The following is a 115,343-nucleotide window of genomic DNA, read 5'->3' as shown; positions in this document are numbered from 1 at the left end:
CAAAACCAATCTCATTGCGATTGATACTGACAAAAAAATAGCAACTTTTGAGAAAAAATGGCTTGAAAAAGGTGAATACGACGAGGATTTACAAGAATATACCATGGTGGTTAAAAGTGAAAATGTTGAGAAAAAATATGACTTTATCCATGTAACACCGCCTCAAAAAGCACCTGATGTTGTTGGTAACTCACCTCTTGGCTCCAACAAAGGCTGGGTACCTGTGGTAAAAGAGACCTTACAACATGTCAAATATAAAAATGTTTTTGCCATTGGTGATGTTGCTGCACTTCCTATGGGCAAAACAGGCGGAAGCGCACGTAAGCAATACGGTGTTGTAGCGGATAATCTTATTGCGGTTATGGAGAAGAAAGAATCTCTTCCTTCCGCATACGATGGTTATACGGTTTGTCCTTTAATTACCAGTATTGGAACGGTTATGATGGCGGAGTTTAATTGGACGGCAAAACCAACGCCATCTGTGCCACTTGACCCAACGCAGGAGCGATGGTTTTGGTGGTTGGTAAAAGTCTATGCGCTTAAGCCAATGACCATCTATGGTATGCTCTCAGGCCGCGCTTAATTAACGATGACACAAAAAGGATTAATAATGAAAAAAATAAATATAGCACTCTCGCTTATGGTTGCCTTGGTTGTTTTAAGTGGCTGTAACTCTAAGCCAAAAGAGGAAGTAAAAACGTATAAATACACTACGGATGTTGTTTATAAAGAGACCTGCTTGCACTGTCATGGGGCAAAAGGTGAAGGTGTTGCTGAAAAGAAAAGTCCTGCCATTAATAAACTAAGTATTCAAGAGTTGGAGATGGCATTGTTTGATATTAAAAACGGTGGGCTTGGGCAATCAACGGCTAGTGAGCATGAAGTAATGGAACACAATATGAAAAAGCTGACTGAAAAAGGGTATGACTACGACATTAAAGCAATGGCGAATTATATTTTCACAACCTTCAATCAAGCAAAATAGAACGGATAGGGATGTTTTTTGGTGAAAAAACGCATCAAAAAACATCCGCCTGCACTATGAATACACCAAAAAGAGTGTTTGTCTGGCCACTGTGTACACGTATCATCCATTGGATTATTGCGACCTCTTTTTTACTTGCTTTTATCACTTCATTTTTTTATCAATGGTATGTGTGGCATATTTGCTTTGGCTTTATTTTTGGAGTGGTATTACTTTTTCGCATTATTTGGGGTTTTATCGGACCTCATTATGCCACCTTTAAAACCTTTCAACTTAGCCTCAATGCCTTAAAATACTATTTTGTTGAAAAAATTCAGAACAGATGGCGCACCATTCATGCAGGTCACAATGCCGCTTCTAGTTGGTTTACCATCATTGTCTTAAGTTTTGGAATACTGATTGTCATCAGTGGTTTAGTGGTGCAAGGCATTGAAGACGCTAGTGGATTGTTGGGATTTTTACATCCATCTTATTTTCAATTTTCTACACATTTTATGTGGCTGCATAGCGTTCTTGCCTACACGCTTTTTGCCTGTAGTATGATTCATATTTTAGGTGTTTTGATCGAACAATTTTACCATAAAACACATATGGTGTTTGCGATGATTACAGGTTATAAGAAAGCAACAGGAGAAGATGCCCATGTCTCTTTACCTTTACATATTTTTGCGTATGGTAGCATCGCTTTATGCCTTTTTATTGTTTTACATGTAAAGAGTTATGAAGAGACTTTTTTAACACAAACGTATGTTGAAAAACGTGATTTTCAAGCTGAAAATAGTGCCTACAAGCAATGCTCAAGTTGTCATAAACCCTACCCTCCTTTTATGCTTCCAAAGGATTCATGGGCAAAACTTATGCAAGGGTTGGAAAATCATTTTGGTGAAACGATTAGCGAACATAATATTACAAAAGCAGATCAAGAAAGTATTTATGCTTATTTAATCGCACACAGTGCTGAAGATTCAAACCACACATTGGCACTTAAAACCCTCCAATCGCTAGGAGAACTTCGTCCACTTTCCATGAAAAAAGTGCCTTATTGGAGAGACATTCATGAAAATGTGGTGTTACCAGTGGATGTCAAAAGTGCATCGAACTGTTTTGCCTGTCATAAAGATTTCGAATACGGTATTTTAGATAAAGCGCATATTCGGCGTCCGTAAAGTAAAGAAATTTTTTTCACATTATCTTTTGCTATAATCGTTAAAAACAATAAAGGAATTTGAATGCTTCTAGGTGTAAATATTGATCATATTGCGGTTTTAAGAGAAGCACGAAAAATAAATGACCCTGATCCTTTAGAGGCTGTCTCTTTGGTGAAGCGTGCGGGTGCTGATCAGATCACCATTCATTTACGAGAAGACCGCCGTCATATTAACGATGAAGATGCTAAAAGTATTATCGAGAATGCGCATGTTCCTGTGAATTTAGAGTGTTCTATCAATGAAGAAATTATTGAAACAGTACTCGCTCTTCGCCCACACCGTGCAACATTAGTCCCCGAAAAACGTGAAGAGGTCACCACAGAGGGTGGCTTGAATGTGGTTAAAAATAAAGCGGTGATGATTGACATTGCTAAGCGATTAAAAAAAGAGCATATTGAACTCTCTTTGTTTATTGATCCAAACAGTGCCATGATCGATGCCTCTCATGAAATAGGTGCACAATGGATAGAACTTCATACGGGGTTATATGCCAATATTTACGCCATGCTCTACTCCAATCTTTCCCGCTCACGTCATAGTATTCAGGAGTTGGAGTTAGATAGAGAAACCTTACATGTAAAACTTATTGAAGCCACACATGAACTTGAAATATCAGCAAAATATGCCCATCAATTAGGGCTTAGAGTTGCTGCTGGGCATGGATTAAATTATCATAATGTGAAGCGTATTGTCCAGATTAAAGAGATTTGTGAGCTTAATATTGGGCAGAGTATTATTGCTCGTTCCGTGTTTGTTGGATTTGAAAATGCAGTTAAAGAGATGTTAGGATTATTACGATGAAAAAAATAGCCATTAGTCTTGGGGATTTAAACGGTATTGGGTTAGAAATTGCACTCAAAGCGCATGATGAAGTGAAAAAAGTGTGTCATCCAATTTATTGTATCAATGAAAATATGCTAGGTTGGGGTTCAGCACTCTTAGGGCTAGATATTCCTTTGGATTTTGAGATACGTGATTGTGGCAAGGTCTTTGAAATTGAAGCGGGTGTTTGCTCCGCAGAAGCGGGTGAGAGTTCTTATGACTCGTTTATTACGGCTGTGGCATTGGCTAAGAGCAATGAAGTAAGTGGCATCGTCACCTTGCCCATCAACAAAGAATCATGGGCGATGGCAGGATTGGAGTACAAAGGACACACCGATGCACTCAGTGATTTACTCGGATGTGAAGCCATTATGATGCTCGGATGTGAAGCGATGTTTACCATTCTTTACACGCATCATATCCCTTTATGTGATGTCCCGCATGAAATTAAAACGAAAAAGCTCAAGCCCTTTCTCTTGAAGGTCTATGAGGAGTTAGGCGAAGATAAAATCGCTGTTTTGGGACTCAACCCTCATGCAGGCGATAATGGCGTCATTGGCGATGAGGAAGAGGAGATAAAAAAAGCGATTACTAAAGCCAATAATTTTTTAGAGCGTGAGGTCTTTGTAGGCCCTTTTGTACCTGATATGGCGTTTACGAAAACCAACCGTGATAAGTTTCGCTATTTTGTTTGTATGTACCATGATCAAGGGTTAATTCCTTTAAAAGCACTCTATTTTGAGGAGAGCATTAACGTCAGTCTGAATGCAGGTATTGTAAGAACCTCTGTGGATCATGGTACCGCTTTTGATATTGCGTACAAAGATGCCAATCCTTCAACGCTTAGCTATATTAATGCGATTAAAGAAGCGGTTAAACTTGCCACAGCAAAAAAACTACTGACCTTTTAATCCCTGCTACCTTGTGTATCTTTAGGATACTTAGGGGTAGCATGATTGGGTAGACAGATAACGCCTTGTGGGGTTATCTCGTATATTTTTTCCACAACAGATTCTATAAACGCTTTATGGTGCGAGACAATAATAATACTCTTATCAATGCGTCCTAAAATATCCACCAAGCGTAACTGCATCGCTTGATCGAGTCCATTGGTGGGTTCATCCAAAAGCATGAGTTTGGGCTCCATAATCAAAACGCCTGCCAATGCGACCAGCTTTTTCTCTCCGCCTGAGAGATGATAGACGATCTTTTTTGCCAAATGTGCAATGCCCAAATCTTGCAGCATCATCGCTGTTTTGAGTTTGGCTTCCTCTTTGGAAACACCACTCGCCAAAAGGCTAAAGGCGACATCATCTTCAACCACAGGCGCTAAAAACTGGTTGTCTGAATCTTGAAACAGGTAACCGATGAGATGACGCATGCTTTTAAAATCTTCCAAAGAGTGCATCGGCTGGTGAAAGAGCTCTAAAGTGCCTTCTTCTAAGCTTCTAAGCCCTGCGATAATCTCTAAAAGCGTTGTTTTGCCACAGCCATTGGGACCAATAATGGCAATCTTCTCTTTATGTGAGACATCGAGTGTCACATTTTCATACAAACGCACACCATCGCGTGAGGTCGAGAGGTTTTTGATATTCACCGAACAGCTCATATAAGGGCTCCTTGTCGCCAAACGAGCGATAAAATCGTGATAAAAGCAAGTAGCGTATCGTAAGCGCTCAAGTCTTGATGCGCTTCTAGAGTATAGACTTCACCGCAAAAACCACGCAGGTGCATCGCTTTTTGAAGCCAAAGTGAGCGCTCCAATGCTTTAATGAACAAAATGCCCACAAATCCTGCCATTGTTTTATAGGTTAGAAGATTGGTTTTAGGAATAAATCCTCTTACATGTAAGGTATTTTTGAAAAGTGTAAACTCTCGTTTGATGAGAAAAATGGACTTTGCCGTGAAAAAGAAGATGGAGGTGAGTTTGTGCGGCAGATGCAAACGCTGCATCGCAATGGCGATGGAAAATTCATCTTTGCCTTGAAAAATCGTTAATACAAACAGTAAAATAAAATTGGATCGTAAAAAAATAAGCAGTGCCAATTCATAGTTTTCTTGCCAAAGCATGCTTGCCACAACGATGGCAATGAGGGTATTGAGCAAAAAGAGTCGCTTGAAGATGCTCCACAGTGACGCTTTTTGTAGCCAACCAAGCAACAGCAGTGGCAAAAGTATGGGGAGATAAAGATGCTCTTGTAATGCCACGACGGTGCTGTACAACAACGCTAAAAGAAGCGCTGTTGTCGGTGCTATGCGTGGCTGGGTTTGCGTTTTATCCAAAAAAGTGCTCCAAAGAAAAAAACAATTATAGCCAATCCCAAGAGCATTTTATCCCAAGGTGTATCGGAGGGCAATGTTTTTGCCTCTTCTTTGGTGTGACTTTGAGCGATATAGTGTGTTTGTGTTTGGTGTCCCATGCCTGCTTCAAGGATAATGTCAAATTCAGCCGCAGGCAATGTGGCGGATGCTTTGCCCTCATCATCGGTTTTAAGGGTTAAAAGCTCTTTTTGGTTCGCATCTAAGAGCTTTACGGCTGAAAGCGCTAAAGGAACAAACCCAATTAAAAACCAGAGCAAATCTTTGTGCCAGCGTTTGGTGGGAGGAAGCATAAAAAGCCAATACCCAACCAGTGTTGGCGTGGCAAGATTGAAGAGGTTGATACCCAGCGTCGTAAGTCCTCCAAAGCCAAAAAGAACGCCTTGGAGTAAAAGGGCGACAAAGATAGCAATGAAAGCTCTTATGCCTAGCATAGCGCCTATAATGCCCCCTAAAACAAGGTGTACCGATGTGGGACCAATGGGGACATGAATGAACGACGCCAAAAAGAACAGCGCTGAAAGTACGGCCGTTTTAGGAATTTCATCATCTTTGAGTGTTTTAAACGCATACAGGGTAAAAGCAGCCGAAACGACTGCTCCACCGATTAAAATCTCAGGTCTGAGTAATCCTTCACTGAGGTGCATTTTATTTCATCGCCTCCGTTTTGAGCCACAGCACAGCACCCAATTCGACAGGGTAACTTTTACCCTCTTTTTTGATCTTTTCATCATCATCCATTAATGCTGCAAATCCCCACCAGCCTTCTTGAGGGAGTGCCACATGAAAGACGCCATTTTGATCGGCTTTGTACACTTGCGTAACGTACATTTCATTGGGCGCTTTGAGCCCTTTTGTGTTGTAGAATTCTACTTCAACTTCGGCATTCGCAACGGGTTTGCCTTTGTAAAGCACTTGGGCGCTAAACAGATTGCCTGCATAGAGTGAATAAGGGCGAGAAAGTGGGATGATTTCTGCTTTAAGACCAATGGGTTTATCCCAACCCTCGCCTGAACCAAACGCATCCACAATCGTTTTGGTTTGATGGCGGATAAATTTCTCCTCAGCAGGCTCAAAATACGGCACAGGATCGACATAGAATTGGTATACACCTGGTTCTTTAATCGTGTATTCACTTGTCCATGATGTCATTGCGCCTTTTTTGACCTCTTTAAAGGAAGACAGAAGCGATGTTTTTTTGCCCTCAGCAAAAACGCCTGCCTCTTTAGGCTTTTCCATATTCATACTGTTTTGTTCAAAGGGATGGGTAAATTCATACTGAACCGCTACTTTTGGGCTACTACCTTGCTCGATCACAGATTTGTCTGTCATCACTGTTTGAAAATGTGCAAACAAAGACGATGCGCATACAATGGAAGCCAATAATATTTTTATACAAATACTCCTCTTAAATAATATTTTAATAAATAACTTATTATTGTCTCACTAAAGAGGTAAAAAAAGACTTAAAGATTCGTAGAGGAAAGGTTTACATGTAAGGCATTTAAAGCATCATACGTTGTTTGTTCTTTTGCATATTCAAGAAAAAAATTACTGTGCTGTGGTTTTTTATAGACAACATCATAGTACTTCAGTAAAAGCAGTTCAACCACTTTTTCAAGCTGTTTGTTTTCATAGGCTCTAAAAATCTCTTCTTTAACACTTTTTTGAATATAAGGTGCAATTTTTTGCATGGATGAGTAAAAAAAATCAGCTGACATAGAAGCGTAATCTTTTAAAATGCGCTCAATTCTCTGTGGAAGAGGCGCTGTTATTTCAACACGAATTCCTTGATGTATATGTTTGTATAAACGAGAAGGAATGGTGCATGTGCCCATTTTTTTACTCTCTGCCTCAACAAAGATATACGTATGAGGGTCGATTTTATGTAAAATTTCGCATAGATTATTTTCAAATGTTTTTTGGTTTGGTTGAATACCTTTAATATGACCAAAACTGGATCCTAAATGATTTGCCATTTTTTCGAGGTCTAAAGAAGGTGAAAGTTTGGTTAGTAACTCACTTTTACCACACCCTGTGTTGCCCCCTAAGACAATAAAACGGTGATGAGGAAGATTTTCAAGGTAGCTAAGAACATAAAAACGGTAGCTTTTGTATCCCCCTTTAAGCCGATACACTTGATAGCCTATGTGTGCAAGAATGCTGGCAAGAGAACTAGAACGAAGACCACCCTTTGCACAGTAAATGCCTATTTTAGAACCTATTTTACACGTTTTAGCAATTTCTAAAAGATGTTGTGCACTGTTTTGACAAATGTAATGGGCTCCTAAAAGTTTTGCATCATTGCGAGAAACATTTTTATACAACGTCCCTACTTCACAATGCTCTGCATCATTTAAGACGTAGTAATTAGCCGCCCCCACCATATGAGACGCTTCAAATTCCTTAGGGCTACGCACATCAATAAGAAGCTCAAATGAAGATTTTTTCTCCATAAAGGCATCAATGTCCAACTCGTTTAGCATGCAAGATACTCAGGAATTAACCCTTTTAAATGCTGATAAATTTTTTCAAAATCCGCTCCATAAACTCTGGTGTCAGCAATGGTGGTAATAAAGTTCGTATCGCCACTCCAACGGGGAATCACATGATAGTGAATATGCTCAGCAATGCCTGCTCCACCACTTTTGCCTAAATTCATTCCCAAATTGACCCCTTGTGCGCCAATGCCTTCTTTAAGCATAAGAACACAGCGTTGAATGAGTAAAGAGATATGCACCCACACCTGTGGGTCAAGTGCTTCGACACAATCGGTATGGTAATGTGGAATCACCATAAAATGGCCAGGTGAATACGGATAGCGGTTCATCACGATAAAACAGTGCTCATCACGGTAGAGTACATGGTGCTCATCGTCTTTTTCGGGATGTTCTGAAATATTACAAAACACACATCCTTGAGGTCTTTCACAAAAATAAGCACTGCGCCATGGGGCATACATGTAATCCATTAGTCTACCTTTTTGAAAGATTTTAGAGATGTTTCTATGTCATTTTCCCTCATAAAATATTCTCCAATTAAAAACGCATCTGCTCCCATCTGACTTAAGTGTTTAATCGTCTCTTTATCGTTCAATCCACTCTCTGCTACGATGATCTTTCCTTGAGGAATCAGTGGCATAAGCTTCTGGGTTAAGTTCATATCCATCTCAAAGGTCTCTAAATTTCGGTGGTTTATACCGATGATATTCGCTCCTGCAAAAATGGCTTTGACCAAATCCTCTTTATCATGTATTTCGACTAAAACTTCCAGTCCTAGTCGTAATGCATACTCTAATAGGTGTTTTAACTCAGCTTTTGAAAGTGCTTTTGCGATCAATAAAATGAAATCGGCGCCGTAAACAAGGGCTTCAAGTATCTGATACTCATCAATAATAAAATCTTTTCGCAACAGCGGTGTTGGTACATAACGGCGGATTTGGGTTAAATACTCTAAATTACCTTTAAAATAGTGTGGCTCAGTCAGCACAGAAATCGCATCTGCCCCTCCTAACTCATACGCTTTGGCAATGAGTAAAGGGTCAAAATCTTCTTTAATAATTCCCTTGCTAGGGCTTGCTTTTTTAACTTCTGCAATAATACGATACGGATTTTGGGGTGTTGCTTTAAGATACGGTTTAACATCGCGTGGCATAAACGGATTAAAGGCAAGGCTCCTGCCTAGCCAATCTATGGTGTATTCTTTCTTTTTCTTTTCTAAGTCTTCATGGGTACGTTTTATAATTTCATCTAAAATCATTTTTTCTCTTTCAAACATTTCTTAATGGCATTCAAATGCACAACAACCTCTTCTTCCATCATTGATTCACCAAGACCTTGCATCACTTCATACGCCTTTTCGCATTGACCCAATTTATAATATCCCCATGCTAAAGAATCAAGATAAAAAGGAGAATTCGGCTCAATTTTGAGGGCTTCTTGTACCAAATAAATACCTTTTTGGACATTTATGTCATGGTCAATTAACAAATAGCCATAGTAATTAAAATAGACAGAATCCCGTAAAACACTTGTGACTTCTTCAAACTTGAGTGTAATGGCGTGAAGAATCTCGGGTGTGAGGGTGTTCTTGTGATGTTCATACTCATAAATTGCCATTTTGCCCAAGTAGTCAAGGTTTTTACTCTCGTCATATAAACGCTCAGCTAAAGCGTAAGCATCCATAAAGCGTTTTTGGGTGGCATAAATATGTAAAAGCATATCTTGATTAAACGGTGAGTTTTTTAAAAATTCAATCGCTCCTTTTGTATCTCTTACATACAATAAGAGTTCAACAATTTTTTTAGATAACTCTTCGTTATGATGTTCTTTGTAAAGTTTTTTATACGTTGCAATTAAACCTTGAACATTACGTTCTTTGCCATAAATTTCGATGAGTTTGAAACAGGTTTTATTTCCACATCCTTCCATATTTGCATAGGTTTCTAAATGTGCAATCGCATCGTCACGTCTTTCTAAAAAACGGTACTGCAATTCAACAATATTCATCAATAAATCTTCAGACTGCTCTTGTTTGTACGCACTTTCAAAATATTTCAGTGCCAAATCATAGGCTTTCATTTGAAGGTATAAATTGCCAGCAATGCTTAAATGCTGGATACTTTTATCGTGTTCAATGAGTTTTAAAATCTCGTGTTCTGCCTCTTTGTAACGCTTTTCTTTCACCAATTGCCCTACCAAAAGACGGTTAAAATTTTTCTCATCAGGGTATTTTTGAAGTCCCTCCGCAATCAATGCTGGGGCATCAGGATCGCCCAATACAAAAGCCAAGCCTGCATCTTCGGTTAAATAAACCTTTTTTTGGCTCTGCTCATAAAGTGAATGGTAGATTTTACGGGCGTTTGTATAATCACCTTTTTGTTGATAATGCAACGCTTGCAAGATAAGATTGTCCTCTTCTTCAAAAACTTTTTTTGTGGTTTCATTAAGAACGACAACTTCTTTGGTGCTGCATCCCACCAAGAAGAAAAGAACAATTATAAGCGAATAATACCGGGACATTCTGAAACTACCTCGTCAATGTTTTCTTTAAAATATTCCCAAAAGGGAAAGGTTCGGCACTGAGATGGACGCACATCGTAGATGGTACACATCTTTTTTTCTCTATCAAAAAAGACACACCCATAGCCACCTTCATACGCAATCTCTTTAATCGTGAAACGATAGCGAATTTTTAGTAAATAGTTATTGATAAAGCTCTCTTTGCTTAACAAAAGTTTTTCAGCAATAGCTTCTATTTCTTCTTGACTCACCCAAATATACCCACTCTCTCCAATGCAGCATTTTCCTTCACAGCTTTGGCAGGCTTTTGGATTAAAAGCATACTTAAAGCCCTCTTGATACATTAATCCATCCATTCAAGGCTCTTTGTTTTTGATTTTTCAAAAATAGCTTTCACACGCTTAGTAAACTGTTCTTCCTCGCACATCAACAAAGGCGCATGAATCCTACACAATGACTTTGAGTTTTTACGTGCACAAACAAGTACCAAAGAAGCTTCTTTGTCAATTTTAGGATGTACAAAACAGAGATTTTCTACATTTAAACCATTGCTAAGTAGCGCATGCATAAGCATATCAAGTTGTTTAGCATCATAACAAAAGGTAAAATACCCACGATTGGAAAGTGTTTTACTCACCTTTTTTGCGAAAGCTTCAAAAGGGAGCGCACTACTATGTCTGCTAAGGCTTAGCGTATCCTTTTCGCTCTTAACGCCTCCTTGATGGTAAAAAGGAGGGTTGGAGATAATATGGTCAAATTTCTCTTCAAATTTTACTTCTAAAAAATCTTTACATGTAAAGGATTCAATGCTTAAATGATTGGCTAAAGCATTGGCGTGTGCAATTTCACAATTTTTCGCTTGAATATCCAAAAGGCTTACATGTAAAGAAGGAAAATCACGTTTGAGTAAAAGTCCTAAAATACCACATCCACATCCAACATCCAAGAGCTTCCCTTTTGGATTTAAGGTGCTTATAAAATCATACAGTAATAAAGAATCGCTGTTGTAGCGATACCCTTCTTTTAATTGCAATAAATTGAGCATTTAGCGATACACCTTGATCTGAAAACCCCGTGCTTTAGCTTGTTCAATGTTTGAGAGGGCATAGCTTATTTTTGCCCCCTCTCCTACGTAAGATGTAACCAACTCACCACCTGCTTTGGCTCTGGCTTTGCCAAGTCCAATGTTAGCAAGAGCACTAATACGCTCAATCTCACTCTCTTCAATGCCAACTTTCTTTGTTTTAAGAAGCGCTAAAGAAGCAAAGCCTGAATTGTCCACAATGGGTGTTATTTCAAAGAAATAAGAACGATCATAGCGTGATAAAAAGCTTTTTATATCTGTTTTGCATTTTTCAGAAAGGGCATCCACTCCTGTTCCCATATCTTCACAGTTTATTTGAGCTATATAGTTCAATGGCTCATTTGAGCGAGGAGCATTCTCTTTTGATTTGAGTGCTTCTTTATGATTTACATGTAAGGTTTTTATACTTTCATCCTTTGCTTTGAGTTGTTCTTGCAGTCTTAGGAGTGACTCATGTGTTTCTTTGAGTTTTTGCATATCGGCTTGCTGCATCGCCTCATGTTTTTCACGCAAGAGTATCAGCTGTTGTTGAACGGTTTGAAGTTCTTTTGCGTAGTTTTCTTTTTCCAAACTCAAGGCTTCATTTTTCTGGGTGAGTTCTTTGTTTTGGTGCTCTATACGTTCAAAATTTTCTTTAGCAGTTGCTTTATATTCGTTTAATTGACCATCGAGTTGTTGGAGTAGTTCTTGTTTGTATCTCTCAAAATGAGCCATTTTTTCATTAAAAATACGGTAGTTTTTGTTGTGAGTTTGGCTGATTTCATCGACACGTTTTTCAACTTCTTTATCAATATCCTGCGTAATGGCTTGAAGCTTTGTGATGGTTTGGGTTAATTCTTGAAGCTTTTGTTCTTTTTGAGCAGCCTCTTCTTTGGCTTTTTCCACTGTGAGGGTTAAGGTTTCAATTTTGGCTTGCATCGCTTCTTTATAGTGTTGATTTTCAAAGCTTAGTTCGCTATAACGCTTCTTTTCCTCATCAAGATAGTGTTTAAATTTTGCCAAATCTTTTTCACTCTCTAAAAGTAAAGCATCAACATGTTTTTTTGCACTTGAAAGCTCTGATTTTAGGTGTTTCACTTCTTCTTCATGCGTGGCATTTTCTTTAACAATAGCTTCTTCTTTTAATCGTAAGGTTTCTGTATGTTTCGCTTCCAACTCTTGAAGCTGTTTTGTGGAAGATTCAAGGAGTTGATTTTTTATTTCCAGTTCTTTTTTTTCATTTTCAAAACGTGTTTGATATTCTGCTTCTTGAAGGTGAAGCTTTTCTTTTAATGCGTCAAGATTTGTGTTAAGTTCTGCAATACTTGTCTCATAGCTAAGAAATTTAGCCCGTTCTTCTTCTCGTGCTAGGTGAATTTCTTGATGTTTTTTGGCATCATCTTGTGCTTGTTTTGCTTTTTGCGATTCAATTTCTGATTTTAAGTCATTGGATTCACTCTCTATTTTATGGGAGAGTAAAAGGTTTTCTTTTTGAAGATCATTTAATTTTAGGGTCAATTCGCTGATATTTTTAAAATGATGCTCTTCTGCTTCATTAAGGCGTTGTGTGCTCTGCTGTAGCCATGCTTGTTTTTCTTTTTCGTACTCTTTTTGTTGCATCTCTATTTTTTGAACAAGTTCATCTTTTTCATTGGTCATTAAAAAATAGTCATGATGCAAGAAAAGAAGGGTTTTTTGCAAACGGGTAATCATACGCTTTAAATCTTGCATGTTCACAGCATTTTCAGGAATAGCTTTACCAAATTCATCGACATAGTTTTCTAATTCTAAGGCATTTGCCTCTTTGCTTTGTGCTAGAGTTGCTTCTTTATCAATGTAGCGCTTTTGAGTTTCTAAAGGCAGGTCACTAAACTTAACATCGTCTTTAGGAATGTACTTCTCTCCTAGTTCATCAAAAGAGACACCTCCAAAATTTCCTAAGGTGTACGAGGCTATACCGCCAATCACAAGAAGCATCAAAAATAAAAGTGCGAAGAATTGCGAACCTAAGAGCTTATGTTTCTCCATTCCTAACCTTGTTTTTGGTGTGATTTAAGAATGTGGGAGATAATGTGGTATGCATGATTGAGCGCAATTGCAATGCTTCCTCCACTTTTAACGGCAATATCCCCAGCAAGGTATAAGCCTTTGGTTTTGGTTTCATAATTTTCATCAAATTCTGCTTTATTCTCTTCATTGAAGCTAATACCACATTTTTTGAGAAAATCAATCGGGGTTGTTCCTCCAATGGCATAAATCACTCTATCATACACCGTGTCATACCCATCGGTAAAGTGCACTTTGGGTAAACCATTTTCATTTTCAATGCTTACAATATCCATTCCCAGACGCAATCGCAGTTTTTCCCGACCATTGTACTCTTGAATCATTTGAAGATTAATATCGTTCAGTCTGCTAAAGCTCTCTTTTCGATAATTTAACGTCACGTTGTTTGTTTTTGAAAGCTCAAGGGCATACTCTACGGCGGAATTTCCTCCTCCTACGAGTAAGATTTTCTCATTTTGGGAGCATTTGTCGAGGTTAAAGTTAATACGTTCTTTAAGGGAAATAGGTAAAGTATAGTCTGGTTTATTGGGTTTTCCCATGGTTCCAATAGCCACAATAACGTATTTTGCAATATAGCCTGCTTTGCTCGTAACAATTTGAAATTCATCACCTGTTTTCGTAATGCTCTCCACCTCGCTGTTAAAAGCAGTGTCAATTTCACCCTTATCCAGTAAGGAGTCAAAGTAATTGAGTGTACTCTCTTTGGTTCCATCTCTAAAGTCAATCGTTCCTTCTAATACAATCTCTTGACCTTTATAATTTTTATCGACACGTTTGTTATCTTTGTAGAATTTACGAATGGTTTGAGAGTGGTTATCTCCTTTTTCAATCATCAAAATATTTTGAATGCCAAATACCTTTGCTTCAACGGCCGCTCCAATTCCTCCTGGCCCTCCACCAATAATGGCGATATCATAAATTTGCTGCATGACATTTCCTTGTTTAGTATCTTTTATAGTTCAGATTATAGCGTGGACATACTTATGACACATTAAATATAAAAAGTGTAAAATCTTACGAAATTATCGCATAAGAAAGGCAATAAGGTGCAAATATTTTTAGAACATTCCAAACAAGCCAGTCGGGTTATTGCCACACTTGATCCTAAAACAAAATGTGATGTGTTGCTCTCCATGGCAGATGCCCTTGAAAAGAGCTGTGAACGTATTATTGATGAAAACCAAAAGGATTTAGTAGAAGGTAAGAAAAATGGCTTAAGTGCCGCACTCATGGACAGACTTTTACTCAATCCTAAACGTATCGCCGATATGGCAAAAGCGATTCGAGAAATTGCAGCGCTTAAAGAGCCTGTAGGGCGAGTGTTGGAAGGATGGGTTGTTCCTAGTGGGCTTAGAATTGAAAAAGTGAGCATTCCTATTGGTGTGGTTGCTATTATCTATGAGAGTCGTCCTAATGTCACGAGCGATACTGCTGCACTTTGTTTTAAAAGTGGCAATGCGTGTGTACTCAAAGGTGGCAAAGAGGCACACCATAGCAACACTATTATTGCGACCATTTTGCAAGAAGTCTTAGAGGCGTACGGGCTTCCTAAAGCCATTATCTCTCTTTTACCCGATGCGAGTCGTGAAGGGGTTGCTAAGCTCATTAAAATGGATAAATACGTGGATGTCATCATCCCAAGAGGCGGTGAAGCGCTCATTCGTTATGTGAGCGAAAATGCGACTATTCCTGTGGTAAAACACGATAAAGGGGTCTGTCATACCTTTGTGGATAAAGATACCAATTTAGAGCAAGCTATAGCCATTGTCCTCAATGCCAAATGCCAACGTCCTAGTGCGTGTAATTCCCTCGAAACTCTTTTGGTGCATGAAGCCATTGCTGCTACGTTTTTACCATCGATGAAAGAGGCGTTGGATGCAAGCGGTGCGCAGATAAAAGGGTGTGAGAAGACACAAGCACTTTTACATGTAAGCCTTGCAAGCGAAGAAGATTATCATACAGAGCATTTATGCAATGCGCTAAACATTAAAATCGTTGAAAGTGTGGATGAAGCGATTGCACATATTGCAACGTATGGCTCTTCTCATTCTGAAGCGATTTTGAGCGAAAATTACACGACGGCGGAGCGCTTTTTAAATGAAGTGGACGCGGCCAGTGTGTATGTGAACGCCTCCACTCGTTTTACCGATGGTGGTGAGTTTGGTTTCGGTGCGGAAGTAGGCATTAGTACCAATAAACTTCATGCACGAGGACCTATGGGGATTAATGATTTGACAACGTATAAGTTCAAGGTGTATGGTAAAGGTCAAATTCGCGCATGAGTGAGAAGGTTTTAGCGATTGAAAACCTTGATTTTGGCTACACCCAAGAGAGGCTTTTATATGAAGACTTCTCTTTACATGTAAACATCGGAGAGGTGGTGTGTATTGTAGGTGCAAGCGGGAGTGGAAAAAGTACGCTTTTTGAGCTTATTTCAGGAAATGTGAAGGCGCAAAGAGGAAACATTCATGCCGCTTCTTTGTCGCAAATTTTTCAAGACCCCTACACTTCGTTTCACCCGACCTACACCATTTTAAATCAAATCAAAGATGTCGCTTCTTTGGATGGATTAGATGTTTTATGTGAAGCATTGAATTTAGATGAAGTGCTTTTGCATCAAAAACCACACCAACTCAGCGGTGGACAGTTACAAAGATGCTCTATCTTAAGGGCTTTATTGATGAAACCAAAGCTACTTTTAGCGGATGAGCCAACCTCTGCGCTGGATAATATTACAGGTTTGCATGTCATGCAATTACTGATGCAATGTTTGGATAGTGTGGGTATTTTACTTATTACACACGATAAAGCGCTTGCGCAATGGTGTGGCGATAGAATGATTGAATTAAAATCTTAAGCACTTTCGTTTTGATACTATTGCTTTCAAAATTAACCATTTTTTCAAAAAGGATACCTTATGCCAAAAATTTTTACATCAGATAGTTTTAGCCCCGAAGAGCGTGAATCTCGCAAAGATTTTATTGATAAACATACCCCTTATATTTCTTGTGATGGTATAGCTCAAAAAGGTGTTCCACTCATGGTACATGTACGAGTGGGTCGTGAGCATGCGCATATTGATGATTTTAATCATTATATCTCTACGATTACACTTTTTGATGCGGATCGTATGCTTGCCAAAGTGGAACTGGCTGCATGTATTGTAAGTGCAGAAGAGCGTAGAGGCAATGCTGAAGTTGCATTTTCTATTGTGCCTAATAAAGATGTTTATCATTTTAATGCCCAATGCTATTGTACTAAACACGGTGTATGGCAAGGGGATGAACTTGAAATTCGTGTGATATAAGCTTTTACGCAACGTGTAGAGTTTTTATAAGAATTCTAATAAAAAATGTAGGAGTTTTATGCACGCTATTATTGATTGGATTGTTCAAACGGTGAGTAGTTTAGGCTATTTAGGTATTTTTGTAATGATGTTTTTAGAGAGTAGTTTTTTTCCATTTCCCTCTGAAGTGGTGATGATTCCTGCTGGGTATTTGAGCTACAAAGGCGAGATGAACCTTTGGATGGCTATTTTTGTGGGCATTGGTGGGAGCATTGCAGGCGCACTGTTTAACTACTATTTGGCGGTTAAACTTGGACGTAGATTGCTTTTGAAATACGGACATTATGTTTTTTTTACCAAAGAGACCCTTGATAAAGTGGAGCGCTTTTTTAAAACCCACGGCTCTTTTTCTATGCTCAGTGGTAGGTTGGTGCCTGTGGTGCGCCAATACATCTCTTTACCTGCGGGTTTGGCACGTATGCATCTTGGACTTTTTGCTTTTTATACAGGTGTGGGTGCTGGTATTTGGGTCAGCATTTTAGCCCTGCTTGGCTATTATTTTGGTCAAAACGAGGCACTGCTTCAAGAGAATTTACATCTAGTAACACTAATGGTTGTGGCATTGGTGGTGTTTATTGGGGTAATTTATGTGTGGTTGCACCAAAGGAAAAAACGTAAACAATAAGGCTTTACATGTAAAGATTTATATCTTTACATGTAAAAAGGTTTCACTACGCTAAAAAGCGCTGACGTGCCGCTTTTAAAGAGTCTGCAATTAAAAAGGCAAGCTCTAACGCTTGGTTGGCATTGAGGCGTGGGTCGCACTGAGTATGGTAACGACACGCAAGGTTTTCTTCGGTAATTTCTTGCGCACCACCGATACACTCTGTCACATCTTGCCCTGTCATCTCTAAGTGAACGCCTCCTGGAAAGGTGCCCTCTTCTTCATGCACTTTAAAAAAGCCCTTCACTTCACGTAAGACTTCATCAAACGAGCGTGTTTTGTAGTTATTAGAGGCTTTGATAGTATTGCCATGCATCGGATCAATGCTCCATAACACATGGGCGCCTGCTGCTTTCACGGCACGGACTAACTTTGGAAATTCAGTTTCGATTTTATCTGCACCCATGCGCACGATAATATTTAAACGACCCGCTTCATTTTCAGGATTAAGCTTTTGAATCAATGCCATTAAACTCTCAACCGTAGTCGTTGGTCCTGCTTTAATGCCAATAGGATTTTTTACCCCACTTAAAAATTCCACATGGGCTTCATCAACATTGCGCGTTCTATCTCCAATCCAAAGCATATGCGCTGAACAGTCATACCAATCCCCTGTCAAACTGTCTTGACGCGTCAGCGCTTCTTCGTAGTTGAGTAAAAGTGCCTCATGGGATGTGTACACAACGGTTTCGTTAATATTGGGTGTATTGGCAGAAGTGATGCCACACGCTTCCATAAATGCTAAGGTCTCAGATATACGATCACACAGATGCTGATAGCGCTCACCCAAAGGGCTTTTGGAGACAAAACCCAATGTCCATTTATGCACTTGATGCAAATCTGCCAAACCACCCCTCGAAAATGCACGTAAAAGGTTCATGGTTGCAGCGGATTGGTTGTAGGCTTTGAGCATACGTTTAGGATTAGGCACACGTGCCTCTTCTGTAAAATCCATATCGTTGATAATATCACCACGGTAGCTCGGAAGTGATACGCCATTCATCTCTTCATAATCACTGGAGCGTGGCTTTGCAAACTGCCCTGCTAAACGCCCTACTTTAACGATAGGACAACCTCCTGCGAAGGTCAAAACAACTGCCATTTGAAGCATGACTTTAAACATATCACGAATGTTTACCGCATTAAATTCGGTAAAACTCTCCGCACAATCACCCCCTTGAAGTAAAAATGCCTTACCTGCAACCACATCCGCTAAAGAGGCTTTGAGTTGTCTTACTTCGCCTGCAAAAACAAGGGGTGGATATTTACTTAATTCTTGCTCGACACTTTTTAGCATCTCTTGATTGGCATAAAGCGGCTGTTGCTTAATTGGTTTTTCTCTCCATGATGAACGCGTCCAAGAACTCATACAAGACCCTTACATACTGATTTTTCTTTATTATAATGAGATTGCCTTTAAAGACAATTGAATGAATTTTAAACAACCCTATATCTTTAGGTTTTCTGTAGTTATTTGCAACGTCTATTTTTTTAACTATTAAATCTATAAGCATTTTACTGATTAATAAATAATCATAATAATGCACAATAAACAAATCATCTCATGCTAGAATTGTCCTCATATCTCAAACTAGAAAGGAAGATAGATGATGTTACATTCTAAATTCGCTAAAGTCTCTTTAGCAACAATGAGCTTTTTAGCGCTTAGTTCAACCGCCTTGTATGCGGATACGCTGAGTGATGTACAAAAACAAGGTTTTGTGAAGTGTGGTGTTGATGGTGGACTCCCTGGCTTTTCTGAAGTGGGTAGTGATGGTATTTACAAGGGTCTTGATGTTGATGTGTGCCGTGCGGTTGCTGCTGCCATTTTTGGTGATGATAAAAAAGTTAAATACATTGCACTCAATGCAAAAGAGCGTTTAACCGCCCTTCAATCAGGTGAGATTGATATGCTTTCACGAAATACCACATGGACACAAACTCGAGACACCTCTTTGGGGCTAAATTTTGCAGGCATTAATTATTACGATGGTCAAGGTTTTATGGTCACCAAAAAGTTGGGTGTAAAAAGTGCTAAAGAGCTTGATGGCGCTTCAATTTGTTTGCAAACGGGTACGACTACAGAACTCAATGTAGCGGATTATTTTAGAAGCAATAAAATGAAATACAAATTGGTCTCTTATGATACCAATGACCAAGTGGTTAAGGCATATGAAAGTGGCCGATGCGATGTTTTAACCTCTGATCAATCACAATTGTACGGATTGAGAATTAAACTTTTAAAACCTGATGAGTCTATTGTTCTTCCTGAAGTTATTTCCAAAGAGCCTTTAGGTCCTGTTGTTCGCAAGGGTGATGGAAAATGGTTTGATATTGTGAGATGGTCATTTTTTGCCATGTTAAGCGCTGAAGAAGCAGGCGTAAGCAGTGCAAATGTTGATGCCATGCTTAAATCTGATAATCCAGATGTTAAACGCCTCTTAGGTGTTGAGGGACAAATGGGTGAAAATCTAGGTCTCAAAAAAGAGTTTGCCTACTCTATTATCAAGCATGTTGGGAATTATGGCGAATCGTTTGAAAAAAATGTTGGTAATGGCTCCCCTCTTAAAATTTCACGTGGCTACAATGCACTTTGGACACAAGGTGGCCTACAATACGCTCCTCCTTTTAGATAATAACTTACAAAAATACAAAAACGTATGTATAGGGTAGAAAATTCTACCCTGTATGATTAACAGATTAAAGGATAGCTATGTTTGTATTTTTAAGAAATCAAAAGATTCGCGGCCTTCTTTTTCAGGCCTTAACCGTTATAGGATTGGTTGCATTTTTATGGTACATTGGAAGTAATACCCTTTCCAATATTGAACAAAGAGGCATTCAAACAGGGTTTGGCTTTTTAGAAGGTACCGCTGGTTTTGGGATAGATCAATCCCCTATTGCTTATACAGAAGAGAATACGCATGGGCGTGTTTTTGTTGTAGGTCTTTTAAATACGATTATTATTGCCTGTGTGGGGATTGTATTTGCAACACTCTTAGGTCTTATGATTGGTATTTTACAGCTCTCTAATAACTGGCTGATTGCAAAACTTGCCAAAGCCTATATTAATTTTTTTAGAAATATTCCCCTTTTGCTTCAAATTCTCTTTTGGTACAATGTTGTCTTGCGCTCTATGCCAAGTCCCAAAGAGAGTTATACATTTTTCAATATGTTTTTTATTAATAACCGAGGTCTTTATTTTCCACTTCCTGAATATAACACAACGTTTTTTAGCATACTTTTTAGTTTTATTCTCGTTATCATAGGTTCTATAGCTCTTAATATTTGGGCGAATCGTCGAAAAGCATTGAGTGGAAAAGATTTTATGGTATGGCCTATTTTCGTAATGCTGTTATTGGTTGTGCCCATGCTTGCTTATTTTATCAGTGGGGCTACCCTCAATTTTAGTTTTCCAGAGCTACGAGGGTTTAATTTTAAAGGTGGCAAAACACTTTCTCCTGAATTTTTAGCACTGGCCTTTGCCCTTTCTATTTACACGGCTACCTTTATTGCCGAAGCGGTACGTTCAGGCATTCAAGCGGTGAATTATGGACAAAAAGAAGCAGCTATCTCACTGGGGTTTAGTGGTTATCAATCTTTAAAACTTGTTATTTTACCTCAAGCCATTCGTATTGCAATTCCACCTATTATTAATCAATACCTCAATTTACTGAAAAACTCTTCTCTTGCAACGGCAGTAGGTTATCCTGAAATCGTGACTGTTTTTGCAGGAACCTCACTCAATCAAGTGGGGCAAGCAATTGAAATTATTACGATGACCATGCTGGTTTATCTCATCATCAGCCTTTTGGTATCGGCATTTCTCAATTGGTTTAACCATAAAATGCAAATTAAGGAGCGCTAAAATGGCAATCTATGAAAAAATTAATCCACGTAAAGCGCGCAGCAATACCAAAGGTTTATCCCATTGGCTAAGCGCAAATCTTTTTTCAACACCCCTCAATGTTGCCCTAAGTATGTTGGGTGTAATGATTTTATTTTGGATTATTCCTCCCTTTATTAAGTGGGCATACATTGATGCTAATTTTGTTGGAACCACACGAGAAGATTGTACAAGCGGTGGGGCATGTTGGGTTTTTATTCATATGAAAATCGATATGTTTATGTATGGTTTTTATCCCTCTGCAGAGCGTTGGAGAGTGAATACAGTGTATGGGCTCTTTTTTGTACTTATCGCACTCTTTAAGTACCTATCCAGTCCTAAAGCAAAACTTCTCTTAGCCAATCTCTATTTTATTTCTGGGTTTATTTTAGTGTATGGAGGCTTTTTTGGGTTAGAGAGTGTACCCACGGATAAATGGGGTGGATTGATGTTGACTATCATGGTAGCAGCGGTAGGGATTTTAGCAGCCTTTCCTTTAGGGATTATTTTAGCCCTTGGACGTGCTTCACACCTACCGATTATTAAGAGCATGAGTGTGACCTACATTGAGTTTATTCGTGGTGTTCCCTTGATTACTATTTTATTTATGTCTTCTATCATTTTGCCACTCTTTTTCCCTGAGGGGGTGAGTTTTGACAAGTTATTGCGTGCACTCATTGGTATTGCCATGTTTGAAGCAGCCTATATCGCAGAGAATATTCGAGGTGGCTTACAATCTATTCCTAAGGGACAATTTGAAGCAGCAGATGCCATTGGGCTTTCATACTGGCAAAAAATGGGACTGGTAATCTTACCTCAAGCGTTAAAAGTAGCTATTCCTAACCTTTTGAGTGTTGCTGTTGCTCTGTTTCAAGATACAACACTTGTTTTAATTATTGGCCTTTTTGACCTCCTTGCCATGGTGCGATTAAGTGCGGCTGATTCTTACTGGTTAGGATATGAAACAGAAGGGTATGTTTTTGTTACCTTTATTTTCTGGTTCTTTTGCTACTCAATGTCAAGCTTTAGTCAAAGGCTTGAAAAACGATTTAATACCAATTTACGATAGGAAAAATCATGAAAGATAGAAAAGAAATTATTGAAATAAAAAATTTAAACAAGTGGTATGGGGATTTTCACGTCTTAAAAGATGTCAATCTTAAAATTAATAAAGGTGAAATTATTGTGGTATGTGGACCATCAGGTTCAGGAAAATCAACTCTCATTCGTTGTATCAATTACCTTGAGCAGTTTCAAGAGGGTGAAATTATTGTCGATGGTATCGAACTTGTCAATGATGTCAAAAAAATTAAAGCCATTCGTGAAGAAGTGGCAATGGTGTTTCAACACTTCAATCTTTTCCCGCATTTAACCATTTTAGATAATCTTACCTTAGCGCCTATTTGGGTTAAAAAAATGCCTCGTAAAGAGGCTGAGGCGATTGCTATGAAGTATTTAGAGCGTGTGGGCATTGCCAACCAAGCGCATAAATACCCAAATCAACTCTCAGGTGGACAACAACAACGTGTTGCCATTGCCAGAAGTCTTTGTAAAAATCCTAAAATTATGCTCTTTGATGAGCCAACCTCTGCACTGGATCCTGAAATGGTTGCCGAAGTTTTGGATGTTATGATAGAATTAGCCCGTGAAGACAAAACAATGGTGTGTGTGACACATGAAATGGGTTTTGCAAAGAAGGTGGCCGATCGCATTATTTTTATGGATGCGGGGCAAATTGTGGAAGAGAACACACCTGAAAACTTTTTCAAAAATCCAGAATCAGACCGCCTAAAACTCTTTTTGGAGCAAATTTTGTCGCACTAATTCTTTACATGTAAGGATGTGAAATGGAGCAATTAATTCCTGTTTTAATGATTGTTGCGATGGTTGCCTTTGTGCTCGCAAAGCAAATAGGAAAAATTACTACCAAACTGGATACCTTTTCCAAGACAGAGTCGTATGAGCATTACGCCAAATTTTCAAGCATTATTCAAGAAGAGGTGCGTGAAATAAAACAAAATATTGATACCTCCAAAAGTATTGATAAAGCTGTTTATGTGCTTTTAGAAGGAAAAGATGAACGTGACGCTCTTGAAATCCTCTCTGATTTCATTCGTAAATTGGTCTTTTTTGAGACGCTTATGGCAAAACAAAAAAGTGCACGTGAAATTGAAGCAGAACTTTTTGATGTTTTAAATGGATTAGAGCACTTTTTAAAAGAGTTTTGTGTTGATGGCGAAGCATTAAGTGATGCCCTTAGAGAGCGTTTATTAGAAGCGTATGAGCGCTTAGATGAGGAAGAAGAAGCGTGAGGATTTCCTCACACTTCTTCTTTAAAAAGATACCCTGCTTCGTTTAAAAGTCTTCGAATCTCATTTTGATGTTCTGCCCCTTTGGTTTCTAACATGATGGTAATTTGTGCATCACCATAAGAGAGCTTGGTTGAAAAACGATCATAATCTATTTGAATAATATTGGCATTGGCATTTTTGAATAGGTCAGTGAGGCGCATCAGTGAGCCTGGCTTGTCGATAAGTGTAATAACCAACTTCATCTTACGGTGAGACTTAATCAAACCCTTCTCAATAATAATTGAGAGCATCTGCACATCAATGTTTCCGCCGCTTAAAACCGCACCAATTTTAGCATCTTTTTCAAATGGGAATTTTTGATGCATAATGGCCGCCACACTTGCAGCCCCACCACCTTCAACGACTAGTTTTTGACGCTCAAGTAAAAATAAAATAGCCGCTGCTATCTCCTCTTCATCCACGGTGACTACTTCATCGACACACTCTAGTATATGCTCTAAATTAGACGCACTCACATCACGCACGGCGATACCATCAGCGATGGTGCGTACACTCTTAGAGTTAATGGCTTTTTTAGCATGAAAGGATGTACACATAGCAGGTGCGCCTGCGGCATTCACACCAATAATTTTAATCTTCGGGTCAATCTGTTTAATCGCAGATGCCATACCGCTAATAAGCCCTCCTCCGCCAATAGGAATGACCACTATATCTAAATCATTAATTTCATCAATCATCTCTAAAGCGATGGTTCCCTGCCCTGCTATGACTTTTTCATCTTCAAACGGGTGAATAAACGTAAGCCCATGCTCTTTAGCATAGGTCAATGCGTACGCATAGGCTTCATCATAGTTATCGCCATGTAAAATAACTTCTGCACCTAAGGCTTTAGTGCCTGAAACTTTCAAAAGTGGCGTTGCCTCAGGCATAACAATGGTTGCCGAAATACCAAAACTACGAGCACTATACCCCACACCTTGCGCATGATTTCCAGCACTGGCTGCAATGACACCTTTTTGGCGTTCTGCTTCACTCAAAGAGGCGATTTTATTGTACGCTCCTCGAAGTTTATACGCCCCTGTAATTTGCAAATTCTCTTTTTTAAGATAGACCTGCGCTCCAACCTCTTCACTTAAAAGCGGAGCTAGTGCGCAAGGCGTATTGGTGATAATATGACTGATTTGTCGTTTTGCTTGTATTATTTCACTAAGAGGGATCACTTCATTAACCTTTCATATTCTACTTTTGTACATCGATTTTGGATGGCTATTAGCCCATGTGCTTTTGCTTTTTCACATGCGTCATTGTTCACAATGCCAAGCTGTAACCAAAACACTTTCACACCACCTTTTTGCAAGACTTCTTCAAGTAAACCATTCGCAATTTCAGGCTTACGAAACATATCTACCATATCCACTTGTTCTGGAATGTCTAAAAGACTTCGGTACACTTTTTCCCCTAAAATCGTCTCTTCTTTAGGATAAACGGGGTAAATTTTAAACCCTTTTTCTTGCAAATAGCGTGCTACTTTATGGCTATCTTTGGTTGGATCAGGAGAGAGTCCAATAATGGCAATGCTTTTGCACATCGAAAAAATATCTTGAATACCTGCATCATCAGGCATTTTAATGTTTGAAATTTCACATTCCATTTTGGCTCCTTAAAATAAATTAAGCCAAAAGTGTAGCACTTCGTAGCTTTTATTGGGATTATCTTTTTTACATGTAAGCCTTAAAGCCGTTTTAAAATCACCCCAGATTCCAAATGCTCCGTATTTGGGAACTGGTCAAACAGGGCAAAATGCTCAATGGAGTAGTTTTGAGAGAGTACCTCTAAATCACGTTTGAGGGTTTGGAGGTTACAGGAGATGTAAATAATTGTCTCAAAACGTGAGATAAACGCTAAACTCTTCTCATCCATGCCTGAACGAGGTGGGTCAACAAAGACATGTGAAAACGCATACGCATCTAAATCAATACCCGCCAAACGGTTGAAGACACGCTCTTTGTTCAGAGCAGAAGTAAGCTCCTCCGCACTTAAGCGTAAAAAGGTGATGTTAGAGACATCGTTGAGTTCACAGTTTTTCAGTGCCGAGGCAATAGAGGTTTTTGAAATTTCAGTAGCGAGCACTTTTTTAAATTTTCCAGCCATGGGAAGCGTAAAATTACCATAGCCACAGTAGAGTTCCAACAAATCCTCACACGATTCAAGATGGCTTAACACCCAGCCAATCATCTTCTGATTCATCGCACGGTTGGGTTGGGAAAATCCACCCTCAATGATATGGTAGCGATAGGCTTTACCCTCCAGTGAAAAACGCTCTTCGACAAAATCTTGACTAAATACCTTTTTCATGCCACGACTGCGCCCAATTACAAAAATACCAAACGCTTTCTCAAGCTTTTTAGCCTCTTCTTCCCATGCCTCATCTAAAGGTTTGTGGTAGATAAGTGTCACTAAAAGATGCTCTGAAGAGCTTAAAAACTCAATGGCAAAAATGCGTTCACGAAGCACGCGGACATCCTCAATCGCTTTGAGTAATTTTGGCATGAGTGTGTCAATGCGCTCTTCTACCTTTGGACAGGCATCAATGCATACCGCTCCTTTTTTATCCATCGCACCCATGGCGTAGGAAATCTTCTCACCCTCTTTCCAAATGCGAAACTCAGCCCGTCCACGGTAGTGTTCTGAAGCTGACTCAAAAAAATCAAACTTCTTTACATGTAAAGATTCAAAGAGGGTTTGCATCGCCTCTTTTTTATGGGTAACTTGCGCTTCATAATCTAACGCATAGAGCGTACAGCTCCCACATTTTCCAAAATATGAACACTCCATGAATCTCCAGTTTATGTATTTTTATATGTAAAATTATATGTATTAAAGAACAGCGTTTGAAAGCAAACCAATCAGTCCACCAAAAACACCACCCCAAACGACCAACCAACCAAGGTGTTCTCTCATAAACTCTTGAACAATCTCTTTGACCATTTTAGGGCTTAACTCATTCAGTCTTACATCGATCATTTGCTCAACCGTTTGAAGCATATCGTGACTGAGTGATGAATTTTGTATATTTTGTGCTATTTTTTGCTGAAATTCATTACTTTTTGCAATTTCAACAATGGAATTTTTCAGTTTAGCACTAAAAGGTTCACGAAGTCCCTCTAGGGCACTTGCTCCACCAAACATGCCTAGCATTCCTCCAAAAGAGGACTCCATAACGGTTTTGGTCAATGCATCAAAGGCAGGGCTCACGTCCATTTCTGCAATAATCGGCGCTAAATCAAGGTGTTTTTCTTCTTTGGTAAAAAAAGCATCCAGCTGTTCTTTGGTAAAAAACTGTGTCATCATGAGGTTTTTAATAGAGGTTTTAAACGCCTCAAAACGAAGCTCAATGACACCACTTCCATAGAAAAAAGGGACTTTTTCAAAGAGCATATGAATGGCAATTTGATTGGTAATAGCACCTGAGAGCGCAAAAAGCCCTGCGAGTAAAGACCATTTGGCATAAGGTTCTGGCAGGGCAAATGAAAGCAGTATAACAACCATACTTGCAAGATTGGTGAGCCAGCTTTTATCGAGTATCATTTATTCTCCTTTTAAAAAATCGTGCCATTATACTGTGGCATGTTTTAACTGACGTTTATTGAGCTTAGCAACACCCTCTTTTTGCTCCTCTTTGGGTACGTAGTTTTCCCTTAAGAATGAGGGCATTTTACGTCCACGAACCGTCATAATATCTTCAATCAATATTGCTTTGATTTCTTCCTCTTCATGGTCTAAAACCTCACAGAGGTAGCGAAAAATCAGCTGAGCCAAACGGTCAAGTGAAATCTGCCATGTGGACTCCGTTTGGCTATAAAGCCATTCGCTAAAAGCGTAAAAGCCCTCATAGACCTTGCCCTCTTTCCATAAAAGCGCTGCACTTCTTTTAAAATTTCCACTGTTGTAGACCATATCCCAAAAACGGGCAAAGCGCTTCATTTTTTGCATCTGTGCAAAGGGAATTAAGTCATTTTGTAAAATATCGTAAGGCGGTTTATCGCAGTATTCCATACCATAGATTTCATCGTGACGTGAAAGGGTGGTGCCTGAGAGCTTTTTTAAAATGCCAATTTGAATTTCACACTGAGTAAGTGCATAGAGCATGTCCAAATTACGCCCAAACCCCGCTAAACTCTCCCCTGGCAAGCCAATAATTAAGTCTACATGTAAATGCGCATGGGTCTGTTGCTGTAAAAAGGCAAGATTGTCTTCAATTTTTGGAAGGTTTAAACGCCTATGAATATTTTTAGAAATGAGAGGGTCCAGCGTTTGAATGCCCACTTCTAATTGCAGTGCCGCAGGTGGAAACTGGGCTATTTTTTCACGAAGTTTTTGGGGAAAATGATCAGGAATTACCTCAAAATGGACAAAATACTCCTCTGTTTTCTCCAGAAAAAAGTCTAAAAGTTTGGTGGCGTTTTCGATGCTTAAATTAAAGGTTCTATCGATAAATTTAAAATTGCGAACCCCTCGTTGCCAGAGTTTATCAAGCTCCCCTATAAAACGTCCTATCTCAATGTCCCGTACTTTTTTATCGGCGGAAGAGAGGCAAAATTCACAGGTAAAAGGACACCCACGACTCGCCTCCACATAACAGTAGCGGTTTTTAATGTCATGCTCGGTGTAATACGCATACGGAAGTTTGATGGCGCTCATATCGACCATTGGTGCTTTTATCACCTTTTCGCTGGGGGCATTCTCACTTAAAATAGCTTTGCACAGCGTATAAAAAGCAACATCGCCCTCCCCTTGAATGATATAATCAGCCAAAGAAAAATCAACCCGATGGGGAAAATGACTTGCCTCAGGACCCCCTAAAATAATAGTAATTTTGGGTGCTACTTTTTTGAGGATAGAGAGAAGTTCTTGCACTTCTAACGCATTCCAAATGTAAGCACCTATGCCAACAATTTTTGGCTGATAGCTTAAAATCTCCTCTGCCGCATCTGCGACACTGCCATTGATGACAAATTCTAAAATATGCGCTCTTTCTTGAAGCTCCTCTAGGTTTGCAAATAAATAGCGCTGAGCAATCGAGGTGTGCGTGTAGCGTGCGTTAAAGGTAGTTAATAAAATCTCTTTCATGGTTTCTCGTATTTTTTATTTTATTATAATAAAACTTTTTGGTTATCTTTGTTAAAATCCTTCCGCTTAAATGGAATCGGGGCGTAGCGCAGCCTGGCTAGCGCGCTACCTTGGGGTGGTAGAGGTCGCGTGTTCGAATCACGTCGCTCCGACCATTTTAGTTTTTACTACACCATTCTTACAAAACGTTTTTTTCCTAGTTTTAAAACATCATTGCTTTTTATCTTATGGTCAAGCTCTTTTTCATCGAGTTTTACTCCATTGATAGAAACACCTCCTTGTGCCAGTAATCGTATAAAGTCACTTTTGCTATGGAGCAGTTTAATAGCGATTAATTCAGGAATAATCTCTGCAAGACTTTTTTGTTCATTGTTCAAGATGAGTGTAGGAATATTCTCAGGAATTGCTTTTCGGGAAAAGGCTGTATCATAATACATTTGTGCCTCATCTAAGCTTTGTTTTGAGTGATATAATGAGACAATAATCTGAGCAAGTTTATACTTAATATCTCTTGGATTTACCCCTTGTTCGAGCGCATCTTTGATTTCATCAATGGTTGCAGGATGTTCATCTGTTGCAAGTTCAAAGTATTTTAAGATAAGCTTGTCAGGAACTTCCATAATTTTTTTGAACATTACCTCTGGTGCTTCATTCACACCAATGTAGTTACCCAAACTTTTACTCATTTTTTCAATTCCATCAAGTCCTTCTAAGAGGGGCATAAACAATGCAATTTGCGCTTCAAGTCCAAGAGCTTTTTGAAGGCTTCGTCCCATTAAAATATTGAATGTTTGATCTGTACCACCTAACTCAATATCGGCTTTAAGTTCGACAGAATCGAAAGCTTGCATTAAGGGATAAAAAAATTCATGCAAACCGATGGGGACTTGGTTTTGGTAACGTTTTTGGAAATCATCACGTTCCAATATTCGAGCAATGGTTGTTGTACTTGCAAGTTTAATAATCTCTTCAAACGTGAGTTTAGTAAGCCACTGACTGTTAAAACAGACTTTCGTTTTGGACGTGTCAAGTATTTTAAAAATTTGCTCACAGTAAGTTTGTGCATTCATTCTCACTTGTTCTTCACTGAGGGCAACTCTTCCTTTTGACTTTCCCGTAGGGTCACCTATTTTGCCTGTAAAGTCACCAATGATAATGACTACATGATGTCCTAAATCTTGCATTTGCTTGATTTTTCTAAGGACAACAGCATGCCCTAAATGGATATCTGGAGCGGAGGGGTCAAGCCCTAGTTTAATCGTGAGAGGTTGCTTTGTATCGTAAGATTTTTGAAGTTTAAGCAATAGCTCTTCTTCGCCAATAAGCGTATTGACACCTTTTTTGATAATACGCAGCTGTTCATGTGGTAATAATGTCATAATTTAACATCTCCTCGAAATATTTTGTTCAATATTTGCAAGGTCTATAAGAAATCAACAATCAACTGTGCTTACAGAATAAACACCACAGTGTCCTTCTCATTCTTATACTCCGAAATGCCAATGCAAATCTTCGTTATGCACAATATTAAATTACGGGGTGGATTATAGCTTGTGAATTATGAGAAGTCAATTTTTTGTTTTACATGTAAAACACTCTAACCTTCTTTCATTCTCATTTGTGCTACTATAAAGGTAACTTTTTCTACTGGAGGATGAGATGCGTTATATTCGTTTCTTCAATGAACTTCAACTGAGTGACATTCCCCTCGTGGGCGGTAAAAACGCCAGTCTAGGTGAGATGTATCAAAAATTAACCCCCAAAGGTATTTTAGTTCCCAACGGTTTTGCAACAACCAGTGAGGCGTATTATCTTTTGCTTGAAGAAAATGGCATCAAGGCGATGATTGAAAAGCACCTGCGTCATGTGGATGTTTCCAACACAGATGTTTTACAAGCAAGCGGTAAAGCCATTCGAGATTGTATTTTAGAAGCAACCCTACCCTTAAGCCTAACACAAGAGCTCTTAAGTGCGTATGCCATGCTTTCACGTGAATATGGGGTTGAACATGTGGATGTAGCGGTGCGCTCTTCTGGCACGGCTGAGGATTTACCCGATGCTAGTTTTGCAGGGCAACAAGAGACCTTTTTAAATATAGACTCGCCTGAGAAATTGCTTCAAAGTGTCAAGCAGTGTTACGCCTCTTTGTTTACAGACCGTGCCATTAGTTACCGTTCTAGCCGTGGGTTTGACCATTTTAAAGTGGCACTCTCTGTGGGGGTTCAAAAGATGGTGCGAAGCGATAAAGCTAGCAGTGGCGTCATGTTTAGTATAGACACGGAGAGTGGTTCGCACGACCTTGTTTTAATTAATGCAACATGGGGACTGGGTGAAAATGTGGTGAGTGGACGGGTAAATGCGGATGAATTTTTTGTTTTCAAACCAACGCTTGCAAAAGGTTTTCCTACCATTTTGAAACACTCTTTAGGGAGTAAAAAAGAGAGAATGCTTTATCATCATCTACATCAAACGATTAATGTCCCCACAAGTAATGAAGAACAAAATAATTTTTCCATCAATGATGATGAAGTGTTAGCACTTGCCCATCAAGCACTCTTAATTGAAGCCTATTATGAGCGTCCCATGGATATTGAGTGGGCAAAAGATGGTAACGATGGCAAACTCTACATTGTGCAAGCTCGTCCTGAAACCGTACAAAGCAAGCGAGATATTCAAAGTATTGAGAAGTATACACTCAGTAGCAAAAACGCAACGATTTTAGCAACGGGGCGTGCTGTGGGCGATAAAATAGGCAGTGGAGCGGTGAAAATTATTCACGATACGTCTGAGTTTGCGTCCTTTAATGCAGGCGATATTTTGGTAGCCGATACGACGAATCCTGATTGGGAGCCCATTATGAAAAAGGCTTCTGCTGTGGTGACCAATCGAGGAAGTAGAACATGCCATGCTGCCATTGTCGCACGAGAAATTGGTGTACCCGCTGTGGTGGGATGTGGGAATGGCACGGACGTTTTAGCGAATGTTCCAGAAGTGACGGTGAGTTGTGCTGAGGGTGAAGAGGGGTACATTTACAAGGGAAAACTTCCTTTTACATGTAAGACCATTGACATGAACTTACACCCCACCAAAACGAAATTAATGATGAATGTAGGCAATCCAGCCGAAGCATTCAACTTAGCCAAAATGCCTAATGATGGTGTGGGGTTGGCACGCATGGAGTTTATTATGACGCACTCCATTAATGCGCATCCTATGGCATTGGTGGATTTGTATCAGGGAAAAGGGATTGAGGAAGAGGAAAACATTCGCTCTTTTATGAAGCCTTATGTGGATGCTAAGGCTTTTTTTATTGATAAGCTTTGTGAGGGGATTGGACTGATTGCTGCGGCATTTTACCCTCGAGCTGTCATTATTCGAACGAGCGATTTTAAAAGCAATGAGTATGCCAATATGCCAGGGGGCAAGGTGTATGAGGTGGATGAAGAGAACCCCATGATTGGTTTTCGTGGGGCGAGTCGTTATTATGATGAGAGCTATAAAGAAGCGTTTGCATGGGAGTGTGAAGCCCTTAAAAAGGTACGTGATGAGATGGGATTGGACAATGTCATTATTATGCTTCCTTTTGTAAGAACGCCTGAAGAGGGGAAAAAAGTTATTGAGATTATGAATGCGCAAGGCTTAGTGCAAGGGCAAAATAGTCTTAAAATTTATGCCATGTGCGAAATACCTGCCAATGTTATCATTGCCGATGCGTTTTTAGATATTTTTGATGGGTATTCGATTGGTTCCAACGACCTTACCCAACTGGTGTTAGGAGTCGACAGGGACAGCGGAAAAATCGCTCATGTCTTTAACGAGCGAAATCCAGCAGTCAAAGCAATGCTCAAAATGGCCATAGAGGCGTGTAAAAGACGAGGCAAATACATAGGTATTTGTGGGCAAGCACCCTCCGATTATCCTGAGATTACAGAATTTTTGGTCAGAGAAGGCATTGAGTCTATTTCACTCAATCCCGATTCTCTCTACAAAATGCACCACGTGGTGGAAGAAATCGAAGCAAAAGTGCTTTAAAATTGTTTTACATGTAAAGACTCTTCATGCTGGGGGAGTCTTTTTTCTATCTCTTCACTGGTGGCTTCACGTACCCCAATCACCGTACCATCAAAGACGATATTCATCCCAGCCAAAGAGTGATTGGCATCTAAAACCACTTTATCCTCATCAATGTGTGTAATGATATAACTCATCATCAGCTCATCCTCTTCCCCTTCAGCAAAAACCATCTCCATCTCATCACCCACGGCAATGGCTTCATCAAAAAGGGCTCTATCTTCAACCAAAACCAAGGCTTCTTGACGTTCACCAAAGGCATCTTTGGCGCTTAATTCTAAATGAATACTCTCCCCCACACCTTTACCCTCAAGGGCTTTTTCAATGCTTTCAAAAACATCACCGTATCCACCATGCAGGTAGATCAAAGGGTTCGCCCCACTGTCTATGAGCGTATTGTGGGTATCAAAAAGGGTATAGTCTAGGGTTACAAGGCAATTTTTAGTAATAGTCAAAAGAATCCTTACATGTAAAAGTAAAGAGCCACACGTGAAAGTGACTCTTTGGTGTATTAGTTAGAAAGTTCGTAGTTCTCAATGAGATTAAAATTGAGGTATTTGTACACTTTATCGGTTTTTCCCGCTAATTTTTTAGGCACTAAACTCATATACTCTTCCACACTAGGAAGTCGGCCTAAAAGTGCGCAAAGGGCTGCTAATTCAGCACTTCCTAAATAGACTTTGGAGTTAGGTCCCATGCGGTTATCAAAGTTTCGAGTTGAGGTTGAAAAGACCACCGCACCCTCACGGACATTGGCTTGATTGCCCATACAGAGTGAACAACCAGGAATTTCAATGCGAGCTCCTGCATTGCCAAAAATTGCATAATACCCCTCTTCAATGAGCTGGTTTTTATCCATTTTAGTAGGTGGCGCTATCCACAGTGTCGTAGGAACTTTCCCCTCCCCTTGCAACACTTCTCCTAACGCTCTATAATGCCCAATATTGGTCATACAACTTCCCACAAACACTTCATCAATGGCGTGTGGGCGTTCAGGATTGGCGAGTACTTCACTCAGCGTTGCCACATCATCAGGGTCATTTGGGCATGCAAGAATTGGCTCTTTAATTTCATTCAAATTAATCTCAATAATTTCTGCATACTCAGCATTCGCATCGGCTTTTAAAAGTTTTGGCTCTTTAAGCCATGCTTTCATTTTATCGGCACGTCGTTGAAGCGTTATGGCATCCTCGTATCCTGCTTGAATCATTGACTCTAAAAGCACAATATTTGATTTTAAGTATTCAATCACGCTCTCTTCATCTAAAGCAACACTACACGCCGCTGCACTACGCTCTGCACTTGCATCGCTGAGCTCAAACGCTTGTTCGACTTTGAGTTTTGGAAGTCCCTCAATTTCTAAGATGCGCCCTGCAAAAATGTTCTTTTTGTTTTTCTTTGGAACGCTAAGCAAGCCTTTTTTAATGGCGTAGTAAGGAATGGCATTGACCAAATCACGTAGCGTAATGCCCGCTTGCATTTCACCCTTAAAACGAACCAGTACCGATTCAGGCATATTTAAAGGCATACTGCCTGTTACAGCTGCAAACGCCACCAATCCAGAGCCAGCAGGAAAAGAGATACCAATAGGAAAACGGGTATGGCTATCACCGCCTGTTCCTACCGTATCGGGTAAAACCATACGGTTAAGCCATGAGTGAATGACACCGTCCCCTGCACGCAAACTCACACCACTACGTGAGGTGATAAAGGAAGGAAGGGTATGGTGAAGCTTCACATCACTAGGCTTTGGATACGCAGCGGTATGACAAAAACTTTGCATCACCAAATCAGCGCTAAATCCCAAAGCGGCAAGCTCTTTAATTTCATCTCGGGTCATCGGTCCTGTGGTATCTTGTGAACCAACGGTGAGGGTTTGAGGCTCAACGTACATCCCCGCACGAACACCCTCAACACCACACGCACGCCCCACCATTTTTTGCGCTAAAGTATACCCTACCCCTTGTTGCTCTTTAGGTTGTTCGGGTTTGGCAAAAATACTCTCAGGTTCCATGCCCAAAGAGGCTCTTGCTTTTGAAGTAAGTCCTCTTCCAATAATCAAAGGAATACGCCCACCCGCACGGTACTCATCGGCAAGGGTATTTGGCATCAGGGTAAAGGTAGCAACCACTTTGCCCTCTTTTTCAATTTTCCCCGCTAAAGGATAGACATCAATAATATCGCCTGTCTCCAAAGCCTCAACATTGACTTCAATCGGAAGTGCGCCACTGTCTTCTGCTGTATTGAAGAAAATAGGCGCAATGGTCGTTCCTAAAATCAATCCGCCTGTTTTTTTATTGGGAACAAAAGGAATTTCTCTTCCCATCCACCATTGAATGGAATTAATGCCTGATTTTCGGCTACTGCCTGTTCCTACAACATCACCGACATAAGCAACTTCATACCCTTTGGCTTTGAGCTCCTTTATTTTTTCAAGCGAACCTGGTAGGCGTTTAACCAACATGGCATTGGCATGCAAAGGAATGTCACTTCTGGTGAACGCTTCACTGGCAGGACTTAAATCATCGGTATTGGTCTCTCCAGAAACTTTTAAAACCGCTACAGTGATTTTTTCAGGCAACGGGGCTTTACATGTAAACCACTCTGCGTTCGCCCATGAAAGCATGACCTCTTTAGCATACGCATTGGTTTTGGCTAAAGCTTCAATGTCATTAAAAGAGCCATAGACTAAAACAATGTTTTTAAGCGCATTACAGGCGGCTTGTGCTACCAAAGCATCTGTGGAGCTCAGTGCATCCACGAGAGGTTGGACATTGTAGCCGCCTAGCATTGTGCCTAAAATTTCTATCGCTTCTAGGGGAGAAATAGCTTTACATGTAAGCTTTTTTTGAGCCACATCATTTAAAAAGGCTGCCTTAACGTACGCAGCGTCATCCACACCTGGTAAAACACGGTCGCAGAGTAACGCTTTTAAAAAAGCCTGATCGCCTTCTTCTTTTTTAAGAAGTTCAATGACTTCTGCTGTTTTTTTTGCGTCCAAAGGAAGAGGAGGAATCCCCAAAGCGGCTCGTTCAGTAACTTCAATGTTATACGTTTCAAAAAAATTCATTCAAACTCCTTCAGCTGATTCAAACAATAATTTCTCTTTGACCCTTAGAATTTTGAGCGGAGAGAATACCCATTGCTTCTAGTTGTTCAACAATTGTTGCGGCTCTATTGTACCCAATATTAAGTCTTCGTTGAATATAAGAAATGGAACTTTTTCGCTCATTTAAGACAATAGCTTTGGCATCTTCAAATAATTCATCCAATTCACCGCTATCTTTACTCCCAGCCCCAGAAGAAAAGCCCTCTTCACTCTCTTTTAAAAAACTCTCATCATACTGAACAGGACGTTGTTTTTTAAGGTATTCTACCACTTTATCAATCTCATCTTCTGAGGTATAAGGTGCGTGTAAACGAATAAGTCCAGAGGTACCTGGAGGGGTAAAAAGCATATCGCCATTACCCAAGAGTGAATCTGCTCCCATGGCATCCAAAATAACTTTTGAGTCAATTTTTTGCCCCACTTTGAAGCTAATGCGTGAGGGTAAATTGGCCTTAATAAGACCCGTGACAACATCGACTGAAGGACGTTGGGTCGCTACAATGATATGAATACCACTTGCCCTTGCCATTTGAGCTAAACGGGCGATGTAAAACTCCACATCTTTTCCACTGGTCATCATTAAGTCTGCTAACTCATCAATAATAATGACAATGTAAGGCAGCGGTTCAACCCCGATACTTTTAGCTTTTTCATTATAATTTTCAATGTTTTTCGTGCGTGACCTGCTCATAAGCTGATAGCGTCGCTCCATTTCACTCACCATATTTGCAAGGGCGACAATGGCTTGTTTTGGCTTGGTAATGACAGGGGTTAAAAGGTGCGGAATATCGTTGTAAATCGAAAATTCAAGCATTTTTGGGTCTATCATTAAAAATCGTAGCGTATCAGGAGAATTACGGTACAACAAGGAGAGTAGCATCGCATTAATTCCCACACTTTTACCACTTCCCGTTGTTCCAGCAACGAGTAAATGCGGTAATTTTTTCAAATCGGTCACAAAGGCATTACCCACAATGTCTTTACCCAGTGCAATGGTTAAAGGCGAGGAAGATTTTTTAAAAATATCGCTCTCTAAAATCTCTTTGAGATAAATGGTTTCAATTTTATGATTAGGCACTTCAATGCCCACAACATCTTTACCAGGAACAGGCGCTTGGATGCGAATGGTTTTCGCCTTAAGCGCCATAGCAAGGTCATCTTGCAGGGTTAAAATGCGTGAGACTTTGACATGAGGGGCAGGTTTAAACTCAAACGTGGTTACCACAGGACCTGAGTAGGTGCGTACCACGTCCCCTTCGATTTTAAAACGCCTGAGCTTCTCAAGCAAATCTTGAATTTTTTGGTCTATTTCATTTTCATTGACATGAACTGTTTTTGTAGGTGGATTGGCTAAAAATGTTAACGGAGGGAGTTTAAAATCTTTCGGTTTATCGCACTCGCCTTGGTCAATTTCTAAAAGAAGTTTTGTATTTTCCTCTACTTCACTTAAAATCTCAACTTTAGAAGCACTTTTAAGGCGAACAAGGCTTTTTTTAGGCTCTTCTTCTTTAACACTATTTTCTTCAACCAAAGGTTTTTTTTCTTTTTCCAAAAGTGAAACTTCTTGTACTAAAACGTCCTTATTGGCTTCTAATGTTATGGGTTTAGGAGAGGTTACTTCTTCGTGATAACGTTCATACACACACTCGTCTTCTTGTATAGGAAAACTTTTTGAAACACTTTTTTTTGAAAAGAGTGATTTGAAGAATGTTAAAAAGTCGTTAATGCTTGATTCGACCAATAAACTCATTGAAAGTAAAAAAATAGCAATAATAAAAAACCACACTCCTAAAATACCTATGAGGCTTTTCAAATGCGTTACAATCGAATGTCCAAAGGCTCCTTGCAAGGCACTATGTACAACAAGAGATTGCGCCATAATAAAAGCAAAAGAAAAAATGATAAATGCAAGCACTACACTAATGCGTCGCTCATCAATACGACTCTCTTTGTACAAGGCAAAAGAAGGAATCACTAAAACAAAGGGATATATAAAGGCTAAATACCCAAATGTATCTCGATTAAATGTTCCAATATATGCACCAAACCTGCCTACCACTGAAGCATCAGGAAGGATCGTTGCCACTCCAAAAAAAAGAAAAACAGCAATAAATAAAATAAATAAGGTCTCTTTGAGAATAACAAATCCTTTACATGTAGAAATAATACGGTATGGGTATTATAACAAATTATTACATGTAATCTAAAAGAGACATTGAATTGACTTTTGAAATCGCCGATAGCATGGCTTGATAAGAGTTACTAACTTGGGTTAATTCCAAATAGGCTTCGGCTAAATCAATGCCTACCAATTCTGTTTGAACCGTTTTTACATTCACCTTAAGTGTCTCTGCTCGTGTTGTTGACTCTGTTAATGCGTTGCTTAGCGCACCAATTTGTGTGTGTGCTTTTGTAACATGATCCGCAATATGATCCAATTGGGCTAATGCATTTTGTATACCAATATTGCGTGGGTCGGATGATGTTGAATCCATACGAAATGTCCCACTTCGTACCGCTGCAATCATCTCATCAAGCTGTGCAAAAATATCAACAGAGGGACTTGCGATTGTTACAGAATCATTGGCCATAAAGGAAAGAACCGAGCTTGTTGTGCCACTATAGTCTCCTGCATTGCTATCAGCCATACTCAATTCAATTTTAGACTCAGAAGCCGTACTATCTTTTATAACAATACGCCCCTGTTGATCAAGGTTTACTGCAACACTGTTTTGTGCCGTTTTTATTGCATATTGATACTCTTCTAAATCCGTACTCGTAGCAGTAGGCACTCCATTAGTGGGAATCGTTCCAGCGGTGAGCATACTAATAATATCCGTGAGTTGTTTATAACTTACATTATCAGCACTGGTTGGATTGCCATTGGCATCTAAAATAGAAAATGTCGTATCAATAACACCATCATTATCGGTATCCACATCAACACTGCTTCCTGCATTGCTTAAATTAATGCTAGCGGATGCACTCACACCGCTTTTTGTTTTATAATCAATAGTGAGCGTTTTTCCATCAAGTGTATCACTGCCTGCCACTTCACTGAGTTTGGTTGTACTGGTTGCATATTCATTCGTTGTTTTATTGACTTGCGAGACATTACTTAGCAGCGTATTACCATCTTTTTCAAACCCACGTTGTGTATAGTTAATTGCATCTGGAATACTAAATCCTCCTACAGGAGTGACGCCATTGCGTGCAGTCAGTGTTGCATTCAGTGTTCCTGTTGGATCATCTGCGATAATCTGTCCATTTTCTATACGCACAGAACCTGCACTTAAACTATATTCAGCCTCAATAGCACTCATTAAATTTTGTACCGTTGTTGTAGGGTTAATAGCAAAGTTAGTACTTCCAAAAAGAATATTATTAGCCTCTGGCATAATGTCACTTAAAAGAGTACTACCCTTGGCAACGCTTCCCTCTGTTGTTTGAAGTGTGTACCCGATACGGTAGACACCTTCGTTGTAGCTATCGGCTCTTGAACTAATAGTACTTGCTGAATTTGTTGTTGTATAGTTGCTGGTATTAAACGCAATAATATCAACATTTGAAGAGGCTAATAAATCATTAACATCTGTTTGATTTGCATTGCCTGATGTTCCAGCAGCGGCATCTCTATCAACTGCACCAAAAATATTCATTTCTATGACTTGCTGTCCCGTTTTTAAATCTTTTATTTCGATTTGACCGCTTTTATTCATACTTACATCAACAAGTTTATTGGTCGATGTATTGCCATATGCCTTTCCTATACTGTCTAATAAATCTTGAACTGAAGAGCTAGAGCTTATTTCTATTTTTGTGGCAAAAGTTTCACCTGCAGTATCTCTACCTGAGAGATAAAAAACTGCATTTGGGTCATTTGTTTTATCACTATCCGTATCGCCAATCATATCACGGATGGTATCAGTGGTTGTTAAATAGACTTCACTAGAGGTTGTATTGGTACCAGAACCTTCCATAACACTAGGATAGAGTTTCGTTTGGTTGTACATGGTCACGTTAGTAGAGACAACTTTACTGTAATCACTGTCTTTTCCTAAAAACAAAGACTGTCCAGTGACATTATACGTCAGTTCCACGCCTGAGCCAACAACAGCGCTTAAATTTTCGTTATTTCCATTATATGTACCATCTGAACTAATAGGTTTTGTAGATAAAGCAGAGCCAGAAAATAGAAATTGACCATTAATGGAAGTATTGGCTAAATTCATTAATTCTACTTTATAGGCTTCTAAATCATTTGCAATGGCTTCTAAACTGGTTTGAGAGTTTGATGCATTGGCCGCTTGCGTTAGTTTTGTTTTGAACTCATCAAGCTTACTGGTAAAACTTGTCAGTGTTGTATCTGTGTTTTGGGCGAAAACTTTTGCTTTTTTACTACTTCCAATGGATTGTTCTAATGTCGTAATTTCACTGTTAAGGCGCATAGCATCAATATACACACTTGTGTTTTGATAACTCTGCTGTATTTTTGAACCGGAATATATTTGTTGGTTGACATCGTACAATTTTGATGAAGATGTGCGGTAATTACGAATTGAATTATTAAAGGTTAGTGCATCAGTAACTCTCATGGTTGGCTCCATTTGATTTCTTTAAATTATAGACAAGCAATTTTAATTCCTTATGACAAATATCGACTTTAAGGGGAAATAATTTAACTTTTTTTAAAAATTATTGTCTTTTTTTAAAAAAAATTGTACAATCCTCGCACAAACACTTTATTTTAAGGAATTGGCAATGAAAAAAGCGGAATTTATCCAAGCGGTTTCAGAGAAAGCAGGTCTTTCAAAGAAGGACAGTCAAAAAGCTGTTGATGCAGCACTAGAAGCAATTAGTGATGCACTTGTTGCGGGCAAAGAAGTAAGTTTTATTGGTTTTGGTACATTTAGTACAGCAACAAGAGCAGCTAGAAAAGCTAGAGTACCTGGTACGGATAGAGTTGTTGATGTTGCAAAAACAACTGCTGTAAAATTTAAAGTTGGTAAAAAACTTAAAGACGTTGTTGCAAAAGCGTAATTTCGTCTCTTAAAAAGCTTAAAATCTCAGTTTTACTGAGTTTTAAGCTTTTTTTTTGTACACTTCCAACTCTTAAATTAATACGTGCCTGAGTGGTGAAATTGGTAGACGCGCTAGACTCAAAATCTAGTATAGAGATATGTGCCGGTTCGAGTCCGGCCTCAGGTACCATCTTTTTTTCTTTCCTTGTCTCATACAGTATCTAAACCCCCTAAAAATAGAGCTTTTAGCCTCTTACTTGTCTTATCCCGTCCACACTTGTTTATACAAATCTAAAGTTTTTTACGGTACTCTATACGGTACTGAACCCATTTATCCAATTCTAATGAAAGTGAGTACCGTTAAAAATGTCACGAAACACGATGCCACTGAGCGATACAGAGATTAAAAAATCTAGAATTAAAGACAAAACTTACAAGCTAAGTGATGGTCAAGGGCTTTATCTTGTTGTGAAAGATAATGGTACAAAATTCTTTAGATATGACTATACCTTTCAAAATAAACGTAAATCCATGTCATTTGGAATATATCCTGAAATTTCACTCAAAGAAGCACGTATAAAAAGAGATGAAACAAAAAAACTTCTTCTTGATAGTATTGATCCTATAGAGTATAAAAATAATAACATCCCTACTCTCTCTTCTACATTCAAAGCTATTGCAGAAAATTGGCTCAATAAAATGCACACTGAATGGAAACCTATCACTCATCAAAAATCTAAAGTAAGATTAGAACAGCATGCTTATCCTTTTATTGGGCACATGAATATCCAAGATATTACACGTCTTGATATTTTAAAAATAATTGATCATATGCAAAAGCAAGATATTTATGAGTTAACATCTCGTGTTCTTAATAATATTGAACGCATTTACAAATATGCTGTTACTTATGGTTTTGTAGAACATAATATTATTGCAGATATAGATAAGCGAAGTGCTTTAAAAAGAAAAGAAGTTGTACATGTACCAGCTCTGACAAAAGAAGATGAAATCAAAGAGCTTATAAAAGATATTTATAGTTATGGAGAGGCTTATAATGCTGATATATCAACTATATATGCTTTAAGACTTGCCCCTTTTGTTTTTCTACGCCCTTTTAACCTTAGAAATTTAGAATGGTCAGAAGTAAATTTTAAAGAATCGTATATTGAAATTGATGCAGAAAAAATGAAAATGAATCAATCTTTTATTCTTCCTCTTTCAAACCAAGCATTAGAAATTATCAATAAAATAAAGCCCTACTCTTTTGGGCAAAGTAAATTTGTATTTCCAAGCCCTACAAGTAATTTAAAACCAATAAGTGAAAATACGTTAAATCATGCCTTAATGAAGCTCGGTTATAAAAACACTATGACATCTCATGGCTTTAGGTCAATGTTTTCAACAACAGCAAATCGCTATAAAACAAAACATAGTTTTGATCCTGATGTCATTGAAGCTTGTTTAGCTCATGCAGAGAAAAACAAAGTTCGAGCAGCTTACGATAGAACTGATGTTATGAAATATTTTGATGAAAAGAAAAAACTTATTCAATGGTGGGCTGATTGGTTGAAAAATTAAAAATAATATATTTTACATATATTAATACATAATATTTTATTTAAAATAGCTATTTTTATACTTTGTTGGCGATATTCAAGTCACTTTCAATCAACATCTTCAAATAAGCCGACTTACTCATCTTAAGCTCTTTGAGCCTGCTTTCTAACTTCGTATACTCTTCGGCTTTAATATTGGTTGATACATTAACAAACTTCATTTGAGCAATTTTAAGGCTCTCTCGTCTCTTTTTATCTCGCTTAGAAATGACTTTAAGCTTCTCTTCTTTATCCTTGATAAGCGTTTTTACTTCATGTAATGTCTTTGAGAGAGAATGAATATTGGAAGAGATTTTATGCAAGTCTGATTCGTTATCATCGTACATTTTAACTCCTTATAATGCTTATTGATAATATTATATATAATACTAAATTAAAAGAGACTGTGTTATACTTTTTCATATAAAAAATAAAAATACATTGTGTTTATAGTTAGCAAAGGGGTTAAAATATGAGAGCTAAGTTTCTTTCATCAACAAACAAAGGTATGGATTGCAGTATGCCAAAAGATGTTTATGCGGACATTACTTTTGGAAAAATGATATGGTGGTATTTAAATGATGTGGAATGTTTTAGAACAAGCAAGATTGAACGCTTTACATGGGATAAATTCACTAAATGTTTAACAGTGTTTACGTTAAATAGCATATATGAATTTGAACTTGAAACTGATGAATTTGATGAAAAGCAAATACAGTGTGCAGAAAAGGAAGAAGTTGAATCGATTAGAATGCAACATGAGACTATACTATTTGAAAAAGCAATGGTGAGAGTTTTAACGGCGTTTGGTTTTTTTGATGTTCCTTATGTACTTGAAACACCGATGAGTTTTTATGATGCAAAAGTATTTCTTATAAATAAAACATACAATGCACATGGAGTGCAAGGAACGATCATGCACGTCTTATGTGGATTTGATAAATAAAGGAGCCTCACATGTACGAAAATGACAGCAGAACAGAAACGGACTACGAATACAATCACGCTCTTGATGAATATATGCAACAAAGCTATAAAATGCCGTATCAGCCTAAAAGCTTGAGTGAAAGTTTGGCAATACTCAAAGAGTATAAAGATACATTGCCTCACGATAAATATGCTTCTATTGAAAGTACCATACGAGGGCAAGCAATAGAGCATCTTTATTGTGATCGTTTTGATATTGAAATGTTGGTGAAATTAGCCAAAGGCGAAGTAACCCATGAAGAGGGTATGAAGTTAATCAAGGAACGCATTAAAGAGGATTTAAAAAGCCTTAGAGATCAGCAGGCTTAAAACTAAGGAGTCAAAAATGGGTAAACATGTATCAATATTAACGAATATAATCACGGCATTATCAATTTGGTGGGTTGGTGTGCTTGGTGGCGCAATGGTTATAATATTACCTTGCCAATTTATTTATTGGCTTGTAACTCATTTATATCAAAAAGCAAGAGGGGATGATTATTTATGGATATTAACAGTTCTTATCGCTTTTTTCCTTATAAGGAATAGAATAACCTTATGGAAAAATTGTGTGGAAAGCATTACTCGTAATTTCGATATTGCTTTTTTGCATTCCTTTTTTAAAATTTACTCCAAATTTAACACACATGATTGTAGTAAGTTATAAAAGTAATATTTTTGCAATTTTACTTATGGTGTTTTTATCTTGGGTAGCTTTCTATGTGTTTCGATATTCATTTTTTGCTTCAGTGTTTGTGGGACTTTACATTAGTAAGTTATGGTTTAAGCCAACCAAAGCAGAAAGAAGAAATTTTGATATTTTTTTTGAAGATTTTTCATCTAAATATACGCTTGATATGTTAAATATTTCACATATCAAAAAGCCTTGGACATTATGGAAACTATTTTTTTGGAGACCAAAAACTATTGAAGAATTGGCAAAGGATAAAATATTAGAAGAGTTAGTAGATACTTATAAAATGAATAAAATCAAAGAAGAAGCCCAAAAAGAAGAAGAGTTAAAAGAACAAGTGGCAAAAAAAGCTGAAGAGATCAAAGCAAAATTAAACATCAAAATCTAAATAAAGTGCATATGCAAAAGGAGTGATAAATGACACAAGCGCAAATGTCAAAGTTATTGTGTATCTATATACTAACACTCCAAGCGTGGAAGTATAAAAGAAGCGAATGAAGATGTTTGAACATAAACAAGTCTATATCATCGGTGATGTTCACGGATGTTACACTACCCTAATGCAACTGATCGAACAACTACCTAACAAAGAAAAATCACATCTTATTTTTGTAGGTGATTTAATTGATCGTGGCAAGGATTCTGCTCGTGTTGTTGAGTATGTTAAAAACGGTGGATACGATTGTATTAAAGGCAACCATGAAGCCGTAATGGTCGAAGCTTATGAAACAAAGAATATGTGTGATTGGTTAAGTTACGGTAACGGTGGAGACCAAACTAAGTTAAGTTACATCAACTTATCCAACGTTGATTTGCAAGAGCATTTAACATGGATGAAAAGCTTACCTGATTATTTAGAATATAACATCAAAGATGAAAACAATAAAACTCTTTTTGTGACACATGGATTTGGATTACCGTTTTATCAATCAAAAAATCCTATGTATTTGCGTAATAACCGTATCTCAAAATCAATTCTATACGGCGTGCAAAAACCTCTTTACCCTTATGAAAAAAATTATCTGCATTACCCTATATTTAACGTGTTTGGACATGAGCATTTTAACGAGCCTTGGATAACGAATCATTTCTGTGGTATTGTTACAGGATGTGTTTATGGTGGCGCATTAAGCGCATTGGAATATCCATCGAAAAGAGTCTTTACTCAAAAATACGTTGGTTAAAATTTGTTAATGAGGTTTAAGCTTTGCTTATTTACAATATTGGGAGGAAAGTGATTCTGCTATAGTAAAACACTGTTCTGCGAAAACATTGTTTTATCTAAATCACATCCCAATAGCGATAGATACACGCAGACTATTCTACACCGCACTTCAAAACAGTTCGAGTACAATTTACTTAGGTAAGTAACACTCGAACAAACTCTTCTTTAATACATACACATCAATTTTTCATTTATAAACACACAGGTGCACATTAAAAAATAGCTTGCAATTTGAAGTGTGGGTATATAAAAAAATAAAAAAGAATGCCAAAAACCCTACGAGTTTTAAGCAAAGATGCTATAATAACTAAAGTTATATTTCACGCTATAATATGACTACATCACTATATTAACTAAGTTAATTCGTTGGGTGTTGTCATATTGCGTGTAAGAGCAAAAGAGAAAAGAGCATAGACACACCCTTCGTGTGTATCTAAATGGAGTAATGCTATGAATACATCAATTAACTTTAATCCAGTTAATTCTCTTCAAGCGGGGGCAAAAGTAGCACATGTTTTTAGAAATCATAATTTAAATAAAAAACGTGTCAGTCAAGAAATTGAAAAAACAGATCATGAGTCTGGGGCAATCATTTTACAGCCTTATGAAAAATCAGCCAACATTGATTTAAAAAAACAAGGTACAAGTAAAATTACAAAAAATTTATCAGTTTATCGAAAACGATATCAAGTGGCTTTAGAGAAAGGTGATTTAAAAACAGCGGAGCGTAACAAGAACAAAGTAGAGCTTTTAGAAAAGGAGCTACAAAATTTCAAGCGTGCTCGAAGAGGGCGTGAAGCTTCCTTGGTTGAAGCTTCTTGGTCTATTACAAAGTTTCCACCCGTAGATGCACTTAATTACGATGAAGATATCTTGATAAAAATGAAAGATATTGCTCTAAAAATATTGCAAAGTAGCTTTCCTGAACTTGATATTGATACTATTGGCGTTGCAGGACATACAGATCAAGCATCTATCCACATTCATACGATATTTGATGTCCCCGATAATACTACGTTCTCACGAATGATGAAGAATAAAACTTATGGTGCATTTCAACAAGAATTCAATGATGCCATTCGTGAAAAGTTTAGCGGGTTGCCAATCGAAAAAATTACTCCAAATAGTAAAAAATATATACCATTAATGCAATACAAAAAAGAAAATCCAATAATTCAACTTAAAGATAATTTTGATATTCCATTGACATCTGTTGATAGTTACAAAGAGAACGTTAAAACACTTGAAAATGAGAACGTTAAATTTGAGTCGTTGATCGGACGATACAAAGCTCAAAAACAGTTATTGGAAGCAACGGTAAAAAGCAAAGAAGAGCTATTAAAAACACAAGTTAGCAGAAATGAACTCTTAGAAAAATCCAATGAAAATCTTAAAACTCAACTTGAAAATATGAAAGCTCTTAATAAAGCAAAAGAAGATGAAAATGTGAAGCTCCAAGAGGAGTTAAAAATTTCACGTGAGCTTTTGAAAGAAGCTCAAAGAGCGCAAGAACAATCAAAAGAGAATGATCGTCTTGAAGCAGGCAAACCCAAAAATATTAAACGTGCTGAATATACCAAGCCTTTAGATAAAAAAGAGGTACAAAAAGCTCTTGATAATGCTCCTGATGGAAGTGCATCATCAAGTAGATTGCGCCTTGTTTTAGACGGTAAAATGGACTTCTCAAAAATTAAGGCTGATACTCCCGAAGCAATCCAAATTATTGATAATGCCAAGGCTGATTTTGAAGCCTTAGAGGAAAAAGGGTTGCTTACATGTAACAAAGGTGTTTATACCTTTTCCGATGATCAAGCGAAAAGTGTCATTTATAAAATGAAGGATGCAAGCGTACAGGATATGGCTGATGAATATTATGCTGAGAAGGGTAATGTTTATAAAGGAAAAAGTCATAATAAACAACGACAAAGTTAATTTTTTGTACGCTACAGATAATAAAAAAGTGAGGAATATATATGTTTAAAAACCCCTATATTGTACACTGTATTACGGTTGAAGATTTTCAAGAAGATTCTTATATGGTTAAGGGAAGTAATAACCTTGCAATCAATGTTTCAGAATCTTTCAAAAAAAGCATTATGGCAAACAATAACGTATATATTCTTCCTAAAAAACTTCCATATTTTAAGATTGGTGATAAAGTTATTTTGATCTGTAAAAAGACAAAATATGACAATGTATATGGAGTTGTTTCCCTATTGAATTTATCGAAGAATATTCGTTTTAAAAGAAGTGATCTGTTATTGATTTTTCAAGGATTTTTACCGCTAATTCCCTTGCAATTTCTTATTGCGATTACTGTTATGTTTGCACCAAGATCAGCAAAAAACAATGCGGGGTTATTCTTTCTTACTGCATTTTTATTTATCTTCTTCTTTGTGATAAAGGACATATTGCATCATCGAAAAGCAATAAAATTGGCTTCAAATATACAGAACAACATTCAAGAACAATCTAAAGTTAATAAGCTTCTATCATCGTATCGTGGTAATACGCACATTATGAATAATTTTTGTTAATGGGGTTTAAATGAATCAGGACTATGTATGTTTAGAAGCTTCACTAGCTGAATCAATTTGTACATATTTTTATCGTAAACATGGTTACATGGTGCAACCATTTGGTATAGAAACGATTGTTGGCAATGCATTTTATTTTTTAGATGTAAAAAACCACGAAGATACAAAAAAGAAAGCCATGCCAATCATTCATCGATGCATGACAATGCCTGATTTTTTAGTGATTAAACCTAGTAAAAATAATGGCATTCAAGAAACATATTTAGTTGAAGCAAAATATAGAACATATAAAGACTACAAGGAATTTCAACAAGCATATATTAAAGATGGGGATGGCGAGTTGAAAAAAACAGCCACAAAATATCTAAATCTTTGGGGTACTCTATATATGTTCATTATCGTAAAATTTGCTTATAATAATAGCGTTCATATTTATTATGATACTGCTCAAAATATTAGCGATGGTTATTTGCATGGACTTGATTACGTTGATTCGACAAGAAAATGGATTAACAAAGAAATACGTGAAGAAATCGTGGCAAAATGTCAAAAAATCTTTGGATAAAAGGGGAGCGTTAGAAATTCTGTGTCAATCAGGTAGTATTTCAAAGACACAAGGATTGAACGATGGAATTTCAGATAGACACAGAGGCAATATTACAACAGATTCGTGAGGGTAAAGCCCTTGGTGGGAAAGATGGAGCACTGGCTCCATTGATTAAACAACTGACAGAAGCAGCGCTTCAAGCAGAGATAGAATCCCATCTCACACAGGATTTAGTAAAAAACCGTAAAAATGGCAGTAGCTCTAAAACAATGAAGAGTGAAGTAGGCAGTTTTGAACTGGATGTCCCACGAGATAGAGCAGGCACATTCGAGCCTCAAATTGTAAAGAAAAATCAGACCCATATGTCAGATCAAATAGAACAAAAGATACTCTCACTCTATGCCCTTGGCAACAGTTATAGCCAAATAGCAGATCATATAGAAGAGATTTATGGAGTGGGCTTCTCTAAAGCCACGATAAGTGCAGTAACCGATAAAATCCTACCCATGCTACAAGAATGGCGAGTTCGTCCCTTGGAAGAGCTCTATCCCTTTATATTTTTAGATGCCATTCACTATAAAGTCAAAGATGAAGGACGTTATATCTCTAAAGCCTTTTATACCGTACTAGGTGTTAGAACCGATGGTAAAAAAGAGATACTCGGTCTTTATTTAGGTGAAAGTGAAGGAGCAAAGTTCTGGTTACAAGTGCTCACAGATCTGCAAAACCGTGGAGTGAAAGATATATTGATTGCCTCAGTCGATGGACTTAAAGGATTTCCTGAAGCCATCACTTCAGTATTTCCCAATACAGAAGTTCAGCTGTGTATCGTCCATCAAATACGCAATTCCCTCAGGTTTATAGGCTCAATCAATCAAAAGCAATTTGCTAGTGAACTTAAAGCAGTCTATCAAGCATTTTCCAAAGAAGAAGCTGAAAATGAACTGGATAAACTGGAAGAAAAATGGGGTAAAAAATACCCTATTGTTTTTCAATCTTGGCGTAACAAATGGGAGAATCTCTCAGTGTACTTTCAGTATCCAGAAGATATTAGACGTGTTATTTATACCACCAATATTATTGAATCCGTTCATCGCCAATTTAGAACCCTCACAAAGACTAAAGGGGCTTTTCCAAATGATGATAGCTTACTCAAATTATTGTTTATGGGAATCAAAAATGCAGAAAAAAAATGGACAATGCCTATACGAAATTGGAGTCTAACCCTCTCACAACTCTCAATTTATTTTGAGGGCAGACTCAACAAGGCTTTAAATTTATGATACAATTTTAGGAGCTACTTGGTGCTGACACAGATTTTTGAACACTCCCACAATTTTAGGAACTACTTGGTGCTGACACAGATTTTTGAACACTCCCGATAAAAGAATTTTGATACAATGTTTTAAACTAGTATCAGTTTGTAATGAAACCATAAAAACTATCTAAAGCTTCCCCAATATATTTTATAGAATTGTTTTCGATAGCTTTAGCAGATATCTTTTTAAGCCAATTTTTGACATTCTGTCCATATTCTATTATTGAGCTAGTAGTACTGTCTTGATCTTTATCTATTGAAACTTTTAATTCATCAATTTCATCATTAGTGATACCGAGATTGACTAATACTTTACAAAGTTCATCTATATTACCACTAATAATCTGAGGAGAAATATTTGAATTTTTATCTCCAATAATAATTGTTGTATTATTTCCAAAAACTGTATTATTGAATAGCTCTTGCGTTTTAATTTTTTTTGATTCAGCTTTTATATCACCATTTTCTGAAAAATTATCAAACTTATCAGCTAATTCAAGCAAAAAATCTAATAGTCGACTACGAATTTGAGTTAGTATTTGAAGGATTTGTGATTGAGAAATCTGTTTGTATGATGATTCAACATATATTCCTTGCGCAAGCCCCTTTGAAAATAATGAGCACCATTCTGTAGGTAAAGGAGCTTGAAGAGTACTCTCAGATTTACTTAGAAGATCTAATGCAGATATACTCTCACGCATTTCTTGAGTCGAGAGTTGTTCTTGCATTTTTTTATTTAAATGATTTGTCGGTAACCTATAATTATTCCAACGAGTCGTATATCCATTAGTTGCTGTGCCATAGATACTTGTCAAAATAATTCTATATTCTGGGACAATATCATCATGCGAATAGCCATTTATTTCATTATTAACCCATGTTAGTAATGACTTTTCTCCCATTTTATGAAGTAACACCTTCGTTTTTATTAGAGCATTTTCTAGATTTGAATTTTCAGCACTTAAAATTTCTATTATTTCATCAATAAGTTTCATCCCGTCTCCTAAAAAAAGCTATGATAATTCTATCATAAATACGTACACTGTTTTTTACTTCTTGTGTTGAGATTTTCTTCTATAAACATGAGAAGTAACTCGTTCTTGGATGTTTGTACTTTTTATTAATAAATCATTAACATCCAAACCTTCTTCATCGTCATTGTATTGAACATACATAAAGCTTTTAATATTCGCTTGCTTAACGATTTCATGTGCAAAATTACGCCCTTGGGGATCGTTTTGCTGAAAAATAGTAATTATATTATAAGAAGATTCTTGAAGTAACTTGAGAACCTTATGAATGTTAGAAGTTGAGTTCGCAACAAGTACGTTAACGTCTATAAAATCAAGGCTTTGATACGCTGCTGCATAGTCCATTTTACTTTCAAAAATCGCTATCTTAGAGGTGTTCTCTCTTTTAAAAAATGAGATATCTTTTGCACCTAAATTCATCGTTTTGAGACTTCCAACTTGTTTGAGAAAGTGAATATCCCCGCCTTCTGAATCATTTAAAATACCCACACCAAACACTTTTTTTGGCTCGTTATTTTTATTGTAGTAAACTCCTTCAATTGCTTTAAATTCGGGTGGGACTTTGATAATATTGCGCGATTTTAAATACGTTAAAATAGATGGAGCAAGTGGTTCACTAACTCGAATAACCTTGGACTTATAGACGTATGTAGCTTGTAATAAGTTGGGATAAGTTGAAGAATTTTGTATAATCGGTTCATGTTGATTTAAAGTTGATAAGCAATAAGTTAAAGCATCTTTATAATTTATACGATTAACAAGCATAACAATATTTTCGATTGTGCCATTTTCTCCACTCCCGAAATCCTTGAAAATCCATCGATTGTTTTTAAAGCTTATAAATGCTGAAGCATGATTTTCGTTTCTCAAAGTTAACTTATAGCTTGCTGGATTAACTTGAATAACATTAAGGTTTAAAGCTTGCAGAATAGGCAAAGGGTCAGCTTTATGTAGCTGACCCTTTGCTTCATCATAGATTGCTTTAATTTGTTCTTGCGTTAATAACATCTAATTCCACTTTCAAGCTTTGAAAAAGCTCTGTATTGATGATCTTATAAGTTAGGGTGTATTCGCTTGCTTGTACGAAGATATCTAAAGCTCTTTTTGATAGATTATCTGCACCTAAAAAAAGCGACTGATAGAAAAGTGTATCTACGTTTCCAACACAAGTTAATAGCTTTCTAAAATAGCCATAATCGACTTCTTCTAAGTTAAAATTTTCAATCCATCCAAGCACAATGATAACGTTTTGTAGGTCGTTATTTTTCACTCTTGCAACGTATTCGCCACCTCTGACATTAAGTGCGATAGTCATACGTCTTTCATCTGTATCTAATATTTCAACGTGTTGCAGAGTTTTTAAAAACTCTGCGTGTTTGTTTAATAATTCACTGGTCATTTTTTACTCCTTTTACATAGATGTACTGTATTTACTTGACTTACTTTCAATAGAATTACCAACTGTATCTTGTGCATCAATACCACTATCTTTCATGCCGAAGATATTTAACACCATTGTTGAACCATAAAAGACTAAATAGAAGACTGCTAATAGTGAAACTACTTTTGCACCAACCAATAAAGTGCCTTTAAAAAAGAGTAATCCGTAATCACTAAAATCAATGGCATAAGATCCTAACTGCTGAATGTTTGTTAAAAAGTTAGCATTGGTGTCAATAGCTGTTCGGTCATATTGGGTAATAGCAAAGAATGTATCAAAAGTTTTATGCGAACTAAGCATTGCCAATTTATCAAATAGTTCATTTGCCATAATTGCCATGATAATACTTACTACAATCAGAACAGGTTTAAATGCCAAGGCTAAAAAGCGTGAAAAAAAGCTTTTAAGCACTTGCATCTGATCGTTACTTAACGCATAGATTGCTACAAATGGTGAAACGAGATAGAAGATTTCAACCGTAACGTAATAAAAACCAATAGCCAAATATCCCGCTACGCTAATTGCAACAAGTGGCATATAGGCTAATAAATATTGCATTATTAAAATGGTTATTATCAGTGCAATAAACGATATAAGAGCTTTAAAAAATTGGTTATCTTCTAAATTTTTGGTAGGTGTTTCTAACTTTTTCAATGCTTCTTCGGCAATGAATGAAACTCCCATTGTCCCTACGCCTGAAATATAAGAACCAATTTGTTTTGAAAAATGGAAAAATTTATCCCCCAAGTAAAGCATACTCTCAAGAGACGGTTCCACGATCTCCGTCTTAATGCTTGATGCGGGCGGTACCATCATATAGGCACTATTCATGGCTATCCAACGCATCCCTGCAAAAATATGTCCACCACTTACAATATTACTTTTTTCATACCTGTCGCTAATTTGATTGTCAAGCTCCATCGCTTTCTCAACGCTTGCCTCTTTAATATCTGCATTTACAAAGAGATCAAGGTTATTGATAAGAATATTCGTTGATGCAATGCTAGAAGCATTGATAAAACCCATTTCAGCTGTATTTTTATATAGAAGCTCCGCAACAAGCTTAATGCCCTCTTTGGTTTTGTTTGAGTTGATAGCACTCTCATATTGCTTCATGATGATTTGATTGGCTTCAATGACCTTTTTATTTTCTTTGTATCTGCGTTCAAAGTTGTAACATGCACTAAGTGTTGGTACATGCGTGGCTCTTCGATATTGTGGGTGCATAAATGACGTTTCTTCTAAATTAGAGATTCCAAAGTTTTGATCAATACCTTTGGAATTTGGTTTGCCTCTTCTATCTTTATTAAGTGAACCCAAAGGTGGGAACACCGTATTAGCTCCAACGGCTTCGGATGCAAGCGCATAGAGCCTATCGGTGTCATACACTTGATAACACGTACCAATCATGCCACCCTCTTTTTCCAAGACCTCATTTTCTTTAATTAGCATTTTGGTTTGATCATGAATTTTGCCGTACTCATCTTGAATAATCAAGCCCGCATCTTTTGCCTTATAGCCAACGTATGCCTTGGTAAAAGCAAAAGTGAGTTTATCAGCCATTTCTACACCCTCATAAAGTATGGGGCGTGACCATGTTTGAAAATTAGTTTGTGTAATCTTTTTTTCATCTTGTACATTAACTTCACTTGATGAAAAATAGAAAACAAAGAGAATAATGAACGTTAAAAAAACTCTCTCAAAGTTATCTTCGTGATCTTGCTTATCTCCAAGGGCTTTCGTGGCTTTTCCAAGTAGAAAAAAGCCTGCTGTAAATGGTACTACAAAGAAAAAGAGCGTTGAGTTCATATCAAGTAAGACTTCATTGGATTCTTTGAGCCAATTTAATATTAAAACGATTACATTTGAGAAAACAACTTCGTTCAGGCTTGAAAGTTCAGCCGTATAGCCTTTGTATTTTTCTTTTACAATTTCTTCACCCGACACAAACGATACTACGCCTGACACCCACCCACCAAGGGTATCAAGAATCTTTTGTGCGGTACCTACATCAGGCAAAGCATTTGCATTGGGGTAGATGGTGTATCCACTATTAAGCACAAGTTCATTTTTTAATAAGGTGTTTGGGATATCAAGAATTTCGCTATCTGCGGTAAGACCTGCAATCACATATTTAGAGGTTCTTAAATACTCCCTACCACTTCCAACATTGGTAAAATGTTCAGCATATTTTTTTTCAAGAGACTCTAATCCAAATTCATTAATTTCAGGTGTCTGTCTATTAACTTGAAACTTCTCACTATCGGTAAGATTAAATTGTGTTTTGCATTGTTCATTAGGTACAGATACATACCCTAAGATAGTGCTTGGATCCGTTGCTTTGTATACGAAACATTGTGTCTCACCTCTGCTTGGGATTACATCACGAATACGAGCAAAATAGCCCTCTTTCATCGTAGGACATGCAAAAGTGCATGAACTTTGACTTGGCATCTCTTGGATATACGTGTTGTTTTCAAGTACGGTGTTTGCGCTAGCCGTTGGTGTTGATACTTCTTCCGCATAAAGGAAAGAAGTACATAAAGCCAAGGCTAAAAGAATCTTTTTAAAGTGTGCTGTTTTCATATGAACCCACCTTGCTCTCTTCATTGATCTCTTTTGTAATACGTACAAAATAGCCTTTAAGAAAAACATTGAACCCAAGGTTAAAGCCTTGGTTTACATGCAAAACACCTGTTTTCTTTCCACCTGTCATTTTACGCATAAAAGGTACCATGATAAGTGGGCGTTTTTGGCGTGTAGCGATCTGAATACGCTTTTGACCACCAAGGTCTAAAAGGTTGTAGTAGTTTAGATATCGTTTTTTGTACATATCAAAGATGATGTAGAACATCATGGTATAGCTCATCATGTAACCAATAAACCAATTTATGTGTATAGCACTCACATCGAGCTTAAAACGCACAAAATAGAGCAAAACGATTGAGAGAATGCCAATATACTTGGCAATGGTGCGATTGTAGTTAAAAAGGCTCACAAATGCACTAAAATAGACTAAAGATATAAGTGCAACAATAAACTCGTTTTTAGAATTTGGAAAATTACTCCAATAGAGTAAAAAAATAATTGGCATATACTTCATTAAAACGACTTGCCAAACAGGTACAGGTTCAATGCGTGACATACGATTAATCGTAAACGTCTCCATCTGCTTCGTGGTTTCGTTAAACTCTTCCTCTTCGATTACCGTATGTATCTCATTTTTTTCTAAATCCAACCGTGCCTCTTTGGCATAGGTTAGAAAGAGAAAAAATGGGTAACGGTTAAATTGCGCTAGGCTAGTTGCAATCATTTTCCTAACCTCTCTTTTGCTCTACACTTTGCATCTTTTCGCTCTTTTTTTATTAAATTTTTTACAATTTCAAAGATTTTCTCAATATTTTTGAGCTTTTTAGTTTGTAAAAGAAAAAAGATTGCTTGTATTTTTTGTTGTTCACGGCGGTTGCAGGTTTTGAAGAGTTCATTGCTCATTGTGAACTCCTAGCAGGTCTAACAGTCGTAGGAAAACGAGGATAAGTAACTATGAGTGTATTAGGAGTTTTTTGTACATTTAGAATTTTTGGTTCTTTTTTTCTTTTACAAACTTGCTTTTCATTAATGGTACTTTGTGGGGTACATCGTGATGTAGGTGCATTTGGATGACTCCCCTCATTTGCATGTAGGGGGTTGAGATTTATTGCAAATTTGCTTTCTTTTCCAATTTGTTCAAGACGAATAATTAGGTTTTTTTCTGCTAAACCCTTTATCGCTTTTTTAACGGTACGTTGATCTTTTACTTCCAAGATCTTGATAAATTGTGAAATTGAAATTGCATCAAAATCTTTGTTCCATCCTTTTGTTTTCCTAATAATTATAAGATATATTTTAAGTTCAAATTCTGTCAGCTTTAGTAGAAAAAGATCTACTAAAGCATTGGGAACTTGAAAGGAATTTGGTATAAATGTTTCCATGCCCAAGCCTTTTATATTAATAAAAAAGGTTGAATAATCAAGAGCACTAGTGTATAATGCAGATTGATTAAAGACTCTTTCTAGGACTTTAATTGCTCCCTCGTTGCCAGCGACCAACTTTCAACGAAGGGAGTTTTATTTATTGATTTCTAAATTCTTAGCATCATTTTTTTTGCCCTTCTCTCCTAGTTTTTTAATGTAATTAAGTACATCTTCTAAACTCCAGAGACTACTTCCACCTTCTTTTAGTTGTCGAGGAAATTGTTCATCTTTAATCATTTTATAAATTTTTGCTCGGCTTAAAGGTACCAATTGCCTTACCTCGTCCAATTTAATAAGTCTATTTGTTGTGTCCATCATTGTTCCTTTTTGTCTATTCAAGTTTATATAAGTAAATTGATATATCTGGCATAATTATAACATTCAGTATAGGCAAAAATAATTAGATACAACATGTTGTTAAATGCCCATTGTATCGATGTTCTAAAAAATTATGCTATCTTTTTATTATCAATTTTTTTGATTTACAAATATAAGTCAATATATTCGATATATTCGATGTTGATGAGCATTTTTTCTTAAGTTATAAGGCAGAAATTTTTTACATATATATGTAAAAAATAAAGTTTTAATAATATATACTAATTATTTAAATTTATATTATTTTTATCATATAAATATGTTAAAAATAATGGCAACAATTAATTCTTGTTTTAGTATAATTAAATGATTATGATACACTAATTAGGGTGTTTACTTTAGCTTTTAGCGGTACTGATTACGGTACTGATGGACAATATGTATTCTTAGAATACTGTAGTATAGGTCTTTTAACTATTCTAGTGAGTCCGGCCTCAGTACCACCCTTTTTTTTAACTTCCAAAAAACATTCACTTCCATCTTTTTTCTCTTGTTTTTTGCTATAATCAAGCCCTATTTATTTTTACATGTAAAGGTTTCAAATGCAGGGCAATTTATTGGATGATCTAAAGTCTTTGAAAGATAAAATGAGTCAAGAAGAAAAAGAGAGCAAAGAGAAGATGATAGAAGCCCAAAAAAATGAGAAAGAGAAAAAACTTCACGAAAATTTTGAACTGTTTATGCAAAATTCTGGAGTCAAAAAACGATCCTAAGTCATGTTATTATCTTCCCGAACCATAGAATTTTCAACCCTCGATACACAATGTTCCTACATTAGTGAGTGCAAAACACGCATGGAGTACAAGTACATTGAAAATGCCTCCATGCAACTCAATCAGGATTTGATTGAACGAGGTTGGAGACGTTTTGGAAACTACTATTCACGTCCTCAGTGCAAGGGATGTCAATCCTGTTTAAGCCTGCGCATTGATGTTGAAAATTATCATTTTTCACGTTCTGCTAAACGAACCTTCAAAAAAGCAGAAGGTATTTCGTATGTTATACAAGCTCCCACTATGAGCACAGAACACTTAGAGCTTTATGAGAGATACCACCGTTTTATGGAAGAGAGGCGTGGATGGCACTATTATTATCTTAAACCTCAAAGTTATCATGAACTTTATGTCAGTGGTGCACACAATTTTGGAAAAGAAATCCTCTATTTTCACGATAAAAAATTGATAGGCGTTGATTTAATTGATTTTTTAGATAACGGAATTTCTTCAATCTATTTTTATTATGACCCCGACTTCGCCCATTTGTCCCTAGGACGTCTTTCAATTTATGAGCAAATCCTTTTAGCCAAAGAGTATGGACTCAAATGGATTTATTTAGGCTATTACGTTGAAGCATGTCAAAGCCTTAAATACAAGGCATCCTACCAACCGTATCAAATTTTAAAGGGCAATCCAGAGCTCGATGAAGAAGCACTGTGGCACTAAGCTTCTAAAAAGTTGGAATTCTTTTTGCTTTTAAGGTATATACCTGACTTAAAAGGATGAAGTAAATGCACCTTTCATTGACACACGACATGTTAGCCATCACGATTGAGGAAGATTCAAAAACATTTTATTATTTGCAAAACATTGCCGATAAAAACTTTAAAAAGAAGATTGGACGTAAAGAGAAGATGATCATCTTTAAAGAAGAGGATGAGATCGTTCAGCGTCGTTATTTTTTAAAGTTACTGAGTAAAATTTATTTGCGTAAAACAAATGATTATGAAAACGCCATCACTATTGAAGAAGCACTTGAGAAGAGTATTAAGATTTCACTTTTAAAGCCAAATCAACTTTTACAAAAAATGAATATTCAGCTTGTGATTGAGGATAATTATGCTGTTGTTTTTCATCTAGGTTCACACAATACTCTGTTTGCTTCTTATCTTAAGAGCTATTTTAAAGACCATTTGGTCAGAATTCGTCCAAAAAATGGAACCATTACCCTTTATCCAAATTCGGATGAAACCGTACGTCTTTTAGAAAAACTTTTGGAACAAAAAGAACTTTTTGGTTGTTTTGTTGCGTTTAACTATCAAGAAGAAGCCTTACTCTCGTATAAAAAAAGTTTTGTAACAAAACGCTTAAAACGAAGCCGCCATAATGCACTTTTTTCACTTCTTGAAGAATATTTTGGAATTTTAGGGTGCAAAGTGGAGGACTCTTTTGAGATGATTCGACGTAATTATCTCTCGTTGGTTAAGAAATACCATCCTGATAGTTGTGGGCTTTACGATGGTGATTTACATGTAAAGTATGTAGCAAAGTTTCAAGAGATTCAATACGCCTATGAAATGTTAAAAATGCATTTTAGGCATGCTGAGATAAAAATTGCTTAATAGGTGAGCGTATAGAGTTTTTTACGTTCTGAAGAACTTGCAATATTAAACTGCTGGCGATACTTTGTAATGGTACGCCTCACCATTTTTATGTTAAATTTTGTTTCAATACATTCTAAAAGCTTTAGGTCACTGAGTGGTTTTATTTTATTTTCATACTTCACAAGTTCAAGCATATACTCTTTAATAGCGCTGTTGGAAATATCTTCTTCAAGGGCAGTTGCAAAAAATTGTTTTAAAGGAATAATACCACGAGAACATGAGAGGTATTTCCCAGCAATAGCTCGTGAAATAGTAGAAGGATTGCGCCCCAAATCATCCGCAAGGTCTTTGAGTTTCATAGGCTTAATTGCTTTTCCAAAGAAAAAATCGTACTGATACTCGATAATCATCAAACCAATTTTATACAGCGTTGCTTTTCGCATCTCTAAAGCATCTACCAAATCTTTTGCCTCTTTAATCTTTTGTGAGACAAAACTATGATTTTCATCTAACCCTTCTGTATCAATCATGACCTCAGGATAATACGCATCATTGAGTCTGACTTCAATTCCTTCATCCACTGGATAAATAAAAATATCAGGAATCACTTCTTTGGTCTCTTCCATAAAATCAATGGCAGGCGGATTGCGAAAATGTTTAATCACACTTAAGGACTCGTGAAATAAAGGTTCTTTATTAAATGACTCAATGGATTCAAAATTTAAAATCAACTTTTCAACATTTTCATACAGCGTTTCTTCAAGGCTAAGCTCTTGTAATTGAAATAAAAAAGTCTCTTTCAGATCAAGTGCTCCAACCCCTAAAGGCTCGAGATAGGCAAAGCGTTGTTGTATTTTTTCCACTTCCTCACTTTTTACATGTAACTTCTGAGCAATTTCATGGAGAGCATCTGCTTCAAAATATCCCTCAGCATTAATATTTTCAATAATTTCATAAGCAATGCGTTGCGATTTTTCTGTGGGGAAAAGAGGTGGATTAATTTGCTCATGAAGCGTTTGAAAGAGTGATTTTTTATCCAAAGTTAGGGCTTCAATCGTCCCAGAGACAGATGTTTTAGAAGCTTCTTGAAAAAAGTTTTTCTTTTCAAATTTTTTTTCAACCACTTCTGAACCTGAGGTCACAGTGATAAAAGGATTTTCTTGTACAAAAGGTTCAAGTGTTTCCATGAGATTATCAAGATTGGCTTGTAAAATAGGAAGCCAACCTCGAAGGGTTGAGGAAAACTTTTGTTTGGTGGTTTGTGTACCAGAAACCCTAAGTTTCAAACGCTTTCTCCTTTAAACGTTAAAACCGAAAATCTTCGCCAAGATAATAGGTTTTAACCAATTTATTTTGAGAAACTTCTTCACTGTTTCCACTGGCAAGAAGTGCTCCATCTTTGAGCACATACGCCCTATCACAAATAGCCAGTGTTTCTCGGACATTGTGGTCGGTAATTAAGACACCAATACCTAGTTTTGAAAGGTCTTGAACGATACTTTGAATATCTGAAACCGCAATAGGATCAACACCTGCAAAAGGCTCATCAAGCAGTAAAAATTTGGGTTGTAACACAAGCGAACGAGCAATCTCACACCGTCTTCTCTCTCCACCACTTAAACTCACACCGTTTCGTTTTCGAATCGGCTCAATATTTAAAAGATTAAGTAACTCCTCGACACGTTTCATCGCCTCTTCTTTGTTGGAAAAAACAATCTCAGCAGCAAGCATAATATTATCTTCCACACTTAAATCTTTAAAAATACTGGACTCTTGTGGTAAATAGCCAATACCTAATTTTGCTCTTACATGTAAAGGAATTTTAGTTACATTTTGGTTGTCAAAATATATTTCTCCCGAACTAGGTTCAATAAGACCACAAATCATATAAAACATCGTTGTTTTACCCGCACCATTAGGGCCTAAAAGTCCTACAACTTCTCCGCTGTGAACCTCAAGGGATACCCCTTGAATAATCTGTGTTTTTTTAATTGTTTTTTCTAACTGCTGAACTTTAAGCGTATGCATGAATCTTAACCTTGTAATGTCGTTTTAAATCATTGGGTGTAATGTCAATAGTACCATAAGCAATGCCAAAATGGCGTAAAAGGTTTTCAAATTCACCTTCTCCCCATTCCACCAAATGGTAGCCTTTACAATCAAACTTCTCAATAAGACCACTTTTTAAGAATCCCTCTGTACCACATTGATATATATCATAGTGAAAAAGTTTGTCTTCGTATTCATGTAAAATCGAGAAGGTAGGTGAAGCAATAGCCTCTTTAATACCCAACTGTTTTGCAAAAGCTTTGACAAAAGTGGTTTTCCCACTCGCAAGATTACCCCGTAAAAGTAAGACACCAGCATCACCCAAACTCGCTTTTATCTCCTCTGCTAAAACATCTAGGTGTGCTATATCACACACAATATCAAAGGATTCTCTCATATAAGATACGAAAGCTTGATTATTTCTCCAAGCTTATCCCATGCTTTTTTACTCTCAAGTGCCTCTTTCATCATTTCAAGGCCTTCTTGCATATCTCTGGCTTTACCATCCACCATCAAAGCACATGCCCCATTTAAAAGTACAATATCACGCTTTGCACCTTTTTCATCGCCCCGTAAAATAGCACGGGTGATTTCAGCATTTTCCACACTCTCTCCGCCTCGAATCGCCTCAAGTGGTGCAAGTTTAAAACCATACGCTTGAGGGTCAATTTCCCCCTCATGCATCGTCTCATTTTCAATCATAATATAACGTGTAAGCGAACAAATACTGACTTCATCCAAACCATCAAGTGAACTAATAACCATACTTTTACTGGTACCCAAAGCATTTAATGCTTGAGCAAAACGTTCAATATAATCTACATGAAAAACACCGATAACCTGTTTTTGCGCTCCTGCTGGGTTGGCTAAAGGACCTAGCATATTAAAAATGGTGCGATGGGAGAGGCTTCTTCGAATGGGCATAATATGTTTCATGCACGGGTGATGATTCATAGCGAACATAAAGACAAACCCACACTCTTCAAGCATTTTTACTTGTTTTTCTGGCGTCAAACTAAGATTGAGACCCAACGCTTTAAGCACATCAGCACTCCCCGAAAGAGAAGTAGCTGAACCACTACCATGTTTGGCTACCTTGCATCCAAGGCTTGCTAAAACAATGGAAGTGGTTGTGGAGATATTAAAAGACCCACTTTTATCTCCACCTGTACCTACGATGTCAATGATTTGGGATTTTAATTTTTCGGGGATATTTAATTTTATACTGTGTTCTCGCATTACTTGTGCTGCAGCTGCTATCTCTTCAAAACGTTCGCCTCGTTCATATAACTCTACTAAAAAACGTGCCGCCTCTTCAGAACTTAACTGATTCTCAAATAATGCATCAAATCTTTCATAAGCTTCTTGATAAGTCATTGAACTTCCCTTACATACTCATTTTGTTTCGTTTTTGGAATCGTTTTTGTCTCAGGAATTTGCAAGACTTCATACTTCATTGTTTTTTCTAAATAGGTAAGGGTAATAATATCCCCTACTTTGACATCTTTGGCAGGTTTGACCACAATACCATTGATGCTTACAACGCCATTCTTGCACATATCTTCAGAAACCGCTCGGCGCTTTGTCAGATTTACACTGTTTAAATATTTATCAACACGCATCAAAAACTTCTTTAAATTAGGATTTGGTGTTCATTTTATCGAAAGAATATTTAAATTTGCTTTTTAAGCTTTTACATGTAAAGGCATCCAAGATTATAAGCAAAGTTTTTACAAACTTGCGATACCATCACGTCATTCTATCAATTCTGTGAGGATTCATACTATGAAAAAAAATGTCAAAAAAGTCGTTTTAGCCTATTCTGGAGGTCTTGATACCAGTATTATTTTGAAATGGCTCCAAGATGAGTATAAATGCGAAGTGGTTACTTTTACGGCTGATATTGGTCAAGGTGAAGAGTTGGAGCCTGCACGCAAAAAAGCGATCTCTTTGGGCATAAAGCCAGAAAATATTTTTATTGAAGATTTAAAAGAAGAATTTGTTAAAGACTATGTATTTCCTATGTTTAGAGCCAATGCAATTTATGAGGGTGAATACCTTTTAGGAACGTCTATTGCACGTCCACTCATTGCAAAACGTCAAGCAGAAATTGCAGCCCTTGTTGGTGCGGATGGCGTGAGTCATGGTGCAACGGGTAAAGGGAATGATCAAGTCCGTTTTGAGATGGGGTATCTTAGTATGAATTCCGATTTGGTGATTATTGCGCCATGGCGTGAGTGGGATTTAAACTCTCGTGAAAAATTATTGGCATATGCAGAGAAAAATGGCATTAGCATCGAGAAAAAGCCAGGTAAATCACCCTACTCTATGGATGCAAATCTCCTTCATATCTCGTATGAGGGATTGGTACTTGAAAACCCTAATGCAGAGCCAGAAGAAGATATGTGGCGATGGACAGTAAGCCCTGAAAAAGCACCTGATGTTGCTGAAGTCATTGAAATCACCTATGAAAAAGGCGATCCCGTTGCATTGAACGGCGTTACACTAAGCCCTGCAACTATGCTTACCAAACTTAATGAGTTGGGTTGTAAACATGGGATTGGTCGTACGGACATCGTTGAAAACCGCTTTGTGGGTATGAAAAGTAGAGGGTGCTATGAAACACCAGGTGGTACGATTATGCTTCGAGCACACCGTGCGATTGAGAGCATTACGCTGGATCGTGAAGCGGCACACTTTAAAGATGAGATTATGCCTCGCTATGCAAAAACAATTTACAACGGTTTTTGGTTCTCACCAGAGCGTGAAATGATGCAAGCAGCGATTGACAAATCACAAGAGAGCGTCAACGGCACGGTTAAACTCAAACTTTACAAAGGTAATGTTTCTGTGATTGGAAGAGATTCGAAAACCAACAATCTTTTCAATGAAGCATTTTGTACGTTTGAAGAAGATGAAGTCTATAACCAAAAAGATGCAGAAGGGTTTATTAAACTCAACGCACTTCGCTTTATTATTAGCGGTAAAAATAGAAAAAAACAAGGCAAAGCATAAATTTAGTATGGATTTACCAGATGAATGGAGTGAAGAAGCCCTTATGAATTTAGTACAAACGCTCACAAAGAGCTTAGAAGTCACGCCTGAAACATTACATGTAATGCTCAATTTAAGAGCACAAGGAAAGCTTAATTTTTTACTGGTTGATATTCGAGAAATATACGAATATACACAGCTCAGTATCAAAGGAACGGATCTCTTGCTTCCTACATCAACCATTCACCTTCACATGGAGCAGCTTAAAAAGCTCCATGGTACTTTGCTTATTTTTTATTGTAGAAGTGCCAACCGAACACTGCAACTGTTACATATTTTAAAGCGTATGGGCTTTTCAAATATTGCCCATTTGCATGGGGGCATTATTGAGTATAAAGGTGAAAAAATCAAAAATGCCCCACTTCCAAAAAATATTAGAACTGAAGGAAAATAAATGAAAGTTTTATTGATTAAAGATGTTAAAGACCTTGGAAAAAAAGGTGAACTTAAAGAGGTAAAAGATGGCTACGGTCAAAACTTTTTAATTGGTAAAGGCTTTGCGCTTTTAGCTACCAATGAGGTACTTCGTAAATACGAATCTGATCAGCGCAAAAAAGCAGCACAAGATGCTGAAGAGCTTGCTAATTTAAAAAGTATTGAGAAAAAAATCGCCGAATTAAAACTTACACTAAAACGAAAACTAGGCGCTAATGGAAGTTTATTTGGTGCTGTAACCAAAGACGAAATTGCCCATGAGCTTAAAGACCAATATGGCATTGAAATCGATAAAAAAATGGTTGAGATGGAACATCCTATCAAAACTACTGGCAATTTTGACATTAGCATCAAGCTAGGGCATGGTATTCATGCTAAATTAGCGTTGATTATTATCGGAGAATAAACACTATGTTTGAAGCAACCACCATTCTTGCGTGCCGTGGCGATAAAAAAGCGGTTATTGGCGGTGATGGACAAGTCACATTTGGCAATACCGTTTTAAAAAATAACGCAACCAAAATTCGTAAACTCTATAATGGTCAAATTTTAGCTGGTTTTGCTGGCAGTACCGCCGATGCGTTTAATCTTTTTGATATGTTTGAAAATATCTTAGAGCAGAAAAAAGGTGATTTGTATAAATCAGTTATTGAATTTTCCAAAGAGTGGCGCAAAGATAAAATGCTTCGACGTTTAGAAGCAATGATGATTGTTTTAAACTGTGAGCACATTTTTATTTTAAGTGGCACGGGAGATGTGGTAGAACCAGAAGATGGAAAAATTGCAGCCATTGGTAGTGGTGGAAACTATGCCATATCTGCAGCCCGTGCGCTAGATAGACATGCCTCATTAGATGAGGAAACCCTTGTCAAAGAGAGCCTTAAAATTGCCAGCGAATTGTGTATTTACACCAATGATCGCATTAAAACCTTTGTCCTAGAGAGTAAAGAAGCATGAATTTAACACCTAAACAAACCGTTGCGTATTTGGATGAGTATATTATTGGACAGTTTAATGCCAAAAAAGCGATTGCAATAGCCCTTCGAAATCGTTACCGTCGCCTTAAACTTGAAGGGGATATGGCTGAGGAAGTCATGCCAAAAAATATTCTCATGATTGGTTCAACAGGGGTAGGTAAAACCGAAATTGCTAGACGTATGGCAAAAATGCTCTCCTTGCCCTTTGTGAAAGTTGAAGCAAGTAAATATACAGAAGTGGGTTTTGTAGGGCGTGATGTTGAGTCGATGGTCAGAGATTTGATGATGGCATCTATTAACCTTGTCAAAGCAGAACACAAGGAAAAAAATCAAGCTGATATTGCTTTACATGTAGAAAAAACCATTATTGAAAAGCTTCTTCCTCCTCTTCCTAAAGGTGTGAGTGAAGAGAAAAAAAGTGATTATGAAAAAAGTGTTGAAAAAATGCGTCAGAAGCTTCGTGATGGTGAGCTGGATGAACTCAAAATTGAAATTGAAATAGCTCAAAACAGTTCTGACTTAGGTGATTCATCGCTTCCTCCTGAAATGATTAAGGTGCAAGAATCCTTCATCAAAATTTTAGGCTCAGGACATGCTCCCATTAAAAAAGAGATGCGGGTCAAAGATGCGAAAGAAGCACTCAAAAGCGAAGCCAGCGAGAAACTATTAGATATGGAAGCGGTAAAGAGTGAAGCCAGAGAGCGAGCGCAAAATGGCGGTATTATCTTTATTGATGAGATTGATAAAATTGCAGTGAGTGCGTCCATGTCGCACCGCAGTGACCCAAGCAAAGAAGGTGTTCAGCGAGATTTACTCCCTATTGTTGAGGGCAGTGATGTCAATACCAAGTATGGCAGTATTAAAACAGACCACATCCTTTTTATCTCAGCAGGTGCTTTTCATGTGAGCAAACCCAGCGATTTAATTCCTGAATTACAAGGACGTTTTCCACTGCGTGTTGAACTCAATTCTCTCACAGAAGAGGTTTTGTATCAAATTTTAACACAACCTAAAAATTCATTGCTTCGTCAATACCAAGCCTTGTTGAAAACCGAGGGTGTTGAACTTGTCTTTGAAGATGAAGCCATTCGCTCTATCGCTAAAATTGCGCAGATTACCAATGAAAAAACAGAAGATATTGGGGCACGACGTTTGCATACCATTATTGAAAAAGTCTTAGAAGACATTAGTTATACAGCCGATGAACACAGTGGCGAAACCTTACATGTAAACAAAGAACTTGTCCATGAAAAGCTTGATGCCATCGTAGAGAGCGAAGATAGCAGTCGCTATATTTTATAAGTAAAGAAGTACAATGAACGAAAAAACAAAAACAGGCTACGTTGCAGTCATCGGCAGACCTAATGCAGGGAAAAGCTCCCTACTCAACTGGCTCGTAGGTGAAAAACTAGCCCTTGTTTCGCATAAAGCCAATGCCACACGAAAACGCTTAAATATTATTGCTATGCATGAAAATACGCAAATTATTTTCATTGACACCCCAGGTATTCATGAACAAGAGCGCCTTTTAAATCAATTTATGCTTGAAGAGGCCATGAAAGCCATGGGCGATTGTGATCTTATTTTATTTTTAGCCCCAGCAAGTGACTCTCTTCAAAATTACAGTGATTTTTTATCCTTAAATAAACGCAATACCCCGCATATGGTTTTGCTCAGTAAAACAGACACGATTTCACAAACAGCCCTTTTTGATAAGCTAGGTGAATACCAAGCATATCAAGACAAATTTGCTGCCTTAGTCCCCGTTTCCATCAAAAAAGGAACCTCACAATCCTATCTTTTGGAAGCCATTTCAAAATATATGCCAGAACACCCGTACCTGTATGACCCTGAAATCCTTACAACAGAGCGTTCTCGTGATATTTATAAAGAACTTATTCGTGAAGCTATTTTTGAGAATACCAGTGATGAAATACCTTATTTTGCAGATGTTATTATTGATAAAGTAGAAGAAAAAGAGACAATCGACAACATTTATGCTACTATTATTGTCGATAAAAAGAGCCAAAAAGGGATTATTATCGGTAAAGAGGGGCAAACCATTAAACGTATTGGCTCACACGCACGAAAACTGATAGAATCTTTGTCACAAAAACGCCTTTTCTTAAAATTAGTGGTAGTGGTGAAACAAGGGTGGAGTCAAGACAAAGACCTCTTGAAAAAAATTGGTTACGCGGTCGAATAAAACACACTCAATAAAAAATAGTAAATTTACACATGAAAAGGTTTTAAAAATGAATATACATGAGGGGAAGCGTTCTACGACAGAGATTATCTCCATTGATTCACAAACTCTTGCCTCTTATATCTATTCTAAAAATGAAATCAAACTGAATAATCTTGAAAAAAGCAATAAAGACGCTTTTTTCATCTCCTATTTACACACACGTGATGTTATTAGCACCATTATTGACATTAGCCGAAACATTCCTGATAGTGATATAAACGATGCTATTGAAATCAAAGTATATGACGAACTGGCACTGGATTCTTCGATTGCCTATAGCATGAATTATACGGAAACCGATTCAAGCGATACAAAAAATAGATCCTTTAATGTTTTTCTAATTGACACAAACCTTCTCAACACAAAATTCCGTTTTGTGTGTGATAAAATTCCTTATATTGATTACATTACAACCGCTCCTTTTCTTTTAAAATCGCTCTATCATAAAAACTTCATTGATGCGGATGGCACACACGGTTTTGTCTATTTTCAAAAAGCTGATGCTTTTTTAGCGCTTTATAAAAACGGTGAATACCTCTACTCAAAATCGCTTCACTACTCTTTACGTGAAATGAATGAAAAATTTTGTGAACTTATGGGTGAACGTATTGATGAGGATGATTTTTATAAGCTTCTTACCCACGAGGGTCTAAGAAAGTCTAATACGCTGTATAAAGAGTATTTAGCACAACTGTTTGAAGAAATATTTTTATACATCAGTGATGTGCTTGTTTTCACTAAACGAACATACGCCATTGATTATGTCGATAAAATTTATATAGGCTCAGAAGTAGGTTCTTTTTTTGGAACAGATGAATACACAAAAAATTATTTAGGGCTAGAGCCTTTTGAATTTAATTTTAATATAGCGATTAATTCAAAAGAGTGGTATATTGATCAAATACATATTCTGATGATGCTAACAGCACAGCATTATATAGAAAACCTAGATGATAGGCTCAATTTCTCACTCTACAAACGTCCTCCTGCCTTAAAAGAAAGACCCGCTGGTAAATTATTAGGTGTTATGGCGGTAAGTCTTCTTATTGGTTTTGCCTATCCTGCGTACCAATTTGTTTATCACTCCTTTTTAACTCTAAAAATGAATCAACAAACAAATACGTACAACACCATTGTTCAACAAACTTCCCTTATTCGTCAAGAATTAGCTCTTTTAAAAACAGAAAAAGCAAAAATTGATGCTTTAGTTAGCAGTGAAACTTCTAAATTTGAATTTAGAAAAAAATTATTAAATGAAATTTACAGTAAAAAAATATCCTATCCAATGAAAGCAGTCGTTCTGACAGAAATTTTTGCTTTATCCAATAAGAATGGGTGCAGATTAGAATCCATAGAGTTCAAAAAAAATGTCTTTCATTTTAATATACGCAATAGCGATGAAAAGAAAATTACAGAATTTATCAAAGATTTAACTGCTTTAAAAACATACTATGTCAACACGGACAAAATCCAATACGATGATACGTTAAAATTCTATACAAGTAAAATAGCAATAGGATTGAGCCATGAATAACCGTATTGATACGCTTTTAAATAAGATTGATCGTTACTTTGGCGATAAAAAAGAGAGCGAGGTCTACTTAATTTTCTTAATGATTTTTGCTTCTATTGCTTTTTTTACTTACTCGTATGTGAGTCCTATAACACAGGATTTACTAAAAAGAACCCAAAGAAACGCACAAGAAATAGAGAGAAAACTTCGTGATGAACAAGCGTATCTTGCCTCTGTTTCAAAAGAGGGTGATTCAAACTATTTCATCAAAAAAGTGACCTTAGAAATAGAAGATGCAAAAATACTGTTTGAAAAAACGCAAGATACCAATTTGTATATTGATACCAAATTAAGAGACCTTTCCTATTTACTTTTCAATAATGAAAATTGGGCAAAATTTATTGATTCTATTACCTTCTTGGCACAAAAATATTCTGTAAAAATTAAACTTCTTGAAAACAAAATGAATGAACCAAATCTGCAAAAAATTGAACAAATTTTAAGTTTAAAACTTACGTTTAATGGGTCTTTTGCAAATACAATGAAATTTATGAATGCTATTGAGGAGAGTGAGTTGGTAGTGGATATTCATGATCTTACATGGCTAGGGAAAGAAGAATTAGAAGGGGAGTTTAATATTGCCATTTGGGGGATGAAATATTGAAAACAATCGGTATAAAAAGTATCCTCTGTTTACTCATTGTTAATGTACTCTATTCAAACGATCTTGTTTCATTAAATAATGATAAAAAGGTTTACGATACTCTATTTGATAAAATTGCAGAAAAACGCTTAGGTGCCAATGCCATTATGATTGATTCATTGGAAAACCCTTTTGTTGTTATGACAAAACCTCTTGAGGGAGAAGATACGAATGCAAGTATTCATGAACCTGCTTATATCCTTGAAGCAACCTTAAATCAAAAAGCAAAAATTGATGGAACATGGTATAAAAAAAATGATTTCGTTGGGCTTTTTGAGCTCAGTGATGTTTCTTCGAATCGTGTTATTCTCAAAAATGGAATTGAACAAAAAGAACTTTTACTAAGGACAAAAGATGCACATAACATCCAGATATTTTCCAAATAAATTTATCGCATTGATAGCGTTGGTAACGCTTGCCCTTTCACCTCTTTTAGGTGCTGAAAAAAATAGAAATGCATGTGAGTATCGTTCCTTTACCATTAAAACCAACAACAAAGCAACTGGGGCTGAATTTTTAAATGAATTGGCTGAAATGTGTGACTTTAGTATTGTTGTAAAAGATGCTGAGGCAGAGAAGCTTCTGGCTAAAAATCTCAATGGTATTAATATAAAAAACCTCTCTTTAGATGAAGTGTTTCAAATTGTCATTCATGACAATGATCTTTTCTACACCTACGATAAAAATTTTCTAAAAATTTCTGCACTGGCAACAAAATCATTTAAAGTCGATTATGTTACCTCCGTACGCACAGGTACTGCGGTGATTAATGCATCGGTTGATTCCACTCCTACAGAAGAAGGTGGAACAAAAGATCAGACCATGCAAAGCCAAAACAGTATTTCTTCTAATGAGACCTTTGATTTTTGGAAAACAATTGCTACCGAACTGATGGCTGTTATTAACACAGGTGCAGAGAGTTATCATGCACAATCTCCTATGATTAATGCTAATGCTGGAATTATTACAGTGACCGCTACCAAAAAACAGTTAGACCGTGCGAAAGACTATATTGATCTTCTAAGAGAACGCTTACATAAACAAGTACTCATTGATGTTTCTATTATTTCGGTGGCTCTGGATAACACCAATAAAACAGGTATTGATTGGAGTAAATTTTCTTTAGGATTTAGTAGCAGTAGTATATTTAATAACAGTAACAATAATAATCGAACAAGCCATACATACACTAATACAAGTTCTACATCCTCTGATACCGCTATTGATTCTGCTATTACTCGAACATATAATAATCTAACCGTTGTTAATGATGCCGTTTTTTCTGTCTCTGGCTTAATTGATTTTTTAGGCAGCAGTGGGGATGCAAAAGTGGTTTCAAGTCCAAAAGTTTTAACCATGAATAACCAACAAGCCCTTATTACCATTGGAGATAATATTAATTACCGTGTTCCAGAGGATACCACGAATACCGCTGCAACAACTAATACAACACTAACGACAACCTACACAAACTACTCTATTTTTATCGGTGTTTTGCTGAATATCACCCCTGAAATTTCAGAAGATAATGAGATTATTTTACGCATCAATCCATCGGTGAGTAGCTTTAAATATGCAAGCGATGATGCCCAAAGAAGTGTTGGGAATGAAAGGGTTATGGCGCCAGATACTCAAGAGAAAAAGCTCTCTACTGTGGTGAAAGTAAATGATGGTAGTACGATTATTTTAGGGGGTCTTATTGCATCGGAGAGAGGTCAAGAAAATTCAAGTGTACCTCTTTTAAGCAGTATTCCTTTTCTGGGTGAAGCCTTTAAGCATTCAGAAGAGACGCTTAAAACCAAAGAGCTTGTTTTTGTGATTACTCCTCGCATTATTGGTGCGAAAGGGACAGACAAAGCTACACTGAAAGATTTAGGGTACAGTCAAAAAATCTATGAATAGTCTTTATAGTAATCTTAAAACCATTTTTGTTGATGGTGAAGTCTTTGATTATATTCATTTGGATAAGTCTGTAAGCACGTATGACAAATTGGTTCAAACAATTGACAAACCATTGAAGTTGATTCTTTTTTACGGAAAACCAGGGACAGGTAAAACATTTTTACTTCAAAAAATTTACCATGATTATAAAAATGAAAAGCCTATTGTTTTTTTTCCTCGACCTTTTTTTGAAGAAAAAGCTTTTATTGAAGCTCTTTATGAAGAAGTCATGAAGCAAAAATCTCCTAAATTCAAACATTACAATGAGTTTTTAGAAGTTATGCGAGAGCATATTGTCTCCAAAGAAAAAGCCATTACAGTCTTAATTGATGAGGCACAACTTTATCCGAGTGATTTGATTGAAAAAATTCGTCTTATGGCAGATTCAAGGTTATTCAAATTTCTCTTTACGGTTCACAAAACAGACAAAGAAGACCTCTTGGCAAAAGATTATTTTCAAACACGTATTTGGGAGACCATAGAAATAGACAATGCTTCTTTTAAAGAGATAAAAACATACATTGAAAAAAAACTACTTTTTCATAAACATTTCGAACACACCACTCTTTTTTCCGACAAACACTATAAAATCATCGCAACACTCACCAATGGAAACCTAAGGAGCATCAATAAACTGATGTACAAATTATTTGAAATCTTAGAATATTATGACCTGAATAAGCCATCACACCTCTCACCCCACGCTTTACATGTAAAGTATGTGCAAATGGCTGGAATTAGTTTAGGGATGATTCATGCTTAATGCACACGAAATAGCAGAGCTGGAAAAAAGAGTTTTTCGCTATCGCTTCAAGCAAAAACTTCGCCCTATTCTTGGGCTAAGTGTTCTAGCAATCAGCACCTATATAATTTTTTATTTTTTCCTCTGTGTAGATACACAAAAAGATGAAACACCCCCACCCTACGAAAGCAATCTTTCTACCCATAGCGCCCTACCCTTGTTACCTCTTGTAAGCGAGAAAAAGCAACCTCTGCTCTTGCAATTACCCCGTGTTGAAACCAATGTATCGCATGTCACCATGCAAGAGACACGCATAAGCAACATCCCTCTACCAAAGGATGATTTTTCAAATGATCCCAAAGAAGAAAAGTGGTTGGACACAACACTCTTACCTCCACCACTGATGAATGAGAACAAAGAAAAAAGTGTGATTCATATTGAAACAAAAGATGTTGACACAATCCAATACCTTAAAGAACGATTTGATAAAACACACAATGTTGTGTTTGCACTGATGCTTTGTGAAGAGTATTATAAAAATAAAAATTATAGTGAAAGTAATAAATGGGCGTTAATTGCGAATAATCTTGATGCTGAAAATGAAAAAAGTTGGATTTTCTTTGCAAAATCAAAATTCAAATTGGGGCATAAAGAAGATGCTCAAGGAGCACTCAAAGCCTATTTAAAAAATCATAAATCAAAGGCTGCGGAGAGTTTGCTACAGCAGATGAGTATTGGTGCAAGCATTGAGTAATCCAAATGTACCCGATAGATGCTACAATAGTAAAAATTTAGAAAATGGATAATGCATGAGTGATATTATAAGCCCTGTTTTAACACACCTTATTCATACGCATCTCATTGATGAACCAACTGCAACACGCTTGAGAGAAGAAACTAAAATAGATGCACATAAAATTCTAGGTGAAATTCTTATGGATAACGCTATTTTAACCAAAGAAGATATGCTTAGTCTTGTTATTGAATGTTTCAAAAAGGGGCACATAAGCCTTGATGATGTAGATGAACACTTTGCCATTGAAGATGAGATTTTTTTAAAGGCTTTGGCAAAAAATTTAAAATGTGAGTATTTGGACTTAGATTCTATTGACATTGACTATCGTCTCGCATCAAAGTTGCCATTTATGCAACTGAAAAAGTTTAAAGCACTTCCCATTAAAGAAGATGAAATTAATATATATGTGGCACTAAAAGACCCTCTGGATCTTCATGCGCAAGAGGGCATTCAACGATTATTTCCCAGAAAACTGCTTAAAATCATTATTGCACAACCCATGCAAATTGACAAATACCTTGTCAAAATGGAGCTTGGTGAAAGTATTAAAGGGTTGATTGGCGAAATTCGTAAAGAGATCTCTTCTAGCGCTATTGATAACCCTCAAGAATCATCAGGTATCTTAAAACTCATTGAGATTATTCTAAAAACATCTATTTTAGCACGAGCAAGTGATATTCATATCGAACCAACAGAAAATAACTGTATTGTTCGTAGCAGAATAGACGGGATGCTTACCGAAACATTTATTTTTGACAAAGACATTTATCCTCCTCTTGGTTCACGTATGAAATTGCTCTCTAATATGGATATTGCGGAAAAAAGAAAACCACAAGATGGTCGTTTTTCGGCAACCATCTTAAATCGAGAATACGATTTTAGGATTTCAGCACTTCCAACCATTAATGGTGAATCTATTGTTATTCGTATTTTAGATAAATCTAAAGTCATGATTAAAATTGAAGATTTGGGCATGCACCCTCATAATTATGTCAAATTTGAGCAAGCCATGCATTCACCTTATGGGATTATTTTAGTCACGGGTCCAACAGGAAGCGGTAAAACAACAACCTTATATGCTGCACTGAATGCGATTAAGAGTGTACAAACTAAAATTATTACCGTTGAAGACCCTGTGGAGTATCAATTGACATTGACACAGCAAGTTCAGGTCAATGAAAAAGCCAACCTTACCTTTGCTTCTGCCCTACGTTCTATTTTAAGACAAGACCCTGATGTTATTATGATTGGTGAGATTCGAGACACAGAAACACTACGTATTGCAGTTCAAGCGGCACTTACAGGTCACTTAGTCTTTTCTACTCTGCATACCAATGATGCAGTAAGTGCTGTAACTCGGGTGGTTGATATGGGGATTGAGCCTTATCTTATGAGCGGTTCACTCATTGCTATTGAAGCACAACGCTTGGTGCGTAAATTGTGTCCGCATTGTAAAGTCAAACACACACTCCCTAAAACAGCTTACGATGAAATTAAAGATATGCTACCTGAGAATTATCAATTTTATAAAAACACAGGGTGCGAGAAATGTTCACAAACAGGCTATCTTGGGCGTGAGATGATTTCTGAAATTCTTGTTATTAGTGAAAAAATTTCCAGTATGATTGCACAAGGAGCGGGGAAAAGCGAGATTAAAGCACAAGCACTACTCGAAGGCTTTATTGATATGTACCATGATGGTATCATACGTGCAGCTAATGGTGTGACAACCTTAGATGAAATCATAAGGGTCGCAAAAGAATGAAATATTTTGAAATCAATTACCTTTTTAAAGGTAAAAAATCCAAAACCATTATTAAATCTCCTGATCGTAAAGATGCAATCTCAATTGCCAAAAATAAAGTCCCTGGGATTATTTTAACCATTAAAGAAACATCCGCACCCCTTGAAGATCAATTGCGTGGCTTTAAAAATGAACTTTTAGGAACCTTCTTACGCAAAAAAATAAAAATGACCTCATTGATTGCTGCCATTAGGCAATTAAGTGTTATGACAAATGCTGGTATTTCAATTCATGACAGTGTTAAAGAGGTTGCCAATGCTACCATAGACACCTCTTTAAAAGAGATTTTTCATACGGTAAATGACGACTTGAATTCAGGATTAAGCCTTACACAATCACTGATGTCTTATCGTGAGAGTGTTGGGGATGTCACCATCGCTATGGTGGAACTAGGTGAAAGTACTGGTAACATGGCAGAATCGCTTGAAAAACTTGCAGATATTCTTGAAGAGATTGAAGAAAACAGGCAAAAATTTAAAAAAGCATTACGCTACCCTATCACCGTTGTAATTGCTATTGCCATTGCTTTTACCATTTTAATGGTTTATGTTGTACCAAAATTTAAAGATATTTTTGAGAAGCTCAAAGCAGAACTGCCTTTGCCCACCAAAATCCTTCTTTTTATGGAGCATATGATTAATCAGTATGGCTTCTTTTTACTTGCAGGTATTATCTTGAGTTTTGTTCTTATTAAGTATTTACTCAACACGAATGAGGAGTTTAAGAAAAACTTTGATGAATATATTCTTAAAGTGTATCTCATTGGCGATATTATTTTCTACGCAACACTCAGTCGTTTTTGCCTTGTTTTTACAGAACTTATTCGAGCAGGTATTCCCATTGCTGATGCTTTGGATACGTCATTGTTGACCTTAGAAAATACGCATCTTAAAAAAAGACTCTCTTCTGTAAAAATCTCTGTACAACGTGGAATTTCACTAACTGAATCTTTTCGTGACACAAATTTATTTGAGGGAATGCTGATTCAGATGATTCAAGCGGGAGAACAAAGTGGAACACTTGATAAAATGTTAGAAAAAGTAACACTGTATTTAAAATCTCGTTTTAACCAAATCATTGACAATATTGCAAGTTACATTGAGCCTATTTTGTTAGGATTTATTGCGGGTATGGTACTGTTAATGGCTCTGGGTATTTTTATGCCCATGTGGGACATGGCAAAAGCGGTTAAGTCGTAAAAGAGAGCCTTACATCTTTTTACATGTAAGGCTAAAATTGCTTAAAACTCTTTAGGAATAGTACAATCAAGGTCATTTTCAAACCTCTCTTTGGCCAATGCGATAAGCTCTTTTTGTCCTAATTTTGCAATAAGACAAATGGCTCCTAATTTTTTACACCACATTCGCTCAACTTTGATTTTATAATCGTCTTCTTTTACTTTGGTAAAAATACTCCAGCTGCGAATACTTTTTTTCTCTTTATATTCGAGCACTTCTAATATCTCTTTATCACTGATTTCTCGTGGCAAGACGGAACGTAATTGTGCCTCATTGAGTCCTAATTTCCATGCTTTATAGCCAAGAACAAGTGCACGGGCACGATTGGGGGTATTGGTTTTGAGTTTATCAAAACTTGCACCAAAGTATTTCAGCGCAACAATAATATCTTTGCCTTTAAAAAGCTTGTCTCTTTCCATAAACTTAGGTGGATTACGTGTTTCCAAATGAACTATCCTTTATTAAATAATAACATAAACTATTTTCGTTTTAAAATGGCCAAATGGATTCCATAAATTTGGAACCCCATGGTCTTGTGGTTGTTTGGTCAATATCCCCTTCTGTTTTATAAAGAATCTTAGCATCCGCAATATATTTTGAGTCTATATTATTGTATTGGTCAATATCGTAAGGACGAATCACTCCGCTAACTTGTATCATTTGCTTTTCACCATTAATGAGCAATTCACGGCTTCCTTCAATAAAATAGTTCCCATTGCTTAAAACCTTAATAATGCGAGCCGAGATCGTTGTTGCAAAACTCTCATTACGGCTTAGACTTCCCGTACCTGAAAAAGAGTTGGTCGAACCTGCGTTAAATCCTAAATTGGCTGATTTAGTTGCTATCTTATCTGCTACTTTTCCCACAGGACCTCCAAAAGGCACACCTGCTATGACCCCTGCATTTAAGTCGCTACTGCTCTCTTTCTCTAGGGACTTTTTCCCAGAAGATGTCTGAGCGGTTTTTTCCGTAATGGTTATGGTAACAACATCATTGACATGCATTGCTTTTAAATCCGCAAAAAGGGGATTATCACCCTGTCCAAAGAGACTGCCAGGATTGGATCCTGTATTTTCATTCACACGAGTAGGCATCTCATCGACATACACAGGAGGTTTCATATTTATCTCTGGACTGGCAGGATGACTCGAACATCCAACAAGGACAAAAGCAGCAAAGACGCTACATGTAAAAACTCTCATAACACTCCATTTTATTCTATTTTACGAGATTATACTATAAAATACTCTGCTAATGAAGTCTTAAGCAAAAAAGGAAACAGAATGTCTGAAATAAAAATGAAACTTCAAAATGACCTTAAAAATGCGATGAAAACTCAAGATACGTTCATGCGTGATGTGATTCGCTTTTTAATGAGTGCGCTAAAGCAAATTGAAGTGGATGAACGTAAAGAGCTTAGTGATGCGGATATTATTAAAATCATTCAAAAATCGCTGAAACAACGAGACGATGCATCCCTTGCTTTTAAAGAAGCGGGAAGAATGGATTTGTATGAAAAAGAGATGAAAGAAGCCTCCATTCTCAAAGCCTACTTGCCTGAACAGCTCAGTGATGAAGCATTAAGAGCAATTCTTTCTAAACACATTCAAGCCCTTGGTTTGTCAAATATGAAAGAGATTGGAAAACTGATGGGTGCGGTTTTATCTGAATGTGAGGGCGTTGCTGATGGTAAGAGAATTAATGCCATCGCAAAAGAGCTTTTAGCTTAAATTTACATGTAGAGAAATTATCTCTACATGTAAACGAAGTTTAACAATGTTTTTCGATCATTTCCATTGTTTCAACAGCGATTTCTAGCTCTTCATTGGTAGGAATCACCAAAACCTTAACAGCACTATCATCGGTACTGATTTGCATGATACCACTGCTGCGTAATGCATTACGCTCTGCGTCAATTTTAATTCCTAAATTTTCTAAGCGACTGCAAGACTCTTTTCGTGTTTCACTGTCATTTTCACCAATGCCTCCTGTAAAAACAATACAATCCACACGTCCTAAAACCGCACTATAAGCACCAATATACTTTTTCAAACGGTAATTAAACATATCCCGTGCAAGTTGTGCTTGTTCATTGCCTTCATGGGCTAAACGGCTAATTTCACGCATATCATTGCTTCCACAAATCCCTTTAAGGCCACTCTCTTTATTGAGCATATGGTCTAACTCATCCAGTGTGAGTCCCCGCTTTCGTGCCAAATAAAATAAAATCGCAGGGTCAATATCACCACTGCGTGTACCCATTACTAAGCCCTCTAGTGGGGTGAGTCCCATGGAAGTATCCACACTCTTTCCATTTTCAATGGCCGCAACACTTGCTCCATTTCCCAAATGCAAAGTAATCGCATTGAGGGTATGAATGTCTTGCTTTAAATAGCGTGCTGCTTCTTTGACAACATAACGATGGGAGGTTCCATGAAAACCATAACGTCTAATTTTAAGTTCATCATAATATTTATACGGTAAGGCGTACATGTAAGCATATTTTGGTAACGTGGAGTGAAAGGCTGTGTCAAAAATAGCAACTTGAGGCACACTAGGGCTTTGCTCAACAGAGACTTTCATTCCTGAGAGATGCCCAGGATTGTGTAAAGGTGCAAGGGGAATAAGCCTTTCTATCTCTGACATGACATATTCATCGACCATAGCAGGTGCCTGAAACGAAGCACCTCCTTGCACCACACGATGTCCAATACCATCTAGCTCATTTAAATTATGAATCACACCTGATTCAATCAATAAAGCACTCATTTTTCTTAAAGCATCGTGGTGGTCTGAAATAGGCAATGTTTGCTCCACAACCTGTTCAATCCCTGTAGAATCTTGATATTTCATACGTATACGTGACATAGGCTCGCTAATCTGCTCAATCAGCCCACTGGCTAAAACAGAATTATCTTGCATATTGAAAAGTTGGAATTTAACGGAAGAACTGCCTGCATTTAAGACTAAAATTTTCAATTGTTTACTCCATTATTGGTTTGTGCTTGAATCGCAGTAATCGCTACTGTGTTGACAATATCAGGAACCAAACAGCCACGGCTGAGGTCATTAACAGGTTTGCGAAGCCCTTGAAGGACAGGACCAATAGCCACAGCACCTGAACTTCGTTGAACCGCTTTATAGGTATTATTCCCTGTGTTTAAATCAGGGAAAATAAAAATCGTAGCCTCACCTGCAACCTTACTGTTAGGAAGTTTTGTTTTAGCCACACTAGGATCAATGGCTGCATCGTATTGAATAGGACCTTCTACCATTAAATCAGGACGTGAGTCTTTAACAATTTTTGTTGCAAGCCTTACTTTTTCAACCTCTTCACCTTTTCCTGAATCCCCTGTTGAGTACGAGAGCATGGCGACTTTTGGTTCAATTCCAAACATGCTTGCGGTATCTGCTGAAGAGATGGCAATTTGTGCAAGCTCTTCTGCATTCGGGTCTTGATTGACCGCACAATCACCGTATACAAGAACACGGGTATCCAAACACATAAAGAAAAGGCTTGAAACAATGGAAATCCCTGGTTTGGTTTTAATAATTTGAAGGGCAGGACGAATTGTCTCTTGCGTGGTATGAATTGCTCCTGAGACCATACCATCGGCATAGCCTAAAGAGACCATCATGGTTGCAAAATAATTGGTAAGCATCATACTATCACGTGCCACTTCCAAAGAGAGCCCTTTGGCTTTTCGCATTTCATAAAAAGCAGTCACAAACTCTTCCATAAGCGGAGAATGAATCGGATCAATAATCTCTGCTTTACTAATGTCTAATCCCAAAGAAGCACTTCTACGCAAAACCTCTTCAGGGTTTCCAAGAAGAATAATATCTGCAACATTACGACGCAATAAAATCTCTGTTGCTCTTAAAATACGCTCATCACTGCTCTCAGGAAGTACAATCTTTTTGCGATCACTTCGTGCACGCTCAAACAGTGCGTATTCAAACATCACAGGTGTAATGGAAGCATGTGACGATTCAGCGTTAATCATTGTCTCAATCTCTTTGGTATTCACATTGGATGAAAAAAGTCCCATCGCTAAGGCAATTTTTCGAACACTTTGTGCGGTAATCGTTGCAGGAACTTGTGCAACATTAACAGCAGTATGATACGTATCCGTATCAACACTTAGGACAGGAACAGAAAAATCATTAAAACCTAAAAAAAGTTTATTAATCGATTTATGGGGAAGCAAGCCACCTGTGAGCAAAATGCCTGAAATATTAGGATAGTTTTTAGACAACACTGTTCCTAAACACCCAACAATGACATCAGATCTATCACCTGGTGTAATAATCAAATCACCCTCTTCGATATGTTCTAAAAAATTTTCCAATCGCATCGCCGCAATTTTACTCTGTTTGACCACACGTCTTAAATCTTTCTCTTCACCATAAATATGCATACACCCTAATTTTTTCTGAATTTCAGCCACGGTTGGAGTGTCAAGTTCTGGCACTTCTTCTAAAAAATAGATCGGTGTTGATTGAAGCGCAAGAGAGTTTGCAAGCTCTTTGAGTGCTTGGGCTTCAGATTGTCCCAAACGATTGACAAAAGTAGCAAAGTGTTGGCATCCTGTCGCACGAATGGCTTCGGTTTCAATATGAATTTCATCCACCACTTCTTTAACACTTTTCCCTTTTCCTTTTAACACACTAATAAAGGGGGAACTAAGATTTTTTGCGATGGAAAGATTGATGTCAAAGTCAAGGGTATTTGAAAAAATAGATTGATTAAGCCCCTCCACAAGCACAAAATCATACTGGCTTTCTAAGAGTTTAAACTTTTCAATAAGGGTTTCTAAAACCTCATTGTATTTATTCTCGGCAATAAGGCTTTCGACTTGATGCACGGTGTAACCATACGTATCTTCATACGCCATTTTAAGAGCATAATACTCCAACATAAAACTAATATCTTGATCAGGCTCATGCTCACTTGCGATGACGGGTCTAAAAAAAGCAACCTTACCCAGACGACCTTTTAGCAACTCCATAATACCCATCGTCACAATCAGGCTGCCCGCTGCTGATTCTAACGATGAAATATATAAACTTTTCGTTTGCATTTCACTCCTTTGTGTTTACTTCTGCAAATGCTTTAATCATACGCATAATCATTTAAGAGCTATCTAAGAACTATACTATAATATAGAATTTTTACGTCTTCTTTATATAAAGCTTGGTGCATCATTAGAAAATAAAATTAAATCGCCTACATGTGTTTGTTCTGCTAAAACTGTTTGTAACTGTGACTTATCCGCTAAAACAATTTTTTGTGCTTTCTTTACATGTAATCCTAAAATCGCTGCATTGCTTTTTCCTGTAATAATCACAAGGTCAAAAACATCATCGATTGTTTGTGCTAACAGAGCATTGGCTTCTACTGTACTTTCCACAATACCAGGTGTTACAATGACTTTTCGCCCTGCATACGATGCCACCAATGCATAGGAACTAAGCATACCTTCTAAATTCCCATTAAAACTATCATCAATAATCACTTTTCCACCTGCTTCAATTTTTTGAAGGCGATGTTCTACCCCTTTAAGCTCTTTAATGGCTTCTTTAATGGCTTCCAAACGCATGCCTAGCTCTTTAGCTACATGAATACACACGCCAAGATTGATGGCATTAAAATCACCTAAAAGAGGTGAAAAAAAGCGCTCTTCTTTCCCATCAATAACCATCGTGAACTTTACACCATCGAGTGTTGCTTCTACATCTTTAAGATCATCACCAAAACAGACAACTGTCTCAGAAGCTTTTACCTGTGCACTCTCATGAACAAAAGCTTTTTCAAGACGGTTTGAATGAATCATTTCCATTTTGGTATTGCGAATATTCTCAAGTGTTTTAAAATACTCAATGTGTTGCGCCCCAATACGTCCAACAATTGCTATATGGGGATTAACTAGACGTGCTATCGCATCAATATCCCCTTTAAGACGCGCACCTGCTTCGACAATATAAACATCACATGCTTGAGGTAAATCCGTATTAATATCTTTGATAATTCCACCAATAGTATTCACACTGCGAGGGGTTTTGTAAACTAAAAATTGCTTTGAAAGTATCTGGGCTAAAAAATTTTTAATACTTGTTTTTCCGTAACTTGCGGTAATCGCAATCACTTTCATAGATGAGCGTTGCATCACTTTATGAAACGCTTCTTTTTTATAACTTTCAAAAAGAATTTTCTCAAAAATCATGCTTAAAAGTTGGGCTAGACCAAGTGGTATCACAATACCAAATTTTTGACACGAAATATACGTAAGACACAGGGTGTTTTGAAAAAGTGTTGCAAAAATTAAAAAAAGAAAAAAACGCTTCACCCGTGCGGTAAAAACCAGTTTTTTATCATTTTTCTTGTTCCACAGGCTCAGTGCAATAATCAGAAGAATGGAAAAACAATACAACACAATACCATCGAGCAGATAATAAGCAAATAAGGGAAAAATAAAAAAATAAAGATGCCAATCATAACGATTATAATGGAATAAAATACGTTCTAATCGATAACTATACCATTGCATTGCCGTCATAAAATAATACCCGATGCACAATACAAAAGCAAAATGCACCACACTGGTGAGGAATATTTCCATTACGACCTCTTTTCAAAAGAACGAAAAATACAAGAATCGATTTTTTGGCATGTCACATCTTCGACATGTGAAAACATGGAACCATCATACAATTTGGAAATAAAAAACTCCAAATCTTCTTCATAACTTGCATTAATAACAACTTCAACATTCCCATCAGTCGTATTTTTTACATACCCTCTATACCCCAGCGTTTCAGCCATTTCTATCACAAAACGACGGTATCCTACTTTTTGTACGCGCCCCGTAACGATTAATTTATACGTATTCAAAAACCAAGCTCCAACAACAATTTTTCAATATCTCTTCCCTTCTTAACAAAGAAAAAATGGTCTCCCTCTAAAGGATAAAAATGGCTTTTTTGGATCAAAGAAGCTATTTTTTCTCCACTGCTAAGCGGTGTTGCACTATCTTCTCTTCCCCAAAAAATAAAGGTTTGCGCTTTACATGTAAGAAAGTGAGGTGTAAAATCCTCATTCACCACCCGCTTTAAAATCTCGTACATTCTTTGGTTCATTCCTTCCACATCTTTACTCGCAAAAAAACGATAAAAACGCTGTGGAAAAAAAGGCTTACATGCTTTAAATAAAGCTATCTTTGCCCTCACTTTCAATGACTTTGGAACAACAACCCCAGCGCTGGAAAGTAAAACTAACACCTGAGGTTCTAAAAGTGTGGCTACTTTTCCACCAAAGGAGTGCCCAAAAACAATATCAGGCTTTACATGTAATGCCTCTAAAAAAAGTTGAACAATACGTGCATACATAGCCGTATCAAGGACTTCGTGAACAGAAGAATTTCCAAATCCAGGTAAATCAAGATAGAGATGTTGATACCCTCCAAACGTCTTTCCAAACGCTTGTTTCATAATCTCTTTCGTACTGCCCCAACCGTGTAAAAAGAGAATTATTTTGGGCTGATGAAGATGAAGAATCTCGTAGCTAAGCGTGTAAGTGTTTCCCTGAAAAACAATCTCTTTCTTAGCCATCACTCTTCTTTTTGGTGCTCGCATAAATTTTTTCTAAAATACTAACCGCTTCGCTCATTTTTTCATATTCATCCACTGTTACCATCACTGCTTCAAAACGATTATTTTTAACAATGACAATACGCTTATGCTCACCCTTGCTAAGGCTTCCCAATACAGAGCTAAAATTACGCACCATATCAGTTGCTGTCATAATTTCATTTTTAGTATAGGTCATACAAAAAACCTTTTTCACAAAATTTTATGTATTATCTTATGTAAAAAAGACTTTTACTTCCCTTTAGCAGCTTGAATGGAATGAATATAATGATACGCTTTCATAACGGTTGTAGTACGAGGTAAGTACTGAGCTAAAGATGTAATAATCGTATCAAAATCATCAAACAGATAATTTGCCATACTTCCTGGAATTGGGTTGATTTCATTCAAATAAATTGTCTCATCAATCACAAAAAAATCACAACGAATCAATGCCCCTAAAAAAAGCGGATCGTAGAGTTTTACAAAAGCTTCACGAATTTTTTCTTGTATTTTGACATCAAGATGTGCTTCAGTGACTCTTTTGGTACGTGAAAAATCCAAATACTTTTTATCAAAATCCAAAAATTCCTCTTTTTGAGGCTCTTCAATAATTGAAAAAATAAAGCCATCGGTTTTACATCCTGCAAGGTTATACTCTTTGACCCCTTGCATAAAAGGTTCAATAAGCACAGTATCGTCAAACTCAAATGCAACATCAAGGGCATAGGAGAGCTCTTTTTCGTCTTTCACAATGCCAATGCCAATGGAACTTCCCAAACGTAAAGGCTTGACAATAAAAGGATACGCAATGCGAATATCGTCTTTGCTTTCTTTGTGCAAAACTTGGTAATCCAATACATCAACACCCACTTCTTTTGCATAGAGTTTTGTAAAAAGCTTGTTATAACTGATGCAACTTCCCTCTATACGAGGGCCAATGTAAGGAATAGCGAAAAACTCAAGTAAAGAGCTTAATTTACCATCTTCACCATCTCGTCCGTGTACTAAATTTATCAGGACATCAAACGCCACTTTTTCTTCACCAAACATTTTTTGTGCAAAAAATCCTCCTTGTTTTAGAACAAGGCTCTTATCTTTTTTGTAGGCACCGCTACTAAAACGCTTAGCGTTGATGGTGTCCGTTGGGATGAGATAAAAATTTCGCTCATAATCACAAAAAATATAAACTATCTCACTCTTTAAGACTTTTTTTAAAGCAATGGCACTCACCACACTAATTTCATGTTCAAAACTTTGTGCGCCAAATAAAACGGCTATTTTCATCTTTTTCCTTTTCTTATGAAAGCTTTTTCAGCGCTTCTTTAATAATACTTTGGGTATCGTTCCCTTGAAGTGTGCTTAAAACTTTACGAATCATCTCTTTTTTAAATCCTAAACTCTCAAGCGCCATAGAGGCTTCTTGCATACTGCTATTGCTATGTTCATCGTTCAACAATTGCAATGAAAAATCACTCAGCTCCACCAAAATACGTTTTGCACTCTTTGGACCAATGCCTGGAACTTTTTGGAAAGCACTAATATTTTGAGAAAGCAGTGCCCCCGCAAAATCATCAGGGCTTAAGGTTGAACAGATGGCAAGGGCGGTGGAAGGACCAATACCATTAAGTTTAATCAAGGTATCAAAAACTTTTTGTTCATTTTCATCTATAAAACCATACAAACTGTGCTGATCTTCACGAATAATCTGACTTACATGTAAAGAAATTGTTTCATTTTTATTAATTTTTGAAATACTAAAGAGTGAGACAAACACTTTATAACTTAATCCTGAAGCCGTCTTAATGCAAACCGATGTCACTTCTTTTTTGACAACACTTCCCTCAATGCCCACTATCATGAACGACTGTACTCACTTGCCCGTATAATACGATACTCTCCTGTACCCATATCTTTGAGGCTTATTTCACGGATAATTTCATTCTCTTTTGGATTATACGTCATGTCACGTGGTGGATAAATCAATTTAAACCGAACCTCATTGAACTCTTTCCAGGTTGAGTGGTTAATGATTTTTGCCAAAAAGACTTTATTTTGAACACCATTAAGCTCTTCTTTGTACTCACGTAATTCCTCTTTTTTATCTTTAAAAATTTGTAAAAAAGCGTTGTAGTCCATCACTTTTTCCTGAAAGTCTTTTACTTTTGCAAAAAGCGTTATAGGGGGTTCAACATTGTTACGCTTTAACTCCATGATTTTTTCTTTGACCATCTCTGCCATAGGTTTATTTTTGTCAATAAACTCTTTTTTACTGGTAAGTTGTCGTGGAAAGGCTTTGAGTTCTTCTTCTAAAACTTCAATTTTTTTATTAATAGACGCTATCATTTCATTAAATTCTTTCGTGACGCTGGGATCAATAATCAGTTTATTATTGCTTCCTTTAAACTCCGCAATTTCAATTTTTTCCGAAGCCGTAATTTTTGCATTGGACATCAAATTGTCAATTTTAATCACCTTAGCAATAATTTCTCCGCCTGTCATATGTTTCACATAGACCGTATCGGCTATGACTTTACCACCTTCTAAGCGTTCGATTTCAACATCCTGACCATTGGCTTCACCATGGTGAACCGTTACTTTAATTTTATCCGCTTCAATGTAAGAGCTTTGATGCGTTTGTCCACCAATTTCAACCACTTTTGCTTTTACCCTTGCTCCGCTGCCTACATTCCCTTGCACATGCACTTCAGCAGTCTCTACACTCATTCCCGCACCAATGGCATCTTTGAGAATATCCGTCTCTTTAATATTTATCTTGATATTAGAATCCAAACTGGCATCGATAGAACCTGTGGATTTAAAGCTAATTTCATTAATTTCCATATGCTCTTGAATATCATAGGTACCTTTATCAATATTGACATATCCTCCACGATTTGCGATATATTTGATGCTGGTTTCACTCTCTTTTTTTGTAATATGTTCTGTTGTTGTTATCACTTCAGTATGAGAAACACGAGGCTCAGGAACCGCTATAAAAACACCCCGACAATTACGACCAGGGGTACCTGCTTGAGGTTTGATGTATTCAAGAATACACTCATCTTTTTCAACCGCTAAAATAAAACCCCGTTTGGAGTAATCTACTTTTCCATCCGAACTTTTCGCATTCATTTTTTTCTTGTAATGGAACACCAAATTATCATTAATTGGAGCGATTTCATCCACACCCGCACAAACAATAAAAGAATGATTTTTATCTAAAAAACCATTCACATGAATCATAGCCACCAACTTTTTAACTTCTTGATACATGTTGTGATCACGAATACCTACCAAAATGCCTGTTTTAATTTTTTTAATTTGAATATCATCAATCATGCGTTGTTCTAAATCAGAACTGTAGGTCACATCATGGCTTTGGGCAACCGTTGCAATAATTTTGGTTAAATTTTTATTTCCACTGAGTGTGATTTCAGGTAAATGCGCCATAGGCGTCTCTTCTTGCCCTATTTTATAAATTTCTACTCGGTAAGTTTGTGTAATTTTCAGATTGGGATTGAGTAAAAAACTATCATCAAGGAGCAAGGACATCTCTTCTTGCGTCATTTCATGATTTTCACTTTTTTCATCACTGTAATACGTAATGATTTTAAGTAGTTTAAACGCCAAATCTGAACTGTTTAGTCGATTGGCTGTGGCAACATTTTTAATCTCTTTTAAAACATTGTTGGTGTCGATAATAATAGATTTAAATTCAGGCGATACTTGAGAAACCTCTGTTGTTTTGTCTGAAGTTTGACCTTTAATTTTATCAAATATTCCCAAAATAATAACCTTTAGTGACATAAACTTATAACGGTGTGATTACATATCGGCGAATGCCATGTAAAAGATTAGGGAATGGTAGCAAAAAATAGATAAAAATTTCGTTTAAACGATTTTTAGATACCATTGCGCATGCTTATTAAAATTTTTTTTACAAACAGTATTGGAACCCTAGTATCACGCATTTTCGGTTTTATTCGAGATATGCTTAGTGCTTCTATATTAGGGGCAAATATTTACAGTGATATATTCTTTGTAGCCTTTAAATTCCCTAATTTGTTTCGCCGTATTTTTGCTGAAGGAGCCTTTACACAAAGTTTTATTCCTAGTTTTATTAAAACACCTAGAAAAGCGCTCTTTACTTATACTATTTTTACACGTTTTTTCTTGTTTCTGATTTTCTTTTCACTGATTGTAACACTCTTTAGTGAATTTTTTGCCAAAATTATTGCCTTTGGTTTTGATAAAGAAACCATTACGCTTAGCGCACCTTTTGTTGCTATTAATTTTTACTATTTACCGCTTATTTTTTGTGTCACTCTTTTTGGCTCACTGCTTCAATACAAGCATCATTTTGCGGTCACTGCTTTTTCCACCGCCCTTTTAAACATTGGTATGATAGGTGCTTTATTGTTCTTTCAAGGATACGATAAAAAAACCATTGTCTATGCTCTCAGTTATGGTGTCTTAGTCGGTGGTATCTTACAAGTTATCGTCCATCTTATTGCCCTCAAAAAAGATAATTTTTGCAGGCTTTTTACCCTCGCTTTTCGACATAGAAAGAAGAAAGATGCTCTTTTAAAAGAGAGCAATAAAAACTTTAACCGTGCTTTTTTTCACTCAATTTTAGGAAATTCAACCCCACAAATTGTCTCCTTTGTTGACACAACATTGGCTAGTTTTTTAATCAGTGGAAGTATTAGTTACCTTTATTATGGTAACCGCATTTTTCAGCTTCCCCTAGCACTTTTTGCCATTGCGCTTACCACAGGAATTTTTCCCAAAATGACACGCCTTTTAAAAGCCAATAACGAAATAGAAGCATCCAAATTACTCTCTCAAGGCTTTTGGATTTTAGCTTTTTTACTGACAACGTCTACGCTTGGTGGCTATATGCTTAGCCATGAAATTGTCTGGCTTTTGTTTGAGCATGGCTCTTTTAGCAAAGAAGACACCCTAAATACGGGGTTTATCTTAGCGATGTACATGATAGGGCTGGTACCTTTTGGCTTGGCTAAACTCTTTTCACTGTGGCTTTATGCCCGTATGCGCCAAAAAGAGGCTGCGGTTATTGCCGCATATTCCCTGGTTGCTAACCTTCTTTTTTCTTTGGCACTCATCAAACCTATGGGGGCTGCTGGGCTTGCATTGGCAGGTTCTTTAGCAGGATGCGTGTTGTTGTTTTTTACCCTCCGCTCTTTTGGCTTTAGAGCCTTTTTTGCTATACTGTATAGTAAAAAGCTGATGATTTTACTCGCCCTACTTCTTTTAGAATGGGTCATTTTACGTTATGCAAAGGAACTTATTCATGCTTATTTATGATTCGGTACACAAGAAAAAACTACCCTTTATCCCCATTAGAGACAATGAAGTTAAAATTTATGTCTGTGGTCCAACCGTTTATGATGATGCTCATTTAGGCCATGCAAGAAGTGCTATTGCTTTTGATTTATTGCGCCGTGTTTTTATTGCATTAAACTATAAGGTCACATTTGTCAAAAATTTTACAGATATTGATGATAAAATTATTAAGAAAATGCACGAGAGCCATCAATCCCTAGAAGCGATTACATCGCACTATATTGAGCGTTACAAAGCAGAAATGCATGCTTTACATGTAAAGGATGCTGATATTGAGCCAAAAGCGACAGAAACGGTTGAAGAGATTATCTCTTTTGTTGCATCCATGCTAGATACAAAGGTTGCTTATGCGACCAGTGATGGGATTTATTTTGATACGTCAAAAGATAAAAAATACCTCTGCTTAAGTCATCGCCTTGTGGAAGAAGAGGCTTCACAATCACGTGTAGAGCAAAAAGAAGAGAAAAAAGACCAAAAAGATTTTGCTCTGTGGAAATTTTCAAAAGAGAATGAACCAAGCTACCCTGCCCCTTTTGGAACGGGTCGTCCAGGATGGCACATTGAATGTTCGGCGATGATAGAAAAACATCTTGCAAGTGAGGGTGATTTTCAGATTGACATTCATGCAGGTGGGGCTGATTTGCTTTTCCCCCACCACGAAAATGAAGCCGCACAAACCAGATGTAAAAGCCATCAAGAACTTGCAAAATACTGGATGCACAATGGCTTTGTCACGATTAATGGTGAGAAAATGAGCAAATCTTTAGGTAATAGCTTCTTTTTAAAAGATGCTCTTGCCAACTACAGTGGTGAAGTTTTACGCTTTTATTTGCTTGCAACACACTACAGAGCCAATTTTAACTTCTCTGAAGAAGATTTACTGATGAGTAAAAAACGCCTTGATAAACTCTATCGGCTGAAGAAACGTATTTTTGAAACACCTCCTTCACAGATTTCATCCTCTTTTAAAGAGTTGATGCTTGAAGCACTTAAAGATGATCTAAACATTTCAAAAGCATTGGCCAGTTTGGATGAAATGATCTCTGCCGCCAATGAAATGCTCGATGCAAATCCTAAAGACAAACCCCTCAAAGCCACAACGCATGCAAATTTGAAATGGATTGAAGAACTCTTAGGCATTGGTCTTTATCATCCCTACATGTATTTTCAAATGGGTGTGAGTGAAGTAGAAAAAGCAGACATTGAAGCATTACTTCAAGAACGAACAGAAGCCAAAAAAGCCAAAGATTTTGCCAAAGCTGACACGATTCGCACTCTTTTAGAAGCCAAACAAATTCAACTCATGGATACAGCAAATGGTACACACTGGGAAAAGGTAAACGCTTAATGTACAGCCTGAAAGATGTTTTAAAGCGATTTGCCCCTTTTTATAAGGACTATATTCCTTATTTTATTTTAGTGGTTATTGGTATGACACTTGCTAGTGGCGGAACAGCAGCATCTGCGTATTTGGTCAAACCTCTTTTAGATGAAATTTTTATTGCCAAAGACAGAGAAATGCTCTATTTGCTTCCTTATGCCATTATCGCAGTGTATGCGGCAAAAGAAGGGGGAAAATACCTCCAAGCCTGTTCAACTGCCTACATTGGTCAAAATATTATCAAACGTCTGCGTGAAGATATTTTGGGAAACCTTCTTAAGCTCAATCTCTCCTTTTTTCATACCTATAGAACAGGCGAGCTTATTAGCCGAAATACCAGCGATGTAGAACGTATAAGATCTGTGGTTTCAAGCATTATCCCTGAATTTTTACGTGAATCATTCACCATTGTGGGGCTCATGGGAGTGGTCATTTACCAAAGTCCAAAATTGGCGTTCTTTTCTTTGATTATCATGCCTTTAGCCATCTACCCACTGAGCAAAATGGCTAAAAAAATGAAAAAAATTTCCAAAGCCTCTCAAGAAAAAATTTCTGATATTACAGCAAAACTGAGTGAAATTTTTAATAATATCGAAGTGATTCAAGCTAACAATGCACAAAACTATGAGCATGCTCTCTTTCAAAAGGATAATGAGCGCTACTTTAAGCTAACCATGAAATCTGTTAAAGTGAATGAATTGGTGAGTCCTTTAATGGAAACTATTGGGGCAGTGGGTGTCGCCGTTGTTGTGATTATTGGTGGAGGAGAAGTCATTGATGAAACGATGAGTGTTGGCTCATTTTTTTCCTTTTTAACAGCACTTTTTATGCTCTATACCCCTATTAAAAAAATCTCATCTCTTTACAATAAAATGCAAGATGCCCTGGTTGCTAGTGAGCGTATTTTCTTTTTACTCGACCAACGCACAGATATTCAAAATGGTACCCATGCTTTTCCTACACAGGTTGATACAATCTCTTTTGAAAATACTTCACTGCATTATGGAGAAAAACAAGCACTCCATGGGGTGAACCTTGAAGCCAAAGCGGGCGAGATGATAGCGCTTATTGGAGATAGTGGTGGTGGCAAAAGTTCACTTATGAATATGCTGATGCGCTTTTACGATCCTTCTTCAGGTGCTATTCGTATCAATGGAGTTGATCTTAGAGAATTTAACCTATATGATCTAAGAGATAATATTGCTATGGTGACGCAACGGGTCTATATTTTTCACGATAGTATTGCCGCCAATGTTGCGTATGGAAAAGAAATTGATGAGACAAAAGTCATAGATGCACTGCAAAAAGCCAATGCCTATGATTTTATACAAAAACTTCCTGATGGTATTTTTACACACTTAGATGAATTTGGAACCAATCTCTCAGGGGGACAAAGACAACGCATTGCCATTGCAAGAGCGATCTATTCAAATCCTCAAGTGCTGATTCTTGATGAAGCAACATCCGCACTCGATACACAAAGTGAGCAAAAAATTACTGAAGCCATTGAAAATCTTATTAAAGATAAAATTACCTTTGTTATCGCACATCGTCTCTCAACCATTAAAAAGGCTGATAAAATTGCCCTTCTAAAACACGGTCATATTTGTGCGATAGGAAGCGATGAAGAACTCTTAGCAAGCTCAAGTGAGTATCTTAAACTTAAAGGGCTTCAACACTAAGAAAAGCCCAAAATCAACCATCTTTTATCTTTCATAGAGTATAATCGCATACTTTATACCAAAGGAAATAAAAGATGTTTGATTGCTATAAAATGATGAAAAAATTGATGTTTAACTTCTCACCAGAGAATGCACACACCATTGCAGAATTTTTTTTCAAACATGGGGCAAACTATACACCTTTTGTTCTCTCCTTTTTGGCTGAGCGCTTTTTTATTCACGATAAACGTTTAGAACAAACGCTGTTTGATCGCACCTTTCACAATCCTGTAGGATTAGGGGCAGGGTTTGATAAAAATGCCACCATGATAAAAATGCTTACAGCCCTTGGATTTGGACATATTGAATATGGCACCATGACACCTGAGCCTCAAAATGGTAATGCAAAACCTCGTTGTTTTCGTTTTCCTGAACAAGAGTCCATTCAAAATGCTATGGGATTTAACAATGATGGTATGCATAAAATTGCAAAACGCTTAGAATCACTCTACCCTTTTGCAACACCTTTAGTAGCCAATATTGGAAAAAATAAAACTACCAGTGCGGAGAATGCACTCAGTGATTATGAAAAGCTTATTAAACGCTTTAAAGATTTAAGTGATTTTTTGGTGATCAACATCTCTTCTCCTAATACTCCAGGACTTCGAGATTTGCAAAATGAACAGTTTATTAAAGAGCTTTTTGTGATGGCAAAAGAGCTTACATGTAAACCTGTTTTACTAAAAATTGCACCTGACTTAGAAATAAAAGAGGCACTAGAGCTTTGTTCATGTGCCCTTGAAAATGGTGCACAAGGTATTGTCGCAACCAATACAACGATTGATTATTCACTGCTTCCTAATGCCAAAGATTTTGGAGGCATTAGCGGTAAAGTTTTATGTGAAAAAAGCTTTAACATGTTTGAAGCTTTAGCTAAAGAGTTCTTTGGAAAAACCACGCTTATCTCTGTTGGAGGCATTGACTCAGCCGATGAAGCGTATCGAAGGCTTAAAGCGGGTGCTAGCTTAATCCAAATTTACTCAGCCTTTATTTTTAAAGGTCCATCTCTAAATCGTGAAATCAATTTGGGCATTTTAGAGCGTATGAACCGAGATGGTTTTACACATATTAGTGAGCTTATAGGAAGCGATAGGAGATGATACACAATGAAATATTTATTACTTTTTTTAACTTTTTTAGGAGCATTAATGGCTAACTCTCTTCCCCAACACGTGACAAAAACTTTAGACAATGGTTTGCAAATTGTCGTTATTCCTATGAACAATAAAAGCGATGTAATTACCACTGATATTTTCTATAAAGTAGGCAGTGGCAATGAAATTATGGGTAAAAGTGGTATTGCGCATATGCTTGAACACCTTAATTTTAAATCGACTAAAAATTTAAAATCGGGTGAATTTGATGAAATTGTAAAAGGTTTTGGTGGCGTCAATAATGCTTCAACAGGATTTGATTACACCCACTATTTTATAAAAAGTTCCTCAAAAAATCTTGCAAAATCTTTAGAACTTTTTGCAGAACTGATGCAAAATTTAAGACTTACCGATGAAGAGTTTCAACCTGAACGTAATGTAGTCTTGGAAGAGCGTTTATGGAGAACGGATAACTCTCCAATTGGTTATTTATACTTTAGACTTTTTAACAACGCATTTACCTATCATCCCTACCACTGGACACCCATTGGTTTTAAGGAAGATATTAAGCATTGGAGCATTGAAGATATTCGTAGTTTTCACTCGAAATACTACCAACCTGCCAACGCAATTGTGGTTGTAGCAGGAGATATTAGCCCTGAAGTAGTCTTTCAAAATGTTGAAACCTATTTTGCTTCTATCAAAAACGACACCGAGGTACCTTTACCGCACCATCAAATTGAACCCCAACAAGATGGTGCAAAACGAGTAATGCTTAAAAAAGAGAGTGAAGTTGAAATGGTGGCAATTGCCTATAAAATTCCAAATTTTAAACATGAAGATCAAGTCGCACTTTCAGGCCTGAGTGAACTTTTAAGCAGCGGGAAAAGTAGTAAATTACAACGTGTTTTAGTGGATGAAAAACAGTTAGTCAATCAAGTATACGGTTATGCCATGCAAGCCAAAGACCCCTCTTTATTTCTTTTTCTAGCGGTGTGTAACCCTGGGGTGAAGGCAGAAGATGTTGAAAAAGAGATTTTAGCGATTGTTGAAAGCCTCAAAAAAGGTGAAATAAGCGATAAAGAGATTGAAAAAATTAAAATCAACACCAAAGCAGATTTTATTCATAATTTAGAAAGTTCAAGTGAGTTAGCAAGCCTTTTTGGTTCGTACTATGCAAAAGGCGATATTGCACCGTTACTCAATTATGAAGAACAGATCAATCAACTAAAAAAAGAAGATATTATTAACGCTGTAACTCGTTATTTAGTACCACAATCATCCACGACAGTGATCTTACGAAAGGATTATTAAAATGCAATACAGTTTACAAGGAGCAATGACTGCTCTCATCACCCCCTTTAAAAATGGAAAATTAGATGAAGTTCAATATGCAAAACTTATTGAAAGACAAATTAAAAATAACATTGATGTTGTTGTACCTGTGGGAACCACGGGTGAGAGTGCAACCCTTAATCATGAAGAGCATCGCAGGTGTATTGAAATCGCTGTGGATGTGTGCGCCAAAAGCAATGTTAAAGTCCTAGCAGGAGCAGGAAGTAATGCAACGCATGAAGCCATTGATTTGGCAAAATTTGCACAATCTCATGGTGCACATGCTATCCTCTCAGTAACTCCCTACTACAATAAACCCACCCAAGAGGGTCTCTTTTTACACTATCAAGCCATTGCAAATTCGGTTGAAATCCCAGTCCTTTTATACAATGTTCCTGGACGCACAGGCTGTGATTTATTGCCCGATACAATTTTTAGACTCTTTGATGCATGTCAAAATATTTTTGGGGTTAAAGAGGCAACGGGTTCGATTGATCGTTGTGTGGATTTACTGGCACACCAACCCAATCTTTCTGTCTTTAGTGGAGAAGATGCGATTAACTACCCTATTCTTTCTAATGGAGGTTCAGGGGTTATTTCAGTTACCTCAAACATTTTGCCAGACCAAATTGCAGAGCTTACACATTTAGCACTTAAAGGGGATTATCATGGAGCTAAAGCTATCAATGATTCACTCTATGAAATCAATAAAATTCTCTTTTGTGAGAGTAATCCTATTCCTATTAAGGCGGCGATGTATATTGCTGGGTTGATAGATACCTTAGAGTATCGTTTACCACTGTGTGCACCTACACCTGCGAATATGAAACGTATTGAAAACACACTTAAAAAATATACTATTAAAGGATTTTAATGCAAGGTAAAACACTTGTAATTAGCGGCGGTACCAGAGGTATTGGCAAAGCGATTGTTTATGAATTTGCAAAAGAGGGAGTAAATATTGCATTTACGTACAACTCAAATGAAGAATTAGCCATTGAACAAGTTAAGGATTTAGAAAAAAATTATGGTATCAAAGCCAGAGCTTATTCTTTAAATATTTTAGAACCTGAAACCTATAAAGATCTTTTTTTAGAGATTGATAAAGAGTTTGATCGTGTGGATTTTTTCATCTCCAACGCTATTATTTCGGGACGTCCTGTTGTAGGTGGCTATACTAAATTTATGAAGTTAAAACCCAGAGGCATTAATAATATTTTTACTGCAACGGTCAATGCATTTGTCGTAGGAGCACAAGAAGCGGCAAAACGTATGGAAAAAGTAGGAGGAGGAAGTATTATTTCCCTTTCATCCACAGGTAATTTAGTTTATATTGAAAATTATGCAGGTCATGGTACGGCAAAAGCAGCTGTGGAAACAATGGTTCGTTACGCAGCAGCAGAACTTGGATGCAAGGGCATTCGTGTCAATGCGGTTAGTGGTGGACCTATTGAAACAGATGCCTTACGTGCTTTTACCAATTACGAGGAAGTGCGTGATGTCACTGCCAAACTCTCACCACTAGGTCGCATGGGACAACCACAAGATTTAGCAGGTGCGTGTTTATTTCTCTGTTCTGAGAAAGCCTCTTGGATTACAGGGCATACCATGCTTATTGATGGCGGAACGACATTTAAATGATGAATCTTCCCAATGCCCTTGCAAGCATGAGAATTGCCTTAGCGCCTCTCATGTTTATTTTTTTAGTCAATCGTGATATAGCTTTGTTTGCAGGCTTACATGTAAGCTGGTTGGACTATTTTGCAGCCCTTATTTTTGTACTCGCCAGTGCAACTGATTTTTTTGATGGCTATATTGCTCGAAGCTGGAATCAAAAAACACAATTAGGCGCCATTTTAGACCCCTTAGCAGATAAAATGCTCACATTGGCGGCATTTTTAGGTTTAATGATGATAGACAGAGCCAATCCTTGGGCTATTTTTTTAATCCTTACCCGTGAATTTTTTATTACAGGATTGCGTGTGGCAGCAATCAGCGAGGGGAAAAATATTGCGGCAAGTATGGCTGGAAAAGTCAAAACGGTCTTTCAGATGATTGCCATTGGCTTTTTAATGATGAATTGGCCTTTTGCAGAACTTCTTTTATGGATTGCAGTGGCACTGACACTCTATTCTGGTTATGAATATATTATAGGTTATACGAAAAAAGAGGTCAAATAATGGGTACACTTACATCTCTTCTCGTCCTCTCTTTTTTGATTTTTTTTCACGAATTGGGTCATTTTTTAGCCGCTCGCTTTTTTGGTGTTCATGTGGAAGTTTTTAGCATTGGTTTTGGGAAAAAAGTTTTTTCTAAGATCATTGGCAAAACAGAGTATTGCTTCTCTTTGATTCCTCTTGGTGGTTATGTTCAAATGAAAGGGCAAGACGACAAAGACCCTACTAAGCTCAGTTATGATGCCGATAGCTACACAACAAAAGCACCGTGGAAACGTATTATCATTCTTTTTGCAGGGCCTTTTGCAAATTTTTTATTAGCCTTCTTACTCTATATGGCAATTGGGAGTATGGGTGTGAGCAAACTCTCCCCTATTATTGGTCAAATGAGTGAAAATTCTGTTGCCTTAGAAGCGGGTATTCAAAGCAATGATCGCATTGTGATGATTGATGGTGTTTTGATTCAAACGTGGGATGAAGTGAGCGCTTTAATTCAAAAAAGCACAGATACTTTGGAAGTTAAAATTGAGCGAGCGGGCAGTGTTTTTACATTTCATATGACACCTAAAATTACTCAATATCAAAATATGTTTGGTGAAATTTTAGAGAAAAAAATGCTAGGAATCTCTCCGAGTGGTAAAACCCTCGAGATACACTATGGTATGGATGAACTCCCTCAATTTGCGTGGGAACAAACACTAAGGGCAACCACATTGATTCTCACAGGACTGCAAAAACTGGTTGAGGGGGTTGTCTCTCCCAAGGAGATGGGTGGCATTATCAGCATCGTCAAAGTCACTTCGGATGCAAGTGATGCAGGTATCATCGCACTCTTTGCACTCACAGCGCTTATTTCAGTCAATCTGGGTGTTTTTAATTTATTGCCTATTCCCGCTCTTGATGGTGGGCACATTATGTTTAATGCCTATGAAATGCTGACAAAAAAAGCGCCCAATGAGAAAATTCTTACAAGCCTTACTATGGCAGGGTGGGGATTGCTTTTGAGCCTTATGGCGTTTACAATTATCAATGACATATACAGGTTGGCCAATGGAAACTAAACAATTTGTCACAACAATGGATGCGATTCTTACCCGTATTGAAAAAGCACGTTTGGGCGTGAGTGGTCATCATATCGTCAAAATTGTCGCAGCGAGTAAAAGCGCAACGCCCCAGATGATTGAAGCCATGTATAACATAGGGCAACGCTGTTTTGGAGAAAATAAGATTCAAGACATGAGTGAAAAAGTACACGCACTCGCACATCTTCCTTTAGAGTGGCACTTTATCGGGCGTTTGCAGACCAACAAAATCAATCAACTCATTGACCTTGACCCCTTTTTAATGCACTCACTCAGCTCACTAGAACTTGCTCAAGAACTCGATAAACGTTTACATGTAAAGAATAAACAGATGAATGCGCTTTTACAAATCAACAGTGCCTATGAAGAGCAAAAAGCAGGTGTTCTTCCTGAAGAAGCTTTAGAAATTTATGAGCAAATCAGCCTTACATGTAAAAACATTCAGCTTAAGGGAGTTATGAGCATTGGAGCACACAGCGAAGATACACAGTTGATTCAAAAAAGTTTTGAGACAACCCACACGCTTTTTGAATCACTCCAAAGTAAAGGGGCAAAATATTGTTCTATGGGTATGAGCAATGATTTTGAACTTGCTATTGCATGTGGTGCGAATATGATTCGCTTAGGGAGTATTTTATTTAAATAAAAAGGAGCACCCCTATGGGCTTGACTTCTTTTTTTCTCTGTTTACATGTAAAGGTATTTTCCATATAAACTTAAATAAACCCCTAACAAAGATGTTAAGCCTTCTTCTAAAAGGGCTTGCTCATCATCATTAAAAATCAATGCCATTAAGCTTACATGTAAAGACTGCGCAAACGTGACCAAATGCTCTGGTGTTAGCTCTTTTTGCTCCTCTTTTGCAAAGACGAAAAAAAGTGCTAGCGCACGATTTATACCTACAACATAAGCTAAAAGATTTTCATAAATACTTTTTTCAGCAGGCTCAAGCTGAGAGATAAAAAGCTCTAAAGAAACATTTAAAAAACTTTTTTTCTTTGGAAAATTGCTTTGTAAAAGTGTCATAAAAAGCGTTTTTTTGGCTTCATTGAGTGCTTCAGGTAAAGATTTTTGCAAACACATATCAAGCTGTTGAATACCCTCTTCTTCATTGCTAGGAACACGCAAGGAGTGATGTTTAAGTAAAGCACAGATGTGTGCCTGTGTAAAATGCGTAGGTGTATACAAGGAACATTCACTAAGGTTTTCTACTAGGCGTGGATAGAATGGGTTTTCTTTGCTTTTCGCAAGGTATTCGGTTAAGTAAAGTATCTCTTTTTTCATACGTTTATTCTGCCAAAGTGCAACTGAAAAAGTGCTATAATACCCGCTTTTTAAAGGAGTAATTTCATGATTCATCTCTCAGCATTTTTTGCTATTTTTGTTAAATTCTTTTTCATTATGACACCGTTTTTTGTGACTACCATTTTTTTATCTATGACCAAAGGGATTGATGAGGGTGATAAAAAACGTCTTGCCATCAAGGTCACCTTAGCGATTTCTATCACCTGTCTTATTATTCTCTTTTTTGGTAAGTATATTTTTGAGCTTTTTGGTATTACTCTGGATGCTTTTCGTATTGGAGCGGGAGCACTTTTATTTTTAACCGCTGTTGATTTGGTTCAAAAAGATGTCAATGCTGAACCAACATGTAAAGCCGATATTTTAAAACATGCGGTTGTGCCTTTAGCCATTCCTGTCACTGTAGGACCTGGTACGGTGGGTGCGTTAATGGTCATGGGTGCAGATATGAATGGCTTTGATGATATGCTGCTAGGTTCGGGAGCGCTCTTATGTGCTATTATGAGTATTGGTGTGCTTCTTTACCTCTCAGGACATATTGAAAAACTGATTGGTCGCACAGGATTGATTGTGCTCAGTAAGATAACAGGTCTTGTTTTAGCCGCACTGGCTGCTCAACTTATTTTTACAGGGATAAAAAACTTTTTTCATTAAGAGCGAATTAATTGGAGTAAGACTACTATTGGTTTGATTATCCTTTAAAATCAAGGACAACAGATGCAAATTCATGAGTTTTTTTTATCGCTTTTTTTGATTTTAATTGTTGCACGCTTTTTGAGCGAACTTTTTGCAAAATACGGCATTCCTTCTGTCTTAGGAGAACTCTTAGCAGGGGTTCTTTTAGGCTCTTCTGTTTTTGGTTTAATTACTCCCAATGAAGTGTTAAAAATATTAGCTGAGATTGGTATTATCTTGCTTTTATTTGAAGTGGGCTTAGAAACTGATTTTCATAGACTCAAAGATGCGGGCATGAAATCATTTACGGTTGCTATATTGGGGGTTGTTCTTCCTTTTATCTGTGGATTTTTACTAGCCTATTATCTTTTTAACCTCTCCTTTGATATTTCTCTTTTTATTGGAGGAACGCTCACTGCAACGAGTATTGGTATTACGCTAAGGGTGCTTAAAGACATTCATATGGAACAGACCAATATTGCTCAAATTGTCATTGGTGCAGCGGTCATTGATGATATTATTGGAATAATTTTATTGGTCTTTATTTATGATTTTTCCATTGCACAAGAGGTAAGTTTTCAACACACACTCTCCGTAACGACGATGGTGGTCTCTTTTTTAATTTTAGCCCCCATTCTTGCAAAAGTACTCTCCTTTCTTATTCATAAATTCCACGCAAAGATGCTTGTTCCAGGGTACATTCCAACGATTATTATCTCTTTGATTCTTATCTTCTCCTATTTTTCGCATATGGTAGGAGCGCCTGCCATTTTAGGCTCGTTTGCAGCAGGTGTTGCCCTTTCTCGTCGTTTCTTTCTTCCTTTTGGAACCGCTCTTGGAACCAACGAGCAACTGCTTAACGATGTTAAGGTCAATATGACCCCTATTATTCAAATTTTTACCCCTATTTTCTTTGTTATGGTGGGTCTTTCGTTGAATTTAAGGGTCATTGACTTTAGTTCTGGTACGTTTTGGATTATGAGCTTAAGCTTTATCTTTCTAGCGTTTTTAACAAAATTTGCAGGGGCATTTTTTATCTTTCAAAAATCCATTCGCAATAACGCTCTTATTGGTGTTTCCATGATTCCACGTGGCGAAGTGGGACTTATTTTTGCTGAGATGGGACGTATCAATGGTGTATTGCCTAATGAGATTTATGCCATGTTGATTTTTGTGATTGTCATTACCACGGTGATTCCGCCGTTTATTTTGAAGCACTATTTTAAAGCAGAGTGTGTTTAAGAGTGTTTACATGTAAGGCATTTGCCTTACATGTAAATCTACTTACATCTTTTTATTCAACGTTGTCTTGATTGTAAATTTTCTCGTCTAGTTCACCTTCACTCTTGGCGACTAAAACAGAAACCATCGCATCGCCTGTAACATTCACAGTCGTTCGAGCCATATCTAAGATTCTATCGATTCCTGCAATAATCGCAACACCCTCCAAAGGAAGACCAACAGATGTTAATACCAATGAAAGCATAATAAGACCCGCCCCTGGCACACCTGCCGTTCCAATAGAAGCGAGTGTTGCGGTGATAATAATGGTTAAGTAATTCGCAAAGCTTAAGTCTACTCCAAAAGCTTGCGCAACAAACATGACACAAACCCCTTGATAAAGTGCGGTTCCATCCATGTTGATAGTTGCACCCAATGGTAAAACAAAACTTGCAATTGGTTTTGAAACACCGAGGTTGTGAATGGTATTGCTCGTAGTCACTGGCAATGTTCCTGAACTACTGGTGGTTGTAAAAGCAACACTTTGTGCGGATAAAATACCCTTAAAGAATTTAACAGGACTGAGTTTTGCAAACACGGCTATACCACCACCCATGGTAAGAGCCATATGAATCAAAGAAGCCACATACACACACGCAATGACTTTACCAAGGCTTAATACCATACGATGCAGAAACCCATGCCATCAAACCAAAAACACCAATAGGCGCAAAAGAGATAACAATCTCAGTCATTTTAAACATCGCTTCTGAAAACGATTCAAAAAATGCCGCAACAGGTTTGCCTTTTTCACCTGCTAGGTTAATGGAAATACCTAAAAAGATAGCAAAAACGATAATTTGTAAAATATCACCTTTCATCAAACTGTTTAATGGGTTTGAGGGGATAAGCGCTAAGAGCGTTTCCATTAATGGTGGCGCACTTTTAGCATTCATTGCAGCTGCACTCTCTAGTGAAACACCAGAACCTGGTTCAAATACAATACCAAATGCCAAACCAATTGCAACCGCAATGGCTGTTGTAACCAAATAGATAGAAAACGTCTTTAGACCAATACGACGCATCTTTCCAATATCTTCCATAGAAGTAATACCCGTAACCAATGTTACGAAAATCAAAGGCACAATCAACATCTTAATCATGTTAATAAAGAGTGTTCCCAAAGGTTTCAACATCAATGCTGTCTCTTTAAATAAAAGACCGACAACCAAACCTAAACAAAGACCAATAAAGATCTTCTTCCAAAGCGCTAAGTGTTTCCACCATGCCATCATTTTTCTTCCTTTTTATAAGATAAATTTATTTTAAAAACCCAAAGCGACCCGAAAGAGACTTTTTCTTTTTTGAAACCAAAATCAAGCGCTAAAAAAAGACTCTTGTGTATATTCGCTACATTTTAGTGAGAAAAAAAGTTACAGTCTAAAAATGAAATCTCAAAATTGTTAAGTAAAGTGACATTTCGTGAATTCAGCTTTACATGTAAAAGCATCTTAAAGCACCATCGCCGCAATCCATCCAAAAAGAATCAATGGAATATTATAGTGAATAAACGTAGGCACAACCGTATCCCAAATATGATCATGTTGACCATCCACATTTAAACCCGATGTAGGTCCTAATGTGGTATCAGATGCAGGAGAACCTGCATCACCCAAGGCTGCTGCCGCACCCACAAGCGCAATGGTTGCTAGAGGCGAAAAGCCAAATTCTACACATAAAGGTACATAAATGGTTGCAATAATCGGAATGGTTGAAAAGGATGAGCCAATACCCATGGTAATTAAAAGTCCCACAAGAAGCATCAAAAAAGCAAGTAATGCTTTATTGCTCCCGATAAGTAATGATACAGAATTAACAAGTGAGCTGACCCCTTGTGTGGCTTTCATCACTTCTGCAAATCCACTCGCTGCAATCATAATAAAACCTATCATGCCCATCATGTAGACACCTTTGGTAAAGACATCGTGCGTTTGATTGGCTTTGACAACCCCACCCATAACAAAGACCACTAAACCCGCTAAAGAACCTACAATAATGGAATCACTGTAAAGTTGCAAAGAGAGTGCTAAGACAATCGCAACAAGAGCAGTCCCTACATGTAAAACATTTAATGTGCGGGCTTCTGGTTGGGTATCTAATATTTTTTGAACCGAATAATGGCGTGGTTTTTTATAGGTGATAAAAATAGCCACCAAAAGACCTAAAAACATTCCAAAAACAGGAATCATCATACCCACAGGCATTTGAGCCGATGTGACCATCATGCCATTTTCAACAATGTTTTTTAAAAGAATATTATTGAGAAAAATACCACCAAAGCCAACGGGCAATAACATATACGTAGCGGTTAAGCCAAAAGCAATCACACATGCCACCATACGCCTATCAATGTGAAGTTGTGCCATCGTATGTAAAAGCGGTGGAATCAAAATCGGGATAAACGCAATGTGAACAGGAATTAGATTTTGTGAACTAATAGCAACCAGTAAAATAGCACTTAAAAGGGTTGCTTTTAAATAACTTCTTTGTGTGGGTGTTGCCTCTTTACCCATTTTTTTAATCACATAGCGTGCTAAAACATCGGTAATACCTGAATGCGAAATGGCAACAGCAAAAGCACCTAACATCGCATAGCTCAATGCAATGGTAGCCCCACCGCCTAGTCCTTTATTAAAAGCACTCATTGTCTCACTCAAAGGCAACCCTGCAATAAATCCTCCCAAAAGGGCACTCAATGTTAGCGCAACCACAACATTTACCCGTAAAAGACTCAGTGCTAACATCAAAAGGACAGAAACGACAACAGGATTCATTCAATTTCCTTAAAAAATTCTAAATATTTAAAATAAAACTTAAAGTTATAGCAAAACTGCTCTAAAAGCGAAATTAAAGAGCGAAGTCTACCTCTTTTTCTTTACATGTAAAAGAGGTAGAGTGCTTAAAAATGCATCATTCCCACTTCCACGTTAAAATTTCTGGCATATCAATGCCATACTCCTCAATATATGCCTTATGTTCAGCCAGCTTTGCAGACATTTTTTGGCATACTTCCTCTTGATAGGGTTTCATTTTAGGCACACGATGCATCACATCCATTACCAGATGAAACCTATCGGTATCATTTAAAACCACCATATCAAACGGGGTTGTGGTCGTGCCCTCCTCTTTGTAACCTCTTACATGTAAATGTTCATGGTGCGCTCGTTTGTATGCCAAACGATGAATCAACCACGGGTAGCCATGGTACGCAAAAATCGTAGGAACATCTTTGGGGAAAAGCGCATTATACGCTTCGTGTGTCCATCCGTGAGGGTGTTCTTCTTTGGGTTGTAAAGCCATTAAATCAACAACATTAACCACCCAAATCTTCAAGCTTGGTACAAGCACCCTTAAAAGACTCACTGCGGCTAAGGTTTCAAGTGTAGGCACATCGCCACAACATGCCATGACCACATCAGGCTTATCTTTATCACTCGCCCACTCCCAAATGCCCATGCCTTTTTCACAATGCGCTATGGCATCATTCATGTTCAGCCACTGCACTTCAGGCTGTTTGCCCGCCACAATAACATTAATGCAATCCCTGCTTTTCAAACACCAATCGCCCACCCATAAAAGGGTATTGGCATCGGGTGGAAAATAGACATTGATAATGTGTGCTTTTTTGTTCACCACGACATCAATAAATCCAGGGTCTTGATGTGAAAATCCATTATGGTCTTGTCGCCAAACATGTGAGGTTAAAAGATAATTGAGTGCAGCAATGGGTTTTCGCCACGGTATTTCACGACTGGTCACTTTAAGCCATTTAGCATGTTGGTTAAACATCGAATCAACAATATGAATAAACGCCTCATAACACGAGAAAAAGCCATGACGACCTGTCAACAAATACCCCTCAAGCCACCCTTGGCAGGTGTGTTCTGAGAGTATCTCCATCACACGACCATCCGAACTTAGGTGCTCATCAAAGCTGTTTTTTTCAGCCATCCAGACACGATTGGTCACTTCAAAGAGTGCGCTTAAACGATTGGATGCCGTTTCATCAGGGCCAAACACACGGAAATTTTGCATATTTTCTCGCATAACATCCCGCAAATAATACCCCAAAATGCGTGTAGCCTCGGCACTACTTTGAGTAGGAGCAGGAACATTCACCGCATACGCTGTAAAATCAGGTAGCACTAACGGCTTAAGTAACTGCCCACCGTTGGTATATACATTGGCACCCATACGTTTTTCACCTTTGGGTGCTAACGAAGCAATGTGCGCAAAGAGTTTTCCCTTCTCATCAAAAAGCGCTTCAGGCTTATAACTTTTCAGCCATTTTTCTAAAATAGTAATGTGCTCAGGTTTGCTCTCTAAAGAGGAAAGAGGTACTTGATGCGACCTCCAGTGCCCCTCTGTTTTGAGTCCATCGACTTCTTTAGGGCCAGTCCAGCCTTTAGGCGTTCGTAAAATCAGCATCGGCCAGCGTGGACGCTCATGGGAATCTAACGTACGTGCATTGTGCCAAATCGTTTTAATCTTCTGCACCATTTCATCTAAAACTGCTGCCATTCTTTGATGCATAAGTTCTGGCTCATCACCCTCAACAAAATAAGGCTCATATCCATAACCACAAAATAGCTCTTCTAACTCTTCATGCGAAATACGGGCGAGGATGGTTGGATTGGCAATTTTATAACCATTAAGATGCAAAATAGGCAAAACCACACCATCACGTTTGGGGTCTAAAAATTTATTGGAGTGCCATGCAGCAGCCAGTGGTCCTGTCTCCGCCTCCCCATCGCCTATCACACAACATGCTATTAAATCTTTCGTGTCAAAAACCGCTCCATAGGCATGGGAGAGTGCATAGCCAAGCTCACCTCCCTCATGAATCGAACCAGGTGTTTGAGGTGCAGCATGACTAGGAATACCGCCTGGAAAGGAGAACTGTTTAAAGAGCTTTTGAAGACCCTCTTCATCGTGTGAAATTTCAGGATACACTTCACTGTAAACCCCTTCTAAATAGGTCTGTGCTACCACCGAAGGTCCTCCATGCCCTGGCCCTGCGATAAAAAGCATATTTAAATCGTACTGATTGATAAGGCGGTTCATATGGGTATAGATAAAATTAAGCCCAGGAGTTGTCCCCCAATGCCCTAAAAGACGAGGTTTGATATGTTTTATGCTAAGAGGCTCTTTGAGCAAAGGATTGTCCAATAGGTAAATCTGCCCCACACTTAAATAATTCGATGCCCTCCAATAAGCATCCACTTGCGCTAAAGCTTCCAAAGAGAGTGGATTTTGTTTCATGATCTGCTCCTAAGACGTAATTTTTCATTGTAACAAAAACAAGGACATAGACCCTTTACATGTAAAGGATTTAATGCCTTAGGTGTTCTATACGCGTATTGGCTTCACGAATACGTTGCAGTGAAATAGCACCACTTTTGACTTGTGTGGCAATCGTCTCAATAATCTCATGGGTAGATGTGTATGAGAGCTGATTGCCAAAAAGAAGCATATCCACCCCTGAATTAATGGCTAAGGTTATGGCATCCTTTAGGGAGTAATCGTTCGCAATGGCTTGCATGTGCATATCATCACTGACCAACACACCCTTAAAGCCTAGCGTTTGTCTTAGCAAAAGCGTATTGGTCGCATACGAAAGCGTTGCAGGATAGTTCTTATCAAGCTTTGCATTAAAAACATGTGCTGACATAATCATTGAGGCTTTCTCTTGTGCTATAAGCATTCGATAGGGGTCTAATTCTACTTCACTCCACGTTTGCGTTACATCGACAAATCCCAAATGTGAATCCTCAAAGGAGGAGCCATGTCCTGGAAAATGCTTGAGCACACCCGTAATATTATGCTCCACAAAGGATTCTAACATCACTCCCGCATACGAAACAACACGGTGTGGCTCTGTGCCATACGAGCGCTCCAAACCTACGATAACACTGTTTTTGGGATTAAGAGAAAGATCCACATCAGGAGCAAAATTACAATTAATACCATGTTCACGCAGCATCAACGCTAAAGCGTCATACGTCTCTTTGGCTTTTTCCAATGACTCGCTTGCTACTTTTAATGCAGAGGGCGTTTGCACAAAACCGTAAGAAGGTTTCAGCCGTGCCACCTTTCCACCTTCTTGATCCACACAAATGAGCAGAGGTGTTTTAGCAGAAGCTTTAAGCGTATGTGTGAGTGCTTTGAGTTGTTCTGAGGAGCGAATATTTTTAACACGACTTTTATCAGTATAAAAGCGGTCAAACAAAATGACTCCCCCCAGCTCATAACGCTCAATTGCTTCCACAATAGGGCTGGTGGCAACCAGCTTTTCTTCCTCAAAACCCACGATAAGCATATGCCCTATCATCTTTTTTAAAGCTTCATCCTCTGGCATCGCATGCAGTGGCAATGAATAAAAAAACAACCCTATGAAAACAAGAGTGATTCTGCGCACGCCTATCCTTTGATTTTTAAAAAATTATAGCGCAGTTACAATGTTTTAGGCTTGAATCTAAGTGCATGATGCGAAGAGGCTTCAATACACGCTAGTTGGTACTCAACCATCGCATAAAAAGGGCGAAGGAAGTCTTCTAATTGTGTTGGACAGATGCTTTCATGATGCCACTCATGAAGAAGTTCTAATACCCGAAGCGTCGATTCAATGGTGGATAAACAATACGCCAAAGGTTGCTCTTTAATTCTAAACGCTGAAGGTTTTGTCGCATCAAAACTAATATGTGTAAGGGAGTGTAAATTCATACTCTCTCGCATCATTTTAAGCGAACATGCCCATGTCGAATCAATGAGAAAAATCGCCATAGGTCTCTTTACATGTAAAGCTTTTTTTTCCAGAAGATTTGTGTGAGTAAGGTTGATAGCATGAGGAGATGGGTAGAGAATAAAACTCTCATGCGTTGCGATAATCTCATTAATGCGTGCATTGTCACTAAAGTCAATCCCCATAAAAAGCTCAGAATTTGGTAAAGAGAGATGCGTCAAATGCCCCGTCCCATTTTTGGTCTTTTTAAACTCTTTTGGGTGCATTAAAATGATGAATTTAGTGTGCGTATTAATGGGACGAATATGACGACACATACACGAACTTTTGGGTCTATAACAGCGGTAACATTTTTCTCTATTCCCATAAAATGTCTGCATTTTTCACCTTAAAATAAGACTCATTATACTCAAATCTCTCTCAGAATAAAACGCCCACAAGAGAGGCTTTTAGTCTTTAAGCTAAACTCCTATAAAATAAGGAGCGTTTTAACCAACATTCAAAAAGGAGAAAGCATGGCAAAAAGTAAAGATGTTAAAAAAGAAGTCAAGAAGAAGCCCGAAAAATCGTTAAAAGAAAAACGTGAAGAGAAAAAAGCAAAAAAAGCGTAATACATTGTATGCACAAGAGGGATAACACTTCCTCCTGTGCACTTCTTTTAGTTGCTAAATTTTACTTCACAAGCATTCATTTTTGTAACTTCTCCACACTCTTTTACATACAAAATACCCCACTCAAACATCTCTTTAAGCACAGGTCTAAGTTTTTCTCCAATAGGTGTGAGCGAATAGACAACTTTAGGAGGAATTTCTGGAAAAACAACCCGTTTGATGAGGTGTTTTTCTTCCAAATCCCTTAACTTAATGGTGAGTGTTTTTTGTGTAATCTCAGAGACCTCTTCAAACAACTCTTTGTAACGCTTTTCACCCTCAAGCAAATGCCAAATAATGCCTAATTTCCATTTGTCATTGAAAATATCTTGTACGATTGAAACCGAGCAGATATACTCCTTGCCGTTAACATAATACATGACATTCCTTTTTTTGTACGTATTATAACACAGTATCTATTTTTCATCATTACATTACTAAAGTATCGTAAGAGTATTTTAAGTAGAGCCATTTTATACTTCATAAAGCACTTCAAAAAAAAGGAAACGTATGAAAAATGTACTGATTATCAACGGCCACCAATACTACCCAAATATTGCAGAGGGTAAACTCACACAAATGTATGTCGATACCGCAGAGAGTTTTTTAAAAACAAACGGTTTTAACGTCAAACATGCCAAAGCCGAAAGCGACTATAATCCTCTTGAAGAGGTTGAAAAGTTTAAGTGGGCAGATTTTTTTATCATTCAATACCCTGTTTATTGGATGGGCACACCATGGATGATGAAAAAATACATTGATGAAGTCTTTTCAGCAGGAACGAATAATGGCATTTATGCCAATGATGGAAGAAGCAGAAGTGATGCGAGCAAACGCTACGGCAGTGGAGGATTAATGCAAGGCAAACAATACATGCTCTCTTTAACCTATAACTGCCCAAGCTCAGAATTTAGCAACAAAGCAGGCTTTTTTGATGGCCTTAGCCTTGATGAAGCCAACATCGCTACACATAAAACATGGCAATTTTGCGGCGCAAAACCCATGCAAACCTACTCTGTGCATGACATTTTTAAAGGTGATTTGAACATTGAAATGGAAAAAGTTAAATTTATTGATATTTTGTCCAAAAACTTTTTAGGATGAGGCATGGAAAATCAAACCCTTAAGCAGCTGCAAAACCGAAAATCGATTCGCCATTTTACAGGCGAAGCAGTCAGTAAAGAAGACTTAGAGACTATCTTTAAAACAGCACAGCGTGCACCTACTTCCATTAATGGACAACAAATCAGCCTAATTTATACCCGTGATAAAGAAAAGCTAAAAACCATTGCAGAACTGTGTGGTGGGCAAACGCACATTGCCACTGCCGATGTTTTTGTAGGTGTTGTTATTGATTTTAACCGCACAGATATTATTGTTGAAAGTATTGGAAAAAAGCAGATTATTGAACAAAGCGCTGAGGGCATTATGGTTGGTGCAGTGGATGCTGGCATTATGCTACACGCTCTACAAGTTGCAGCAGAAGCTTTGGGCTATGGAACAACAGCTATTGGAGGGGTAAGAAAAGACTCTGATGCTATCATTGAGATTTTTAATCTTCCTAAAAAGACTTTTTTAGCAGTAGGTTGTACCATTGGAGTCCCCACACAAGAAGCTAAAAATGCTCCACTCAAACCACGTATTTCACTGGAAAGTTTTGTGATGCAAGAGACCTATGATAGAGAGAAAGTACGCAATGGTGTGCTCGGGTATGAGCAAATACTCAAAACATTTCGTGATACTACAGGCAGTGGTTCAATGCCAACGTATGCAAAGATAACCTCTAGCAACTATGCCGATGTTTACTACCGAAAAACTGCAAAAAGCTTAGTCGCACAAGGGTTCGCATTTAAAGATGAATAGGTTTACATGTAATCCTATTTTAGGATGAGCCCTATAGCTCATCCTGATTCTCTTATCCTGCGATATAAGGATAAATAAATTTTATCCAAGGAAGCCCAATCACTAAGAAAACACCAAGATAAATAATTCCAAAAATAGCTCCAAGTTTCCAAAACTCTGGTCCTGTAACATATCCACTGGCAAACCAAACAGGGCTATGACCTGTGCCATACGGTGTTAAAACACCCATGATACCCATAGGAAGCAGTAATAAAAGCATCGTTTGAGATGGATCCGTATTAGGAATAGAGATAGCTAAAACCGTAAAGAGTCCAACCATTGCTGTAACATAGGCTGTTCCTGAGGCAAAGAAATAACGTAAGATACTAAAGGCAATAATAAGACCAAGTACTGCCATAAACGGTGTTAAGCCATGTAAATAACTACCTGTTGCTTTGGCAATCCAATCCAAAAATCCAACATTTTTAAGTCCTGCTGCCATTGTCACAAGCGTTGCAAACCATGTTAAAACATTCCATGCAGGTTTATTTCCTAAAAAATCATTCCATGAAATAATTTTCGCTGCAATCATTAAAACAATCACAATCAGTGCTGTTGTTGTTGCATTAATTCCAAAAGCAGAACTACCAATCCAAAGCACTAAAGCAAGTACTGAAATAGTAAGCATAAAAATTTCACTTTTACTAATTTTTCCCAATTTGTGTAATTCTTCACCAGCCCATTTTGAAATAATGGGTGAGCCCTTAATTTCTGGTGGATAGATCCATAATGCAAGAAGTGGGGTTAATGCAAAAAGGACAATACCTACAGGAGCAAAAGCAATAAACCAACCCATCCAACTAACCGTATGTACACCCGCTTTTGAGGCCAATTCAAGAGCAAGCGGGTTGGGTGCTTGACCTGTTAAAAAGATAGAACTAGAAACACATGTGGTTGCGAGTGAAACCCAAATAAGATAGGCACCAATTTTTCGAGCATCTTTTTCAGGATAACTCTCAAACATAGGTGGAATACTTGTAACAATTGGATAAATTGTTCCACCACTTCGAGCTGCATTACTAGGTATAAATGGTGCTAAAGCAAGATCAGCTAGTGCAATAGCATAACCTAGTCCTAGGGTTGAAGTCCCTAATTTATTCACAAGCAAAAAAGCGATTCGTTTACCAAGACCGCTGTTATGATAACCAATGCCGATCATAAAAGCTGCAAAGATAAGCCATACAACAGCATTCGAAAAGCCACTAAGACCCCAATTAATAGCAACTGCTGATTTAATAAGAGCACCATCTTTCCCTGAACCAACAGGACCCACCTTAAACAATACAGCTAATACAACAGCAATAATACCTATCAATGCAGGGGGAATAGGTTCTAAAATAAGACCCACAACAAGACCTGCAAAAATACTGGTGTAAAGCCAGGCATTTATGCTAAGACCTTCTGGTGTTGGACACATAAAAACGAAGAGACCCACAATAACAGGTGCAAGAAGTTTTGTATAATACTTTACATCAAAACCAGCTTCCATTTTATAACCTCCTTAATTTAATAAATTAATTTTATTAAATAAAAAATTGTAGCACAAAAAAACAAAAAAGTGTCAAATAATAAAAAAGGAGTCCTAAAATGAGGGGTTATTTAAGATTTATTCTAAGTAAAGAATCTTTACATGTAAAAAGGGAAAAGGCTACCTTTTCCCTTTTATCAATGAAGTTTGGATTATAAAACAGGCGATTTAATCACCATTAATTTTTGATTGGACATCTCTTCCATGGAATTGTGAATGCCTCCTAGTCCAAGACCAGAGGCTTTAGCGCCACCAAATGGCATCCAGTCAACCCTAAAAGCGGTATGGTCATTGACCATCACGGCTGTGCCATTTAAGCGTTTAACGGCTCTGAGTGCGGTATCAATATTTTTGGTAAAAATAGCCGCTTGGAACGATACTTCAAGTTGATTGGCGCGATCAAACGCCTCTTCAATATCTCTATACGAGTAGATACATACCACAGGAGCAAAAACCTCTTTAGTCGACACTAAAGCATCATCAGAGGGGTTTAAAATAACCGTTGGTTCATAACACGATGCGGAGATTCTTTTTCCACCTGTTAAAATTTTTCCACCTTTGGTGATGGCTTCATTGACCCACGCTTCTACTCTGTCTACTTCATCGTAATTGATCAATGGTCCCACTTCGGTTTTTGGGTCTAACTGATTACCAACAACAAGCTTTGATGCGTATTGGGTCAATTTTGAAGCAACCTCTTCTACAATGCTCTCGTGAACAAAGACGCGCTGAACCGATACACACACTTGACCTGCATGGTAAAAACCACCTTTGCCGATGGAGGGGATTAATTCATCAATATCTGCATCCGCTTCAACAATCACAGGGGCGACACCACCGTGTTCTAATGCCACACGGGTACCATTCGCCACTTTAGACTTTAAGTACCAACCCACAGCACCTGAGCCAATAAAGGTTAAAAAATTGATTTTAGGGGATGTTGCAAGAAGCTCTCCACCTTTTCGATCACACACAATCGCTTGTGCCCAACCTTTGGGAAGCCCCGCTTCTTCTAAAATCTCAACCAATCGAATCGCAGACATGGGTGTTTGTGTCGCAGGCTTGATAATCACAGAACACCCAACAGCAAGTGCTGGGATGACTTGGTGAATGGCTAAGTTTAGGGGGTGGTTAAACGCAGAAATGGCAGCGACCACACCAATAGGCTCTTTAAACGTATAGGCCATACGATTGGCAGATGAAGCCGTATGTCCCATCGCAATCTCTTTGCCCTCATGAACGCCTAATGCCTCAATCGCTAATTTAACCCCATTGATCGCTCGATTCACTTCAACTTTAGAATCCATCCACGGTTTGCCACCCTCTGAGGCGCACAGTTTGGTCAGTTCATCAATTTGAGACGACATGATTTTGACAACGTTTTCTAAAATCTCAACTCTTTTGTACTTTGGTAATGCGTTTTTGTGATCTAAAAATGTAGATTTTGCTAAATCTAACGCAGCTTCTACCTCCGCAGTAGAACCATAAGGAACCGTACCTACGACGCTTCCATCAAAGGGAGATGTCACTTCAATTGTATTCATTGTGTACCTTTTTCATTTTTATAATAACTTTCTTGCGAAATGAATTTTATAGCCTAATACTCCGTTAAACGGATCACAAAGACTGAACAATTCGCATGACGAATGACCCGTTCAGCCGTACTACTGATAAAATAGCTCCCAAGACCAGGTTTAGTTGCCATCATGACAATGGCATCTGCTTTCATTTTTTGCGCACTTTGAAGGATTTCTCTATGGACAACCCCTTCTTTGATTTTGAACGTTACTTTATCAAGAGGCAAAGCATGCTTCTTTGCAATGGCTTGTAACTCTTCCAATGCGAGCTGATTGGCGCTCTTATTTTGTGCTTCTTCTAAAATAGGCTGTACTGAGCCATGAATGAGATTTTCATTGACGTAAAACAGAGTCATCTTTCCATCCTCATCCAATACATTTAAAACCCCTTCAAACAATTTTTTGTGGTTCTCTTTGTAGGATAAATGAAGCGGTACTAAAATATTTTTAAACATTTTTACATCCTTTAACCCATAACTTTATTGGGTAGCCATAGAATTATATCAGGAAACACCATACAAAGAACCAGTACAGTAAGGTTCACAAGAATAAAAGGAGTAACGGATTTATAAATTTCTCCCATGCCTACTTCAGGGGGTGCAATACCCTTAAGATAAAACAGCGCAAAGCCATACGGAGGTGTTTGTACAGCAATCAGAATATTTATAATCATCAAAACACCAAACCAAATAGGATCATACCCCAAGGCAACTGCAATAGGTGTAAACAAAGGTGCACACATCAAGACAATAATAAACTCATCAATAATAAATCCCAAAAGCAGCATAATGATTTGAAACATGATAATAATCATGATAGGAGGTAAATCCAATCCTTGTGTAAAACCCGCAATCATCCCTTGAATGCCCATAAGCAAATGAAAATTGCTAAATACAGATGCCCCAAAGATAATCCACATCGCCACACTCACCAAAGCAGCGGTTTGAAAACCAACCAAGCGAAACATCTCCAGTTTAAAACGCTTGAAAAAGATAGCAAGCAATACCGCACCTGCAACCCCAAGTGCACCTGATTCTGTAGGTGTAGCAATACCACTCATAATACTTCCAAGCACAACAAAAATCAATCCAATGGAGAGCGTACCATCTGTTAAGACCTTGATTTTTTCTTTTGTGGTTAATTTTGGCAATCCCACTTCGGTTTCACTCAGTAATGGGGCACGTTCAGGATTGATTTTACAGCTGATAATAATATAGGCTACAATGAGCAGAATCGTAATCAAAGCAGGTGTCATTGCTCCTAGGAACATACGTCCCACTGAGTTTTGTGTCGATGCTGCAAAC

At 37.5% G+C, this 115,343-nt stretch carries 115 protein-coding genes, 2 tRNA genes and 2 pseudogenes (2 of these 119 running past the window's edge); 60 read left to right on the top strand and 59 right to left on the bottom strand.

Translation table 11 applies throughout. From position 1 onward, the window contains the following. From SULBA_RS06455 to pdxA, 5 genes are all read left to right on the top strand, one after another. Positions 1 to 583, top strand: partial view of an NAD(P)/FAD-dependent oxidoreductase gene (locus tag SULBA_RS06455; protein ID WP_014769475.1) — the 3' end only. Its footprint begins 887 nt before the window's first position; the window shows 583 of its 1,470 coding nt (coding positions 888-1,470); its start codon lies off the left edge, out of view; its stop codon occupies positions 581 to 583. Positions 584 to 610: 27 nt separating this feature from the next. Beyond that, complete coding sequence (locus SULBA_RS06450) at positions 611 to 985, top strand: c-type cytochrome (protein WP_014769474.1); 375 nt, start codon at positions 611 to 613, stop codon at positions 983 to 985. Positions 986 to 996: 11 nt separating this feature from the next. Beyond that, positions 997 to 2,151, top strand: coding sequence for a cytochrome b/b6 domain-containing protein (locus tag SULBA_RS06445; RefSeq protein ID WP_014769473.1), 1,155 nt, complete (start codon positions 997 to 999; stop codon positions 2,149 to 2,151). 63 nt (positions 2,152 to 2,214) lie between these two features. Continuing rightward, positions 2,215 to 2,994 carry a pyridoxine 5'-phosphate synthase gene (locus tag SULBA_RS06440; protein ID WP_014769472.1) on the top strand — a complete coding sequence of 260 codons (780 nt, stop codon included), beginning with the start codon at positions 2,215 to 2,217 and terminating at the stop codon, positions 2,992 to 2,994. Then, positions 2,985 to 3,926 (top strand): 4-hydroxythreonine-4-phosphate dehydrogenase, encoded by a 942-nt coding sequence (gene pdxA, locus SULBA_RS06435; protein WP_216593434.1) that lies wholly within the window; start codon positions 2,985 to 2,987, stop codon positions 3,924 to 3,926. Before SULBA_RS06440 ends, pdxA begins: the two co-directional genes overlap by 10 nt. On the opposite strand, the gene SULBA_RS06430 is transcribed toward pdxA, so the two are convergent. The 12 genes from SULBA_RS06430 to SULBA_RS06375 form a co-directional block, all read right to left on the bottom strand. Further along, complete coding sequence (locus SULBA_RS06430) at positions 3,923 to 4,624, bottom strand: energy-coupling factor ABC transporter ATP-binding protein (RefSeq protein ID WP_014769470.1); 702 nt, start codon at positions 4,622 to 4,624, stop codon at positions 3,923 to 3,925. The genes pdxA and SULBA_RS06430 overlap by 4 nt on opposite strands. Beyond that, positions 4,621 to 5,298 (bottom strand): energy-coupling factor transporter transmembrane component T family protein, encoded by a 678-nt coding sequence (locus SULBA_RS06425; protein ID WP_014769469.1) that lies wholly within the window; start codon positions 5,296 to 5,298, stop codon positions 4,621 to 4,623. The genes SULBA_RS06430 and SULBA_RS06425 overlap by 4 nt, the downstream gene beginning before the upstream one ends. Next, the gene (gene cbiM, locus SULBA_RS12750; RefSeq protein ID WP_014769468.1) at positions 5,268 to 5,981 is read right to left on the bottom strand and encodes a cobalt transporter CbiM; all 714 of its coding nucleotides are present in this window, start codon (positions 5,979 to 5,981) and stop codon (positions 5,268 to 5,270) included. The genes SULBA_RS06425 and cbiM overlap by 31 nt, the downstream gene beginning before the upstream one ends. A gap of 1 nt (position 5,982) precedes the next feature. Next, positions 5,983 to 6,717 (bottom strand): DUF4198 domain-containing protein, encoded by a 735-nt coding sequence (locus tag SULBA_RS06415; protein ID WP_014769467.1) that lies wholly within the window; start codon positions 6,715 to 6,717, stop codon positions 5,983 to 5,985. 83 nt (positions 6,718 to 6,800) lie between these two features. Further along, positions 6,801 to 7,820: a tRNA 2-selenouridine(34) synthase MnmH gene (mnmH, locus tag SULBA_RS06410; protein ID WP_014769466.1), complete on the bottom strand. Its 1,020-nt coding sequence runs from the start codon at positions 7,818 to 7,820 to the stop codon at positions 6,801 to 6,803. Then, entirely contained in the window at positions 7,814 to 8,305 is a 492-nt protein-coding gene (locus SULBA_RS06405; protein WP_014769465.1) for an HIT family protein, read from the bottom strand. The genes mnmH and SULBA_RS06405 overlap by 7 nt, the downstream gene beginning before the upstream one ends. Beyond that, complete coding sequence (trpC, locus tag SULBA_RS06400; protein ID WP_014769464.1) at positions 8,305 to 9,093, bottom strand: indole-3-glycerol phosphate synthase TrpC; 789 nt, start codon at positions 9,091 to 9,093, stop codon at positions 8,305 to 8,307. The genes SULBA_RS06405 and trpC overlap by 1 nt, the downstream gene beginning before the upstream one ends. Further along, positions 9,090 to 10,355 (bottom strand): tetratricopeptide repeat protein, encoded by a 1,266-nt coding sequence (locus SULBA_RS06395; protein ID WP_014769463.1) that lies wholly within the window; start codon positions 10,353 to 10,355, stop codon positions 9,090 to 9,092. The genes trpC and SULBA_RS06395 overlap by 4 nt, the downstream gene beginning before the upstream one ends. Beyond that, positions 10,331 to 10,711 carry a YkgJ family cysteine cluster protein gene (locus SULBA_RS06390; RefSeq protein WP_014769462.1) on the bottom strand — a complete coding sequence of 127 codons (381 nt, stop codon included), beginning with the start codon at positions 10,709 to 10,711 and terminating at the stop codon, positions 10,331 to 10,333. Before SULBA_RS06390 ends, SULBA_RS06395 begins: the two co-directional genes overlap by 25 nt. After that, positions 10,699 to 11,400: a tRNA1(Val) (adenine(37)-N6)-methyltransferase gene (locus SULBA_RS06385; RefSeq protein WP_014769461.1), complete on the bottom strand. Its 702-nt coding sequence runs from the start codon at positions 11,398 to 11,400 to the stop codon at positions 10,699 to 10,701. Before SULBA_RS06385 ends, SULBA_RS06390 begins: the two co-directional genes overlap by 13 nt. Next, positions 11,401 to 13,446 carry a hypothetical protein gene (locus tag SULBA_RS06380; RefSeq protein ID WP_014769460.1) on the bottom strand — a complete coding sequence of 682 codons (2,046 nt, stop codon included), beginning with the start codon at positions 13,444 to 13,446 and terminating at the stop codon, positions 11,401 to 11,403. It lies immediately after the preceding gene. A 2-nt stretch (positions 13,447 to 13,448) separates the two neighbouring features. Then, on the bottom strand, positions 13,449 to 14,414 hold the full coding sequence (locus tag SULBA_RS06375; protein ID WP_014769459.1) for an NAD(P)-binding domain-containing protein: 966 nt from the start codon (positions 14,412 to 14,414) through the stop codon (positions 13,449 to 13,451). 102 nt (positions 14,415 to 14,516) lie between these two features. Here SULBA_RS06375 and SULBA_RS06370 point away from each other — a divergent pair. The 4 genes and pseudogenes from SULBA_RS06370 to SULBA_RS06355 all read left to right on the top strand — a co-directional run. After that, positions 14,517 to 15,767 (top strand): annotated as a pseudogene (locus SULBA_RS06370) (glutamate-5-semialdehyde dehydrogenase); the annotation flags it as partial. Next, complete coding sequence (locus tag SULBA_RS06365) at positions 15,764 to 16,342, top strand: ATP-binding cassette domain-containing protein (RefSeq protein ID WP_014769457.1); 579 nt, start codon at positions 15,764 to 15,766, stop codon at positions 16,340 to 16,342. The pseudogene SULBA_RS06370 and the gene SULBA_RS06365, both read left to right, overlap by 4 nt. 60 nt (positions 16,343 to 16,402) lie before the next feature. Beyond that, the gene (locus SULBA_RS06360) at positions 16,403 to 16,792 is read left to right on the top strand and encodes a desulfoferrodoxin family protein (RefSeq protein WP_014769456.1); all 390 of its coding nucleotides are present in this window, start codon (positions 16,403 to 16,405) and stop codon (positions 16,790 to 16,792) included. A gap of 58 nt (positions 16,793 to 16,850) precedes the next feature. Next, entirely contained in the window at positions 16,851 to 17,456 is a 606-nt protein-coding gene (locus SULBA_RS06355; RefSeq protein ID WP_014769455.1) for a DedA family protein, read from the top strand. A gap of 46 nt (positions 17,457 to 17,502) precedes the next feature. Here the strand turns inward: SULBA_RS06355 and SULBA_RS06350 are convergent, their stop codons facing one another. Then, complete coding sequence (locus SULBA_RS06350; protein ID WP_014769454.1) at positions 17,503 to 18,864, bottom strand: class II 3-deoxy-7-phosphoheptulonate synthase; 1,362 nt, start codon at positions 18,862 to 18,864, stop codon at positions 17,503 to 17,505. 238 nt (positions 18,865 to 19,102) lie between these two features. Here SULBA_RS06350 and SULBA_RS06345 point away from each other — a divergent pair, with 238 nt between their 5' ends. From SULBA_RS06345 to SULBA_RS06325, 5 genes are all read left to right on the top strand, one after another. After that, positions 19,103 to 20,131, top strand: a complete 1,029-nt coding sequence (locus tag SULBA_RS06345) for an amino acid ABC transporter substrate-binding protein (protein WP_014769453.1) — start codon at positions 19,103 to 19,105, stop codon at positions 20,129 to 20,131. Between the two features lie 77 nt (positions 20,132 to 20,208). Then, positions 20,209 to 21,363: an amino acid ABC transporter permease gene (locus SULBA_RS06340; RefSeq protein ID WP_014769452.1), complete on the top strand. Its 1,155-nt coding sequence runs from the start codon at positions 20,209 to 20,211 to the stop codon at positions 21,361 to 21,363. A gap of 1 nt (position 21,364) precedes the next feature. After that, positions 21,365 to 22,450: an amino acid ABC transporter permease gene (locus SULBA_RS06335; protein WP_014769451.1), complete on the top strand. Its 1,086-nt coding sequence runs from the start codon at positions 21,365 to 21,367 to the stop codon at positions 22,448 to 22,450. Positions 22,451 to 22,458: 8 nt separating this feature from the next. Further along, a complete protein-coding gene (locus tag SULBA_RS06330) occupies positions 22,459 to 23,205 on the top strand; it encodes an amino acid ABC transporter ATP-binding protein (RefSeq protein WP_014769450.1) in 747 nt (248 codons plus the stop codon). Positions 23,206 to 23,228: 23 nt separating this feature from the next. After that, entirely contained in the window at positions 23,229 to 23,693 is a 465-nt protein-coding gene (locus SULBA_RS06325; RefSeq protein WP_014769449.1) for a hypothetical protein, read from the top strand. 8 nt (positions 23,694 to 23,701) lie between these two features. On the opposite strand, the gene ilvA is transcribed toward SULBA_RS06325, so the two are convergent. The 5 genes from ilvA to SULBA_RS06300 all read right to left on the bottom strand — a co-directional run bounded on the left by ilvA (position 23,702) and on the right by SULBA_RS06300 (position 28,823). After that, positions 23,702 to 24,913 (bottom strand): threonine ammonia-lyase, encoded by a 1,212-nt coding sequence (gene ilvA, locus SULBA_RS06320; RefSeq protein WP_014769448.1) that lies wholly within the window; start codon positions 24,911 to 24,913, stop codon positions 23,702 to 23,704. Continuing rightward, the gene (locus SULBA_RS06315; protein ID WP_014769447.1) at positions 24,910 to 25,344 is read right to left on the bottom strand and encodes a CoA-binding protein; all 435 of its coding nucleotides are present in this window, start codon (positions 25,342 to 25,344) and stop codon (positions 24,910 to 24,912) included. Before SULBA_RS06315 ends, ilvA begins: the two co-directional genes overlap by 4 nt. Positions 25,345 to 25,424: 80 nt before the next feature. Next, entirely contained in the window at positions 25,425 to 26,528 is a 1,104-nt protein-coding gene (gene trmA, locus SULBA_RS06310) for a tRNA (uridine(54)-C5)-methyltransferase TrmA (protein WP_014769446.1), read from the bottom strand. 42 nt (positions 26,529 to 26,570) lie between these two features. Beyond that, entirely contained in the window at positions 26,571 to 27,281 is a 711-nt protein-coding gene (locus tag SULBA_RS06305) for a DUF445 domain-containing protein (protein ID WP_014769445.1), read from the bottom strand. Between the two features lie 27 nt (positions 27,282 to 27,308). After that, on the bottom strand, positions 27,309 to 28,823 hold the full coding sequence (locus tag SULBA_RS06300) for a B12-binding domain-containing radical SAM protein (RefSeq protein ID WP_014769444.1): 1,515 nt from the start codon (positions 28,821 to 28,823) through the stop codon (positions 27,309 to 27,311). A gap of 77 nt (positions 28,824 to 28,900) precedes the next feature. Here SULBA_RS06300 and SULBA_RS06295 point away from each other — a divergent pair. Next, positions 28,901 to 28,978, top strand: a tRNA-Pro gene (locus tag SULBA_RS06295). 12 nt (positions 28,979 to 28,990) lie between these two features. On the opposite strand, the gene tyrS is transcribed toward SULBA_RS06295, so the two are convergent. Continuing rightward, on the bottom strand, positions 28,991 to 30,202 hold the full coding sequence (tyrS, locus tag SULBA_RS06290) for a tyrosine--tRNA ligase (protein WP_014769443.1): 1,212 nt from the start codon (positions 30,200 to 30,202) through the stop codon (positions 28,991 to 28,993). A 280-nt stretch (positions 30,203 to 30,482) separates the two neighbouring features. Between tyrS and ppsA the strand changes: the two genes are divergently transcribed. Beyond that, positions 30,483 to 32,855: a phosphoenolpyruvate synthase gene (gene ppsA / locus SULBA_RS06285; protein WP_014769442.1), complete on the top strand. Its 2,373-nt coding sequence runs from the start codon at positions 30,483 to 30,485 to the stop codon at positions 32,853 to 32,855. Here ppsA and SULBA_RS06280 read toward each other — a convergent pair. The 4 genes from SULBA_RS06280 to flgL all read right to left on the bottom strand — a co-directional run bounded on the left by SULBA_RS06280 (position 32,852) and on the right by flgL (position 40,598). Further along, positions 32,852 to 33,349: an FKBP-type peptidyl-prolyl cis-trans isomerase gene (locus SULBA_RS06280; protein ID WP_014769441.1), complete on the bottom strand. Its 498-nt coding sequence runs from the start codon at positions 33,347 to 33,349 to the stop codon at positions 32,852 to 32,854. The genes ppsA and SULBA_RS06280 overlap by 4 nt on opposite strands. Positions 33,350 to 33,405: 56 nt before the next feature. Beyond that, entirely contained in the window at positions 33,406 to 35,964 is a 2,559-nt protein-coding gene (gene acnB, locus SULBA_RS06275; protein ID WP_014769440.1) for a bifunctional aconitate hydratase 2/2-methylisocitrate dehydratase, read from the bottom strand. A gap of 19 nt (positions 35,965 to 35,983) precedes the next feature. Continuing rightward, the gene (locus tag SULBA_RS06270; protein WP_014769439.1) at positions 35,984 to 38,089 is read right to left on the bottom strand and encodes an FtsK/SpoIIIE family DNA translocase; all 2,106 of its coding nucleotides are present in this window, start codon (positions 38,087 to 38,089) and stop codon (positions 35,984 to 35,986) included. Positions 38,090 to 38,195: 106 nt separating this feature from the next. Then, complete coding sequence (gene flgL, locus SULBA_RS06265; protein ID WP_014769438.1) at positions 38,196 to 40,598, bottom strand: flagellar hook-associated protein FlgL; 2,403 nt, start codon at positions 40,596 to 40,598, stop codon at positions 38,196 to 38,198. Positions 40,599 to 40,764: 166 nt separating this feature from the next. Here flgL and SULBA_RS06260 point away from each other — a divergent pair, with 166 nt between their 5' ends. The 3 genes from SULBA_RS06260 to SULBA_RS06250 all read left to right on the top strand — a co-directional run bounded on the left by SULBA_RS06260 (position 40,765) and on the right by SULBA_RS06250 (position 42,605). Then, positions 40,765 to 41,043 (top strand): HU family DNA-binding protein, encoded by a 279-nt coding sequence (locus SULBA_RS06260; RefSeq protein WP_014769437.1) that lies wholly within the window; start codon positions 40,765 to 40,767, stop codon positions 41,041 to 41,043. Between the two features lie 86 nt (positions 41,044 to 41,129). After that, positions 41,130 to 41,214, top strand: a tRNA-Leu gene (locus SULBA_RS06255). 191 nt (positions 41,215 to 41,405) lie between these two features. After that, positions 41,406 to 42,605: a tyrosine-type recombinase/integrase gene (locus SULBA_RS06250; RefSeq protein ID WP_245391449.1), complete on the top strand. Its 1,200-nt coding sequence runs from the start codon at positions 41,406 to 41,408 to the stop codon at positions 42,603 to 42,605. 55 nt (positions 42,606 to 42,660) lie between these two features. Here the strand turns inward: SULBA_RS06250 and SULBA_RS06245 are convergent, their stop codons facing one another. After that, a complete protein-coding gene (locus tag SULBA_RS06245; protein WP_014769435.1) occupies positions 42,661 to 42,969 on the bottom strand; it encodes a hypothetical protein in 309 nt (102 codons plus the stop codon). Positions 42,970 to 43,094: 125 nt separating this feature from the next. Here SULBA_RS06245 and SULBA_RS06240 point away from each other — a divergent pair, with 125 nt between their 5' ends. The 9 genes from SULBA_RS06240 to SULBA_RS06200 all read left to right on the top strand — a co-directional run bounded on the left by SULBA_RS06240 (position 43,095) and on the right by SULBA_RS06200 (position 49,874). Beyond that, positions 43,095 to 43,568 (top strand): hypothetical protein, encoded by a 474-nt coding sequence (locus SULBA_RS06240; protein WP_041671815.1) that lies wholly within the window; start codon positions 43,095 to 43,097, stop codon positions 43,566 to 43,568. 11 nt (positions 43,569 to 43,579) lie between these two features. Next, a complete protein-coding gene (locus SULBA_RS12745) occupies positions 43,580 to 43,918 on the top strand; it encodes a hypothetical protein (protein WP_014769433.1) in 339 nt (112 codons plus the stop codon). 16 nt (positions 43,919 to 43,934) lie between these two features. Further along, on the top strand, positions 43,935 to 44,255 hold the full coding sequence (locus tag SULBA_RS06230; RefSeq protein ID WP_014769432.1) for a hypothetical protein: 321 nt from the start codon (positions 43,935 to 43,937) through the stop codon (positions 44,253 to 44,255). Further along, positions 44,236 to 44,670, top strand: a complete 435-nt coding sequence (locus SULBA_RS06225) for a hypothetical protein (protein WP_014769431.1) — start codon at positions 44,236 to 44,238, stop codon at positions 44,668 to 44,670. Before SULBA_RS06230 ends, SULBA_RS06225 begins: the two co-directional genes overlap by 20 nt. 106 nt (positions 44,671 to 44,776) lie before the next feature. Then, positions 44,777 to 45,466 carry a metallophosphoesterase gene (locus tag SULBA_RS06220; protein WP_050985279.1) on the top strand — a complete coding sequence of 230 codons (690 nt, stop codon included), beginning with the start codon at positions 44,777 to 44,779 and terminating at the stop codon, positions 45,464 to 45,466. A gap of 491 nt (positions 45,467 to 45,957) precedes the next feature. Continuing rightward, positions 45,958 to 47,439, top strand: coding sequence for a hypothetical protein (locus SULBA_RS06215; RefSeq protein WP_014769429.1), 1,482 nt, complete (start codon positions 45,958 to 45,960; stop codon positions 47,437 to 47,439). Between the two features lie 41 nt (positions 47,440 to 47,480). Beyond that, a complete protein-coding gene (locus SULBA_RS06210) occupies positions 47,481 to 48,044 on the top strand; it encodes a hypothetical protein (protein WP_014769428.1) in 564 nt (187 codons plus the stop codon). Between the two features lie 10 nt (positions 48,045 to 48,054). After that, complete coding sequence (locus SULBA_RS06205; RefSeq protein WP_014769427.1) at positions 48,055 to 48,609, top strand: hypothetical protein; 555 nt, start codon at positions 48,055 to 48,057, stop codon at positions 48,607 to 48,609. 62 nt (positions 48,610 to 48,671) lie between these two features. Then, entirely contained in the window at positions 48,672 to 49,874 is a 1,203-nt protein-coding gene (locus tag SULBA_RS06200) for an IS256 family transposase (protein ID WP_014768977.1), read from the top strand. Positions 49,875 to 50,007: 133 nt separating this feature from the next. On the opposite strand, the gene SULBA_RS06195 is transcribed toward SULBA_RS06200, so the two are convergent. From SULBA_RS06195 to SULBA_RS06160, 8 genes are all read right to left on the bottom strand, one after another. Then, positions 50,008 to 50,904 (bottom strand): AbiTii domain-containing protein, encoded by an 897-nt coding sequence (locus tag SULBA_RS06195; RefSeq protein WP_014769426.1) that lies wholly within the window; start codon positions 50,902 to 50,904, stop codon positions 50,008 to 50,010. Positions 50,905 to 50,958: 54 nt separating this feature from the next. After that, the gene (locus SULBA_RS06190; RefSeq protein ID WP_014769425.1) at positions 50,959 to 51,948 is read right to left on the bottom strand and encodes a toprim domain-containing protein; all 990 of its coding nucleotides are present in this window, start codon (positions 51,946 to 51,948) and stop codon (positions 50,959 to 50,961) included. Next, positions 51,923 to 52,339, bottom strand: a complete 417-nt coding sequence (locus SULBA_RS06185) for a hypothetical protein (RefSeq protein WP_014769424.1) — start codon at positions 52,337 to 52,339, stop codon at positions 51,923 to 51,925. Before SULBA_RS06185 ends, SULBA_RS06190 begins: the two co-directional genes overlap by 26 nt. Before the next feature lie 12 nt (positions 52,340 to 52,351). Continuing rightward, positions 52,352 to 54,967, bottom strand: a complete 2,616-nt coding sequence (locus SULBA_RS06180; RefSeq protein ID WP_014769423.1) for a hypothetical protein — start codon at positions 54,965 to 54,967, stop codon at positions 52,352 to 52,354. Continuing rightward, positions 54,948 to 55,694, bottom strand: a complete 747-nt coding sequence (locus tag SULBA_RS06175; RefSeq protein WP_014769422.1) for a hypothetical protein — start codon at positions 55,692 to 55,694, stop codon at positions 54,948 to 54,950. The genes SULBA_RS06180 and SULBA_RS06175 overlap by 20 nt, the downstream gene beginning before the upstream one ends. Next, positions 55,691 to 55,873 carry a hypothetical protein gene (locus tag SULBA_RS06170; RefSeq protein WP_014769421.1) on the bottom strand — a complete coding sequence of 61 codons (183 nt, stop codon included), beginning with the start codon at positions 55,871 to 55,873 and terminating at the stop codon, positions 55,691 to 55,693. Before SULBA_RS06170 ends, SULBA_RS06175 begins: the two co-directional genes overlap by 4 nt. Further along, a complete protein-coding gene (locus SULBA_RS06165) occupies positions 55,870 to 56,352 on the bottom strand; it encodes a replication protein (RefSeq protein ID WP_050985278.1) in 483 nt (160 codons plus the stop codon). Before SULBA_RS06165 ends, SULBA_RS06170 begins: the two co-directional genes overlap by 4 nt. Positions 56,353 to 56,487: 135 nt before the next feature. Next, the gene (locus tag SULBA_RS06160) at positions 56,488 to 56,709 is read right to left on the bottom strand and encodes a helix-turn-helix transcriptional regulator (RefSeq protein ID WP_014769419.1); all 222 of its coding nucleotides are present in this window, start codon (positions 56,707 to 56,709) and stop codon (positions 56,488 to 56,490) included. A gap of 605 nt (positions 56,710 to 57,314) precedes the next feature. Between SULBA_RS06160 and SULBA_RS13025 the strand changes: the two genes are divergently transcribed. From SULBA_RS13025 to SULBA_RS06150, 3 genes are all read left to right on the top strand, one after another. Further along, complete coding sequence (locus SULBA_RS13025) at positions 57,315 to 57,485, top strand: hypothetical protein (RefSeq protein ID WP_014769418.1); 171 nt, start codon at positions 57,315 to 57,317, stop codon at positions 57,483 to 57,485. A 3-nt stretch (positions 57,486 to 57,488) separates the two neighbouring features. Continuing rightward, positions 57,489 to 58,214: an arginyltransferase gene (locus SULBA_RS06155; protein WP_014769417.1), complete on the top strand. Its 726-nt coding sequence runs from the start codon at positions 57,489 to 57,491 to the stop codon at positions 58,212 to 58,214. A 65-nt stretch (positions 58,215 to 58,279) separates the two neighbouring features. After that, the gene (locus tag SULBA_RS06150; protein ID WP_014769416.1) at positions 58,280 to 59,110 is read left to right on the top strand and encodes an adenylosuccinate lyase; all 831 of its coding nucleotides are present in this window, start codon (positions 58,280 to 58,282) and stop codon (positions 59,108 to 59,110) included. Here SULBA_RS06150 and SULBA_RS06145 read toward each other — a convergent pair. Genes SULBA_RS06145 through SULBA_RS06125 form a run of 5 tightly spaced genes read right to left on the bottom strand, consistent with a single transcriptional unit; the run spans position 59,107 to position 62,763 of the window. Beyond that, the gene (locus SULBA_RS06145; RefSeq protein ID WP_014769415.1) at positions 59,107 to 60,378 is read right to left on the bottom strand and encodes an RNA polymerase factor sigma-54; all 1,272 of its coding nucleotides are present in this window, start codon (positions 60,376 to 60,378) and stop codon (positions 59,107 to 59,109) included. The genes SULBA_RS06150 and SULBA_RS06145 overlap by 4 nt on opposite strands. A gap of 19 nt (positions 60,379 to 60,397) precedes the next feature. Further along, complete coding sequence (lptB, locus tag SULBA_RS06140) at positions 60,398 to 61,120, bottom strand: LPS export ABC transporter ATP-binding protein (RefSeq protein ID WP_014769414.1); 723 nt, start codon at positions 61,118 to 61,120, stop codon at positions 60,398 to 60,400. Further along, entirely contained in the window at positions 61,107 to 61,538 is a 432-nt protein-coding gene (gene tsaE, locus SULBA_RS06135; RefSeq protein ID WP_014769413.1) for a tRNA (adenosine(37)-N6)-threonylcarbamoyltransferase complex ATPase subunit type 1 TsaE, read from the bottom strand. Before tsaE ends, lptB begins: the two co-directional genes overlap by 14 nt. Continuing rightward, positions 61,535 to 62,518, bottom strand: coding sequence for an anthranilate phosphoribosyltransferase (gene trpD, locus SULBA_RS06130; RefSeq protein WP_014769412.1), 984 nt, complete (start codon positions 62,516 to 62,518; stop codon positions 61,535 to 61,537). Before trpD ends, tsaE begins: the two co-directional genes overlap by 4 nt. Then, on the bottom strand, positions 62,515 to 62,763 hold the full coding sequence (locus tag SULBA_RS06125; RefSeq protein ID WP_014769411.1) for an RNA-binding S4 domain-containing protein: 249 nt from the start codon (positions 62,761 to 62,763) through the stop codon (positions 62,515 to 62,517). Before SULBA_RS06125 ends, trpD begins: the two co-directional genes overlap by 4 nt. Before the next feature lie 163 nt (positions 62,764 to 62,926). Here SULBA_RS06125 and SULBA_RS06120 point away from each other — a divergent pair, with 163 nt between their 5' ends. From SULBA_RS06120 to SULBA_RS06055, 14 genes are read left to right on the top strand one after another with little or no spacing between them, the layout of a single operon-like run. Continuing rightward, positions 62,927 to 64,156 (top strand): argininosuccinate synthase, encoded by a 1,230-nt coding sequence (locus SULBA_RS06120; RefSeq protein ID WP_014769410.1) that lies wholly within the window; start codon positions 62,927 to 62,929, stop codon positions 64,154 to 64,156. 7 nt (positions 64,157 to 64,163) lie between these two features. Next, positions 64,164 to 64,589, top strand: a complete 426-nt coding sequence (locus tag SULBA_RS06115) for a rhodanese-like domain-containing protein (RefSeq protein WP_014769409.1) — start codon at positions 64,164 to 64,166, stop codon at positions 64,587 to 64,589. Continuing rightward, positions 64,590 to 65,036 (top strand): 50S ribosomal protein L9, encoded by a 447-nt coding sequence (gene rplI / locus SULBA_RS06110; protein WP_014769408.1) that lies wholly within the window; start codon positions 64,590 to 64,592, stop codon positions 65,034 to 65,036. Between the two features lie 5 nt (positions 65,037 to 65,041). Further along, positions 65,042 to 65,587, top strand: coding sequence for an ATP-dependent protease subunit HslV (gene hslV, locus SULBA_RS06105; protein ID WP_014769407.1), 546 nt, complete (start codon positions 65,042 to 65,044; stop codon positions 65,585 to 65,587). Beyond that, positions 65,584 to 66,909: an ATP-dependent protease ATPase subunit HslU gene (gene hslU, locus SULBA_RS06100; RefSeq protein ID WP_014769406.1), complete on the top strand. Its 1,326-nt coding sequence runs from the start codon at positions 65,584 to 65,586 to the stop codon at positions 66,907 to 66,909. Before hslV ends, hslU begins: the two co-directional genes overlap by 4 nt. A gap of 13 nt (positions 66,910 to 66,922) precedes the next feature. Beyond that, positions 66,923 to 67,813: a GTPase Era gene (era, locus tag SULBA_RS06095; protein WP_014769405.1), complete on the top strand. Its 891-nt coding sequence runs from the start codon at positions 66,923 to 66,925 to the stop codon at positions 67,811 to 67,813. A gap of 49 nt (positions 67,814 to 67,862) precedes the next feature. Next, positions 67,863 to 69,389 (top strand): hypothetical protein, encoded by a 1,527-nt coding sequence (locus SULBA_RS06090; RefSeq protein ID WP_014769404.1) that lies wholly within the window; start codon positions 67,863 to 67,865, stop codon positions 69,387 to 69,389. After that, positions 69,382 to 70,032, top strand: a complete 651-nt coding sequence (locus SULBA_RS06085; RefSeq protein WP_014769403.1) for a hypothetical protein — start codon at positions 69,382 to 69,384, stop codon at positions 70,030 to 70,032. The genes SULBA_RS06090 and SULBA_RS06085 overlap by 8 nt, the downstream gene beginning before the upstream one ends. Beyond that, positions 70,029 to 70,457 carry a hypothetical protein gene (locus SULBA_RS06080; protein WP_014769402.1) on the top strand — a complete coding sequence of 143 codons (429 nt, stop codon included), beginning with the start codon at positions 70,029 to 70,031 and terminating at the stop codon, positions 70,455 to 70,457. The genes SULBA_RS06085 and SULBA_RS06080 overlap by 4 nt, the downstream gene beginning before the upstream one ends. After that, the gene (gene mshL, locus SULBA_RS06075; RefSeq protein WP_014769401.1) at positions 70,426 to 71,973 is read left to right on the top strand and encodes a pilus (MSHA type) biogenesis protein MshL; all 1,548 of its coding nucleotides are present in this window, start codon (positions 70,426 to 70,428) and stop codon (positions 71,971 to 71,973) included. The genes SULBA_RS06080 and mshL overlap by 32 nt, the downstream gene beginning before the upstream one ends. After that, positions 71,966 to 72,775: an ATP-binding protein gene (locus SULBA_RS06070; protein ID WP_014769400.1), complete on the top strand. Its 810-nt coding sequence runs from the start codon at positions 71,966 to 71,968 to the stop codon at positions 72,773 to 72,775. The genes mshL and SULBA_RS06070 overlap by 8 nt, the downstream gene beginning before the upstream one ends. After that, entirely contained in the window at positions 72,768 to 73,508 is a 741-nt protein-coding gene (locus SULBA_RS12740) for a hypothetical protein (protein WP_014769399.1), read from the top strand. Before SULBA_RS06070 ends, SULBA_RS12740 begins: the two co-directional genes overlap by 8 nt. 55 nt (positions 73,509 to 73,563) lie before the next feature. Further along, on the top strand, positions 73,564 to 75,315 hold the full coding sequence (locus SULBA_RS06060) for a GspE/PulE family protein (RefSeq protein ID WP_014769398.1): 1,752 nt from the start codon (positions 73,564 to 73,566) through the stop codon (positions 75,313 to 75,315). After that, positions 75,312 to 76,553: a type II secretion system F family protein gene (locus SULBA_RS06055; protein WP_014769397.1), complete on the top strand. Its 1,242-nt coding sequence runs from the start codon at positions 75,312 to 75,314 to the stop codon at positions 76,551 to 76,553. Before SULBA_RS06060 ends, SULBA_RS06055 begins: the two co-directional genes overlap by 4 nt. Positions 76,554 to 76,594: 41 nt before the next feature. Here the strand turns inward: SULBA_RS06055 and SULBA_RS06050 are convergent, their stop codons facing one another. Together SULBA_RS06050 and flgH are read right to left on the bottom strand one after the other, a co-directional pair. Continuing rightward, complete coding sequence (locus SULBA_RS06050) at positions 76,595 to 77,038, bottom strand: hypothetical protein (protein ID WP_014769396.1); 444 nt, start codon at positions 77,036 to 77,038, stop codon at positions 76,595 to 76,597. Positions 77,039 to 77,081: 43 nt separating this feature from the next. Further along, a complete protein-coding gene (gene flgH / locus SULBA_RS06045; protein ID WP_014769395.1) occupies positions 77,082 to 77,795 on the bottom strand; it encodes a flagellar basal body L-ring protein FlgH in 714 nt (237 codons plus the stop codon). An 81-nt stretch (positions 77,796 to 77,876) separates the two neighbouring features. Here flgH and SULBA_RS06040 point away from each other — a divergent pair, with 81 nt between their 5' ends. After that, the gene (locus SULBA_RS06040; RefSeq protein ID WP_014769394.1) at positions 77,877 to 78,323 is read left to right on the top strand and encodes a GatB/YqeY domain-containing protein; all 447 of its coding nucleotides are present in this window, start codon (positions 77,877 to 77,879) and stop codon (positions 78,321 to 78,323) included. 40 nt (positions 78,324 to 78,363) lie between these two features. Here the strand turns inward: SULBA_RS06040 and SULBA_RS06035 are convergent, their stop codons facing one another. The 9 genes from SULBA_RS06035 to SULBA_RS05995 all read right to left on the bottom strand — a co-directional run bounded on the left by SULBA_RS06035 (position 78,364) and on the right by SULBA_RS05995 (position 88,011). Next, positions 78,364 to 79,572, bottom strand: a complete 1,209-nt coding sequence (locus SULBA_RS06035) for an acetate/propionate family kinase (RefSeq protein WP_014769393.1) — start codon at positions 79,570 to 79,572, stop codon at positions 78,364 to 78,366. Further along, the gene (pta, locus tag SULBA_RS06030) at positions 79,569 to 81,677 is read right to left on the bottom strand and encodes a phosphate acetyltransferase (RefSeq protein ID WP_014769392.1); all 2,109 of its coding nucleotides are present in this window, start codon (positions 81,675 to 81,677) and stop codon (positions 79,569 to 79,571) included. The genes SULBA_RS06035 and pta overlap by 4 nt, the downstream gene beginning before the upstream one ends. A gap of 102 nt (positions 81,678 to 81,779) precedes the next feature. Then, positions 81,780 to 83,216, bottom strand: coding sequence for a Mur ligase family protein (locus SULBA_RS06025; protein WP_014769391.1), 1,437 nt, complete (start codon positions 83,214 to 83,216; stop codon positions 81,780 to 81,782). Then, positions 83,216 to 83,488, bottom strand: a complete 273-nt coding sequence (locus SULBA_RS06020) for an acylphosphatase (protein ID WP_014769390.1) — start codon at positions 83,486 to 83,488, stop codon at positions 83,216 to 83,218. Before SULBA_RS06020 ends, SULBA_RS06025 begins: the two co-directional genes overlap by 1 nt. Further along, positions 83,485 to 84,204: an alpha/beta fold hydrolase gene (locus tag SULBA_RS06015; protein WP_014769389.1), complete on the bottom strand. Its 720-nt coding sequence runs from the start codon at positions 84,202 to 84,204 to the stop codon at positions 83,485 to 83,487. The genes SULBA_RS06020 and SULBA_RS06015 overlap by 4 nt, the downstream gene beginning before the upstream one ends. Further along, positions 84,197 to 84,421 carry a type II toxin-antitoxin system Phd/YefM family antitoxin gene (locus SULBA_RS06010; RefSeq protein ID WP_014769388.1) on the bottom strand — a complete coding sequence of 75 codons (225 nt, stop codon included), beginning with the start codon at positions 84,419 to 84,421 and terminating at the stop codon, positions 84,197 to 84,199. The genes SULBA_RS06015 and SULBA_RS06010 overlap by 8 nt, the downstream gene beginning before the upstream one ends. Before the next feature lie 53 nt (positions 84,422 to 84,474). Then, positions 84,475 to 85,509 carry a D-alanine--D-alanine ligase gene (locus SULBA_RS06005; RefSeq protein WP_014769387.1) on the bottom strand — a complete coding sequence of 345 codons (1,035 nt, stop codon included), beginning with the start codon at positions 85,507 to 85,509 and terminating at the stop codon, positions 84,475 to 84,477. 13 nt (positions 85,510 to 85,522) lie between these two features. Beyond that, on the bottom strand, positions 85,523 to 86,083 hold the full coding sequence (gene ruvA / locus SULBA_RS06000) for a Holliday junction branch migration protein RuvA (RefSeq protein ID WP_014769386.1): 561 nt from the start codon (positions 86,081 to 86,083) through the stop codon (positions 85,523 to 85,525). Next, positions 86,080 to 88,011 carry a flagellar assembly protein A gene (locus tag SULBA_RS05995; protein WP_156790517.1) on the bottom strand — a complete coding sequence of 644 codons (1,932 nt, stop codon included), beginning with the start codon at positions 88,009 to 88,011 and terminating at the stop codon, positions 86,080 to 86,082. Before SULBA_RS05995 ends, ruvA begins: the two co-directional genes overlap by 4 nt. A gap of 132 nt (positions 88,012 to 88,143) precedes the next feature. Between SULBA_RS05995 and murJ the strand changes: the two genes are divergently transcribed. From murJ to SULBA_RS05945, 10 genes are all read left to right on the top strand, one after another. Further along, positions 88,144 to 89,553 carry a murein biosynthesis integral membrane protein MurJ gene (gene murJ / locus SULBA_RS05990; protein ID WP_014769384.1) on the top strand — a complete coding sequence of 470 codons (1,410 nt, stop codon included), beginning with the start codon at positions 88,144 to 88,146 and terminating at the stop codon, positions 89,551 to 89,553. After that, a complete protein-coding gene (cysS, locus tag SULBA_RS05985) occupies positions 89,540 to 90,940 on the top strand; it encodes a cysteine--tRNA ligase (RefSeq protein ID WP_014769383.1) in 1,401 nt (466 codons plus the stop codon). Before murJ ends, cysS begins: the two co-directional genes overlap by 14 nt. Continuing rightward, the gene (locus SULBA_RS05980; RefSeq protein ID WP_014769382.1) at positions 90,940 to 92,655 is read left to right on the top strand and encodes an ABC transporter ATP-binding protein; all 1,716 of its coding nucleotides are present in this window, start codon (positions 90,940 to 90,942) and stop codon (positions 92,653 to 92,655) included. Before cysS ends, SULBA_RS05980 begins: the two co-directional genes overlap by 1 nt. A gap of 74 nt (positions 92,656 to 92,729) precedes the next feature. After that, positions 92,730 to 93,794 (top strand): quinone-dependent dihydroorotate dehydrogenase, encoded by a 1,065-nt coding sequence (locus SULBA_RS05975; protein WP_014769381.1) that lies wholly within the window; start codon positions 92,730 to 92,732, stop codon positions 93,792 to 93,794. A gap of 48 nt (positions 93,795 to 93,842) precedes the next feature. Next, positions 93,843 to 95,102 (top strand): M16 family metallopeptidase, encoded by a 1,260-nt coding sequence (locus SULBA_RS05970; RefSeq protein ID WP_156790516.1) that lies wholly within the window; start codon positions 93,843 to 93,845, stop codon positions 95,100 to 95,102. Position 95,103: 1 nt separating this feature from the next. Further along, on the top strand, positions 95,104 to 95,997 hold the full coding sequence (dapA, locus tag SULBA_RS05965) for a 4-hydroxy-tetrahydrodipicolinate synthase (protein ID WP_014769379.1): 894 nt from the start codon (positions 95,104 to 95,106) through the stop codon (positions 95,995 to 95,997). Next, positions 95,997 to 96,764: an enoyl-ACP reductase gene (locus tag SULBA_RS05960; protein WP_014769378.1), complete on the top strand. Its 768-nt coding sequence runs from the start codon at positions 95,997 to 95,999 to the stop codon at positions 96,762 to 96,764. Before dapA ends, SULBA_RS05960 begins: the two co-directional genes overlap by 1 nt. Beyond that, the gene (gene pgsA, locus SULBA_RS05955; RefSeq protein ID WP_014769377.1) at positions 96,761 to 97,303 is read left to right on the top strand and encodes a CDP-diacylglycerol--glycerol-3-phosphate 3-phosphatidyltransferase; all 543 of its coding nucleotides are present in this window, start codon (positions 96,761 to 96,763) and stop codon (positions 97,301 to 97,303) included. The genes SULBA_RS05960 and pgsA overlap by 4 nt, the downstream gene beginning before the upstream one ends. Next, positions 97,303 to 98,361, top strand: a complete 1,059-nt coding sequence (rseP, locus tag SULBA_RS05950; protein ID WP_014769376.1) for an RIP metalloprotease RseP — start codon at positions 97,303 to 97,305, stop codon at positions 98,359 to 98,361. The genes pgsA and rseP overlap by 1 nt, the downstream gene beginning before the upstream one ends. Beyond that, positions 98,351 to 99,028 carry a YggS family pyridoxal phosphate-dependent enzyme gene (locus SULBA_RS05945; protein WP_014769375.1) on the top strand — a complete coding sequence of 226 codons (678 nt, stop codon included), beginning with the start codon at positions 98,351 to 98,353 and terminating at the stop codon, positions 99,026 to 99,028. The genes rseP and SULBA_RS05945 overlap by 11 nt, the downstream gene beginning before the upstream one ends. Before the next feature lie 41 nt (positions 99,029 to 99,069). On the opposite strand, the gene SULBA_RS05940 is transcribed toward SULBA_RS05945, so the two are convergent. Beyond that, positions 99,070 to 99,741: a hypothetical protein gene (locus SULBA_RS05940; RefSeq protein ID WP_245391448.1), complete on the bottom strand. Its 672-nt coding sequence runs from the start codon at positions 99,739 to 99,741 to the stop codon at positions 99,070 to 99,072. On the opposite strand from SULBA_RS05940, the gene SULBA_RS05935 reads away from it, so the two are divergent. Both SULBA_RS05935 and SULBA_RS05930 read left to right on the top strand, forming a co-directional pair. Then, on the top strand, positions 99,733 to 100,338 hold the full coding sequence (locus SULBA_RS05935; protein ID WP_014769373.1) for a MarC family protein: 606 nt from the start codon (positions 99,733 to 99,735) through the stop codon (positions 100,336 to 100,338). The two genes, SULBA_RS05940 and SULBA_RS05935, sit on opposite strands and share 9 nt — an antisense overlap. 63 nt (positions 100,339 to 100,401) lie before the next feature. Continuing rightward, complete coding sequence (locus SULBA_RS05930) at positions 100,402 to 101,601, top strand: cation:proton antiporter (RefSeq protein WP_014769372.1); 1,200 nt, start codon at positions 100,402 to 100,404, stop codon at positions 101,599 to 101,601. 52 nt (positions 101,602 to 101,653) lie between these two features. On the opposite strand, the pseudogene SULBA_RS05925 reads toward SULBA_RS05930, so the two are convergent. From SULBA_RS05925 to SULBA_RS05900, 6 genes and pseudogenes are all read right to left on the bottom strand, one after another. After that, a pseudogene (locus SULBA_RS05925) lies at positions 101,654 to 102,872 on the bottom strand (dicarboxylate/amino acid:cation symporter). A gap of 219 nt (positions 102,873 to 103,091) precedes the next feature. Then, positions 103,092 to 104,414 carry a Na+/H+ antiporter family protein gene (locus SULBA_RS05920; RefSeq protein WP_014769371.1) on the bottom strand — a complete coding sequence of 441 codons (1,323 nt, stop codon included), beginning with the start codon at positions 104,412 to 104,414 and terminating at the stop codon, positions 103,092 to 103,094. A gap of 136 nt (positions 104,415 to 104,550) precedes the next feature. Further along, the gene (locus SULBA_RS05915; RefSeq protein WP_014769370.1) at positions 104,551 to 106,902 is read right to left on the bottom strand and encodes a phosphoketolase family protein; all 2,352 of its coding nucleotides are present in this window, start codon (positions 106,900 to 106,902) and stop codon (positions 104,551 to 104,553) included. Between the two features lie 70 nt (positions 106,903 to 106,972). Continuing rightward, positions 106,973 to 108,058, bottom strand: coding sequence for a glycoside hydrolase family 3 protein (locus SULBA_RS05910; protein ID WP_014769369.1), 1,086 nt, complete (start codon positions 108,056 to 108,058; stop codon positions 106,973 to 106,975). A gap of 35 nt (positions 108,059 to 108,093) precedes the next feature. Further along, positions 108,094 to 108,762, bottom strand: a complete 669-nt coding sequence (locus tag SULBA_RS05905; RefSeq protein WP_014769368.1) for a tRNA-uridine aminocarboxypropyltransferase — start codon at positions 108,760 to 108,762, stop codon at positions 108,094 to 108,096. 278 nt (positions 108,763 to 109,040) lie between these two features. Further along, the gene (locus SULBA_RS05900) at positions 109,041 to 109,412 is read right to left on the bottom strand and encodes a winged helix-turn-helix transcriptional regulator (RefSeq protein WP_014769366.1); all 372 of its coding nucleotides are present in this window, start codon (positions 109,410 to 109,412) and stop codon (positions 109,041 to 109,043) included. Between the two features lie 130 nt (positions 109,413 to 109,542). Here SULBA_RS05900 and SULBA_RS05895 point away from each other — a divergent pair, with 130 nt between their 5' ends. Together SULBA_RS05895 and SULBA_RS05890 are read left to right on the top strand one after the other, a co-directional pair. Continuing rightward, on the top strand, positions 109,543 to 110,136 hold the full coding sequence (locus tag SULBA_RS05895) for an NAD(P)H-dependent oxidoreductase (protein WP_014769365.1): 594 nt from the start codon (positions 109,543 to 109,545) through the stop codon (positions 110,134 to 110,136). 3 nt (positions 110,137 to 110,139) lie between these two features. After that, positions 110,140 to 110,895, top strand: a complete 756-nt coding sequence (locus SULBA_RS05890) for a nitroreductase family protein (RefSeq protein WP_014769364.1) — start codon at positions 110,140 to 110,142, stop codon at positions 110,893 to 110,895. Positions 110,896 to 110,947: 52 nt separating this feature from the next. Here SULBA_RS05890 and SULBA_RS05885 read toward each other — a convergent pair whose 3' ends face one another. The 4 genes from SULBA_RS05885 to SULBA_RS05870 all read right to left on the bottom strand — a co-directional run. Then, positions 110,948 to 112,423 (bottom strand): DASS family sodium-coupled anion symporter, encoded by a 1,476-nt coding sequence (locus tag SULBA_RS05885; protein WP_014769363.1) that lies wholly within the window; start codon positions 112,421 to 112,423, stop codon positions 110,948 to 110,950. A 191-nt stretch (positions 112,424 to 112,614) separates the two neighbouring features. Then, entirely contained in the window at positions 112,615 to 114,006 is a 1,392-nt protein-coding gene (locus SULBA_RS05880) for an aldehyde dehydrogenase family protein (RefSeq protein WP_014769362.1), read from the bottom strand. A 53-nt stretch (positions 114,007 to 114,059) separates the two neighbouring features. Continuing rightward, the gene (locus SULBA_RS12735; RefSeq protein WP_014769361.1) at positions 114,060 to 114,494 is read right to left on the bottom strand and encodes a universal stress protein; all 435 of its coding nucleotides are present in this window, start codon (positions 114,492 to 114,494) and stop codon (positions 114,060 to 114,062) included. Positions 114,495 to 114,505: 11 nt separating this feature from the next. Continuing rightward, a protein-coding gene (locus SULBA_RS05870) for a TRAP transporter large permease (protein WP_014769360.1) crosses the window boundary here: on the bottom strand, positions 114,506 to 115,343 show its 3' portion. 488 nt of this gene lie beyond the right edge of the window; only the last 838 of its 1,326 coding nucleotides appear in the window; its start codon lies off the right edge, out of view; the stop codon is at positions 114,506 to 114,508.

Origin of the sequence: Sulfurospirillum barnesii SES-3 (assembly GCF_000265295.1) — a bacterium.
Classification (GTDB): Bacteria; Campylobacterota; Campylobacteria; order Campylobacterales; family Sulfurospirillaceae; genus Sulfurospirillum; species Sulfurospirillum barnesii.
Note: the sequence above shows the minus strand (reverse complement) of the source record. Positions and strands in the feature narration are given on the sequence as shown.

Excerpts from the sequence above, each read along its gene's own strand:
- SULBA_RS06450 (WP_014769474.1), top strand. The coding sequence starts at position 611 with ATGAAAAAAATAAATATAGCACTCTCGCTTATGGTTGCCTTGGTTGTT.
- SULBA_RS06445 (WP_014769473.1), top strand. The coding sequence starts at position 997 with ATGTTTTTTGGTGAAAAAACGCATCAAAAAACATCCGCCTGCACTATG.
- SULBA_RS06440 (WP_014769472.1), top strand. The coding sequence starts at position 2,215 with ATGCTTCTAGGTGTAAATATTGATCATATTGCGGTTTTAAGAGAAGCA.
- SULBA_RS06430 (WP_014769470.1), bottom strand. The coding sequence starts at position 4,624 with ATGAGCTGTTCGGTGAATATCAAAAACCTCTCGACCTCACGCGATGGT.
- cbiM (WP_014769468.1), bottom strand. The coding sequence starts at position 5,981 with ATGCACCTCAGTGAAGGATTACTCAGACCTGAGATTTTAATCGGTGGA.
- mnmH (WP_014769466.1), bottom strand. The coding sequence starts at position 7,820 with ATGCTAAACGAGTTGGACATTGATGCCTTTATGGAGAAAAAATCTTCA.
- SULBA_RS06405 (WP_014769465.1), bottom strand. The coding sequence starts at position 8,305 with ATGGATTACATGTATGCCCCATGGCGCAGTGCTTATTTTTGTGAAAGA.
- trpC (WP_014769464.1), bottom strand. The coding sequence starts at position 9,093 with ATGATTTTAGATGAAATTATAAAACGTACCCATGAAGACTTAGAAAAG.
- SULBA_RS06395 (WP_014769463.1), bottom strand. The coding sequence starts at position 10,355 with ATGTCCCGGTATTATTCGCTTATAATTGTTCTTTTCTTCTTGGTGGGA.
- SULBA_RS06390 (WP_014769462.1), bottom strand. The coding sequence starts at position 10,711 with ATGGATGGATTAATGTATCAAGAGGGCTTTAAGTATGCTTTTAATCCA.
- SULBA_RS06385 (WP_014769461.1), bottom strand. The coding sequence starts at position 11,400 with ATGCTCAATTTATTGCAATTAAAAGAAGGGTATCGCTACAACAGCGAT.
- SULBA_RS06380 (WP_014769460.1), bottom strand. The coding sequence starts at position 13,446 with ATGGAGAAACATAAGCTCTTAGGTTCGCAATTCTTCGCACTTTTATTT.
- SULBA_RS06375 (WP_014769459.1), bottom strand. The coding sequence starts at position 14,414 with ATGCAGCAAATTTATGATATCGCCATTATTGGTGGAGGGCCAGGAGGA.
- SULBA_RS06365 (WP_014769457.1), top strand. The coding sequence starts at position 15,764 with ATGAGTGAGAAGGTTTTAGCGATTGAAAACCTTGATTTTGGCTACACC.
- SULBA_RS06360 (WP_014769456.1), top strand. The coding sequence starts at position 16,403 with ATGCCAAAAATTTTTACATCAGATAGTTTTAGCCCCGAAGAGCGTGAA.
- SULBA_RS06355 (WP_014769455.1), top strand. The coding sequence starts at position 16,851 with ATGCACGCTATTATTGATTGGATTGTTCAAACGGTGAGTAGTTTAGGC.
- SULBA_RS06350 (WP_014769454.1), bottom strand. The coding sequence starts at position 18,864 with ATGAGTTCTTGGACGCGTTCATCATGGAGAGAAAAACCAATTAAGCAA.
- SULBA_RS06345 (WP_014769453.1), top strand. The coding sequence starts at position 19,103 with ATGATGTTACATTCTAAATTCGCTAAAGTCTCTTTAGCAACAATGAGC.
- SULBA_RS06340 (WP_014769452.1), top strand. The coding sequence starts at position 20,209 with ATGTTTGTATTTTTAAGAAATCAAAAGATTCGCGGCCTTCTTTTTCAG.
- SULBA_RS06335 (WP_014769451.1), top strand. The coding sequence starts at position 21,365 with ATGGCAATCTATGAAAAAATTAATCCACGTAAAGCGCGCAGCAATACC.
- SULBA_RS06330 (WP_014769450.1), top strand. The coding sequence starts at position 22,459 with ATGAAAGATAGAAAAGAAATTATTGAAATAAAAAATTTAAACAAGTGG.
- SULBA_RS06325 (WP_014769449.1), top strand. The coding sequence starts at position 23,229 with ATGGAGCAATTAATTCCTGTTTTAATGATTGTTGCGATGGTTGCCTTT.
- SULBA_RS06315 (WP_014769447.1), bottom strand. The coding sequence starts at position 25,344 with ATGGAATGTGAAATTTCAAACATTAAAATGCCTGATGATGCAGGTATT.
- trmA (WP_014769446.1), bottom strand. The coding sequence starts at position 26,528 with ATGGAGTGTTCATATTTTGGAAAATGTGGGAGCTGTACGCTCTATGCG.
- SULBA_RS06305 (WP_014769445.1), bottom strand. The coding sequence starts at position 27,281 with ATGATACTCGATAAAAGCTGGCTCACCAATCTTGCAAGTATGGTTGTT.
- SULBA_RS06300 (WP_014769444.1), bottom strand. The coding sequence starts at position 28,823 with ATGAAAGAGATTTTATTAACTACCTTTAACGCACGCTACACGCACACC.
- tyrS (WP_014769443.1), bottom strand. The coding sequence starts at position 30,202 with ATGACATTATTACCACATGAACAGCTGCGTATTATCAAAAAAGGTGTC.
- ppsA (WP_014769442.1), top strand. The coding sequence starts at position 30,483 with ATGCGTTATATTCGTTTCTTCAATGAACTTCAACTGAGTGACATTCCC.
- acnB (WP_014769440.1), bottom strand. The coding sequence starts at position 35,964 with ATGAATTTTTTTGAAACGTATAACATTGAAGTTACTGAACGAGCCGCT.
- flgL (WP_014769438.1), bottom strand. The coding sequence starts at position 40,598 with ATGAGAGTTACTGATGCACTAACCTTTAATAATTCAATTCGTAATTAC.
- SULBA_RS06260 (WP_014769437.1), top strand. The coding sequence starts at position 40,765 with ATGAAAAAAGCGGAATTTATCCAAGCGGTTTCAGAGAAAGCAGGTCTT.
- SULBA_RS06250 (WP_245391449.1), top strand. The coding sequence starts at position 41,406 with ATGCCACTGAGCGATACAGAGATTAAAAAATCTAGAATTAAAGACAAA.
- SULBA_RS06245 (WP_014769435.1), bottom strand. The coding sequence starts at position 42,969 with ATGTACGATGATAACGAATCAGACTTGCATAAAATCTCTTCCAATATT.
- SULBA_RS06240 (WP_041671815.1), top strand. The coding sequence starts at position 43,095 with ATGAGAGCTAAGTTTCTTTCATCAACAAACAAAGGTATGGATTGCAGT.
- SULBA_RS12745 (WP_014769433.1), top strand. The coding sequence starts at position 43,580 with ATGTACGAAAATGACAGCAGAACAGAAACGGACTACGAATACAATCAC.
- SULBA_RS06230 (WP_014769432.1), top strand. The coding sequence starts at position 43,935 with ATGGGTAAACATGTATCAATATTAACGAATATAATCACGGCATTATCA.
- SULBA_RS06225 (WP_014769431.1), top strand. The coding sequence starts at position 44,236 with ATGATTGTAGTAAGTTATAAAAGTAATATTTTTGCAATTTTACTTATG.
- SULBA_RS06220 (WP_050985279.1), top strand. The coding sequence starts at position 44,777 with ATGAAGATGTTTGAACATAAACAAGTCTATATCATCGGTGATGTTCAC.
- SULBA_RS06215 (WP_014769429.1), top strand. The coding sequence starts at position 45,958 with ATGAATACATCAATTAACTTTAATCCAGTTAATTCTCTTCAAGCGGGG.
- SULBA_RS06210 (WP_014769428.1), top strand. The coding sequence starts at position 47,481 with ATGTTTAAAAACCCCTATATTGTACACTGTATTACGGTTGAAGATTTT.
- SULBA_RS06205 (WP_014769427.1), top strand. The coding sequence starts at position 48,055 with ATGAATCAGGACTATGTATGTTTAGAAGCTTCACTAGCTGAATCAATT.
- SULBA_RS06200 (WP_014768977.1), top strand. The coding sequence starts at position 48,672 with ATGGAATTTCAGATAGACACAGAGGCAATATTACAACAGATTCGTGAG.
- SULBA_RS06195 (WP_014769426.1), bottom strand. The coding sequence starts at position 50,904 with ATGAAACTTATTGATGAAATAATAGAAATTTTAAGTGCTGAAAATTCA.
- SULBA_RS06190 (WP_014769425.1), bottom strand. The coding sequence starts at position 51,948 with ATGTTATTAACGCAAGAACAAATTAAAGCAATCTATGATGAAGCAAAG.
- SULBA_RS06185 (WP_014769424.1), bottom strand. The coding sequence starts at position 52,339 with ATGACCAGTGAATTATTAAACAAACACGCAGAGTTTTTAAAAACTCTG.
- SULBA_RS06180 (WP_014769423.1), bottom strand. The coding sequence starts at position 54,967 with ATGAAAACAGCACACTTTAAAAAGATTCTTTTAGCCTTGGCTTTATGT.
- SULBA_RS06175 (WP_014769422.1), bottom strand. The coding sequence starts at position 55,694 with ATGATTGCAACTAGCCTAGCGCAATTTAACCGTTACCCATTTTTTCTC.
- SULBA_RS06170 (WP_014769421.1), bottom strand. The coding sequence starts at position 55,873 with ATGAGCAATGAACTCTTCAAAACCTGCAACCGCCGTGAACAACAAAAA.
- SULBA_RS06165 (WP_050985278.1), bottom strand. The coding sequence starts at position 56,352 with ATGGAAACATTTATACCAAATTCCTTTCAAGTTCCCAATGCTTTAGTA.
- SULBA_RS06160 (WP_014769419.1), bottom strand. The coding sequence starts at position 56,709 with ATGGACACAACAAATAGACTTATTAAATTGGACGAGGTAAGGCAATTG.
- SULBA_RS13025 (WP_014769418.1), top strand. The coding sequence starts at position 57,315 with ATGCAGGGCAATTTATTGGATGATCTAAAGTCTTTGAAAGATAAAATG.
- SULBA_RS06155 (WP_014769417.1), top strand. The coding sequence starts at position 57,489 with ATGTTATTATCTTCCCGAACCATAGAATTTTCAACCCTCGATACACAA.
- SULBA_RS06150 (WP_014769416.1), top strand. The coding sequence starts at position 58,280 with ATGCACCTTTCATTGACACACGACATGTTAGCCATCACGATTGAGGAA.
- lptB (WP_014769414.1), bottom strand. The coding sequence starts at position 61,120 with ATGCATACGCTTAAAGTTCAGCAGTTAGAAAAAACAATTAAAAAAACA.
- tsaE (WP_014769413.1), bottom strand. The coding sequence starts at position 61,538 with ATGAGAGAATCCTTTGATATTGTGTGTGATATAGCACACCTAGATGTT.
- trpD (WP_014769412.1), bottom strand. The coding sequence starts at position 62,518 with ATGACTTATCAAGAAGCTTATGAAAGATTTGATGCATTATTTGAGAAT.
- SULBA_RS06125 (WP_014769411.1), bottom strand. The coding sequence starts at position 62,763 with ATGCGTGTTGATAAATATTTAAACAGTGTAAATCTGACAAAGCGCCGA.
- SULBA_RS06120 (WP_014769410.1), top strand. The coding sequence starts at position 62,927 with ATGAAAAAAAATGTCAAAAAAGTCGTTTTAGCCTATTCTGGAGGTCTT.
- SULBA_RS06115 (WP_014769409.1), top strand. The coding sequence starts at position 64,164 with ATGGATTTACCAGATGAATGGAGTGAAGAAGCCCTTATGAATTTAGTA.
- rplI (WP_014769408.1), top strand. The coding sequence starts at position 64,590 with ATGAAAGTTTTATTGATTAAAGATGTTAAAGACCTTGGAAAAAAAGGT.
- hslV (WP_014769407.1), top strand. The coding sequence starts at position 65,042 with ATGTTTGAAGCAACCACCATTCTTGCGTGCCGTGGCGATAAAAAAGCG.
- hslU (WP_014769406.1), top strand. The coding sequence starts at position 65,584 with ATGAATTTAACACCTAAACAAACCGTTGCGTATTTGGATGAGTATATT.
- era (WP_014769405.1), top strand. The coding sequence starts at position 66,923 with ATGAACGAAAAAACAAAAACAGGCTACGTTGCAGTCATCGGCAGACCT.
- SULBA_RS06090 (WP_014769404.1), top strand. The coding sequence starts at position 67,863 with ATGAATATACATGAGGGGAAGCGTTCTACGACAGAGATTATCTCCATT.
- SULBA_RS06085 (WP_014769403.1), top strand. The coding sequence starts at position 69,382 with ATGAATAACCGTATTGATACGCTTTTAAATAAGATTGATCGTTACTTT.
- mshL (WP_014769401.1), top strand. The coding sequence starts at position 70,426 with ATGCACATAACATCCAGATATTTTCCAAATAAATTTATCGCATTGATA.
- SULBA_RS06070 (WP_014769400.1), top strand. The coding sequence starts at position 71,966 with ATGAATAGTCTTTATAGTAATCTTAAAACCATTTTTGTTGATGGTGAA.
- SULBA_RS12740 (WP_014769399.1), top strand. The coding sequence starts at position 72,768 with ATGCTTAATGCACACGAAATAGCAGAGCTGGAAAAAAGAGTTTTTCGC.
- SULBA_RS06060 (WP_014769398.1), top strand. The coding sequence starts at position 73,564 with ATGAGTGATATTATAAGCCCTGTTTTAACACACCTTATTCATACGCAT.
- SULBA_RS06055 (WP_014769397.1), top strand. The coding sequence starts at position 75,312 with ATGAAATATTTTGAAATCAATTACCTTTTTAAAGGTAAAAAATCCAAA.
- flgH (WP_014769395.1), bottom strand. The coding sequence starts at position 77,795 with ATGAGAGTTTTTACATGTAGCGTCTTTGCTGCTTTTGTCCTTGTTGGA.
- SULBA_RS06040 (WP_014769394.1), top strand. The coding sequence starts at position 77,877 with ATGTCTGAAATAAAAATGAAACTTCAAAATGACCTTAAAAATGCGATG.
- pta (WP_014769392.1), bottom strand. The coding sequence starts at position 81,677 with ATGCAAACGAAAAGTTTATATATTTCATCGTTAGAATCAGCAGCGGGC.
- SULBA_RS06025 (WP_014769391.1), bottom strand. The coding sequence starts at position 83,216 with ATGGAAATATTCCTCACCAGTGTGGTGCATTTTGCTTTTGTATTGTGC.
- SULBA_RS06015 (WP_014769389.1), bottom strand. The coding sequence starts at position 84,204 with ATGGCTAAGAAAGAGATTGTTTTTCAGGGAAACACTTACACGCTTAGC.
- SULBA_RS06010 (WP_014769388.1), bottom strand. The coding sequence starts at position 84,421 with ATGACCTATACTAAAAATGAAATTATGACAGCAACTGATATGGTGCGT.
- SULBA_RS06005 (WP_014769387.1), bottom strand. The coding sequence starts at position 85,509 with ATGAAAATAGCCGTTTTATTTGGCGCACAAAGTTTTGAACATGAAATT.
- ruvA (WP_014769386.1), bottom strand. The coding sequence starts at position 86,083 with ATGATAGTGGGCATTGAGGGAAGTGTTGTCAAAAAAGAAGTGACATCG.
- murJ (WP_014769384.1), top strand. The coding sequence starts at position 88,144 with ATGCTTATTAAAATTTTTTTTACAAACAGTATTGGAACCCTAGTATCA.
- cysS (WP_014769383.1), top strand. The coding sequence starts at position 89,540 with ATGCTTATTTATGATTCGGTACACAAGAAAAAACTACCCTTTATCCCC.
- SULBA_RS05980 (WP_014769382.1), top strand. The coding sequence starts at position 90,940 with ATGTACAGCCTGAAAGATGTTTTAAAGCGATTTGCCCCTTTTTATAAG.
- SULBA_RS05975 (WP_014769381.1), top strand. The coding sequence starts at position 92,730 with ATGTTTGATTGCTATAAAATGATGAAAAAATTGATGTTTAACTTCTCA.
- SULBA_RS05970 (WP_156790516.1), top strand. The coding sequence starts at position 93,843 with ATGGCTAACTCTCTTCCCCAACACGTGACAAAAACTTTAGACAATGGT.
- dapA (WP_014769379.1), top strand. The coding sequence starts at position 95,104 with ATGCAATACAGTTTACAAGGAGCAATGACTGCTCTCATCACCCCCTTT.
- SULBA_RS05960 (WP_014769378.1), top strand. The coding sequence starts at position 95,997 with ATGCAAGGTAAAACACTTGTAATTAGCGGCGGTACCAGAGGTATTGGC.
- pgsA (WP_014769377.1), top strand. The coding sequence starts at position 96,761 with ATGATGAATCTTCCCAATGCCCTTGCAAGCATGAGAATTGCCTTAGCG.
- rseP (WP_014769376.1), top strand. The coding sequence starts at position 97,303 with ATGGGTACACTTACATCTCTTCTCGTCCTCTCTTTTTTGATTTTTTTT.
- SULBA_RS05945 (WP_014769375.1), top strand. The coding sequence starts at position 98,351 with ATGGAAACTAAACAATTTGTCACAACAATGGATGCGATTCTTACCCGT.
- SULBA_RS05935 (WP_014769373.1), top strand. The coding sequence starts at position 99,733 with ATGATTCATCTCTCAGCATTTTTTGCTATTTTTGTTAAATTCTTTTTC.
- SULBA_RS05940 (WP_245391448.1), bottom strand. The coding sequence starts at position 99,741 with ATGAATCATGAAATTACTCCTTTAAAAAGCGGGTATTATAGCACTTTT.
- SULBA_RS05930 (WP_014769372.1), top strand. The coding sequence starts at position 100,402 with ATGCAAATTCATGAGTTTTTTTTATCGCTTTTTTTGATTTTAATTGTT.
- SULBA_RS05920 (WP_014769371.1), bottom strand. The coding sequence starts at position 104,414 with ATGAATCCTGTTGTCGTTTCTGTCCTTTTGATGTTAGCACTGAGTCTT.
- SULBA_RS05915 (WP_014769370.1), bottom strand. The coding sequence starts at position 106,902 with ATGAAACAAAATCCACTCTCTTTGGAAGCTTTAGCGCAAGTGGATGCT.
- SULBA_RS05905 (WP_014769368.1), bottom strand. The coding sequence starts at position 108,762 with ATGCAGACATTTTATGGGAATAGAGAAAAATGTTACCGCTGTTATAGA.
- SULBA_RS05900 (WP_014769366.1), bottom strand. The coding sequence starts at position 109,412 with ATGTATTATGTTAACGGCAAGGAGTATATCTGCTCGGTTTCAATCGTA.
- SULBA_RS05895 (WP_014769365.1), top strand. The coding sequence starts at position 109,543 with ATGAAAAATGTACTGATTATCAACGGCCACCAATACTACCCAAATATT.
- SULBA_RS05890 (WP_014769364.1), top strand. The coding sequence starts at position 110,140 with ATGGAAAATCAAACCCTTAAGCAGCTGCAAAACCGAAAATCGATTCGC.
- SULBA_RS05885 (WP_014769363.1), bottom strand. The coding sequence starts at position 112,423 with ATGGAAGCTGGTTTTGATGTAAAGTATTATACAAAACTTCTTGCACCT.
- SULBA_RS05880 (WP_014769362.1), bottom strand. The coding sequence starts at position 114,006 with ATGAATACAATTGAAGTGACATCTCCCTTTGATGGAAGCGTCGTAGGT.
- SULBA_RS12735 (WP_014769361.1), bottom strand. The coding sequence starts at position 114,494 with ATGTTTAAAAATATTTTAGTACCGCTTCATTTATCCTACAAAGAGAAC.